Raw genomic sequence first — 110,994 nt, forward strand, 5'->3', positions numbered from 1 at the left:
CTCGCGGGCTTCGGAATAGGAGGCGAATTGCTTCGAGATGCTTTTCGCCGGATCGGCGAAGATGAAGATCCGCCGGATCAGATTGTCGGTGGTGGATCCCGTGCCCGCGCTACGCAACAGCCGGGCGAACGATGAGGTCTCGAAACTGTCCGTCATGCTGGATTTCGCGCCGGGCTTGGCCTGGACCAGCGCGACAAGGATTCTTTTCTGGAACTCCTCGCGCGACTTCTGAATCTCGGAAGACATGTCGGAACCGAAATATTTCGTCAGCGCGCCGTCGTTGCCCGCCGCCTTCCGCGCTGCCAGTTCCTGCTGCGAGATGCCTGGCACGCATCCGGTAAACAACGGAGTGGTCGAACCGGAAACAGCATCGCCGACCAACAACGTGATCCGTTCCCGCGGTGCGATTGCCCCAGTTTCAACCGCCCGATCGGGATTGCCGAGGCCCATGACGAGCGCGAACAATACCGGATTATTCTGGCGAAATGTCTCCCCCGTACTCGCCACGATCGCCTGAGCGTCGATGAGCAGCACCGTTTCGCGGATCGGCGAGCCGAGGCCCTCGATCGTGCAAAATTTGTCGAATTTACTGGTCTGGACCACAGACGGGGAAGGATCGTCCGGACCGCATCCGGCCAAGGTTGCAATCGCCAGGAGCATAGCCAGTAGGATGGGACGGCGCATATCAGCCCTCCCCGATCATAAAGCCGAGTGTCAGTGGCCGGGCGCCATATTCTTCCGGTGTCAGCACGACGTCAGGACTGAGCGGGAGCAGATCGTCATAGGCTCCGTCCGAATAGCGGAAGACCTTCGATTCCGACCGATCCTGAAGCGCCTGGACGAGGCGGTTGCGGTAGGACAGCAGGGCGCCGAGCACCTCCTGATCCTTCTTGTCGATGATATCCGCCTGGTGCCGCAGTTCGCCATGGCGCAAGCCCCGTGCCGCCGAATCCTGCTTGCCCCGCGCGGCCAATTCATTCTCGGTGCCCTGGCGAAGCGTCTCCTGCGCCTGTAGCCGCTGCTTCTTCACGAGCTCGAGTTTCTTGGTCGTACGGCGCAATTCCCGATCCTTCTCCGCGTAGAGCGGATTGGGATCGTGCGAGACATAGGCGACCGACAAGGCGACGACATAGGCCACCACGTTGCCGAACAGCATGAAGATGATGCCACCTGTCATCGATGGCGCCGAAGTGCCGAGAATCTGCGCCAGCAGAATGCTGTCGCGAATGTAGTAGTAGCGCGAGCCGGCAACCATCAGCAGCGCCAGCGCCAACAGGATGAAGCCGATCACGATTCGCCTGATCGCATCGTTCAGCCTGGCCTTATGGCCTTGCTCGGCGGCTTCCTGCGGCGAGCCGAGAAAATGCCATTGGCGCAACACGATGCCATGAAAATGTGCCGCGACTGCGACACCCAGCCCAACCGCGATCGTGGCGCCCGTCGCGAGGAAGGGACTTGTGATGTAGGGGACGCGCATGAAGCTTTCGAAATTGATGAAGGCTTCCAGCAGGACCAACCCGAGCAGGATCAAGGCGTAGAGCCAGACCCTTGTACGAATCGGCTCGCGATCAAGGCTCGCTTGCTGGGTGCTGAATGCCTGTCTGCATTGATCGTGATGCTCGATCAATTCCCGGTGCTTATGCAGAAAACGCTCTGTTTCGACGACCGCAGCGCGCGCGCCGGTCGCGCGAGCCTTGTCGCGCTCGACCTCGAGATAGATACTCTTCGCACGACTATCCGCTTCAGCCTCTCCGCGGAACTCGTTGTTCACCTCTGAGATGGCCGCTACGCGCGGACCGGCGACGCGGGCCATATACCAGGCCGACATCGCCTGGGTCAGGCGCGACGGCTGGCGCGCATCAAAAGCCTGTTTCGCGCTGGTCAACCCTATGGTCCGGGCCTTGGCTTCCTGATCGACTGAAGAAATCAGGTCTGCAAAAGCCTGAGATGTCGTAGAAACATCCAACTTCTCATATTCGTAAACCGCGTTCATTCGGCCTATCCCCCCTCGGCTTGCCAGCAACCCGGCAAAACACGTTCCCCGATTCTTAGCATAACGAATTTATATTGTCGGATGGAAGGGTTTATTTACCGATTCGTTAAGGAAAAGCCTTCACAAGTAAGTGTACTTTATTATCATCCATTATGGATCATACTAACTAATAATAATGTATATTTATAACCAAATTGGACCAAAGTCATTATTGACAATAACGCCTTGCCCACAAAAGGCATTCTCCCTGCAGATTCTAGCGCCGCCTTATTTTGGAAGGTCCTATTTAGAAATTCGGCGGAGAGGTGAGGGGAATCTCTGCGTGAGCTCGCGGGTAGGCCATCTAGCGAACGTTGGCCTAAGCGTACCGCGCCTTCAGCATCGCCCATGCCGCCCTGAGGCCAAGCGCATCGCCGCCTTTGGGACGGCCAGGCTTGGCGCTGGGGCGCCAGGCGAAGGTGTCGAAATGGGCCCAGGCTGTGGCTTCGGGGACGAAGCGGCGCAGGAACAGGGCCGCCGTCACTGCGCCGGCATAGCCACCGTCGGGTGCGTTCACCATGTCGGCGATGTCGGATTTGAGCATTTCGTCATAGCCGTCCCACAGGGGCAGGCGCCATAGCGGGTCGTCTACTGCGCGTGCCGCGGCGAGCAGTTCATCGGCGAGCGGCTCGTCATTGACGAAGGTGGCGGGGAGATCGGGGCCGAGCGCGACCCGGGCAGCGCCGGTTAGGGTTGCGAAATCGAGGATCAGTACGGGCTTGTCCTCGCCTGCGCGGGTGAGGGCGTCGCCGAGGATCAGCCGGCCTTCGGCGTCGGTGTTGGTGTTCTCGACCGTCAGGCCCTTGCGGGTGGCGAGTACGTCGCCGGGGCGGAAGGCATTGCCGGCGATCGCATTCTCGACAGCGGGGATGAGGAGATGCAGCCGCACCTTCAGCCGCGCGGCCATCACCAGGCCGGCAAGCGCAAGGGCATGCGCTGCGCCGCCCATGTCCTTCTTCATCAGCCGCATGCCTGATGAGGGCTTGATGTCGAGGCCGCCGGAATCGAAGCAGACGCCCTTGCCGACCAGTGCAATGCGGGGATTTTTGGGGTCGCCCCATTCCAGCTCGATCAGCCGCGGCTCGCGGCCTTTGGCGGCAGCCTGGCCCACCGTCTGGATCATCGGATAGCCTTTGGCGAGCGCGTCGCCTGTCGTGACGTTGAGCGTCGCGCCGTGCGCTTCGGCCAGAGCACGGGCCTCGGCTTCGAGTTCGGCCGGGCCGAGATCGGACGCGCCGATATTGACGAGGTCGCGCACCTTGGCGGTTGCGGCGGCGATCTGCAGCACTTCCGCCATGCGCGCGGGTTCGCTGGAGAGCAGGATGCGAGGACCTTCGCCTTCGGCCTTGCGATAGCGATCGAAGCGATACTGGCCCAGCACCCAGCCCAGCATCGCGGCCCCGGCTTCGCCGCCGGACAGGCGGTACGTGCCTTCAGGAAGGGTGTCGGCGAGTTTGGCGAGGTCCCAGGGGCCGAGCGGACTGTCGGGTGTGGCGAGCACGACTGACCAGTCGTCGCTCTCGCCGGGCAACGTGAGGCTGTTGCCGGCCTTGCCCTTCACCTTCTGCGCCGCCACCGCCGCGCGGGTGCGGGGTGGCTGGGCGTTGAGCCAGGTGTCGAACCCGCTCGCCGCGACGAGCTCGATCGTGCGGGCGGCCTGGCCGCGATCAGGCTGGAGAAGGTCCTGCGCCGACATCACGACACCGCCAGCGCGACTAGGAACTGCTCGTAGCGACCGTTGTCGCCGGGTTCCGCATAAGTGGTGATGACGAAATCCTTCTTGCCGAGGCGCATCTTGTAGTTGCGGTTGACGAAGCCGCCGCGCAACCGGGTCTTGCCGGTTTGCGTGAAGGAGACCGGCTTGCCGAGCGGCATCAGGCTCGCCTTGTAATCGCCAAGCGTGAGGTCAGTGAAATAATAATTGCTGTCGTCGGTCATCAGCGAGCGATCGAGAGTCCCGGTGCGAAGCTGAGCGAGCATCGCCCGGGCGCGGGCGAGCGCGGCGGTATCGGCGGTGCTGGCGGTCGTCGGGGGCAAGACTGCTTCGGCGATGTCCTCCTGGATTGCGTCGGTGGCGTTGCCCGACCAGCTGTTGGTGAGGACGACGATCGCCGCCTTGTCGTCGGGATAGACGACGTTCTCCGAGAGGAAGCCGACCGCTTCGCCGCTATGTTCGACATAGAAGCGGCCGCCGGTGGTGCCGGTGGAGACGCCGAGGCCATAGCCGTTGCTCGAACCGTCAGCGAGCTTCACCGGCGTTTCCTGAAGCTTCCAGTCCTCGGCGGTGAGGATCGTGCGGTCGATCCGGGCGACATCCCATTTTGCGAGATCGCGCGCGCTCATCGAGAGCTCGCCGGCCGAGAACAGCCAGCCGGGCGCGGCTGGGGTGACGGGGCGGACGGGACCGAGGGCGGCGCGGCCATAGCCCTGCGGGAAGCCCTTGCCGATGGCGAGATCCTGATCATAGGCRGTGATGCCGAGTGGCGTGAAGATGCGCGCTTTCAGGAAATCGAGCAGTGGCTGGCCCGAGACCTTCTCGACGATCAGGCCGGCGACGACATAGCCGGTGTTCGAATATTGCCATTTAGTGCCGGGGGTGAAGTCGAGCGGTTTCTTCGCCCAGCGATCGAGGATGCCTTGCGGGCTGACCGGGGCCGCCATCGCCTTGAAGCTGTAGTCCTGCGGCCAGTAATCCTGAAGGCCTGCGGTGTGGCTGAGCAGTTGGCGGATGGTGATCGTGTCGCCATTGGTGATGTCGGGAACATATTTCGAGACAGTGTCGTCGAGGCTCAGCTTGCCGTCGTGCTGGAGCAGCAGGATCGCCGCGGCTGCAAATTGCTTGGAGATCGAGGCGATCTGATAGGGCGCGTCGTCGCGCGGCACCTTCATGGTTTCGGACTGCTTGCCATAGGCCTTGGCGAAGACGATCCGGCCGCCGCGGACGATCGCGACCGAGGCGGAAGGGACGCCACTCGACGCAAGGTTCTTCGCGACGATCTGGTCGACCCGCGCCGCCTCCTTCGGGGTGAGTGACTGGGCGAAAGCGGGCGCGGCGGTGAACAGAGCAACGGCGGTCAAGGCAGTACGGACAAAGGGCATGATGTAATCCGGCGAGGTGCTGAAAGCGGGACCATAGAGGCCGCGACAGGAGGCGTGAAGCCGCCGCTTGGTCGCGGGGCAGATAGTGGGCGCGCTACCGCCAGCGACTTTCTAACCTACGATAACGTATCGCGGAAAAACAGAAATCTGACGGAAATGTCATGGGAACAATGACAAATCTCGCCGGTTCGAAGCCGCGGGGCAGCAAAGGGGAGGGCGGTAAAACAGGATCGCGCACATGCCCAGAACCCGCAGCTGGCCCGCCCTCATCATCGGCACCATCGTCGCGCTGATCGGACTGGTGTTGACCGTCGGCGGCGTGTGGCTCGCAGTGCTGGGCGGGTCGCTTTATTATTTCCCGACCGGCGTCGCGATGCTGGTGGCCGGTGTGCTGCTCGCGCGGGGCCGGCTGCTTGGCGGCTGGATCTATATCGCCTTGGTGGTGCTGACCCTGCTCTGGGCCTTTGCCGAAGTGGGAATCAACGCTTGGGCGCTTGTGCCGCGCATCGTTGCGCCGATCGTCTTGCTGATCGCGGTGCTGGCGGTGATGCCGACGCTTTCGGCAAGCCCCACGCGGTGGCGATCAGGGTTGGGCGCCATCGCTGCCGTGCTGATCGCGACGGCCCTGTTGTTCGTTGCGATCGGCACCCATGACGATGTCGCGCTCGCCGCGCTGCCCGCGCCGCAATCGCCCGGCTATGCCGATCCCTCGGGTCAGGCAACCGGCGCGGACTGGCCGGCTTATGGCGGCACCTATAGCGCGCGGCGCTTCTCGCCACTCGCGCAGATCACGCCCGACAATGTCGGCAAGCTGCAGCGCGCCTGGCTGTTCCACACCGGCGACATGCCTTCCAGCCCGCAGATCGCGAAGACCTATGGCGCGGAGAATACGCCGCTGAAGATCGGCGACACGCTCTATGTCTGTACGCCGAAGAATCTGGTGATCGCGTTAGATGCGGGCAGCGGCGCGCAGCGTTGGCGGTTCGACCCCCACGTGTCCGACGAGGCGATCCCCTATACCGCGGCATGTCGCGGCGTGAGCTATTATGCGGTTCCCGGCGCGGTGGCGGGCTCGGCTTGCGCGGCGCGCATCGTCGAAGGGACGCTCGACGCGCGGATCGTCGAGATCGATGCGATCACCGGCAAGCGCTGCGGCGACTTCGGCACCAATGGCGAAGTCGATATCAAGCAGGGCATGGGCAAGGTGCCGCCGGGCTATGTCTCGATCAACTCTCCGCCGACCATCGTGCGCGGGGTGATCGTCAGCGGGCATCAGGTGCTCGACGGGCAGGATCGCTGGGCGCCCTCGGGCGTGATCCTCGGCTATGACGCACTGACCGGCAAGCTGCGCTGGGCGTGGGACATGATGCGCCCGGACATCACTGGCATGCCGCCAGCGGGTCAGGCCTGGACTCGCGGCACGCCCAATATGTGGACGATAGCGAGCGGCGACGAGCAACTCGGGCTGGTCTATCTGCCGATGGGGAACTCGAGCGCGGACTATTACAGCAGCCTGAGGCGGCCGCCGGAGAATGCGTACGCAACCTCGCTGGTCGCGCTGGATGTGACGACGGGCAAGCCGCGCTGGCATTTTCAGGCGGTGCGCAAGGATGTGTGGGATTATGATTTCGGCAGCCAGGCGACGCTGATCGATTATAATGGCACGCCTGCGCTGGTGCTGCCGTCCAAGCAGGGCGACCTCTATATTCTCGATCGCAGGACCGGCACGCCGCTGACCCCGATCGGCGTGATGAGGGCGCCGGGTGGCGGCGTCGAGCCTCAGGAGCGTTCACCGACGCAGATCTATTCGAAATGGCAGACGCTGCGGAAACCCGACCTTATCGAGCGCGATATGTGGGGCATGTCGCCTATCGACCAGATGATCTGCCGCATCCAGTTTCGCCGTGCGAGCTACAAGGGCTTCTTCACCCCGCCCGAGGCTGACCGGCATTCAATCGAATATCCGGGCTATAATGGCGGCAGCGACTGGGGCGGGATTGCGGTCGATCCGCAGCGCGGCGTGATCGTCGCGAACTATAACGACATGCCCAATTATGTGCGGCTCTATGATCGCGCCGAGGCGAGGAAGCGCGGATGGGCACCGCGCGATCAGGCCCGCGGGCAGATCGGCGCGCCCGAGGGTGCGGGCGATCCGCAGGCGAACACGCCCTACGCGGTCAACGTCAATGCCGGCTGGCGGATCAAATTCACCGGGCTCCTGTGCAAGCAACCGCCTTATGGCGGCATCCGCGCGATCGATATCCGCTCGGGCAAGACCTTGTGGGACCGGCCGTTAGGTACTGCGCGGACCAACGGGCCGTTCAACATCCCTTCGATGCTGCCTTTCCATATCGGTACGCCGAACAACGGCGGCGCGGTCGTCACCGCCGGCGGGGTCGTGTTCATTGCCGCGGCGACCGACAATCTGATCCGGGCGATCGATCTCAGGACTGGCAAGACTCTCTGGTCCGATGTGCTGCCGGCGGGTGGGCAGGCGACGCCTTTGGTTTATCAGCAGGGCGGGCGCGAATATCTCGTCATCGTCGCGGGCGGCCATCATTTCATGGAGACGCCGATCGGTGACTCAGTTGTGGCCTATGCGCTGCCGCAGCATGGCCGGACGTAGGTCGCGGAACTGGCTCAGGTGGTAATGCGCTTCTCGCGGTGGATGGTCTGGATTCCTGCCTGGAGGGTTTGCGCCTTGCAGGTCGCACCCGGCGTGCCGGTCGTGGCGCAATAGGTGCTGGCCACGCCGACGCTCGTGACATTGCCGGCCTCGCCCTTCGCCACGGTGAGCGACTGCGGCTGCGCGCCGGGGTCGTCGAATTTGAAGATGCACTTGCCGCTGGAGCTTTGCTTGCAGCTGAAGATCGCAACGCCCTTGTCGGCATCGACATCGACTGAATAGGCGATCGAGTCCACGCGGCCTACTCCGCAGGCGGCGAGCGGGATGGCGAGCGCTATCGCCAGAAACACCACTCTCGCCATTGCCGCCTCCCTGCGCATGATCGCCAAGTGTATTATACGATCAACACACAGTCAATCAGACCGGAACGCCGAACAGGTCATGCTCGTCGGCATCCTCGATCTCGGCGCGGATGATGTCGCCTTGGGCGAGGTGGCCGGCATCGCGGAGATGGACTTCGCCGTCGATCTCCGGAGCATCGGCCTTGGAGCGGCCGGTCGCGCCGCCGCCTTCGGGGTCGACCGCGTCGATGATCACGTCAAGGGTGCGGCCGATTTTCGCTGCGAGCTTCTCGGCGGAAATGCGCGCGGTGAGTTCCATCAGGCGGGCGTAGCGCTCTTCCTTGATCTCTTCGGGGACCGGGTCGGGCAGGGCGTTCGCCGCGGCGCCCTCGACCGGCTCGAAGCGGAACGCGCCGACGCGGTCGAGCTGGGCCTCTTCGAGCCAGTCCATCAGATAGCGGAAATCATCTTCGGTCTCGCCGGGGAAGCCGACGACGAAGGTCGAGCGGATTGCGATGTCGGGCTCGATCGTGCGCCAGTTCCTGATGCGCTCCAGGATCTTCGCTTCGTTGGCGGGGCGCTTCATCGCTTTCAGCACCGCGCGCGAGGCGTGCTGGAACGGGATATCGAGATAGGGGAGGACGAGCCCCTCGGCCATCAGCGGGATGACCTGATCGACATGCGGATAGGGGTAGACATAGTGGAGCCGCACCCAAGCGCCGAGCTTGCCGAGCTCGCGCGACAGGTCGGTCATATGGGCGCGGACTTCATGGCCGTGCCACATGCGTGGGTGGTGCTTGATGTCGACACCATAGGCCGAAGTATCCTGGCTGATGACCAGTAGTTCCTTCGTGCCGGCCTCGATCAGCTTTTCGGCTTCGCGCAGGATCGCGTCGGGCCGACGGCTGACGAGATCGCCACGCAGACTCGGGATGATGCAGAAGGCGCAGCGATGGTTGCAGCCCTCCGAGATCTTCAGATAGCTGTAATGGCGCGGGGTGAGCTTCAGGCCCGCATCAGGAACGAGATTGAGGAAGGCGCTGGGCGGCATCGGCGCCGCCTCATGGACCGCGCCGACCACTTCCTCATATTGATGCGCGCCGGTGACGGCGAGGACATTGGGGAAGCGGGCGCGGATGACCTCCGCTTCCTTGCCCATGCAGCCGGTGACGATGACCCGGCCATTTTCAGCGATCGCCTCGCCGATTGCCTCGAGGCTTTCCTCCTTGGCGGAATCGAGGAAGCCACAGGTGTTGACGAGCACGACATCGGCGCCGGCATAATCCGGGGACATGGCATAGCCATCCGAGCGGAGCTTGGTGAGGATGCGTTCGCTGTCGACCAGGTTCTTGGGACAGCCGAGCGAAACCATGCCGATTTTCGGCGGGGTGGGGAGGATTGTTGCCATGGGAAGCGCCGCACATAGCGATTTTAGACGCTTTTGAACAGGGTGGGTGAGTCTGCTTTCCGAGCCGGCCGAATGGGCATATCGTGGCGCCAACGAAATGAGGGGAGAAGCGCCTTGGGAACCGAAATACATTGGCTGTCGATCCTGGTCGCGGCGGTTTCCGGATTCCTTGTCGGCGGGCTCTGGTACGGGCCCATCTTCGGCAAGGCCTGGCAGGCGGCGCGTGGCCTGAGCGACGACGCCATGAAGAATGCCAATATGCCGATGATCTTTGGCCTGACCTTCGTGCTGAACCTGTTCTCGGCCTTCATCCTCGATCACACGCTGAGCACCTATGGTGCCCCTGGCCTGAACCTTTCGGTGATGATCTCCAGCGGTGTCGCGCTCGGCTTCATCGTGCCGGCTATCGGGGTGAACTATCTGTTTTCGCGCCAGTCTCTGCGGTTGTTCATGATCGATGCGGGATATTGGCTGGTGATCTATTCCGTGATGGGTGTGGTGTTCGCGCTGCTGTAGAGGCAATGGCGACCTTGAATGGGCAAGGGCGCGGGAGTTTCGGATGAAAGCGTGGGAGGTGCGCGAGATCGAAGAATTCAATCCGGGTTGGGAAGACCTCTATAGCCGGATCGCGCGACCATGACCGACATCCCAACTGGGCCCCGGCCTTCGCCGGGGAAGGCAGAAGAGTTTGTGCTTGTGCCCCATCCTGATTTCCCAAACCCCGCGATTCAATCGATCACGGTGGAAGCGCAACGGGGCGATAAGTTCGGAGATCTTGATCTCACCTACTGCGTTACCGGCGCCATGGACACTGTGCTGTGGCCGCTCCCCAGCCGGGGCGGGCGCGGCGACAGGCTGTGGGAGCATAGCTGCTTCGAGGCGTTTGTCGGTCGCGCTGGCGAGGCAGGCTATAGCGAGCTCAATCTCGCCACGTCAGGACAATGGGCGGTCTACGCGTTCGATGGGTATCGCTCCGGTATGACGGCGGTCGAGCGGCCGGTGGCCGCCCTTAGCGTCGGTTTCGGCTCAGAGATGGTCACGTTGGAGGCCTCGATCTCACTGCCGATCCTAACTCTCGGCAGCGAATGGGAGCTAGGCCTATCCGCGATCATCGAGGCGAAGGACGGCAGCAAATCCTATTGGGCGCTCTCTCACGTCCCCGGGCCGCCCGATTTCCACAACCGGGATTGCTTTACCGCCCGCCTGGCGGCACCCACGCGGTCATGAAATTCGGTATCGATCGCCTGCTCGCCGACCCGGCTCTTCGCGCCCCGCTTGAGGGAAAACGCGTTGCGTTGCTCGCGCACCCCGCGTCGGTGACGGAGGACCTGACCCATTCGCTCGACGCGCTGGTGGCGAGCGGGCTCAATGTCAGCGCTGTGTTCGGGCCGCAGCACGGCGTGCGTGGAGACCTGCAGGATAATATGATGGAGTCGCCTGACTTTACTGACCCGACCTATGGCATGCCGGTGTTCAGCCTTTACGGCGAGGTGCGCCGGCCCACCGGTCAGTCGATGGGCACGTTCGACGTGATGCTCGTCGACATGCAGGATCTGGGCTGCCGCATCTACACCTTCATCACCACGCTGCTCTACGTGCTCGAGGCGGCGGCCGAGCATGGCAAGGCGGTGTGGGTGCTCGACCGACCCAATCCCGCCGGACGGCCGATCGAGGGGCTGACGCTGCTGCCCGGATGGGAAAGCTTTGTCGGCGCCGGGCCGATGCCGATGCGGCACGGGATGACGCTCGGCGAGCTCGGCCATTGGTTTGTCGCTACACGTGGTCTCGACGTGGAGTACCGGGTGATCGCGATGGAAGGCTGGCAGTCCGACGCCGCGCCCGGCTTTGGCTGGCCGGCCGATCGGGTGTGGATCAACCCGAGCCCGAACGCCCCGAACCTGAGCATGGCACGCGATTATGCCGGGACGGTGATGCTCGAAGGCACGACACTCTCCGAAGGGCGCGGCACGACGCGGCCACTCGAAATCTTCGGCGCGCCCGATATCGATGCGCGCGCGGTAATGGCGGAGATGCGCCGTCTGGCGCCGGAATGGCTGACCGGCTGTTCGTTGCGGGATATCTGGTTCCAGCCGACCTTCCACAAGCATGTGGGTCAGCTCTGCAACGGCGTGCATATTCATGCCGAGGGGCCAGCATATGATCATAAGGCATTCCGGCCCTGGCGAGTGCAGGCGCTCGCCTTCAAGGCAATCCGGCTGCTGTATCCGGAATATCCGCTGTGGCGCGATTTTCCGTATGAATATGAGTTCGGCAAGCTCGCGATCGATGTGATCAATGGCGGGCCCGGCCTGCGGGAGTGGGTTGATGACGGGGTGGCGGTGGCAGGCGATCTGGACGCGGCTACCGTGCGGGACGAGGAAGCGTGGGCGGAGGCGCAGCGGCCCTTTTTGCTCTACTGACGCGCAACCAAACATCCGGCAGACAGTTGGCGTGGGATGAGCCAGACTAAGACACGCGAAGCGCTGTTCACCAGCTGCGTTCAGGATCTGCACGCGGGCGAACTGCTGCTCGTCGAGCGCCTGCCAGGCATCCTTGATAATGCCGAAGATTCGCCGCTACGCGACATTTTGAAGGCGCAGATCAGCCAAAGCCAATCCCAGGCAGAGCGCCTTCGTGCTACTGGCGAGGATGTGGCGGGACCGCCCAATTTGTGGATGGCCGGGATTCTCGATGACGCCGAGCGCGATACACAGTCGATCGTCCCCGGGCCGCTGCTCGACGTTGCGCTGATCGGCGCTATCCGCAAGGCAAAGGCGGCCGAGATCGTTTCCTATGAGACTGCGGTTTCAACGGCGGAGGCGCTGAGGAACCCCGCTGCCGCCATTTGCACGGCCATCCTTCAGGAGGAACGAACGGCCGATGCCGCGCTGCACGCGCGCCTGATAGCCCTGTCGAGCTAAGGCCTATCGCTTTCGCGTGAGCTCGCGCATCGCATCGTCCAGCCCGGCCAGCGTCAGCGGATACATGCGGTCATTCATCAGCTCGCGGAAGATGCGGACTGATTGCGAATAGCCCCATTGCTGCTCGGGCACCGGGTTGAGCCACACCGCCGCAGGGTAGGTCGTGGTCAACCGGTGCATCCACACCGCGCCTGATTCCTCGTTATAATGTTCGACCGAGCCGCCCGGATGGGTGATCTCGTACGGGCTCATCGAGGCGTCGCCGACGAAGACAAGTTTGTAGTCGTGGCCGAATTTGTGGAGCACGTCCCACATCGGCGTGCGCTCGCTGAAACGGCGGCGGTTGTCCTTCCACACGCCCTCGTACGGGCAATTGTGGAAATAGAAGAATTCGAGATTCTTGAACTCCGTGGTCGCGGCCGAGAACAGCTCCTCGCAGAGCTTGACCCATGGGTCCATTGAGCCGCCGACATCGAGGAATAGCAGCAGCTTCACCGCATTGTGCCGCTCCGGCCGCATCACCACGTCGAGCCAGCCCTGGCGCGCGGTGCCGTCGATCGTCGCGTCGATATCGAGTTCGTCGGCGGCGCCTTCGCGGGCGAAACGGCGCAGGCGGCGGAGCGCGATCTTGATGTTGCGAGTGCCGAGCTCCTTCGTATTGTCGAGATTCTTGAAGTCGCGCTGGTCCCAGACTTTCAACGCCCGCTTGTGCTTGCCCTCGCCACCGATGCGCACGCCTTCCGGGTTATAGCCCGAATTGCCGTAAGGGCTGGTGCCGCCGGTCCCGACCCATTTGTTGCCGCCCTGGTGGCGCTCATGCTGCTCCTCGAGCCGCTTCTTGAGCGTCTCCATGATCTCTTCCCAGGAGCCGAGCGACTTGATCGCCTCCATCTCCTCGGCCGAGAGATATTTCTCGGCGACCGCGCGCAGCCAGTCCTCGGGGATATCGGCATTCTGGGTGCCGAACGTCGTGGAGATGCCCTTGAACACCTTGGCGAAGACCTGGTCGAAGCGATCGAGCAGCCCCTCGTCCTTCACGTACACGGCGCGCGAGAGGTAATAGAAATCCTCCGGCGTCCGGTCGATCACGTCCCGGTCGAGCGCCTCGAGCAGGATGAGATGCTCTTTCATGCTCGCCTGGATGCCGGCCGCACGGAGCTCGTCGAGGAAGTTCAGGAACATGCGCTGGCCTTCGCGATCATTTCAAACTGTTGGTGTCGATGTTGATGGTCGTCTTTCCGTCCGGTGTGAAGGTCGTGCTCGATCGAACCATCGCTCCGTGCGTGTCAGTGCCGCTGATGATCGCGCCAAGCTGGGCCAGGTTAGGCATGCGCTCGAAGCTGCCGAGCACATCGACAAAACCGATCCCGTAATGCTTTACGACAAAGCCTTTGCCGATATCCTTGCCGAGCAGCAGCAACGGCTCGACGGCGATGGTGCCGCCGGCATCGTCGAGCAGGACGAGCGCGGTCTGGCCGTCATCGGCGCTCGCCGGCGCCAGCACTGCGAGCGGGCCCCGGTTGTTCGTCTCGACCTTGCCGCGAATGCACAGCGTGGAGGCACCGTTGCGCGGGAAGGCAAGAGGCGGAGTCGCGACGGTAACGGTGCCCTTAGCCTCATCCTTCACCGTGATGGAGCCGCCCAGCAAAGACGCAAACAGGGCATTGGTATTGGAGGCCTTGTCGCCGAGGAACTGCGCCGGCTTCTCGTCCGCAGCCGGGCACGGAGCGGTGAGCTTGAACGGTGTGGCCGGCATCGGCTTGTCCTTGCCGTCGAACCGCATGCCCGCCAGCAGAGCATCGAATGCTCCCTCAACCTCGGCACGGCGTTCCGTGGGGCCGCTCACGCGCAGGGCGACCATCCAGCTTCCCGCGCGAACGAAGCCGGCGACCGAAGCCAGTGGCTTGCCGGGCTCGAGCTCACCCTTGTCGTAAACGCGGCGCGTCGCCGCTTGCGGAATGCTTCCCGCCGCCGCGACGCTGTCGCTGACCAGCACGAGATTGGGGCCGAACCGCTCACGGATCGCGCGGTCGGTGGCCCAGGTTGCGAGCGCTGTATCGGCATAGGTCGCGTAGAAGATATAGACGGTGGCGAAGACCATCCCATCGTCGGATTCATATTGGGCGACGTTGTCGATGCCCTGGCCCTTGAGCGACGCCTCGCCGGTCTTCGTGAGCGAGACCACACCCGCCTGCGCCGGAATGCCGATCCCGCTCGCGGCGACAGTGGCGAGATCGCCTTTGACGTGCCACGCCCCCTCGTCGGGGCTCACCTGTGCCCATGCGGGCGCGGCGACTGCGAGAAGTGCGACGGCCAGGAATGTGCGAAACATTGCCCTGCCTCGCTCCGCGCACCTCATTTCAGCGTTCCGGTAGAGATATTGACGCTGGTATCGCCGCTCGCCTTGATCGTGGTGGATGAACGCACGGCCAGCAGCTCCTTCTGCTCGCCTGCCAATATCCTGGCCAGCTGATCGTTATCCGGCATCCGGTCCATTTCGCCGAGGACAAGGGTTCGGCCGATCTCTGCCTTGCCAAGGGTATAGCCCTCGCCGAGCAGGTTCTTCTGGACCGAAACCACATCGTCGACATCGTTCAGGGGCAGGAGGATGATCTCCGGCGTGCTCGTGCCGGCCGGCTGGAGGATCTCAAGCCCGCTGTCGCCTAGGGTACCCCGCACGCAGACACGCGTGAGGCCGTTGGCCGGAAAATTGGGCTGAAGGCCGTCGCCCTTTCCCTTCGGCTTCTCGGTGCCGACCGAGGAGCTGAGCGCAGCCGCCAACGCGTTCGCGCCTGATTTGTCCGACCTGAAGGGTTTCACCGTGCCGGAAGCCGCCGGTGGGCAGGGTGGTGCGAAATCGAGCGGCGCGGCCGGGAGGACATAGGCTTTGGAATCGAATTTCGTCGCGGTCAGCATCGCGTCGAGCGCTGCCTCCACCTCAACGGGGCGGTCGACCGGGCCGGATACACGGAACACCAGGATCCATCCATTGACATGGGCAAAGGCGGCGGCGCTGGCGAGGGGGCCGGAATCCTGGATCACACCGCCCGAGTAGGTCATGCGGATCGCGGCATTTGGCTGGCCGCCGATCGGCACCACTGTCTGCGACAGGCGTTTAAGTCCGCTGCCATATGCCAGGCGAATTGCCCGGTCGGTCATATAGGCGGCGATCGCAGCATCGGGATAGCCGGGGCGATATACATAGATCGTGGCCCATATCTTGCCATCCGCGCTGCGGTATTTGGCGATGTTGTCGAGCGAGGTACCCTTGTGGGAAGACTCGGCGGTTTCAGTGAGACTGAGCCCGCCGACACTACGCGGGAAGGACACATTGGCCGGCGGTGCCGCGATGCGTTCTCCCGATCCTTTCCACACGCCTTCCAGTTTCTGAGCCGCAACCGGGCTGGCGGCGGCGCCAAGCAGCAAAAGCAGATATCGGATCAACGGCTTCCCTCCCAGTCAGGTCAAACTCTGTACGACGATCACGAGCCCGGCAAGCGCCGGTGTGATCAGCCCGGCTTCGTTGCCGAAAAGCGGCGCCCGAATACGCCCCAGAGCAGGATCGGTCCGCTCATCCGCACATCGGTTGCGCCGAGGCTTTTCAGCTGGTCGGCATAGGCACCGGCATGACGGATATCGTAGATCAGGATGTGCCCGCCCGGTTTGGTGACTCGCCAGATCTCGGCGACGGCCTGGGTATGGCCCGGTTTGTCCTCGATATTGTGGATCGCTGTCATTGAAGCGATCACGTCGAACTGACCGTCAGCATAGGGCATGGCGCGCATGTCGCCGGTGTCGATCACGAGCCGGTCAGCAACGCCCGCCGCCTCGGCATTGGCGGTCGCGCTTCCCGGGTTGTTGTCGCTCAGATCGCGCGCCTGCCAGAGATCGAGGCCGTGAACTTTCCCGTCCGAACCGAGGCGGCGGGCGGCGCCGATCGCGACCAGCCCGCGCCCGCAGCCGACATCGAGGACCTGCTCGTCACCGCGCCAATCATGTTCGTCGAGGAGGCGCCGCATGACGATCTGCTTGAACCAGAGGCTCGAGCTGATCATCCATATCGTCATGCCCGTACAGATCAGCCCGGTCGCGCGCATCGTCGGCAGGAACGGGGCGAGCCATTCGGGGCTCCCGTGGAAATGGAAATAGGTGACGATCGAGAGCAGAACGGCGCCAGCGACGGCAAGATTGCGGACCACGCCGGGCGCGTCGATGCCGTAATTTTCCCGTTTCGCCATCGTGATCCCCTCAGGCGCGGCAGCATGCCACGCGCTGCTGAGGGTGCAAGTATCAGTGTTCGTAGGCGTCGATCAGCGCGCCGACATAATCGGGGTCGCGGCCGGTGAGTTCGGCAGCTGGGTGGGCGCGGGCGATCTTGTGGTTCTCAGGCGTGCCGTAGATGAAACCATAGACCGGATAGCTGGTGCTCCCGAGGCCATCCATGTCGCGATACCAGACCCGGACCCGGCTCCAGTCATTGTCTTCGGAAACGTCGGTCAGAGTCACATCCTGCTCGGCATGGCCGCGCTCGCCGTCTATCCGCGACCAATTGGCATGAGTCACCATCGCAACGCGCGAGGTGACGACCCGGCTGATCACCGCGACATGGCCCAGCGGGAGGCGCCCGGTTCGCGCAAAGACGATGACCGCACCCGCACGCGGCACATCGCCGCGCTTGTAACGGCCGTCGGCCTGGTCCCACCAGGTCCAGGCGTCGCCAAAGATCTGAATGCCGGAGGCGGCGCGGGCGAAGGGGACGCATTCGCCGACATAATCGAGCAGCGAACTCGCACGCGCCGGGGCCATGGCAAAAGCCGAGCCCGCGAGTGCGATGGCTGAGACGAGGTAACGCATACACGGGCACCATCAACGGCACCCCCCCAAGTAACGGTATTGGGGCGTGGTTAAATTCGGGTCAATAATGTTTTTTTGCCATCTTCGGCACGCGATTTCAGCGACGTAAGAAGGCCCGCCTAGGCCTTATTGGCCTGTCGCTTCGCCATGAAGGCGAGGCGTTCGAACAGCATCACGTCCTGTTCGTTCTTCAGCAAGGCGCCGTGCAACGGCGGAATCGCCTTGGTCGGATCGCGATTCTGAAGGACCTCGAGCGGCATGTCCTCATGAAGGAGGAGCTTCAGCCAGTCGAGCAACTCACTGGTCGAGGGCTTTTTCTTCAGGCCCGGCACGTCGCGGACATCGTAGAAGATGTCCATCGCCTTGTTGACGAGGATCTTCTGGATACCGGGGAAATGGACGTCGATGATCGCCTGCATCGTCTCCCGGTCGGGGAATTTGATATAGTGGAAGAAGCAGCGGCGCAGGAACGCATCGGGCAGTTCCTTCTCGTTGTTCGAGGTGATGACGACGATCGGGCGCTCGGCGGCGCGCACTGTCTCTTTCGTCTCATAGACATGGAATTCCATGCGATCGAGCTCCTGGAGGAGATCGTTCGGGAATTCGATATCGGCCTTGTCGATCTCGTCGATCAGCAGGACGGGGACTTCGGGCGCGGTGAACGCCTCCCATAATTTGCCCCGGCGGATATAGTTGCCGATGTCATGGACACGCTCGTCGCCGAGCTGTCCGTCGCGGAGACGGGCCACCGCATCATATTCGTACAGGCCCTGCTGCGCCTTGGTGGTGGATTTGATGTTCCACTCGATCAACGGCGCGCCGACTGCCTTGGCGATCTCATAAGCAAGCACGGTCTTGCCGGTGCCTGGTTCTCCCTTGACGAGGAGCGGGCGGCGCAGCGTGACCGCCGCATTGACCGCGACCTTCAGGTCATCGGTTGCGACATAGCTTTGTGTGCCCTCGAAGCGCTTCATGCAGGTCCAATCCCGTTTCGAATATCGGGTTTGGGATAGAGGGCTTTTGTACCTCGGCGCAAGCGCCGGGTTTCCGCTTTATTGATGGTTGCGTGCGCTCGCGCGGGCCTCGAGCAGGTCCCACAGCCCACGATGCTGAGCGAGGATCTGCTGTGCACCGAATGCCATGGCGCGTTCGATCGCCGCCGTTTCCGCCAGCGCCGAGACCAGGGATGCCGTCTCGAAACCATCGGGCAGGGTCGAGGCGGGCGGTTCGACGCCGAAGCGGCGCGCGGCGATATCGAGCGTTTCGCGAATCGCTGCCCAATCGAGGATCAGCGCGATCGCCGCGCCGGTCGCGCAACCGGCACGATCGGACTGGGCGAGCATGTCAAGCGCGTGGCGCTGGGCCGAGATCGCAGCCTCGGTTTCAGCCTGGCCGGGCGTCGAGGGCAGGGGGCCTGCAGCGGCGGTCAGCCGCGCGAGATAGGTGCGCTCGTCGGTAAAGCCGACCGCGGCCGATTCGAGCCAGTCCAGCGCTGAATTCTGGCCGCAATGCTCCAGCGCATAATCGATCACCCCCKGGTGACGACCATGGAGCGCACAGAGCGCATGGACCGCGTCAGCCAGGTCGCGCACCGCGACGTGCGGCCTTGCGAGCAGGCGGGGCATCGCGTGCGTGGCAGTGCCGTCGTCCGACGCCAACATGGCAATCGTACCCCAGCTTCCACCTATCCGCCGCTCAAGTGCTGAATCGAAAGCCATGAACCTCCAGGGGGCTGGGTTGAAACACCGGTGAAACCGGCTTCGCGCCCCTTAAGGCCCAGGGTTATACCGAAGGGCGTAAAGACCTGGTGTAGAGCAAGTTAAGCCTGTCTCAACCTTGATCCAGAGCAATGCCCGGCTCGGCGCCGACTAGCGAACGGCGCGGGAAAGGCGATGGTTGCCGTAACCCTCTGATAGAGCTTGTCTATGCAGCGCGGGCTCGCTGGGCGTGGCTCAGCTCACCGGCCGAAGCGACTTGCACGCCTGATTCGATATCCGTGAAAATTTGATCCGAAATGGGCTCTATTTCAGCACGGATGTCGCCGGCTTTCGCCGGCGAATCGCGTCACTGATCGAGGAAGCTGCGCATCTTCCGCGAACGGCTCGGGTGCTTGAGCTTCCTCAGCGCCTTGGCCTCGATCTGGCGGATACGCTCGCGCGTCACCGAGAATTGCTGGCCGACCTCTTCGAGCGTGTGATCGGTGTTCATGCCGATGCCGAAGCGCATGCGCAGCACGCGTTCCTCGCGCGGGGTGAGACTCGCCAGAACCCGCGTCACGGTTTCCTTGAGGTTGGCCTGGATCGCGGCATCCACCGGGATGATCGCGTTCTTGTCCTCGATGAAATCGCCGAGATGCGAATCCTCCTCGTCGCCGATCGGCGTTTCGAGGCTGATCGGCTCCTTGGCGATCTTCATCACCTTGCGGACCTTTTCGAGCGGCATCGAAAGCCGCTCGGCCATTTCCTCGGGCGTGGGCTCGCGGCCCTGCTCGTGGAGGAACTGGCGGCTGGTCCGCACCAGTTTGTTGATCGTCTCGATCATATGGACTGGGATACGGATCGTCCGCGCCTGATCGGCGATCGAGCGGGTGATCGCCTGACGGATCCACCAGGTGGCATAGGTGCTGAACTTGTAACCGCGGCGATACTCGAACTTATCGACCGCCTTCATCAGGCCGATATTGCCCTCCTGGATGAGATCCAGAAACTGAAGGCCGCGATTGGTGTATTTCTTCGCGATCGAGATCACGAGCCGCAGGTTCGCCTCGACCATTTCCTTCTTGGCGATCCGCGCCTCGCGCTCGCCCTTCTGCACCATGTTGACGATGCGGCGGAACTCGCCGAGCGACATGCCAGTCGCCTGGCTGATCTCCGAGATTTCAACCCGGATGCGATCGACGGCATCGCCCTCATTGGTGACGAAGGCAGTCCATTTCTTGTCGAGCTTCGACACGCTCGGCAGGAACTGCTCGTCGAGCTCATGGCCGATATAGCGATCGAGGAAATCCTTGCGCGGCACCTTGTGGCGCTCGGCCAGGCGCAGCATCTGCCCGCCCAGCGCGGTGAGGCGCCGGTTGAAGGCATAAAGCTGATCGACCAGATATTCGATCTTGGCATTGTGGAACTGCACGCTCTCGACTTCCGCCGTGAGTTCCTCGCGCAACTTCTGATATTTGCGCTCGTCAGCGTTCGACAATTCGCCGCCGGCCGACATCGAATCGAGCCGCTGCTGCTGGACGCGCGAGAATTTCTTGTAGAGCGAGGTGATGCTCGCGAAGCGCTCCAGCGCCTGCGGCTTCAACTGCTCCTCCATCTGCGCGAGGCTGAGGGTGTTATCCTCCTCCTCGTCATCCGATGCGCGCGGCGTGCGCCGCTCCTGCATCGAATCCTCTTCCTCCTCGGCGGGGGCCTCTTCGGGCTCTTCCTCTTCCTTGAAGGATGGACCGGCGGTCTTTTCCGAAATCTCGCCCGAGCCCTCGTCGTCGTCGGTCAGCGATTCAGGCGCCGGATCCTTGGAGAGCATCGCGTCGAGATCGAGGATCTCGCGCAGCTGCATCGTGCCTTCGTTGAGCGCGGTCGACCAGTCGATGATCGCGTTGAAAGTGATCGGGCTTTCGCACAGCCCCAGGATCATCGTGTCGCGGCCGGCCTCGATGCGCTTGGCGATGGCGATCTCGCCCTCGCGGCTGAGCAGCTCGACCGCACCCATCTCTCGCAGATACATGCGCACCGGATCGTCGGTGCGATCGATGATTTCTTTTTTCTTGGTCTCGAGCGCAGGCGCGCTTTCCTCGGACGAATCGACCGACTCGACCTCGTCCTCGGGCTGATCGGCCTCTTCGCCGTCTTCGCCGGCTTCATCGTTCTCGACGATGTTGATGCCCATTTCGTTCAGCGCGGACATGACATCCTCGAGCTGATCGGACGACATCTGGTCCTGCGGCAATGCCTCATTGAGCTGGTCGACAGTGATGTAGCCACGCTTTTTGGCGCGGGCGATCAGCTTCTTGATGGAAGCATCGTTCAAGTCGATCAGCGGAGCGTCGGTGCTTTCACCGCTCTCGTCACTACCGCCACCGTTCATCTTCGTCATCAATTGCCCTCAGCACTAAAAGCTCTGGCGTCTTCGTTCGCTTGCACAAGATTTGCAAGTCGTGCGTCGAGCGCCTGTTGTTCCTTCACCAGCGAAACCTGCCGTTGGAAGGCTTCGTCCGTATAACCCGCCATCAGCGCGGTCGTTGCTTCCGCCAGCGCGGCATCCACTTCGGGACGCGCCACCAGAATAGCGATCGCTTCGTCGAGATCCTCACGCGCCCGCGCCGGCTCGGCGTCTTTCTGCGTAAACGAGCACGAGAGTTGATCGGCCCGTAACAGATCGGTGGCCATTATATCGAATCCTGATTTCGCCAATATGGTAAGCAGGCGCTCGCTATCAAGCGCCTGATCTTCGACGGCGAGATCAATAACCGCTTCAAACAGCCGGCCGAGCGCCCCGTCGGCGAGCTTCAGAGAGCCGAGAACCTCCATATGGCGGGCGATTTCAGCCGGGTGGCGGATCAGCCCGGCGAGCACTGCCTTGGCGAGAATTCGGTCGATTCCGGCGGCGCGGACCCCCTTGGCGGCATCAGTAACCGGGATGTCGGGCGCTTTCCAGGGCTGGCCCGGCTTGCGCTTGGCGCGCTCGAACGGGACGAAAGCCGGGCGGACGCGGGCATAAAGCGCATCGAAACGACGGTTGAATTCAGCGAGATACTGGGTGCGGACATCGGCATCGGCGATTGCCTGGGCAAGGCCGGTGTAACGCTGTTTGAGCCCAGCCTTTTGTTCGGGCGTGTCGAGCGGCTCGGCGGTGAGTTCGTGGGCCCAGAGGCGATCAACCAAAGGTTCGGGTTTTTCGAGCAGGGCAGCGAAGGCGGCAGGGCCCTTGGCGCGAACGAAATCATCGGGATCGACGCCAGCGGGCAGGGTGACGAAAGCGAGGCTGCGCCCCGGTGCAAGCATCGGCAGGGCACGATTGGCTGCGCGGATAGCCGCCTTTTGTCCGGCCGAATCGCCGTCGAAGCAGAGAATCGGTACGTCAGTCAGCCGCCACAACCGTTCGAGCTGCGCTTCGGTGAGCGCGGTGCCGAGCGGGGCGACCGCTTCGCCAAAGCCGGCCTGGGCGAGGGCGATCACGTCCATATAGCCCTCGACCACCAGCACCCGGCCGGATTTACGCGAGGCCGGGGCGGCGCGATCGAGATTGTAGAGGCTGCGGCCCTTGTCGAAGAGCGGGGTCTCCGGCGAGTTCAGATATTTGGGTTCGCCGTCTCCGATGATCCGGCCGCCAAAGGCAATGGTGCGGCCGCGCGGATCACGGATCGGGATCATCAGCCGGCCGCGGAATCGATCATAGGGCTCCTTGTCCTCAACCGAGATCAGCAGCCCCGCCTCGATCAGCATCGCATCGCCGAAGTCACGAAGGGCGGTGCGCAGCTTGCCGCGCGAATCGGGGGCGAAGCCGAGGCCGAAATCGCGGCGGGCTGTATCGGACACGCCGCGCTTTTTGAGCAGCGCCACCGCTTCGCCGCCGTCGAGCCCGCCGAACTGGGTTTCGAACCAGTCAGCGGCGGCCTTCATCACGTCGTGCAGCCCCTTGGACTGCTCCGCTTTTTCAGCGGCGCGCGGATCCATCGCGGGCAATTCCATGCCCGCTGCCTGGGCGAGCTCCTTCACCGCATCCATGAAAGGCAGGCCGCGCTGATCGGTCATCCAGCGGATCGCGTCGCCATGCGCGCCGCAGCCGAAGCAGTGGTAAAAGGCCTTGTCGTCGTTGACGTAGAAGCTTGGCGACTTCTCGTTGTGGAAGGGGCAACAGGCACGGAATTCGCGTCCCGCCTTTTGCAGCTTGGTGGTGCGGCCGATCAGCGCCGAGAGAAGGGTGCGGGCGCGGAGCTCGTCGAGGAATTGCGGGGAGAGGCTCATGAGCGTTCGCGGGAGACGCGCGCACTTCTGCTCCCCTCCCGCTTGCGGGAGGGGCTGGGGGAGGGCCTGTCAGCCAGTGCGCGTTCGATGGTCGCCACGACTCCTTCGATATTCTCCAACACTTCATTGTTCCAGAAACGATGTACGGCGAATCCCTGCGCCTCAACAAATTGCGTTCGAGCGAGATCGGCAGCGGCGCTCCAGTCGTGCTGGCCGCCATCGACTTCAATCGCCAGCTTGGCGGTTCGAGAGACGAAGTCGCAGATGAAAGGGCCGATCGGGAATTGAGTGTTAAAGCGGACTCCAGCGAGCTTCCGCGCGTTCAGCTGCGTCCAAAGCTTGCGCTCGGCATCCGTCGCATTCGAGCGCAATTCGCGCGAACGCATGGTGGGTCTGGCGTAGCCTTTGTCCGACATGCCCTCCCCCAACCCCTCCCGCAAGCGGGAGGGGAGTTTTGTTGCGCTTACCTTAGCCCAAAGCCGCCTTCACCAGCCCGCTCGCTTTGCTCATATCCAGCGTCTGCGCATGTCGCGCCTTCAGCTCGGCCATCACCCGGCCCATATCCTTCAAGCCCGTAGCGCCCAGCTCCGTCTTGATCGCCTCGATCGCGGCGCTGGTCTCGGCCTCGCTCATCTGCTGCGGCAGGAACCGCTCGATCACGGCAACCTCTGCGGCCTCGGCGTCGGCGAGCTCCTGGCGGTTGCCCTTCACGAACATCTCGATCGATTCGCGGCGCTGCTTGACCATTTTCTGCAGCACTTCGACCACCAATGTGTCGTCATCGTCGGGCGACTTCCCTGTGCGCGCCTCGATGTCGCGATTCTTGATCGCCGACTGAATCAGGCGGAGTGCCGCCGTGCCCTCCTTGTCGCCGCCCTTCATGGCGGTGATGAGTGCAGCCTTGATGTCGTCGCGAATCATGCTCGGTCCTTTTCGGTAATCCGTACCCCTAGCCGGACCACCGGGGTTTTAACAGATTGACGCTCCCGCTTCGCGTCTCTAGCGACCACCGCTTAGCAACATCGCTACCCGAAGGAGTGCCCGCCACGATGGCCGACGCCAAACCCATTTCCGCGCCTGCAGGGGCGACGGGCGTTCTGGTTCTGGCAAATGGCGAGATTGCCTGGGGGCGCGGATTCGGCGCTGAGGGCGAAGCGGTCGGCGAGGTCTGCTTCCACACCGCAATGACCGGTTATCAGGAAATCATGACTGACCCGAGCTTCGCCGGACAGATCATCACCTTCACCTTTCCGCATATCGGCAATGTCGGCGCCAATGCCGATGATGTCGAAGCCGAGGAGCCGCATGCGCTCGGCATGATCGTACGCGAGGATGTGACTGCGCCCTCCAACTTCCGCTCGGTCGAGCGGCTCGACGACTGGATGAAGCGGCATGATCGGATCGGCCTGTCGGGGATCGACACCCGCGCGCTGACCCGGCGGATCCGCAGCGGCGGCGCGCCTAACGGCGTGATCTCGCACCGGGCTGACGGGCGGTTCGATATCCCGCTGTTGCTGGAAATGGCGAAAGCCTGGCCGGGGCTGGAGGGGATGGACCTCGCCATCTCGGTGACGACCGAGACACATTATGGCTGGGAAGGCGGCGTCTGGCGGCTTGGGTTCGGGTATGACGGCGAGGCCGGCACGGGCAGTCGTCCGCACGTCGTCGCGATCGACTACGGCGCCAAGCACAATATCTACCGCAACCTGGTGAAAGCCGGCGCGAAGGTGAGCGTCCTGCCCGCGACCGCCAGCTTCGAGCAGGTGATGGCGCTGAAGCCCGACGGCATCTTCCTCTCCAACGGCCCGGGCGACCCCGCCGCGACCGGCGAATATGCCGTGCCAGTCATCCAGCAACTCCTCGAGACCCGCATTCCGCTGTTCGGCATCTGCCTCGGCCACCAGCTGCTCGGTCTCGCGGTCGGTGCCGAGACCACCAAGATGTTCCAGGGGCACCGCGGCGCCAACCACCCGGTCAAGCGACTGAGCGACGGCGCGGTCGAGATCACCTCGATGAACCATGGTTTCGCAGTGGTTTCGGAGACGCTGCCCGCGACCGCGCGGGAGACCCATGTCTCACTGTTCGACGGCTCCAATGCCGGGTTCGAACTGACCGACCGCCCGGCCTTCAGCGTGCAATATCACCCCGAGGCGAGCCCGGGTCCGCAGGACAGCTTCTATCTGTTCGAGCGGTTCGTCGGCGGTCTGCAGGCATTGTGAGATACCATCTGGCCAGCGCGATCCCGCTGCTCGGAGCCGGCCTCGCCGTCTCCGTCGCCGGCATTGCGCAGGACAGCGCGGTTCAGGTGGATGGCTGGAATCTCGCTGATGTCGGCCACAAGCCTGGCGACGACAGCAACCGGCTCGTCTCGATCGAGAAGGTCACGCCCCAGGTCGACATGATCTACCGCCCGGGTAAGCGCAATGTCAGCGGCAGCATCCAGGCCGTGTTCAGCGTCAAGGGCTGTTCACGGCTGAGCCTCAACTCGGACTTCTATCTGCCCAATCCACCCGGTGATCGCGCCGCCGTGGTGCGCAAGGAAATGCATGCCGCGTTCACGGATTTCGCCAAAACGTGCAGGCTCAAGGTCGAGCTTGAAACCGAGGTGATGACGGGTTTCGCGAAAGCCTTCGCGGCGGTGGACAAGCTGATGACCGACAAGCCCAATGTCTATCCGCCCGCGCCGCCTGAAAATGGGAACAGCCAATGACGCTGCCAGATGTCGATCCCGCACGGCTCGAGGAGGAACTGCTCGCCGATCAGGAGGTCCTGCTCAATCTGGCGAAGAATGGCGATCGGCCGGAGATTGCCCGGTCGATCGATGTCAGCTTCCGCGGTGATGAAGATGCGCTCGATCGGCTCGCTGACGATGCGGACAAGTTCGGCTTCACCGTCCTCGAACGCGAGGAAAACGAGGAAGGCGATACCTCGCTGTTCCTCGCCCGTACGCAAAAGGCCGATCCGGCGTCAATCAAGGCGCTGACCCTGCAATGCCTGCAGATCGAGCTTCTGTACGACCTCGAATTCGAAGGCTGGGGCTGCATGGCTGAGACCGGGGAGGGGAGTTGATGTCGAAGCCCTTCATGGTCACCGCCACGCTCGCTGCGGCCGGACTTCTGGCCTGTGCAGGCGCTACTGTCGCGCAGGACAGCGCGATCGACGTCGCGGGCTGGAAGCTGACGGATGTCGGCCACAAGCCGGGCGACGATAGCGACCGGGTCGTCTCGATCGAGAAGGCGATTCCCGAAGTCTCCCTATTCTACCAGCCGAGCGAGAGCAACACGGGTGGCAGCATCCACGGCGAGTTCAAGGGCTGCAACGGCCTGAACTACAGCTCAGGCTTCGGCTTCGACGATTCGCMCGCCGACCGCGCTGCGGAAGTGCGCAGGCAGGTGCATGAGCAATTCACGGATTTTACCAAAGACTGCCCGCTCAAGCCCGATGTCGAAGCACGCCTGATGGCCGGCTTCGCTGAAGCCTTCGCGGCGGTGGACAAATTGATGACCGACAAGCCGAACGTCTATCCGCCCGAGCCKGCGGCGGACGCGAACAGCCAGGACCAAAGCAGCACATAATGCCAAAACGTACTGACATCTCCTCGATCCTCGTCATCGGCGCAGGGCCTATCGTCATTGGCCAGGCGTGCGAGTTCGATTATTCCGGCACGCAGGCGATCAAGGCGCTGCGCGAGGAGGGCTATCGCATCATCCTCGTCAATTCGAACCCGGCGACGATCATGACTGATCCGGAGCTGGCGGATGCGACCTACGTCGAACCGATCACCCCCGAGATCGTTGCCAAGATCATCGAGAAGGAGCGGCCCGACGCCGTGCTCCCGACCATGGGCGGGCAGACCGCACTCAATACCGCCCTTGCCTTGTTCAATGACGGAACGCTGGCGAAGTACGGCGTGCAGATGATCGGGGCCGATGCCGAGGCGATCGACAAGGCCGAGGACCGGCTGAAGTTCCGCGACGCGATGGACAAGATCGGGCTTGAAAGCCCGCGCTCGCGGATCGCGCATTCGCTCGACGAGGCTTTCGCGGCGTTGGAGCATGTCGGTCTGCCGACGATCATCCGGCCCTCGTTCACCATGGGCGGCTCGGGCGGCGGGATCGCCTATAACCGCGAGGAATTCGTCACCATCGTTACCTCGGGGCTCGATGCCTCGCCGACCACTGAAGTGCTGATCGAGGAATCGGTACTCGGCTGGAAGGAATATGAGATGGAGGTCGTGCGCGACCGCCACGACAATTGCATCATCATCTGTTCCATTGAGAATATCGATCCGATGGGCGTCCATACTGGCGACTCCATCACTGTCGCGCCGGCGCTGACGCTGACCGACAAGGAATATCAGATCATGCGCAACGCGAGCATCGCGGTGCTGCGTGAAATTGGCGTGGAAACAGGTGGTTCCAACGTCCAGTTCGCGGTCAATCCGAAGGACGGACGGCTGGTCGTGATCGAGATGAACCCCCGGGTGTCGCGCTCCTCGGCGCTTGCCTCCAAGGCGACCGGCTTTCCGATCGCCAAGGTCGCGGCCAAGCTTGCAGTGGGGTACACACTCGACGAGATCATCAACGACATCACCGGCGCGACTCCGGCCTCATTCGAGCCGACGATCGACTATGTCGTTACCAAGATTCCGCGTTTCGCCTTCGAGAAGTTCAAGGGCGCCGAGCCGATCCTCTCCACGGCGATGAAGTCGGTCGGCGAGGTGATGGCGATCGGTCGCAACATCCATGAATCGATGCAAAAGGCATTGCGCGGGCTCGAGACGGGGCTGTCTGGCTTCAATCAGGTCGATGCGCTGGTCGGCGCGCCGCGCGCCGTGATCGAGGCAGCGCTGGCGCGGGCGACGCCTGACCGGCTGCTGGTCGCAGCCCAGGCGCTCCGCGAGGGCTTCACCATTGCGGAGATCCACGCGATCACCTTTTACGATCCCTGGTTCCTCGAGCGGATCGCAGAGATCATCGCGGCGGAGGAAGAAGTCTGCCGCGGCGGCCTGCCGCGCGATGCGGCTGGGATGCGGCGGCTGAAGTCGATGGGCTTCAGCGACAAGCGCCTCGCTTATCTCGCGCTCAAATCCGCCAATCTCCATGGCGGCATGGACCGTGGCATCGCGCGTGGGTCGGGGCTGATCCATGAAACGGTGGTCGCCATGACCGGCGGCGTGACCGAGGATGAAGTGCGCAAGCACCGCCAGAAGCTCGGCGTGCGTCCGGTGTTCAAGCGGATCGACACCTGCGCGGCCGAGTTCGAGGCCAAGACGCCCTATATGTATTCGAGCTACGAAGCGCCGAGCTTCGGCGAGCCCGAATGCGAGAGCCAGCCGAGCGACCGCAAGAAGATCGTCATCCTGGGCGGTGGACCGAACCGGATCGGGCAAGGGATCGAGTTCGACTATTGCTGCTGCCATGCCTGCTTCGCGCTGGCTGATGCCGGCTATGAGACGATCATGGTCAACTGCAACCCGGAGACGGTGTCGACGGATTATGACACCTCGGACCGGCTCTATTTTGAACCGCTGACCGCTGAGGACGTGCTCGAAGTCCTCCATGTCGAGCAGTCCAAGGGCACGCTGGTCGGCGTGATCGTCCAGTTCGGCGGGCAGACCCCGCTCAACCTCGCGCATGCGCTCGAACAGGCCGGTATTCCGATCCTCGGCACCAGCCCCGATGCGATCGATCTTGCCGAGGACCGTGAGCGCTTTGCCGCGCTGATCACCAAGCTTGGCCTGCACCAGCCGGCCAATGGCATTGCGCGCAGCCGCGACGAGGCGATCGCCGTGGCCGAGCGGATCGGGTATCCGGTGCTGATGCGGCCAAGCTATGTGCTTGGCGGCCGGGCGATGGAGATTGTCGACGGCCCGGCGCAGCTTGACGATTATATCCAGACCGCTGTCCAGGTGTCGGGCGACTCGCCGGTGCTGATCGACCAGTATCTGCGTGACGCCATCGAGGTGGATGTCGATGCGATCTCGGACGGCACCGATGTGACGGTCGCCGGCGTGCTCCAGCATATCGAGGAAGCCGGCGTTCATTCGGGCGACAGCGCCTGCTCGATCCCGCCTTACAGCCTCTCCGACGAGATCATCGCAGAGATCGAACGCCAGACCCGGGCGCTGGCCAAGGCGCTGTCGGTGGTCGGGCTGATGAACATCCAGTTCGCGGTGAAGGACGGCCTCGTCTATCTGATCGAGGTCAATCCACGCGCCAGCCGCACCGTGCCGTTCGTCGCCAAGGCGATCGGTGCGCCGGTCGCCAAGATCGCGGCGCGGGTGATGGCAGGGGAGAAGCTCGCCGACCTGCCCAAGATCGATCGCGCGATCGACTATGTCGCGGTGAAGGAGGCGGTGTTCCCCTTCAACCGTTTCCCGGGTGTCGATCCGGTCCTCTCGCCAGAGATGAAGTCGACCGGCGAAGTGATGGGAATCGATAGCGATTTCGTCCTGGCCTTCGCCAAGTCGCAGCTCGGGGCAGGGACGATCCTGCCCAAATCGGGCACCCTGTTCGTCAGCGTGAAGGACGGCGACAAGCCGGTGGTTCTTCCCGGCGTGAAGCTGCTCGCCGAGAATGGCTTCACCGTCGTCGCGACCGGCGGCACCGCGGATTATCTGACCGCCAACGGGGTGGCAGTCGAGCGCGTCAACAAGGTCGCGCAGGGCCGGCCGCACATCGTCGACCGGATCAAGGACCATGATATCGACCTGATCTTCAACACGACGGAAGGGTGGCAGAGCCTCAAGGACTCGCAGCCGATCCGCGGTTCGGCGCTTGTCCAGAAGATCCCGTACTTCACGACGGCCCCGGCCAGTGTCGCCGCGGCACAGGCGATTGTGGCACTTGCGACGCGGAGTCTTGAAGTTCGGCCATTGCAATCCTATTATTCGCACTCGCACAATTAATTCCCCACATGAGAGAAACGTGCGGGCGGGTCCTTTGAGAGGGCCGGCCAATGGGGGAATTTCGGGGACGAAGGATTAGGGATGGCTACCGTCGAAAAGATGCCGATGCTGCAGGAGGGCTATGAGAAGCTCAATGCGGACCTGAAGCGCCTGAAAGCGGAACGACCGACCATCGTCGATGCGATCGAGGAAGCGCGCGCGCATGGCGATCTTTCCGAGAATGCGGAATATCATGCCGCGAAAGAGCGCCAGGGCCAGATCGAAGCCTCGATCTCGGATATCGAGGACAAGCTCAGCCGCGCGCAGGTAATCGATCCGCGCGACCTGTCCGGCGACAAGGTCGTGTTCGGCGCGACCGTCACCTTGCTCGACGAGGACGACAAGCCCTTCCGCTATCAGATCGTCGGCCAGACCGAGGCTGACGCCAAGGGTGGGCGCATCTCGTACAATTCCCCGCTTGGCCGCGCGCTGATCGGCCGCAAGGTCGATGACGAAGTCGAAGTGACGGTGCCCTCGGGTGATCGTTACTACGTCGTCTCGAAGATCGAATTCATCTGAACGGAATCGACCTTCCTCGCGGACGCTTCACTGACGCGCTGGTATCGCTGTCGGTTTTCGTCGTGCTGCTCGCCACCGCGGTGTTCGGCCTGAGCACGGCTGCCTATCTGTTCGGATTCGCGCCCCAACCCTTTCTAGCGGGCGGCTGGCGAGCCCAACCCTGGTTGTGGCTGTCGCCGCTTGCCTCAGCGTTTCTGGCGCGTGATTTGCTGTCGGGGGCTTTCAACCTCGTCTTTCTGCTGATCGCAGGGCGCTTCGTCGAAAAGGTGCTGAGGCCGGTCGGTCTCGGGATCATCTTCGTGGCGGGCGCCTATGGCGGAGCCCTCGCGCGCACCATTCTCACCCCCGGCTCGATTATCCCGAGCGCTGGAGCAGACGCCGCCACTTTCGCGGTGATCGGCGCCTATTTCATGCTGTACGGCGTCCCGCGCGCGATCCCGGTGTCGCGGGCGTACGGGCGACCAGTCCAGATCGCAATTCTCGCGGCGATCTGGTTAGGGTTCCAGATCGTCTTCGCTCTGGCCGCCGGTAGCTTCGAACTTTCGGTGACAATCGTCGAGCCGCTCGGCGGGCTCGCAGCGGGGGTTGCACTGGCGCGGCCGCTGCTCGCCTGGGCCTATCGGAAGGCCTGACGCGGGCCTTCCGCTGATCGGGATCAGGCTTGGGGCGGTGTCAGCAGATCGGGTTCAAGCAAGCGGTGGAGATGAACCACCACATATTTCATCTCGGCATCGTCGACCGTGCGTTGCGCAGCCGCGCGCCACGCTTTTTCAGCGCTTTTGTAGTCGGGGAAGACGCCGACGATCTCGATTGAGTCGAGATCGGCGAAGTCGAGGCCGCGCGGATCGCTGACGCGACCGCCGAAGACGAGGTGGAGCTTGCTCATGAATCGCGCTTCCCTGTGAGGAGTCGCGCCAGTCCTTAGTGCGGGATGCGACCAAGGTGAACCGTTTCCGGCTTATCCCTTGCCGCTGGACGCTTTGGCGGCGGCAGCGCCTGCGGTCGACAATGCCTTGGCCACGCCATCGAGCAGCTTGCCGACCTGATCGCGTGCGGCCTCCTTGTTCAGGCCGAGCGAATCCAGCTCGGCCTTGCCGGCATCGCGCGCGGCCTGGGCGGCGCCCGATGCTGTGTCGTTGAGCCGCTTGCCGATCGGTCCGAGGAGCTTTTCCTCCTGTTCGGTGCGCGGGACCAGCGTGCCGGCGAGCACGCCGAGCGCGACACCGCCGACCAGCACTGCGAGTGGATTGGCATCGATCCCCTGGGCGGTACGCCGCGCTGCCTCGCGGGCAGTCTCCCTGGTGGTATCCAGCGCCTTTTCAGCTACGCTCCTTGGAGTGGGCCGGCTGGCGGGTTTCCGTGCGTTCTCGACCGTTACTGGAGCATTCATTCGGAGGGTCCTTTCCGTCGGGGGCCTGCCCGTTTGGGAGTCAAACTCGCAGGGGGCTCGGGGGTTTCATCCATATAGGCATCAATGACGTGCCGCAGCGGCCCACGCGCGAAGAATATGCCAACCGCCGCGGTGGCGCCGGCCAGCGTGATCGGATGGCGTTTGATGGTGTCGAGCCCGTCGCGCGCGAGCTCCTGTGCCGCCTCTTTCACCTCATGCGCTGCCTCACGCATGAGCGCCTTCGGGTTGAGCCGGGCCTGGAGATCGACAAGCGTGCTGGTAAGCCTGGCCCGAGCTGCCTCAGCCTTACGCTTCGCGGTGGCGAGATCATCGTCATCACCGGTCATTTGGCGCCTCCCCGCTCGGGCTTGTCCTTGATCTCGGTGATCTTCCGCACCTTGGCAACCGCAATGCGGACCAGCAAGGCAGCGATGCCGAGCGAGACAATGACGACGACGATCGTCGCCCCGACCTCGCCCAGCGGGTGCCTGAGGATCAGCAATAGCCCGAGCACCATTGCAATGATCGCCGATTGCGCCAGCAGGAGCGCGACGACGCCCAGAACGATCGCGATCCTGGCCTCGCCGACACGGCTCAGAAACTCGGCGCGATAGAGTCTGATCTCCGCCCGCACGAAACGTTCGGCATCGTCGATCAATCGCGCGAACAAACGCGCAATGCTGTTGCTGTCGTCGTCCGGCGGTAGCTCGGCCATGTTCCCCCCGGACTATTCGGTCAGCCCCGATTGTTGCGATCAGGCTTCGTCGCGGTCGGCTGCGTCGATGCCGGCCTTGATCAGCCGCACCAGTACAAAGCCGAGCGCTGCCGCGGTACCAATCGCGATCGCCGGGCTTTTTTTCACGAAGCCGCGCGCGTCCTCGATCAGATCGTCGAGGTTCTTGGCCTTAAGCGAATCCGAAAAGCCGGAAACCGAATCAGCCGCCCCGCGGGCATATTGGCCATATTGCTCGCCCAGTTTCTCGTCGACGGTGCCCGCCGCCTCAGTCATCAGCCGCGCCAGTTCGTCGAGCGCGCCGCCGGCGCGAGCCTTGCCGTCCTCGGCATAAGCACGCGCCTTGTCGCCGGCTTCCCTGGTGAGTTTGGCGGCGCTGTCCTTGAACAGTTGCGACGCATTGGTCTTGGTATCAGCGGATTTGGCGCTCTCGCTGGCGCTATTCGGTGTATCGATGGTGCTGGTGTCCACGGTGGGGCCTTTCTTCGGCTTTACCGGTTTGGGGGTTTTGGCGGCAGGCGAGGGGGCGGCTTTCGGCGTGGCGGCCTTGGACGCTGCAGCCCTGGGCTTTGACGTCGTTGCGGCCGTTTTTACGGGTTTGGCTGGCTTGGGTGCTTTTGATGTGTCGGTTGCCATGTCGTCGCCCTTTTCTCGCTTGTCCATCAACCGGTCAGTCTATCCGCCGGTTCCATTGACCGGGACGAATTGCCGATGCCGACGATAGCCGATACAGGCCGCGCCGACGTTCGTAGATACCACAGATCGCTAAAAGGATCATAACGTGACCGCAATCATCGATATTCATGCACGCCAGATTCTCGACAGCCGCGGCAACCCGACGGTTGAGGTGGACGTGTTGCTCGATGACGGGAGCTTCGGCCGCGCCGCGGTGCCCTCAGGCGCGTCGACCGGCGCGCATGAAGCGGTGGAGCTGCGCGATGGCGACAAGACCGTCTATCTCGGCAAGGGTGTGACCAAGGCGATCGAGGCGGTGAACACCGAGATCGCCGACACCGTGCTCGGCCTCGAGGCGGAGGACCAGGCCGATGTCGACCGCGCGATGATCGCGCTCGATGGCACCGAGAACAAGAGCCGCCTGGGCGCGAACGCCATTCTCGGCGTCAGCCTCGCTGTCGCCAAGGCCGCCGCGGATGCACGGGGACTGCCGCTCTATCGCTATGTCGGCGGCGTTTCGGCCCATGTGCTGCCGGTGCCGATGATGAACATCATCAATGGCGGCGAACATGCCGACAACCCGATCGATTTCCAGGAGTTCATGATCGTGCCGGTCGGCGCCGCCACGATCGCCGAAGCGGTGCGTTGCGGGTCGGAGATCTTCCACACGCTGAAAAAGGGTCTGCACGACAAGGGGCTGGCGACGTCGGTTGGCGACGAAGGCGGCTTCGCTCCGAACATCGCTTCGACCGCCGCCGCGCTCGACTTCATCATGAGCTCGATCGAGAAGGCCGGCTACAAGCCGGGCGACGATGTGATGCTCGCGCTCGATTGCGCTGCGACCGAATTCTTCAAGGACGGCAAATATAATATCTCGGGTGAGGGCAAGATCCTCTCCAGCCATGAAATGGCGGAATATCTCGCCGACCTGACTCGCCGCTATCCGATCTTCTCGATCGAGGATGGCATGGCCGAGGATGATTTCACCGGCTGGAAGGCGCTGACCGACCTGATCGGCGACAAGGTCCAGATCGTCGGCGACGATCTGTTCGTGACCAATCCGAAGCGGCTCAAGATGGGGATCGAGGGCGGCCTCGCCAATTCGCTGCTGGTGAAGGTCAATCAGATCGGCACGCTGACCGAGACGCTCGAGGCGGTATCGATGGCGCACCGCGCCGGCTTCACCGCCGTTATGTCACACCGCTCCGGCGAGACGGAGGATGCGACCATCGCCGACCTCGCGGTCGCGACCAATTGCGGGCAGATCAAGACCGGCAGCCTCGCCCGGTCGGACCGGTTGGCGAAGTACAATCAGCTGATCCGGATCGAGGAGGAACTCGACGAGTCGGCGGTTTACGCCGGACGGGGCATTATTCGCGCTTGATCAGGTAAAATACCCGCTTGATCCACGAGTCGCATGATGCGAGAATCGTGGAATGGCTAGGCGTTCCACCTTTCGCACTATGCTCCGCCGCGCGATGGCGCCGGCGGCGTTGCTGATCGTGGGCGCCTTTTTCGGCGGCTATGCGATCATGGGGCCGAATGGCGCGCTGGCTTATGGCGACATCAAGCGTCAATTGGTCAAGCGCCAGGCTGAATTCGCGATGCTCGACAAGCAGCGCGCCGAGCTCAAGAACCGCGTCGACCTGCTCGATCCGCGCCATGCCGACCCGGACATGGTCGATGAGCTGGTGCGCAAGAAGCTCAATGTGGTGAACCCGGACGAGGTGGTCGTCCAGGAGGGGAAATAGAAGCGGCTCGCCCGAAGCGATCAGGCTTGGGAAACGCGTTCATTTGGCGGCGTCGGCCGGGTCGACGAAATAGATGCGCCGAACTCCTTTGTCGTTGAGCCTGAAAGCAATCTTCGCGAGGCATTTATAATCGGCATTGGCGGGGGCAATCACGCGCACCGGCTTGCCTTCCGCCCATTCCTTGGCGTGCGCATTGAACTCGGGATCGGACAGAATGCGATCGGCGATCCGCACCTGGCATTTTTGCCGTACCGCCTGGACTATGATGTCGTCGGGGATTTCGTCAGTCTGAGGCGGGCTCGCCTGGGCAATCGCGACGACGAGCGCCAACAGAATCGCAGCGGGCAACCTGTCTTCCTTTACAATGGCTTTCGATCTTCAATCGCAACTGGCGCAGGCCGTGACAAGCTGCCAGCATCCGCCGCCTGAGCGAATCGACAGGAGTGGTGATGCGGAAAATCTTGCTGGTGGGGATCGCGTCGCTGGCGCTGGCAGGGTGTGGGCAACCCGCGACCGCGCCGGCCGACAAGTCGGCGGATGGGGGCGCCCTCGCCCTGCCAACCGATAGCTGGAAGAATTTCCGCGACGGCTTCATCGAGGACTGGTTCAAGCTCGATCCGGCCAATGCGGTCTATCAGGGCCGACATGATTTCGATGGCCAGTTGCCCGACTGGAGCGCTGCCGGGCTGAAACGCCAGGCGGATTTCCTGAACGATGCGATCGCCAAGGCGAAAGCCTTCGACGGGGGCAAGCTCAGCCAGCAGGAAGCGTTCGAGCGCGACTATCTGCTGACGGTCGCCACGGGTAAATTATTCTGGCTCACCGACGCTGACCAGCCGCACACCAACCCGGCTTATTATGTCGGCGGCGGGCTCGATCCGAACACCTATATCGCCCGCAACTATGCCGATGCGCCGACGCGGATGAAGGCAGTCATCAAATTCTTCAGGAGCGTCCCGGCGGCAGCGGCCAACATCAAGGCCAATCTGAAGACGCCGATGCCGCTCAGCTTCATCAATTATGGCGTCGCAGGCTTCAAGGGGTTTGCAGATTATTACACGGGCGACGCGAAAAAGGCGTTTGCCGGGGTGAAGGACCCAGCACTCCAGAAGGAATTCGACGAGGTCGCCGGCCCCGCTGCCAAGGCGATGGCTGATCTCGCGACCTGGCTCGATGGCCAGCGGGGTACGGCAACCCAGGGTTTCGCGCTCGGCGCCGACAAATTCTCGCGGATGGTGAAGCTTACCGAGGGTGTGGACGTGCCGCTCGACACGCTCGAAGCGGCCGGCAAGGCTGATCTGGCACGCAATCAGGCAGCCCTGAAAGAGGCCTGCGCGAAATATGATCCGGGCGCGACCATCATTGCCTGCACCGTGAAGGTGGGTGCCCACAAGGCTGACGGTGGTCCGGTCGCGGCAGCGCGGAAGATGATCCCCGATCTACGCGCCTTCGTCATCGCGCATGACATCGTCTCGATCCCCGGCACCGAACAGGCTCTGGTCGAGGAAAGCCCGCCCTATAATCGGCAGAATGGTGCCTATATCGATCCGCCAGGGCCGTTCGATAAGGGCGTGCCGTCGATCTATTATATCTCGCCGCCCGACCCAAGCTGGCCCAAGGCCGAGCAGGACGCGTTCGTGCCGGGCTATGGCAATCTGCTCTTCACCTCGGTGCATGAGGTGATGCCGGGGCATTTCGTCCAGTTCCTTCACGCCAACCGGTCGCCCTCGCTCTTTGGGCGGCTGTTCGTCGGCTATGCTTTTGCCGAAGGATGGGCGCATTATAGCGAGGAGATGATGTGGGACGCGGGGCTTGGAAACGGCGATGCGGAGACGCATGTCGGCCAGCTCTCGGAAGCGTTGCTGCGCAATTGTCGTTTCCTCTCGGCGATCGGCCTGCACGCGCATGGCATGACGCAGGACCAGTCCCGCGAGATGTTCGTGAAGGAATGCTATCAGGATGAGGGCACCGCGAAACAGCAGGCCGCGCGCGGCACCTATGATCCGGCCTATCTCAACTACACCATGGGCAAGTTGATGATCCGCAAGCTGCGCGACGACTGGACCGCTGCGCATGGCGGACGCAAGGCGTGGAAGGCGTTCCACGACCAGTTCCTGAGCTACGGCGGCCCGCCGATCCCGCTCGTCCGCAAGGCAATGATGGGCGGCGACGGCAAGGCGGTATTTTGACCGGGGTGGGCCTGCCTGCCGCACGGCGGGTGGGCCTGGTCGCGTTCTACGGTGTCAACGGGGTCGACCTGTCGGGGCCGCTCGAGGTGTTCTCCACGGCGACGGTGCTTGACCCGGCCCAGCCCGGATATGTGATCGAGGTGGTCGCGGCGACGCTTGACCCGCTCAGGACCGAGGCGGGCTTGCGCATCCTGCCCGATCGTCTGTTCGCCGATGCGCCCGATTATGACACGATCATCGTGCCCGGGGGCGCGACGCTTCGGGAAACGGACGCCGCCATTGTGGTGGTGGACTGGCTGAAGACGCGGCTCGCATCGACCCGTCGGCTCGCTTCGGTCTGCACCGGCTTTTACGGGTTGGCGGCGACCGGAGTGCTCGACGGCCGAGAGGCGACGACGCACTGGCGGTTCCTGGCCGACGCCCAGCGCCGCTTCCCGGCTGTCCGGATGCAGGCGGACTGCATCTATATCGAGGATGGGTCCTGCTTCACCTCGGGCGGAGTCTGCGCGGGAATCGATCTCGCGCTGGCGCTGGTCCGCGACGATCTTGGCCCCGGCACGGCGCTGGCGGTCGGGCGCGAAATGGTCGTGCACAGCATGCGCGCCGGACCGCAGCCGCAATATTCCGAAGCATCGCGCGTCCAGGCGCGCGCCCCCCGACGGCTCGCTGATCTGGTCGCCTGGATCGCGGCCAATCTCGATGCCGATCTGTCGCTTCCCGTACTGGCGGCGCGTGCTGCGATCGGCGAGCGCCAGCTGTCGCGCATGTTCCGCGAGGGGCTTGGCGAGAGCCCCGGCGCGCTGGTTGCAAGGCTGCGGCTGGAGGCGGCGCATGATCTGCTCAGCACGGGGCCGGTTCCGGTCGGTGAGGTCGCTCGTCTGGCAGGCTATCGCAGCGCCGATGCCTTCGGACGCGCTTATGCCCGCGTCCATGGTGAACCGCCGCGAGCGACGCGGGCACGGCATGGTCGGCCGGGAATGTCCGAAACGGCAGGATAGTCGGCAACGCCGGCGCCTCGATGATCGGCTAGGCTCGTTGCTTCCAGATCGGGAGGGTGACGATGCGGGGCTTCGGAAAATGGTTGGCGGTCGGCAGCGCTGCAGCGTTGATTGCCTCGGTCGCCATGGCAGGCGGCAAGCCGGACGCGACCGGTGCCGCGCATTTCACCGACAAGGGCGAATTGCTCTTCCCGGCCGATTATCGGCGCTGGACCTTTCTCACCTCCGGGCATGGCATGAGCTATAATGCTCAGGCCAATGCCGCTGCCGACCAGCCATTCGACAATGTCTTCGTCGATCCGGAAAGCCATGCTGTCTTTCTGAAGACCGGCCATTGGCCGGAGGGCACGACGCTGGTGCTTGAAATCCGGCGCAGCACCTCAAAGGGGTCGATCAATCAGCACGGCGCCTTCCAATCCGGCGATCCAGTCGGGATCGAGGTGCACGTCCATGATAGCAAGCGTTTCAAGGGCGGCTGGGGCTTTTTCAGCTTCGACGGCGCCAAGCCCGCAACGATGATCGGCTATGAGGCGAGCTGCTATGCCTGCCACCTGGCCCACGCTGCGGTCGACACGACTTTCGTGCAATTCTACCCGACCTTGCTCCCGGTCGCGAAGGAGCATGCGAGCTTCAGCGCTGCCTATGTCGCTGACGAGAAGGCGGCTGCGAAACCTCAGCCGTAATGGAAGGGCAGTTCCGCCTGACGGAATTTAGCTTGACCACAACCGGCCCGGAGCTACCGCTCGCCTCATCTAACTGAGGGAGAAGCTGGTTGGTCGATTTCATGGTGACCACCGGCGTTGACCGCGTTCAATCCGGCGTTGAAGATCCCGGTGTGCTGGATTGAGCATGGCGACCAATCAGCCTTTGGCCGATTTTCGGCTCGAGCTCCCCACCCCGAAGACGCTGACGCTGGCAGAGGAGCTGAACCTGCTCGTGACCCAGCACGAGCGTTTTGGCGCCACCGGACCGCAGCGTCGCCATTTGTCGAGATTACTGCTCGAGGCCGATCGTTTCCCCGAAGCGCTCCAAATTCTCGGCACGCTTGAAGACGTGGACAATGTCCGCGATCAAATGGCCTTTGGGCGCGCTTATCTCGCGCTGGAGACGCCGGAGGGTGATAGTAAAGCCCTCGTGCATTTTGAGGCGGTCGCACGGATGGGCGAGACCTCCTGGGAACGGAGTGCCGGTCTCGCGGGGGCGGGCAAGGCGCTGGTGCGGTTCGGGCGGATCGATGAGGGACGCAAACGGCTTGAAATAGCGCTTGCTGAAGACAGAGGCAGCCGGGACGCGTTCAAGCGCTTGAATGTAATCGATCTGAAGGCTGGCCGTGCCGATCAAGCATTGGCAATGGCAGACGAGCTTGCCGGGGAGGGCGTGCTGCATTCCCGGGTCCTGTGCGGACGCGCGCTCAGCATCGCCGCGCTGGATCGCCCGGAGGAAGCGCGTGAGGCGCTTGGGCTCGACCGGTTCCTTCACGACGAAATCCTTCCGCCGCCAGCCGACTGGGACAGTATCGCGCAGTTCAATCGCGATCTCGTCTCCGAAATCGCGGCACATCCGGGCAGGCGCGGCGACCGTTATGGTTCAGCCTCGGTCTCCAGCACCCGGGTTGACGAGCCGCTCATCACCCGGGCGAAGGTCTTCCCGCATTTGCTCGAGATACTTCGGCAGCAGATCGAGAATGTCGTGCAGAGGCTGCCTGAAACCGATCATCCGCTTGTCCGGGCGCGCCCGGAATCCGCCTTTCTGCGCTGCTGGGCGGTGATGACTGAAGGTGCGGGCTATGAGGATTGGCATGTGCACCAGAATGGCTGGATGAGCGGCGTTTATTATCCTGAAGTTCCCGCAGGCATTGCAGGCGGCACTGATGATGCCGGTTGTCTCGCATTCGGACTTCAGCCCGGCGTGATCGGCGACGAGGCGGCTGATCGGGTAGGTCGGCATGCCGTTCGTCCCGAGGCCGGTCGCTTCCTCATGTTCCCGTCGCACGTCCCGCACCGAACTTTTCCCTATGGCGGAAAGGAACGCCGCATGTGTATCGCGTTCGACGTCGTCTCGCAGGATCGCCGGGCGCAGCCACAAGGTAGCAACGAGACGTCCCATGACAGCTGAAACATCTGGCACCGCGCAGCTCTGGCGCCGCATCGACCAGTTCGTCGGCACCGAGATCGAGGATTCCTTCGTCATTCTCGATGTCGAGCGCGCGGCCTATTTCTCGTTCAATCCGTCCGCGAAGGAAATCTGGAATCTACTCGAGGGGGCGATCTCGATCGACGGGATCGCCGACCATTTGACGGCCAGATATGATGTTTCCCGAGATGTTTGCACGCATTCGATCGAACGGATGCTGAGCCGTTTCTCGGACAAGGGGCTCGTGCATCCGGTTGGTTGAGGACCGGGGCTCCGCTCGCCCTGAAAGAGCGGGTGCAGGCGATGTGCAGAGCCTGGCATTCGGTCTCAAATGGCAGAGCGAGATCGCGCTGCCGGAGTTTGCGACCGGCCGCTTCGTCGACAGCCCTGATGTGACCGTCTCGATCGGGACGGTGGCGCCACACCGGACGATTGTCGACCAAGGTCTCAACCGGGCGATCTGCGCCGATGGCGTCCGATTCCAGCGGCCCTGCGAGCCGGTGATCGACGTGGTGGGTACAGATTGCGTGCACATCACCTCTGTCGCGGCCGGGGATAGCCTCCCGCCGCCCCGATTCTTCGGCAGCGCGGTGGCGGGGCTGCTTGCGCTTCGCGGCTCAGTGCCCTTGCATGGAAGTGCGGTCGAAGTGGACGGTCGCGCGATCCTGATCTGCGGCGATGGCGGCGATGGCAAATCTACCCTTGCTGCGGCCCTTGTCGTTCGGGGCGCCCGGCTAATCTCCGACGACCTCAGCGCCTTGGGTCTCGCGCAGGACGGAACGCCGGTCCTTGCGCCTGGGCGCCGTTCGATCAGGCTTCATCCGCGCGCTATCCAGATGATCGAGCCGATCGCCACGGAGATTCGACCATCGGGTGACAAAAAGCTTCTCGTGGCGCTGCCGCGGGTTGCTGACGACATGAGGATTCCGCTCGCGACCATCATTGTGCTGAGCGGCGCGAACCTGCGTTCGGGCCGCGCCCGCAAGATGCTGTCGCTTGCCAGACATCTGTTCCGGCCCACCCTGATGTCAGCCCTTCCCGACCATGAAAAGCGTCTTGCAATGCTGTTCAGGACGACCACCTGTGTCGGCATCACGCATATTGATGCGCCCGGTACCGCGCCGGTCGAGGACTATCTCGATCGTGCTGACAGATTGCTGGACGACCATGCCGGCGGGTGAGCCACGCCTCGTCGTGCCGGGCGATTTGGTATGGGCGCACGGCAGGCCGTTGCTGAGCTTCGTCGAGATTCCGCGTGGAGCGATGTCGGCGACCTTCTGGCGGGAAACGTTGAAGCAACGCCTGCGCACCTTCGGACTGGTGCCGCTCGATGCCTATGAGCCGCGGCACGACGATCTGCGGCTGGCCGGTGCGATCCATCACACCGGCCGGTGCGGGTCGACGCTGATGGTTCGGCAATTCGCGGCCGTGAAGGGAGTGATTGCGCTGAGCGAGCCGACTGCCTTTCTGCAGTTGCTCGATGCGCCTCATGGCTCGGCACAGGAGCGGGCGCGCTGGTTGCGCCTGCTCCTGGCTGCACATCGCGATGCACTCTGCCCCGGCGGCGAAAGGCTCGTCATCAAATGGCCGCTTCACTTGATCTTCTGGGCGAAGGAGATCGCCGCGGCGCTCCCCGACGTGCCCGGCATCTTCCTCTACCGTGACCCGATCGAAATCATCGCCTCGCTCGAGGAAAGCCCGCTCGGTAATCCCGAACTGGTGACCGCGAACCCTTTCGCGCCAGCGCTTGATCCCAAGCTGATTGGGCCAGAAGCGAGGGCACGTCCGGAGTTCGTGTATCAGATGCTGGCCGCACGCTGTGGCGCGGTTGCGGCGGTACCGGGTCTCAAGAGCCTTGACTATGCACGCTTGCCGTCAGCGACCTGGCAGGCGGTCGCGCCCTGGTTCGATATCACCGTGTCGACCGACGATGTGACGCGGATGGAGCGCGCCTCCGCACATCATTCCAAGGCTATGGATCGCATTTTCGAGCCCGATGGTCCTGCGCGACGAGCCAGGATGGAAGAGGATGTTCGGGCAAAATGCGTGCATATCGTGGCACCGGTGCTGGCGGAGACATTGCGGACATTGCCGGTGCTCTGAAGTCAGTTGCGAGGCTGGTTCCAGTGAACCACGAAATTGGCGGCCAGCACGCTGATCTGGAATTTCTGAAGCTCACGGGGCGACAGAATGGCGCCCTGCGCGATCCGCTGCGCTTCGCGGGCAACCCAGTCGAGATCGACCCACTCACCGGCACCGGCTTCGCGCAATTCCTCAATCCGCGGCTGCAGTGAGGATGCCTCGTCGCGCAGGCGGTCGGGATAGTCAGGCGAAAATGCCAGCCCCTTGGATTGCAGGCGGATATGGTCGGGCAATCGGCCCTTGAGCATTTCGCGGGCGAGCGCGCGCTGCATCCCGCCGTGCGACAGGAAGCGGACCGGCATGCCGGCGGTCATTGCGATCAGCCGGAAATGGCGGAACGGATAGAATGCCCGCAATCCGCCGCCCGCGACGGTGGTCGGGCTCCGCGCAGCCTTGTGATAGCCCTTGGAGAATCCCAGCAACGCGTCCGGGGATTTGAGTGTTTCGGCATAGGCGGGCGGGCGTCGGCCCGCCATATCCGCCGGCAATTGTCCGAGCAACGCTGCGGAGAAGCGGGCATGATAGGCATCCCCCGGCCAGCCCTCGCTGACGGATCGCTCGCGAAGGGTATTGCGGACCATCCCGACTGCGCGGCGCAACTGCTTTGCCGGGCCGATCAACAGCTGGCGGCGCGTGATGGAGTGTTCGCCGAAACAGCCGTCGAGCACGGCGCTCGCGCCACAATCGCGCGCGGCATCGTAAAGCGCATCATAGAGGTAATGCCGCGGCGAGCGCATGCTGCCGACCATCCAGTCAAGCGCGTTCGCAGACGCCTCGAGCGCCCTTGCGTCGGTGCATGGCATGACGACGACCTGCGGCAGGCCAAGCGCCTGCGCGACGTCGCGTGCGAGGTCGCGCTCGTCAGGGTGCGGGCTGCCGGGCGGGACGACGCCGGTCAGGCAGGTGACCGTCTGCCCGGGCCGGCGCTCCTCCGATGCCAGCCACGCGAGTAACGCTGAATCGAGGCCGCCGCTGAGCAGGATCGCAATGTCGCCGTGACGGGCCAAAATGCGCCGGACGACCAGGCGCAATTCCTGCTCCAGTTCGCTGACCGCCTCCTCGAACGATCCTTCCCAGCGCGGCGCGACATCAGCTGGTCGCTGAAGGGTCTCCGGCGCGCGCCCAGCCTCGAAGCGTCGAAAGGTCCCGGCTTCGACGAAGCAGATATTGCGCAGGACGGTTCGCCCCGCGAGACGCTCTTGCACCGGTGCGCGGCCAAGGTTGAACGCCAGCCCAATCGGGTCGATTTCGGATCCGACCCAGGGGAGCGCCCCCAGCCAGCGGAGCTCCGAAGAAACCGCCACGCGCACGCCGTCAGTGGCGAAATGGATCACGTCCCGCAGGGCGCGCGACACGCCGATCTGCAGAACGCGGCGCTGTGCATTCCAGTGCAGCAGCGACCATTCGCCTTCCAGCCGGTGCGCTGCGTCATCCCCCCATCGCCGCAATGCGAGCAATGCGATCGTCGCCGGGCCGGCGCCGACGCGGCCAAGCTCGGCGGCCAGTGATGCCGGATCGTCCAGTTCGCCCAGAAACAGGAGGTGCTCGTCGCCACTGCTGACCTGATCGGTAACCCCGCCAATGCCTTCGGCATCCACGACGCGAGCGACCAGACCAGGCGCTACGAGCGGGTCTGTCGGGTTGCGCGGCGCAAGGCCAAGAGCGGCGCGATCTTCGGCCGCGATCGGCGCCCCGTCGAGTGAGGCAATGGCGTAAAGGCCGCTTCTCATTCGACGGGTGCTGTGGGGCCGAGAAACCAGCCGGAAAATACCCGCCTCGGGCCCCCACTGGTCACAGGAAGGACGCGGTGCTGGAAATCTCGCGAAACCCGAAACAGGAGTGCTGAGCCGAACGCCTCATGGACATGCGAAAACAGCATCTCGCGCGATGCCCTTTCCCGAAGCTCGAAGCCGCCGCCTTCGAACGGCCGCTCGCTCAGATTGATCGTGATCGCGAGCTTGCGCCCGGTTCCGTCCTCGTCCTCGTGCCAGTCAAGCGCTTCGCCCTGATGCGCCGTCAGTTCGGTGATCGCTCCGCCAACGGTTTCAAGCGGACCGCACCCGGTCGTCTCGGAAAGCCAGCGCAGCAGAACCGGGCGGTGCAGCGCTGCGCACAGGGCCTTGCTAGCAAGCCGGGGGGGGGCCTCAATCTGCCGGCTGCCGATATTCGGGACGATATCCGTGACGAAACCGGTTTTCGCGCACAGGTTGTCCAGCATCAGTGCAAAGCGGGGTTCCAGCAGCCCGTTAAGGGGCGCGGCGCCGATCCGAGCGAAGCGGTCACGGAAAAGCTGGTTTGAGGGTCCGTCATCGCTGATGACCGTTTCCACCGCACCGATCGAGATGAGCGGACGAATTTCGGGCGACATTAGAATGGCCATTCATGAGGATCGGCGGAGGATTTCTGCTCGTTAAAAATCCTCCAGTGGAGAGCTTGCCCGTGATGCCGATTTTGGTAGAGCGGAGCAAGAATGGAGTATGACCGTCATGAATGAACCCATCGCATCGGCCGACACCTCGCTTCTCGCATGGATCGAACCCGAAATGCACGAGCTTGACGTCAAGGATTCCGCGAACAATCCGAGCGTTCGGTTCGATGGCGGGGTTGCCGATTGCAACCATTCATAGGGGATCGCCAGGCGTCTAGTCCGCTGCGATGATCCTTCCCGCGCTCTGAGAACCCCTATGTCGGTTGACCGTGACAGCGATTCTGGCCAAGCCACGCAGGAAATGGGGACGCTATGACGAACGAACCGACCATAATGGGTAATACCGGGCTTCTGGCGTGGATCGAACCAGAAATGCACGAGCTTGATGTCAAGGATTCGGCGAACAATCCACATGTTGGGCACGACGCCGGCGGCTTCGCCGATTGTTCTCTTTCATAGTCAATCGAGTCCCGCCTCGTTCGGCGCAATCATGCGCTCGTTTTTCCGGCGCGGCGTTTGGATCAGTTGACTTTTCGCCCGGCAACCAGACCCGCTGATCAATGGCATCTCCGGACTCTATCGCGAATGCGGGCGGTGTTAGAATCGCGCTGAGCAAGGTCGCCTATGCGACCGGGACCTTCCGTCTGGTCGAGAGCGATCATGCCGGCTTCACGCATCTGGTCGCGACGCGCGGCGGACTGTTCGCGGTGGGGCTGCGCGGCGCCAGGCTCCTCGCCCATGGCATGTTCTACGGCATGACCATGGCCGGTGATATCATCTACCTGTTCGAGGCGGGCGATCTGCCGCGTGCGAATGGACGGCACGGCCGGATCGTTCGGCTCTTCGATCGCGACGATCGCATCGTCGATACCAATATTCTGGTGACTGGCCTGCCCGACGGATGCCATCAGATGGAAATGATCGACGGGCGATTGTGCCTGCTCGACACCTATGGCCAGCGTGTCCTGCGAATTGACCCGGCGACGGGAGCAATCGACGTCGTCACGCCATTGTCAGAAGCGGCGACGGGCGACTGGGCAGGCGGCTACGCGCATATCAATTCGCTGGTGGAGCATGACGGAACGATCATGCTGATTCTGCACAATGGCGGCCACAAGACCGGCAATCCGAGCGAACTCGCCACTTTCGATCTCGGCTGGCGATTGATCAAGCGCCGGCCGCTGCCCGGGTTCGGCTGCCACAATATCGTGTTCACCGATGGCGGCGAGATGCTGTTCTGCGGCTCGATGGACGGGGAACTCATCGGCGAGCGCGACCGTCGTGCGGCATTCGGTGCAGTGGTGACCCGCGGCCTCGCTGTCGATCGCGAGATGATCGCCGTCGGCTTGACTGACTTTACCGAGCCTGCCGCGCGATTATCGGCGAGAGGGCGGGTCAGTTTCCTGCGTCGCGATTATTCGGTGCTGGCCGAGGTCAATCTTCCGGCTGGTCCAACCGAAATCCGGGCCTTCCACCAGAACGGGTGAACCAGCCCAGCTTCAGCCGAGCGAGACTTCGGCGGTCTTGCCCTTGTAATCCTCCTTGGGATCGCGGCCGAGCAGCACTTTCACCCCGGCCAACAGGCTCGACTCATTGAGCCAGATCTGCGCGCGCTCGGGTTCGAAGCGAAGCAGCGTGAGCTTGGGATCATCCTTCCCGCCTTCGAACCACGCCGCTACGAAGCGGTTCCAGAGCCGGTCGATCGTCGCGCGATCATTATCGATGGTCAGCTTGCCGTGCATGGTTGCGAACAGGTCGTGGCCCTTCGAGACGAAATGCGCGACTCCGTTGCTGCTTTCGCGCAATTCGCGTGCGAGATCGGTCTCGTTCGAGGTGAAGAACCAGATCGGCCCGTTGGCCTGATCATTCTCGAACTGAGCCGTCATCGGCTGCGCGTGGCTGTCGGCGACGCCGTCGAGCCCGAGCATCAGGGTCATGTCCGAGCGCAGCGCTTTCCAGAATTTTGCTTCGATTTCGTGGGGTTCTGCCATGGCTCTCATCCTCGCATCAGTGTGTTGAGCCGAACGGGCGGGATACGCCGGCGGTTCCGATCCTCTTTTTTGACAGGCAAAACCCCAGTTTCATTTATCATACTTGCTGCGATGCAGCATTTTGGTGTATGAGAAGGCCCATGAAACTTCCCGCCGACAGCGATAAGGGCGCACCCAGCGGCCCCGTTCCAACCATCTTCGAGGCAATCGTGCGCAAGCAATGCGTCATTGCGACCTATAATCGCGTGACCATGACGCTTGCACCGCACGTGATCTATACGAAGCATGGCGACCTGTTCATCGATGCGGTGGCGATCGACCGGGACGGCAAGCCGCCCAAGGAAGTGAAGCTCGGCACCTTCAAGCTTGCCGGCCTCAACGATCTCAAGCTGACCGCGCGCAGCTTTCCGGCGAACCCGTTGTTCCATGCGAATGACGCGAAATATGCCGAAGCTTTGATGGCGGTCGAAGCGGCCTGACCACGAGGAGCCGCCGCTGCTTCAGGCCGGCTCCCAACCTTCTGGTGCAAGCTCAAACCCGGCGAACTCGAACGCCGGCGTCACGACGCAGCTGACCAGCACCCAGCCATGCCGAGCCTCAGCCGACTGCCATGCGCCGGTTGGCACAATCGCCTGCGGCACCTGATCCGCCAGTACGTCGCCACCGAGCAGATACTCTCCGCGCTCGCCATCATCGACAAGCAGCGCCAGTGGGCTCCCCGCGTGCCAGAGCCACAGCTCCGCCGCATCGACCCGGTGCCAGTGCGAGCGCTGCCCCGCTTCGAGCAGGAACAGAATCGCGGTTGCCAGCCCGCGACCGGTTTCGGGCGCGGGCTGGCGGAAGGTCTCGCGGTACCAGCCGCCCTCCGGATGGGGCACGAGCTCCAGCTTCGCGATGAGGGCGGCTGCATCGCTCATGACGTGATGAAGGCCAGCAGGTCGGCATTCAGCACATCGGCATTCACCGTGAGCATGCCATGCGAATAGCCGGGGTAGATTTTGAGCGTCGGCTTCTGGACCAGCTTGGCCGAAAGTACGGCCGCGTCGGTATACGGCACGATCTGATCGTCATCGCCGTGCAGAATCAGGCAGGGCACGTCGATCTTCTTCAGATCCTCAGTGAAGTCAGTCTCCGAAAAGACCTTGATGCATTCATAATGGGCCTGGGCCGAACCCATCATGCCTTGTAGCCACCAGTGATCCATCGCGCCTTGCGAGATTGTCGCGCCTTCGCGGTTGAAGCCGTAAAAGGGGACGGGCACCTCCTTGTAGAACTGCGCGCGGTTCGCCGCGAGCTGGCGGCGGAGATCGTCGAACGCTGCGATTGGCGTGCCACCAGGATTGGCTTCGGTCTGGACCATGATCGGCGGCACCGCACTGACCAGCACTGCCTTGGCAACGCGCGCGGTGCCGTGGCGGCCGAGATAGCGTGCGACTTCGCCGCCGCCAGTCGAATGGCCGATCATCACCGCATCCTTCAGGTCGAGATGCTCGAACAACTCCGCGAGATCGTCCGAATAGGTGTCCATGTCATGGCCGGTCCAGGTCTGGCTCGACCGGCCATGGCCGCGCCGGTCATGGGCAATCACGCGGAAGCCGTGCTGGAGGAAGAACAGCATCTGAGCGTCCCAATCGTCAGCGCTCAGCGGCCAGCCATGGCTGAACACGATCGGCTGGCCGGTCCCCCAATCCTTGTAGAAGATTTCAGTGCCATCCTTGGTGGTGATAAAGCTCATGATGAGGCCTCCCTTGGGGGGTGAAGGGTCGATTGCCGAGTGGATGCGAGCCCCGGATTCGGGACGGGCACGACATTACCAAGGTGGAACGATGCCTGCCACGTTCAAGGGGCAGGCCGAGCCTTTCAGGCGGCGGGCTCGTATGCGGCAAGCCGGAACCGCACCTCCGCGACGACGCCGAGTGCGGCTACCGCAACCAGCGCCCCGGCGATCATGTCGGTGAGATAGTGTGTGCCCTCCACCGGGATCGACAGCAGCATCGCGACGTTGATCACCAGCAACGGCCAGCGCAGCCTGCGGAAGGGCCATGCGGTCGCCACATAGAGGATCGCGCTCGCGGTGTGGAAGCTCGGTGCCGACACCAGCCCGCGCAGCGCGCCGAGGTCGACATGGCTGATGTCGTGCCGCCGCAGCTCGGGGATCAGCGACATCTGATAGAGCGCGCTTTCGGGCATATAGGGGATCGGCCCGCGCCACAGAAAAGCGAGCGGCCCCTCTGCCGGCAGGAAGGGGAAAAGCGACAACGACAATACCGCCGCCAGCCAGAAGGCGGCGATGAAGCCGCGCGCCGATGCGCGGTGTCCGGTCCAGGCGAAATAGCCGAGCAGGATGGCGGGCGAGACGAAGATGCTCTGATAAGCCGCGGTACCGAGCAACTGTAGCGAGCGGTGCGCCGCGACAACGTCGTACCAGGCGATCCAGTTGAAACGGAGCAGGGCGTCGATCTGCTGGAGCGCCGGATCGACAAAGCCGTGGCTGCCGGCTGAGAGCGGATAGGTGGCGGTCGCGCCGATCAGCGCGATCAGCGTGAACAGGCCGAAATATTCGCTGATGTCGCGCGCGATGCGCTGCACGCGGCTTGCCGGTCGGCGGTACACATAGGCGATGATGACCAGCAAGGCGGCGATGCCGGCGAACACCATGGGCGCAACGGCCAGCGGATCGATCCTGAGATGCTCCCACGCCATCATCCCGATCAGCACGACCAGACTGGAGACGGCAGCGCTCACCAGCCACTTGCCCGGCACGAGCCCGGGCTCGTTCGCGTGGAGATGCTCGGGGGAGTGGGAAATCAGAAACGATGATCGGGTCGGAAGATACACGTATGCGCCTGGCTGGAGGCGGAGCCAGCGCTCCGCCCGAGGGTCTTGATCACGATGATGTGATGTGGGCTCTCTAGCGTGAACTTTATGTGACAGCCAGATGAAGATATCGCCAGAACGCCCGGCCGAGTCCTGATCCTGATCAGCCCGGCTCAGTTCAGCTCGGGGACCGCATGGCCGCGCACACTGAGCGGCGCAAAGAGGCGCCTGTATTCGACAGGTGTCATGCCGGTGTCGCGCTTGAACAGGGTGCGGAAGAAGGAAACGTCATCATAGCCGATCTCCGAGCTGATCGTTTGGATCGGCCTCGCATCGCGCTCGAGCATCGCCTTGGCCGCCTCGATGCGGACTGCCTGGAGATAGGCCGCCGGCAGGCGCCCCGTCGCTGACTTGAAGTGCCGCACAAAGGTGCGTTCGCCGAGCCCGGCGCGATCGGCGAGCATGCGGGTGGGGATCTCGTGCCGGAAATTGGCCTGGAGGAATGCCTCGATCGCGCGGATGCGCTCATCGTCATGCGGCTGCGATACCGGGAGCATCGCATAGCCCGACTGATAGACCCGTGGCATCGGCAGCAGCAGCGCCCGCGCGCATTGCACCGCGACTTCATGACCGCACAGCTTCTCGACCAGATAGAGGCTCACATCGATCGAGGCGCCGACCCCGCCGCTGCACAGCACGCGCGAATCTTCGGTCACGAACAACTCCGGCCGCCAGCGCACCCGCGGGTAGCGCGCGATGAAGGAGTCGCATACCGCCCAATGGGTTGTCGCGATCCGGCCGTCGAGCAGGCCGGCCTCGGCGAGATAGGCGGCACCCATGCACACGCCGACGACATAGGCGCCGGCATCGTAATGACGGCGCAGATGCGGGAGGAGCGCACTATTCTCGATCAGCTTCATGTCGAGCTCGAGCCCCGATGTCGGGACGATCAGGATGTCAGTGTGCTCGACCGCATCGATTGGCCCGCCCGGCACGACCGACAACCCGCTCGGGCTGCGGACCGGTGCGCCGCTGAGCGACACGGTCCGCACCCGGAAAGCAGGCTCGGCGGGGGAGCCGTGAATGTCGTGCCACAGCGCCCCGGCCGAGTGGAAGATCTCGGCGGGCATGATCGCGGTGGACGACAGGCCGTCGTCGAGCAGCACAACCGTCACGTCGAGCATCGGTCCGTCCCCATTCTCTCTGCCTTGCGGCCTTTTCGAGCGCTGCCAGGGGTCTGCGTCAACCCGCGGTGGTCGGGTCGATCATGCGCACGACCTCAGTGATGCGCGTCGCGGGGAAACCGCTGAGCCGGGCATGGTCCTCGATCGCCGCTTCGTCCTCGGCGAGATAGATGCAGAAGGTCTTGTCCGCAGCGACGAAGGATTCGAGCCATTGCACGCGTGGAGCAAGCTGGGCGAGCGCGCTGTTCGAGGTTGCGGCCGCGCCCTTCAGTTCGGCGCCGCCAAGCTTGTCGACGCCGGGAATGGCGCGTTCGATGACATATTTCTTCATCAGCAGTCTCCTTGCGCTGTTGCAGGCAGCTACATGCCGCCTGTCGCGAGGAGAGGGGAGGTGCGATCCCGACAATGAACAGGGGCGATCGCGACGCCGAGGGATATCAGCGCGCCGGGCGCACAGTGAGTGGGCGACCAGTCTCGGTGTCGAAATAATGGGTGCCGATCAAGGTGCGACGGTGGTGGATCTTCTCACCGATCTTGGGGCGCTGGCCGGTGATGGAGGTGGTCCATTCGCTGCCGTCGGCAAGGCGGATTCGGTAGAGCCCGTTCCGCAGCAGCGAGGCGCCGGCGATCCGGCTGTCGAAGGTGCGGTTCGGGTCAGTGCTGGCAGATGCGGAAGCTGCGCCGGCGCTTCGGGTGCGTTCGGGCTGGCCGCGTTCCGGCGAGGCCGGACTGGAGGCGACGGGCGGCTGGATCGGGTTGGCCTCGCGCGTGTCGTAGCACGCGAGACGGCGGGCCGGATCGGCAATCGCGCGGCAATCCTCCGTCTGTTGTGCAGCCCCCGCGCTACCACCGATGAGAAGGGCCGCCGAGATCGCTGCCAGCCGATATGCCCAGACCATCACCAATTCCTCTTCCCTATATCCTATATCTTATCGGCATTAGCGTGGCTGAGCCCCGCGCGCCAGAGCCCTCAATTGATCGTTCAAGGACGCGCCGCGTCGAGCTGAGGCGAAGGGCTGATCGCGGATCCTGTTACAGAAGCGCGCGTCGGAGTTGAATCGCGGCAACCCCAGACGAGCGCCGTGCGTACTCACCCAACAGCAAATGGAGCGCCGACATGACATTGACCGCCCACTGCCATTGTGGCCGCAACGCCTTCGAGATCGACGGCGAACTGCCGGAGAAGCTGACTCGTTGCACCTGCTCCTTCTGCTCGAAGCGCGGACATCTTTATGCCTATTACAAACCGGCGCAGCTCAAGGTGACTGAGGGCAATAGCGACGCCGTCTATCGATGGAAGACGAAGGCGATCGCCAACCATTTCTGCAGCGCCTGCGGGTGCGACCTTTACGCCGACAGCCCCGATTTCCAGCGCGACGGGAGCTGGGATGGGAAGAGCCGGCGGATCGCGGTCAATGCGCGGCTGTTCGATGATTTCGAGGCGGCGGACTGGCCGGTGACGGTGTTGGATGGGAAGCATCTGTGGTGAGGGTTAGGGCCCCGGATCTGGACGCCCGCCGCTGATGAGCCGGGTGCCCACCGCTCGATCCCCTCCCGCTAGCGGGAGGGGAGGAAGAAGTCCTCGATCAGGCGGCGACGGCTTTGCTGCGGGTTGCGATGAGGTTCTTCAGGACGGCGATGCGCTGTCTTTCCTCGGTCCAGTCCTTCGAAGGGCGGGCCTGGACCTGATCGAGCAGGGCGCGCAATTCCTTCTCCCATTGCTCGCCATTGATGCCGGACATGTCATTCTCCATGCGTTGCGTTCCTGGAGCGGAACGATCGCCGTGCACAGCAGGTTCCCGCCCGTAGAAACCCGTCTTAACCCAGGTCAGCCTAATTTACCGGACGATTGCCGCAACTTGCCAGGCCAACGCTCGTTTTCCTGACACGCCGGGCGAGGCCTGTTGCGGCCTTCGTTCGGCGACCATCTCATCTTTACTGTGGAGACCGGCAATGGGCTTGTTTTCGAAGGATATCGCGACTCTGGACGACCTCTTCGTCCACACGCTGCAGGACGTTTATTACACCGAGAAGCAGATCACCGAGGCGCTGCCGACGATGATCGAAAAAGCGACAGCGCCCGATCTCAAGGCCGGGTTCGAAAAGCATCTGCGGGAAACCGAAGGGCAGATCGCGCGGCTCGAGCGCGTGTTCCAGATGCATGGCGAGGAGCCGAAACAGGTCGATTGCCCCGCGATCGACGGCATCATCAAGGAAGCCAATGAGATTGCGGGTGACATCAGCGACAAGGCAGTGCTCGACGCCGCACTGATCGCGGCGGCCCAGGCTGTCGAACATTATGAGATCACGCGGTACGGCACGTTGATCGCATGGGCGAAGCAGCTTGGGCGCAGCGACTGCGCGTCAGTGCTCGCCGAAACGCTCGCCGAGGAAAAGGCGACTGACGAGAAGCTGACGCAAATGGCTGAGACCAAGGCCAATGCGAAAGCGGAGCGAGCGACCGAGCCCGCATGAGCGGATCGCACGAACCGTTGCCCGGGCCGCTTCGGCGGTCCGGGACCGGCAGGCATGACCTTTCATGACCTCGTCGGCCGAAAACAGCGAACGCGTGCCGCAGGCGCCAAATCATGACCGGCAGCCGGGGCGTGTCGCGCTCCTGATGATCGACCTCATCAACGATTTCAGCTTTCCTGGCGGCAAGGAACTGCACGACCGGGTCGTGGACGCGCTGGAGCCGATCCGTGGCCTGCGCGACGCGGTCAAATCTGCGGGGGGTGTGACCATCTACGTCAACGACAATTTCGGCGAATGGCATTCCGACCAGTCGCGGCTCGTCGAGCGGGCGATCGAAAAGGGCAGCGTGGTCGCGCGGGAGCTGCGACCGCGCGCCGATGATTATTTCATCATCAAGCCGCAATTCTCCGGCTTCTACGCCACCAACCTGCAGGTGTTGCTGCCCAAGCTCGGCGCCGATCGGCTGATCCTGGCCGGCACCGCGACCGATATCTGCGTGCTCTTCACCGCGGCCGATGCGCATATGCGCGACTATGCCTTGTGGGTGCCGTCCGACGCGAATGTCGCCGAAGGTAACGATCGCCATCGCTGGGCGCTCGAGATCATGGCGCAGAGCATGGGCGCCGAGATCGAGCCGACGAGCCAGCTGACAGTATCGGGCTGGCTCGATCGGCTGGATGCTTCGTCCCCGGGGCGGGATTGAGGGATCGCCGGCACCGGCTCCTTGTAAATATCCAGCGCTGAGAAAGAATCGCCGGCGGAGCGGCGATGTCTGCGCTTTAGGCGAATGTGGTCGTTAGTTGAATCATGCGCGACGCCCGGCCATTCTGATGGAAGTGTGACATAATTCCGCGCGCATCCGGCGCCAAAATCGAGCTATAACAGCAGGTAGAGGCCAAAATATGCCTTGAATGGCGGGGAATTTTGTCATGCCTGTCGGGGGTAGGTGTAGCCGACAAGGGCGGTACTCAAGCCTTGGGGAGTCTGGCGCGACGCCGCGACTGAGGATCTCCATGGCACCCGGGTGTTGCACGGGTGGTTGTTGGGAATGTCAGCAGGATCGCTGACAGTTCCAACATCGGCCAATCGATAATGATGTTTGTTATCAATTGCTTAGTAGATATGCACCGATTGGCATCAACGCGCTGCTTCTAAGAATGCGACCTTGAGCGCTGCCGGCGATATTCCTCGTCGCGACGTTTGCGCTCTTGTTGCTCCTCCGGGCAGAGTGTGAGCTTCGCCGGGGCCGGTTCGCTCAGCGTAAACACGCCGTCGTTGAGGATTTCGACTGCGCCCGAGGCAGAGCGGCGCTGCATCACTTGCATGCAATAATCGTCGGAGTGGAGCCAGACGGCCTCGAACTGCGCCGAGGGCACCGCGATCTCGGTTCTTTCCCCGATGTCGAACGGATCGATCGAGAAGGAGTCGCGTGCGCCTTTTCTTCCCAAGCTGAAAGCCGTGATCGGGTAGGAAACAGGGGCGAATGGAGCGGAGGAAAACCCGAACTCCACACGATCCGCAATCCGCCAGGCGAATTCGTTGGCCGCGAAGCCGGCGAAAAGCGGCGTAAACAGGACCATTAGCACCTTCTTCGCTGTGCCCATCGACACCTCGGGGCCGGTGATGACGAACAATGAAAGAGGAATTCCGAGGATAAACCCGACGGCGCGCGTGATATTCAGCAGGTTGGAGTTGATCGGGGTGATCAACGACGTACTCGAGAATATAGCTTCCAGGCTGATCGGTACGCAGACGGCCAAAATGGCAAGTCGTCCCAGCCCGAACGACATGAGCCGCTCCCGCAGCCCGTTATCCTCGGCGACATATTGTTTCGCCGGTTGAACACGCGCCCGCGTCGACGGTGCTTCGACACCCGGAACGGAACGCCGGCCAAAGCCGCCTCCCGTCATATTGCGCCCGTTTTCCATTCGCCCGTCCTCTCACCAGCTGCCGTGATGACGGGCGAGCGATAAGATCGCGTTACCGGGCCTCAATCCGTTCTTTCAGGCCTGGATACGCGGGCGGGCCGATAACCAAACCGAAACTACCAAAGCGCCATATCGCTTCCGCAAGGGGCGGACACATTCATGCACATCACGAGCGATCAATTGCCCTTGCTGGTGAAGCTGCTCATGTTCGCGGTCGCCGTCCTGCCGCTGCTGATCGACAATCTGCGGACCATGCACGCGACCAACCTGAACAACTTCATCCTGGCGGCGGCCGGCCTGATCATGGTTGGAATCGAGCATAGTCTGGGATGGAGCCACCAGTCGCTTTCGGCGATTGGCGGATGGGTCGTTCTGGGAGTGATCGGCCTCGTGGTGCTCGCCTTTGTCAGTCAATTGCCGGGCGGCGCCGCCAAAACCCTGATGGCATTGCTGCTATGGTTTCCGGCGCCGGATTTCATCATCGTCTTATGGGTCGGATCCCTCCTCACCGCACTGATCGGTTTTACGACCAGACGGGATACGGCGATCGTGCCGCCCTTCGTTATCGCCTGTATCGGCGTCTGGTGCTTCAGCCATCCGGCTCTTGGACTTGGCGCCGGCGGAGCCCTGCTCCTGTGCGGCTGGTTGGCTTCGCGGCGGGGGCGATCCGATACGCCGGAGCGCATGGAGCGCGTCCGGAACCGTATCGCGAACGATATCTAGGGGCACGCCGGGCACCGCCTGCAATATTACAGCGTCTCTTGGATGCTGGCGGGGAAGGCCGCACGTCCCGCCTGGCAATGATTGCGGGCCAACCCCAGGCTCAGGGGACTCCGGTCGGGTCCCAGCGCATCTCTACGATGCCTGGAGAATCCGAGTTGTAATCGACAAAATGCCAGGCGGGCGTCGAGGAATAGAGCTTCACGCTGTAATCGGATCCGGTCTGGTCGGTGAAGGTCAGTTCGAACGAGCCCGATCCGACGCCCTCGGGTCCCTGGCCGTACACCCAGACGCCATAGGCAAATCTTTGATACGCCAGCGGCGGCTGATTGGTGACATAGGCGCTGGTGACCGAGGCGCCGGACGGCCCCACCACGCAGCTCGACAGATCGGTGCTGCCGTTGATCGCAAGCCAGCCAGCCTCGGGCAGCAACGGCGTCGCGCTGAGCGCCGAGCCGACAAAACTTCCACAGGTGGTGGAGGCGAAATCCGCGCCAGTGGTGGTGGGTTGATCGGTCGGGGTAATGTAGCTCATCGGCTCTGCATCGCTCATAAAGCATCTCCATGAGGCTCGCCGGGCGCCGGTAAGGCGACGGGTCCGGTGAGCCGAGCGCAAAAAAGCCATGGCAGGCCCGGGCGCGTAAGACCGGATCGTGGTTAAACAGCCGGACCTTGTTCTATCTCCCGCGCGGCGGCTGAGAGATCAGGGGGCAGGTTCAACCATGGCCACTCTGATCCCTGAGCCTGAAATGGAACAGGCGGCTCGGCCCGTCTTCGGGCACGAGGAACAGATCGCGGCCCTTCAGCGCCATGCCTTCGCCGGTATAGGGTCGGGCGCGGTCGGTTACACCGGTGCGCTCCGTTCGCGCGAGCTTCATCGAGGGCAAGTCGATCCAGTCGATCGTTCCGCTGAGCGGCGTCACGACCCCGCTCGCGACGAGCTGCTCGCCGACGAGCTTGATGTCCTGATAGGCCGTGGCGGAAGGGTTGGGCACGACGCGGACCTGTTTGCCGCTGGCCAGATCGAAGATGCGGAGCAACCGGCTGTCCCAATTGCCCGCGATGATGCTGTTGCCGGAGACTGCCACACAGCCGAGATGATCGGCGACATGGATCCTGCGGCGGATCTGCAGGGTGTCGGTGTCGATCTCTTCCAGCGTGGCTGAGCTGTTGGGCCTCATCTCCGCGACCGCAACCCAGATGGAGTTGCCGTGCAGTGAGAACCCGCCCGGATGATAGCGGGGGCCGTCGGTCAGCTCCAGGCGCCGCAGCACCTTGCCGGTGCGGCGGTCGAATTCATGGAGATAGCCTTTGCGGCTCGCGAGATCGACCGAGGTGATCCAGATGTGGCGGCTGTCGAGATCGACGCCCTGGACGTGGAACAGCTCACCGTCGAGGGGGAGGATATCCATGAACTGTGCGTTCTCGATCGGCTCGCTGCTTTCCTGCTGCGCGGTGGCGGCGGTGAGGCCCAGCAGCAGCAGGGAGAGGGCGGTCAGGGTGGACCGTATCCTTTTGCGGGTCATATCAAGACGCCTCCGGGGCTATGGTCACATCAGCAGATGCGCGCCCGGTAGCGTCGTTATGCGACGGTGATGTGAATGGGGTCGGCGGCCGGGTTAGCTGACCATTGCCTGCCGGATCATGCTCAACTGGCCTTCGACAGCGGTGATGAGAGCTTGGAAAGCCGGTAGATAGCCGGGTACGCGATCGGCGATTATCTCGGTCGGGATGTGCGCGCGGGGCCCGGCTTCGCCATCGACCCAGATCGATGCGAAGCTGGGGAAGAAATACGCCTTGCCGCCCCGGAACAGGAAGCAGAGGCCCATGGCGCCCTGCGGCCCCTGGCATGGCGTCATTCCCGACAGCTCTTCGATGAAGACGGGCGCCCCCCCGGGCGAGACACAGCCGAGATAATTGGCTGCCGAGCATAGAGGTGCCGGAACCCCGTTGCCGGCCGACGCCGGCCGCGACGGGGGCGTGTTGAGCGAGCGAGGTGCGCTCGCGACTTCGCCGGGCTTCAATCCTTTGCGTCCGAACATTCGCAAAACCTCTCCAGAATATTCGGCGCAGTGTAGGCGCGAAGGGCTTAAAATCGCCTTATCCGGTTGAGGCTTTCATGCCGGCGCGTGACAGACGAATTCGACGAGGCGATCGTCTGGATCGCGGAGATAGCCGGCATAATAATCGGGGTGGATGTGCGGGGCGATGGCAGGGGCGCGGTCGAGCGTATGGCCTGCCTGCTCACCGAGCGCGTAGATCCGGTCGACCGTGGGGCGATCGGGTGCGCGGAAGGCGAAGTGCACGTTGGCCGACGGCTCGCCTTCGACCAGGAAGAGATCGAGCGACAAGCCATCGCCAAAGCCCTTGGCCGGGCCGTCCACCCTGAGGGTGTAGCCGAGCGGGGCGAGCAGATCCGCGTAGAAGCGCGTGCTTTCGAAGAGGTCGCGGGTCTTCAGTTCGAGATGGTCGATCATGCTGGTTCCTCAGGCTGATGGCGGGATTGGGGTGTCGAGGTTGGCGCCGCAGAGCGGGATCATGACTTTCTGCCCACGCCATCGATCGGGCTGGGCGATCAGCGCGGCGAGGCCGGCGGCGCCGGCTGGCTCGACGATGAGGCCGAGATGCTCGGCGACCAACGCCATGGCGGCGCGGATGGCGTGATCGTCGACCAGCACCACATCGTCGATGACGCGGCGGACGCATTTGACGGCATAGGGGATGGGCACGCGCACCGCGATGCCGTCCGCGATGGTGTCGGCGCGCTTTCCCGGCGTCGGGGTGCCGGTCAGGACCGCCTCGGCCATGGCCGGTGCGCCGGCGGCGGCGACTGCGATGATCCGCACCCCGGGCGCGGCGTAGCGGAACCAGGCGCCGACGCCGGCGACAAGGGCGCCGTTGCCGAGCGGCAGCAGGATGTGATCGAACGCGTCGGCATCGCGCGACAGCTCGACACCGATCGACCCGGCGCCCTCTGCGATCGAGCGGACCGCGCCGTCTTCCACATAGAGGTGGCCGGCTTCGCGCGCATGGTCCTCGGCCGCCTGCTTGGCCGCGTCATAATCATGGCCGGCCAGCCTGACATCGGCACCGAGGCCTCGCATGGCGATGACCTTGCAGGCCGCGGCACTGGTCGCTGCGAAGACGGTGAGCGGGATGGCGCGACGGCGCGCGGCCCAGGCGAGGCCCTGGCCGAAATTGCCGGCCGATCCGCACACGAGATGGTCCGCGCTCGCCAGCCCGGCGACGAAGGCGCAGGCGCCGCGGCCCTTGAAGGAGCGGATCGGCGTGGCGGTCTCGTCCTTGAACTGGACGGTTGCGCCAATCGCCTGGTCGAGCGAGGTAGCACGGCGCAGCGGCGTGTCGAGAAAGGCGGGGTCGATCACGTCTCGGGTGGCGGCGATGCCGGTGGCGGTGGGGTAGGGCATGGCCAAAGGATAGGCGCAGAGCTCGCCGGAATTCGGCGAAGAGAGGCCGATGATTGCGGGAATCCGGCGCAATATCGCTATAGATGACGGATCATGGCGAAGACTGATCTCGATCGATTCGATCGCAAGCTGCTGCAGATCGTGCAGGGGCAAAACGGCCTGAGCGCCGATGTGCTGGCGGAACGCGTCGGCCTCTCGGCATCGGCGGTGCTGCGGCGGTTGAAGCGGCTGCGGCAGGACGGGGTGATCCTGGCCGAGGTCGCGGTGGTCGATCCGGCGCGGGTGGGGAAGCCGGCCTTCTTCATCGTCGCGCTCGAGATCGAGCGTGAGCGGCCGGAACTGATCGGGCGATTGCGGCAATGGATGGCGGCTGAAGAAGGCATCCAGGAGATTTTTTACGTGACCGGGACAGCGGATTTCATCCTGGTCGTCACCGCGCCCGACATCGAGGCCTATGACGCGCTGATGAGCCGGCTGCTGGCGGAGAACCCCAATGTGCGGCGGTTCACGACCAATGTGGCGCTTGGCGTGGGCAAGCGGAGCCTGGCGATCCCGATCGCGGTGGAGGATTGAGCGGCGACGAGAAATACGCTGGACGCGGGCGTTCGGCATGGTGCCGCTTTAGGCGCTCCGAGCCGGCGTTTGAATCAGGCGCGCGTTGGGGCGGCATGATCGGCGGACGTCATCTGCCTTGGTGGCCGAATGGTTCGCGCCCCTTCGGGCGCCGTCGAAGCGGCTGATCTGGTTCGGGGATTCGGCGCATATGGTGTATGAGGAGGAGCCGGGGAAGCTGCTGGTGAACCTGGTGACGGTGGTGCGGCCGCTGGCGGGGAGATAGGGGCTGGTCGGCGGGACTACCAAAGCTTCGTGGTCGCCCGGTATTTTGGGCGTAAGCGAACTGGCACCGCAAAAAAGGGGCTCACATGCCGACGCAGCGACAGACGGGTTCGACTTCGCGCCGGGGCGACGGCGCGACACTGCGGAGGCTGCTGTTGTCAGGCCCGATCTCGATCGCTTGTGCCTTGCTGGCGCCCGGTCCCGGCGATGCGCGTGCCAGGCCACAACGCGTTCGCGTGGTTTCGGCTGGGACTTCGGTGCTGTGGTCAATGGATAAGGCCCCAAAGCGGGTCTATCACTTCGGTGACCTGACGGTAACGATCAAAGGCGTGCCTGACGCTGATTCCAAGGGGTTCATCGAAGCCAGGGTCGTCGTTGAGGCGCCCGGCGCCAAACCAGTCGAGGTGCGGGGCGGTCCCGTCTCGCGCGGCCATCCACATCAACTCAGTTTCGGCAATTTCGGGCCGGGGAGGCCGGGTGTGCTGTTCGAGATCTACACTGGCGGGGCACATTGCTGCAACGAGATGACGGCTGTGACGGCCGAGAATGGGCGTCTCGATGTGGTGCCGCTCGGCAATTGGGACGGCGAGTATCTCAAGGGCTTTCCGACCGATCTCGATCGTGACGGTGTTGCCGATCTCCTCCGCACCGACGGGAAGTTTCTCTACGCCTTTTCGAGCTATGCGGGCAGCTATCCGCCGCCGAGGGTACTCAATGTGACGGGCGCGGGCGTGGTCGATGTTTCGAAGCGCCCCGCATTCCGATCTTTGTTCGCGAAGGATGCCGCCAGGGCAAGGGTTGCCTGCATCAGCAGCAAGTGGGCACGGAACGGGCCCTGTGCCGGCTATGTTGCGTCGTCCGCTCGCATTGGCAGATTTGCGCCGGCCTGGGCAGAGATGCTCAGACATTATGATCGCGACGACCATTGGCGGCTTCCGCCTGGTTGTCGTGTGACGATGATCGGGGGCGGGCAGTGCCCGGCGGTGTGGGTCGTGACCTATAAAAATTACCCCGAGGCGCTGCGGGCGTTCCTCGTCCGCAACGGCTATCTGGGGGGATGATGGTGCCCGCGGCCAAGTCGAGTTGAATCGATCGAACCTGCCGGCCCCCCCTCAACGATTGGCTCGCGCGGGATTTTGGCGCACCATGTGGCTTGTCATAGCCGATTGGGGGGAATCGATGCCGTCCGCACTTCGCAAGAGCCTGTTGCTGTCCCTTTTCGCGCTCGGCATCTCCGGATTGGCCGGGGTCGCGATGGCCCGGCCTGACTCTTCGGAGCAGGCCAAGAGCGAGCTCGATATCTGGCGGAAGATTGGCGATGCCTATGACCATGACGATTGCGCAACCGTCCTGAAGCTGGTCGCACCGCGCCTGAAGGCGCCCAAGGGCGTATCGGCCGAGATCCGGGCGATGGGCTATGATCTCGCAGTCACTTGCGCGTCGAAGACGGGGAAGGACGATCTGGCATATCGCTATGCCCTGGACAGCACGGCGAGCGAGGATGCAACAGACTGGGTCTGGCGCTTCCGCTTTGCGATCGAGCTGGAGAGGGACCAGTTCGAACCGGCCCTGACGACCGTCGAAGCGATGACCCAGGGGCGCGGCGCCGCGCTCAATGGGGTGCGGATTCAATGGATGTACCAGCTCTCGTCCAAGCTGAAGGCGCAGCATCGGGACGATCTGCGCCGGCGGCTGCTGAAGGTGCTGACTGCGAGTTACCGGCCCGACAATCCTTTCAATTCCATCGACAGCTTCCGTCAGGATTATGCCGGGATACTCTATGATGCCGGCGACAAGGCCGGTGCGGCAGCGCTGATCCACGATATCGACGATGCGAGGATCGCCAATGAGCTGAGCTTCGATCCGCGGTTCAGGCCGATGCTGGCCGCCGATTTCGATGTGCGGGCCGGCGTGGAGCGCAGCCTTGCCAGGGCACGCGACCTGATGCGGCAACATCCCGACCAGCTCGAGGCGATCGTTCAGGTCGCCGAACAGTTGCGGCGGTTGGGAAGGCCGCAAGAGGCGCTTGACGCACTTGAGGCCGCCCGCCCATCCATCGCGCAGAAGGGCGCCTTCAAGGACCAGGACGAAGAGCTCAACTGGTGGTGGAACGGGGTCGCCTCCACCCAGGCGATGCTCGGCCATTATGACGAGGCGATCGCGGCGTTGCGCTCGGGCGCGGAGGCCAAGGAACTGGGCCAGCTCAATGTCAGCCAGATGATCAACCTTGCCGAAGCGCAGATCCATTTCGGCAAGCCGCAAGAGGCGCTTGCGACGCTGGCGGTGTTCGATGGCCCGCCGCGCGCGGTGAGCCCTTATGGCGAGATGGAGATGCGCTATGCCCGGGGCTGCGCGAATGCGCTGGCGGGCCGCAAGGATGCGCTTGCCGCCGATCTCGCCTTTGCCAAGGCGCATGAGGCCGACCATGGCGAGGCGCTGAGCGATCTGCTGTTGTGCTCGGGCGATCTCGATGGCGCGGCCGCCGCCTTTATCCGCCGCCTGGATGATCCGGAGCGGCGGACCGGGGCGCTGCTGCAGCTCAGCGACTATGACGCGCCGCCGGTCGCGCGGCCGGACCCGGTCTATGCGCAGATGCCGGCGCTGAAGGCCCGGGCGGATGTACAGGCGGCCATTGCGCGCGCCGGGGGCACGCGGCGCATCCATCTGCAGCGCGACGAGCTTTAGGGGCGGCCCGAGGCGCCCGCGCCTTCAGCCGCGCAGGCCTTGAGCGCCTTCATCGCCGGGCCGGCTCCAGTCAGGGGCAGTGCGACGATAAGCTTCTCGTCCTTGACCAGCGCGAGGGTCTCGCTGGTCGCCATGCCGTCGATCAAGGCCTCGCCCTTGAGCCGCATCAGGCAGCCATTATGCCCCGCTCCGACGGCGCCGCGACAATCGAGATCGTCCCAGACCAGGTCGATCTTCTGGTTCGAGACCAGCGCCAGGGTGAGCGGCACGCTGATATCGGGCTTGACCCACAGCATCTTCTCGCTCGCGATCGTCACGTCGACCACGCCGTGCGCGGGGACATCGGCGATCAGCAGCAGCGCATCGGGATATTGGCGGACGATCACGCAGCCATAGGGCGCTCTCGCCAGCGCCCAGCCGGGCGGAAAGCTGTCGAGCGGGGTGACCTGCGCCAGCAGGGGCGCGAACAGCATCGGCAGCAGCGGCATTGTTTCTCTCCCCCGGCTTGCTGGCGATCGTTGAGGGGCGGCCTCATTCAGTCAAGCGCTTTTGGGGATCGGGGGAGGGCGATGCCGAGAGCCGGTGCTCAGCGCTGGCTGCAGGCGAGATCGACGATGCGCGCGGCGAGATCGGTCAGTTGGCCGCCGCGCGCCGCGGTCTGCTCGGCAATGCACTGCTCGCGCGAGGTGCCCGGGTTGATGTCCATGGCGCGTATCTCGCGCTGAAGTTCGGCAACCTCACGCCGCTCGATCCCATCGAGATCCTCGAGCCGCCTGGTGCCGCGCATCAGCGCCTGATAATTCGCCACTGCGCGGGCACGGATGAAGCCGGGAAAGGGGTGTGCCGGTGGCCAATCCTGCGCGGCCACGCGCAGAAGGAGGGCGGGATGCCCATCGGCATGCGGATCCACGTCGATGGACGTCTGGCCCGCTCCGCGCGCGGCAAGCGGCGAGCCCGCCATCACGAGCGCCGCCGCTGCTCCGCCTGCAATAGTCAGAAAGTGCCTGGGCCGGATGTGCATCGCCTGGTTCCTTGCTTTCCTGTCGTTTGAGGCCGGCCTTGGAGCGTCGGGTCCAATGACTGTTTTTCCGCCTTTCAGGTTGCCGTTTGCTGAACGCGACACCTCAGCCTCCACGGCAAGGACGTAAACCGGGAGGAGCTGACACAGTGTCGTAGCTACCTGATTGGGCGTTAAGGGCGCCGGCGCCGTAACTCGACCCACAGTAGCTTCGTCAATTTGTGCCATAAACGGGCCAGGGCGACGCGTAAAATAGCCGATATACGCAAAACTACGATGTTACGTACAATATATCTTTGGTATTGTAACTCGGCAGAGTCGCCGGTGAGATTTGTACATGCTCGCCAAGGTGACCGGCATAAGCGTAATAATTATTACGTTTCGGCGTTAATTCGGCACGGCCTGCCTGAATTGTCCGCGTTACTGTTATTCCAGAGAGAGTATTATGGCAGAAATTTCGCGCCGCGAGTCCCTCGCCATGGGGGCGGGGCTGGCATTGAGCGCTTTTGCGGGATCGGGGCGCGCAAGCGCGGCCCCGCTCGCCCCCGGGCCGTCCCTGACCCTGATCGCGCAAACCAAGCGCATCCGGTTTGGATCCAGCGTTCGCTGGGCTCTGGCCAGCGCCGACCAGGCAAGCTTCACCAACCCCGCTTATGCGGCGCTGGTCCTGGCCGAGTGCGGGCTGATCGTGCCCGAAAATGAGCTGAAGGCGCAGGTCATCCGGCCCGACCCGATCAACTACGACTTCAGCCGGTTCGACCCGATGCTCGCCTGGGCGATATCGAAGGGGCTGGCGGTGCGCGGTCACACTTTGTTGTGGCACCAGCCGCAATATATGCCGTCCTGGATGGAGACCTATAATTACGGCACCAGCCCCGCCACTGCCGCGGCGAAGATCCTGACCGACCATATCAACACCGTCTGCACCCGCTATATCGCGAGCATCAAGGAATGGGATGTCGTCAACGAGGCGGTGAATCCCGCCGACGGAAGCCTGTATTCGACCGCGCTCTCCCGGGCGATGGGCGGCGCGACCGCGGCGCTGGACCTCGCCTTCCGCACCGCGCACACGGCGGCGCCGCAAGCCAAGCTGGTCTATAACGATTATATGAGCTGGGAACCGCGCCAGGAAAAACATCGCGCCGGCGTGCTCGCGTTGCTCCACGGATTCCGCACGCGGGGCGTCCCGGTCCATGCGCTCGGGATCCAGTCGCATATCGTCGCCCAGACCACCAATGTGGCGCGCGATGCCGCCGCGCAGAGCATTGCATGGCGGGCCTTTCTCGATGAAGTGGTTGGGATGGGCTATGGGCTCGTGGTCACCGAGCTTGATGTGCGCGACAATAATCTCCCGGCTGACATCTATGTGCGGGACCGGGCCGCCGCGGATTATGCCAAGGCCTATCTCGAGCTGATGCTGAGCTATCCGTCGCTGGTGGACATTCTGGTCTGGGGAATGTGCGACCGCTACACCTGGCTGAAGACCGCCCTGCCGCGCGCCGACGGCCTCGCCAGCCGGCCATGCCCGTACAACAGCGACTATTATGCCAAGGCGATGCGCACGGGGATTGCGAACGCGATCACGGGGGCTGCGTTGCGCTGAGTGCTGCGGCGCGCGACGAGCGCACCGTGGCGATAATGTTCTCGACCGAGAGCGCAGCGAGAATTCCAGTCATGCGAAAGAACGGCGCGCACCGCTTTGGACGGTTCGCGGATGTCGCTATGGCGGGTTTCAGGCACGGGTTGAATCGAGGGGGCGCGTTCGCAGCGAAAATGTTGGACGTGTGACATAATTCGGCGCGGATTTCGGGGTCTGGAAGGGCTGGTACGAGGGGAATAGGCGGAAAACCGCGCGTGCCTGTTGGATAATTATGTCATGCCCAATGGGGGGTCATCGCAGTCACAGCATGAGGCGGGGCAGCGATCGTCCTCTCCGCAGCTGTTGGGAATGTCATGAGGGGTCACTGACATTTCCTATCTGTACAGAACATTGTACATGTGCGGTCGGGCGGCGCCATAATTCCACGATCAGGGATGCACCTCCGCCGGCACGCGCTTGCCGTCGATGAAGGCGAGGATCTGCTCCGCCAGCAGCTGCGGCCGCTCTTCCGGGATGAAATGCCCCGTGTTGCGGAACATCATGGTCGTGACGTTGCTCGCCGCGTGGCGTGCACTGTCGAAGGTCACTTCGCCGGCACCCGTTTCGGCGCCGATCGCCAGCACCGGAATGGTCAGCGGCTGCCGCGTGAACGCGCTATTGTCGCGGACGTCCTGGTCGATTGCGCGATAGAGACCATAGGTGGCCTGCATCCGGTCCTTGCGCGCATAGGCTCGCAAATAGGCTTGGACCGTCGCCGGATCGAAGGCTTCCGGCACGACGTGATAGCTGGGGGTCTCGTAGAACCAGCGGAGGAATTCGCGCTCGCGGCCGGTCACGATCCGCTCCGCATAGCCGGGGATGCGGAAAAAATCGAAGAACCATGCGAGGTTGGTGCGCGCCATCCAGGGGCCGAACGGCGCCCCCTCGATCATGACGAGCTTGTCGACCGCGTCGCGGAATTGCGCCGCATAGGCATAGGCGACCGGGCCGCCCCAATCATGCCCGACCAGCGTTGCATGCGCGAAGCCGAGCTTGCCCATCAGCTCGTGCATGTCCTGCGCCAGCGTCTTCTTGTCATAGCCGGATGGCTCGAGGCTTGAATCGCCCATGCCGCGAAGGTCCGGCACGATAACGGTAAAGCGCCGCGCGAGGAGCGGCGCCACTTCGCGCCATTCAAGTGAGGTCTCCGGCCAGCCGTGGAGCAGAAGCAGCGGCGGACCGGAGCCGCCGATCCAATAGTGGATCCGGACCTGCGACAATTGCGCGTCGTGCGCCTGGAATCCCGCCGGAACCAGTGTCGACACACGGGCGTCTGTCGGCTCGGGTGGTTTGGCCGTAGCGGGCGGGACAAGGGACAGCATCGCCGCGAGCAACGCAACACAACGCAAGATGTTCATCTTGAACTCCCGTCACTTAGACAAGAATCGGCCGCGAACTGCGCTGCCCGCTATTGGCGGTGCACGAGCCCGTTCGGGCGGCGCACCAACGTCGGACGCCGGAAATTGTTGCACCGCGCCATGGCTTACCGCGTTGCGGCGGCCAAGGCGGAAGGAACGATGCAGGTAGTCGCTTCAGGCCGCGGGCGCATTCGGGGTCAGGTCGTATCCCCACCATGGAACACCAGCTCGCCCTGGCGGCGCACCGAGATTCGTTCGATCAGCCCGTCGCGCAGGGCGTAATCGACGAACACACGCCCCTCGATCCGGTCACCCTGCCGCATCGGGCGGAGTATGAAGGCCGGCGCGTCGGCGATGGCGGTGAAGCACATCGTCGCGTCGAGCGTGATCGCTGTGTCGCTGGCCTCGACCGAATGGATCGTGAGGCGTTCGCGCACCGTCTCGAACATCGGTCCATAGAAACCGACAATCGCATCCGGCCCGTGGAGCGGCGGGATCTGCGGATTGAGGGTGAGCACGACATCATCGGCATAGAAGCGCCGGAACCGCGCGCAATCCGCGTTGCTGAAGGCCGCGACATAGGCGTGGAACGCGGCGATCTGGCTCGGATGCGCGCCGAGCAGGGGGAGGCGGGTGACGCCTTTCCCCGGCGGCCACATCATGGATTTGAGTTCCGCCACCTTGCCGCCCTGGAGCCGGTAGGTGACGAAGAACTTGACCGTCACGCTGTCTCCGGGGTGGAGATGCCCGAAGGGGAAATCGGCGCGCTCGCTGGTCGCGTGGAAATCCATGTCCACCTCGGCGAAGAGGTGATCGGCGCCTTGCAATACCAGCTGCGGGCGCATCACCTCGCGAACGCCGTCATGCGCCCATTCGAGGAAGGCGAGCAGCTGATCGCTGCCGTGATAGTCGCGCGTGCCGCCCGTGAAGCGCACGTCCTTGCAGAAAAATCGCTTGACCAGCGCCTGGTCGTCACCCGTGTTGAACAGCGCCTCATAGGCCGCATAGTCCATCGCCTGCACCCTCCTCATTGCCGTTCGCGCGGCGCTCGTCTCGGGTCATTCCCAAGGAAAATATGATTTATAACCAAAGTGGTATGGATTCCATCGTTTCGGCTGGATAACAAACCGGCGGACCCATGGCCGAGTGGCTGGCCGGTCTTTCGATCCACTAGCGAGCGAGGCGCATGATGACCTTCCATACCGGCCTTCAGATCGTCAACCACACGCCCTTCAGGATCGTCGCCGGTTCGATCAGCTACGTCCACAAGGAGGTCGAGCAAACCGGATTCAACGGTGATATCTCCTGGGAGATAGATCAGGTCGACGATGTCGTGACCTGTTGGGGGCCGCTGGACATCGCGCCGAATGCGTGGTTCGACCGCTATGTCGAACTCTATGCGCATAGCGGGACGATCCTGCTGCCGGTCACGCTGACGCTGGAGAACGGGCAGGCTTTCAGCTTCACCATCAACCAGAAATACGCCTATTACGATGTCGACACGCCGCTATCGGTGGCGGTAACCGACACGAGCCCGCCGCCCTATGAAGGCGCGATCGGCGTGACCTTCACGACGCGGCGCGACGCCGAGATCCAGAAGACCTATAATTATGGGATGGTGATGGTGTCGATCATCGACCAGCAGGCGACCGCGCGCTGGATGACCGACAACCCGGGGCTGGACCCGTACAAGATCAACCAGATCACCCTTCCGGGCACGCATGACACCGGAACCTGGAGCGAAGACGGCAACGCACAATGCCAGTCGATGGATCTGCGCCATCAGCTCAACGCCGGCATCCGCTTTCTCGACGTCCGGGTCGAGCTTCTCTCGGATATCGGCGGCCAGGATATGCGGATCTATCACGGTCTCGCGCCGACCGATTATTATCTGGAAAGGGACATCATTCCCACGTGCGAGGCTTTCCTGGAGCAGAACCCCGACGAGACGATCGTCATGATGGTCAGCCGCAACACCCATTTCCTCGATTCGATCCTGGACCTGACCTGGGATGCGATCGTGAAGCTTCTGGGTGGCACGCCGGTCGACGACCAGGTTTTCACGACCCTCATGGCCGGGATCCTGGCGCGGCACAGCAAGATATCGACCGGCTCGACCATTCCGACGGTCAAGGACGCACGCAGCAAGATCATCCTCGTCACGCGCTATCATCAGGGGCCGGGCATCGCGCTGCCGGTCAAGCAATGGCCCGACGACGCCAGCGGGACGATCCAGTTGCCCGGCGTCGCGGTAGAGATCCAGGACATGTACAAATTTGGCGGCCCCTTGGACAAAGCCGGCAAGGTCGACAACAAATGGAAAATGGTCGAGCCCTGTCTCGACGCAGCGCGCGCGGTCGGCAACAATGATCCGTCGAAATGGTTCATCAACTTCACCAGCGGCTCGGGCGATCCGGGAATCTTCAACCCCGATGATATGGCCAAGGGCGTCGGCGGGAACGACGGGATCAACGCGCGCCTTGTCGATTATCTGGGCAAGCACCCCAAGGGCTATTATGGCACGGTGATGATGGACTTCCCCGAGTTTCCGCCGCCCGGTGACCTGATCGAGAGGCTGATCAGGACCAACCCTTAGGGGCGTAGGGGCGAGGGCCGGGTTTTTGGAACCGTGTGACGGACGTCGCGCGCCAGCTATGAGGACGGCAGAGCTTAATTACCTGGTAGGGTGAGGAGCCTATGCCTGCGCTGATTGATGGCGGGGGCGTTCATGACAATAATATTTTTGCCGAGTTGGAGAGTGTGCGGCGCAATGGTCGTAGGTTTCATCCTGCTTTGGATCACGTTCACAATCTTCAATGGGCTGACAACGCATTTTCAGATGGCTGAGGTAAAATCCGTCGACTGGTTGTGTGACTATAAACGGGCGAGGCACCAGACGATCGTGTTGAAGCGCGATTGCAGCGGGGAAGATGCGTTCCTCGAAATCAAGCGTAACCCGGCGAAACGGCACGGCGGAGATATCGATGGCACTGCAGAGGTGACCGTGCGCTATCAGACGCCCGACGCGAAGTGGCACGAAGGCAAAGTAGAATATACTTCCTCATGGGCGGAATTCTACACGGTCGAGCCAGGTCAAAAGATCCCGGTCCGGGTCAGCCGCTGGAATGATGACGACATAAGCATTTAGAGCTCGGTTGTCGGCGGGCGGAGCATTTTCGCGATATTTCAGCGAAACTTGTACAGGCCGTGTCGGGAGCGCGGTCACCCCCCCCGGGGTGACCGATCGGCTCATCCAATCTGCTCAGAAAATGGGCCATTTAAATGGATGAAAATTCTATAGTATCCGTTCCGTCAGCGGCGAAGGATTTGCTTATAGAGCTTAATGGCAAGATCGTTGCCAAACTTGTCAGATACAGCTGGTGGCCCCCATCCCAGGTTGGGAGCGAATGTGGCATTAAGGACAGGATGGCCTTTTCTCTGACTGCAGGTCCATTTGCAATCTATTTTACAGATGGTACGATTTTGGGTGTGGGGAGTGATTCTTCCTTAAACAGCGTGATCGTTTGGGATGAAGCTTCAGCTGAAAGAAAAAATATAGGTACACTCGCCGATGACAGCGAGTTGTTCGCTATTTCTCATATTGGAGAGTTTGCGACTTCTTTCTGGGGGCAATTTTCGGGGCTTCCCGTAACCGGCACCTCGATCCTCAAACGTGAGGATATGAACGCGAAGCAGCGCTCGCGTCCCAGTGAGGTTGGTTTGCGATTTAGCTTTCCTCGCGGCAAGAGCTTCATCGCTTCTCACGGGCTACATGACGGTACCGATGATTTCTCCGTGATTGGGGAATCACAAATGCAAAAATTTCCTCTGCAGGAGATTCCGATAAGCTGATGGAGTTTTTGGACAGTTGCGCTGGTCACCGCAACGGGCTCAGAGAATGTGAAACGCGCGACCGCCTCTTGCCGCGATGATCCGAACGTCGCCAAAAAAATACTCGAAGCAGCCATCGACTCCGTCCTGGGAGCAACGGCTTTTTTTCCGGAGACTTCCGCTCAGCACAACCTCCGGATAATGCTCGCGGCGCAGCTGGCGAGAGACTATCCTGGCCGCCCGCTGGTCATCTGGCCGATCCGCCGAGCCGCGAAGCCATATGGCTTGTCTCGGACAATTCCCGTCATCGTCGAAGATCTGGCTGCCATGATTGTTCGAGACCCAGAATGCCCGGACCAGGATCTCGCGGCCCAGATACGATTGCCGGTTGTTCATCATCTCGCAAAAAGGAACAGCCTGATCGAAAAGCGGAAGGTTCGCGGCTTGTCGGTGCGTTGTGGAGGCGCAGCTTGCGCAAAGCATGCCTGCCGCCGCTATCAAACCGACCTTCACTCCATGAGTATGTGCCATCCCGGAAATGTCCATAATATAGGTCGGTGTGGTCGACGCGGGCGAAAAACAGTCGTCTGAGATTCCCGGGATTTACCCTATCTCTCGCGTTCCCGGCGCCATTTGCGAAATGCCTGAATGCCGGCGCCTATGGTCAACGCTGCCGCAAGGACCAGCCACAGCATGCCCCATCCGTGAAGCACGTCATTCCTGCTCGATACGCGCAGCACCAGGACGAAGGCGACGGCCACCACAGAGCCCAGTTGTCCATAGGTCATTCGGGCGAACATGACCTGCCGCATTTCCTCCCGATTCCTCTCCTTCCCGACCGGCGTTCGGCGTTCAAGCTCGCGTGATGGTGCATTCCAGGCCCAACGATAGACCAGAAGGAAGGGCGCCAGAATGAGCCCTATTCCCGCCCACAGGGCGACCTGACCGGAGACGCCATCCATGTCGGGCACGAACAACGCCAACAGCAGGATCAACAGGATCGTAGTCGGCAAGATCGACCAGGCCGCGTAGCGCAACCGACGGTTGAACGTGCGGATGAAACCGTCGCGCTCGGCGTCGGTCACCCGGATCGGTGCACGTTTCAAACTCTTGCGATACAAAAACCCCGCGCCATCGGGTTCGAACTGATCCGCGAAAATCTGACGTACGCGCTCGAAATTATCGTTCCCGAACATTCCGGGACGGTAACACGCGCATCGCTACGATCAAGACGCCTGGGGCGGTAGTTAAGTGCACTGGCACCGTAACTCCCTGGGGCGGTAGTTAAGTGCACTGGCACCGTAACTCACCGTAACTGTCGTTAAAGCTGCATCATCCCGCTCTCGCGGGTGTCGCGCCGCTTCTGGACGGTGCCCACCAGCCGATTGCGACTGGAATTAAAAAAGCAATCACGCTGCTCAAATAGACCCTGGTTGAGTCAGGACCCTGCCAAAACGGGCCGACATTGATGATCACGATCATCGGGATGAGCCAGCCCGCCGAGATAGAGGCATCTCGCAGCCTGTGAAAGGTAACGACCACCAGCACGATGCAGGCGGGAAAGCCTATTGCGAAACTGACCAGACTGGACACCCCGGCGAACGCCAGGGCCAACGGAAAAACGAAGGACAAAAGCAACAGGATGGCACTTGCAGCGCGATAAGATTCGCGGCCGGCGAACTGTTGGGCGGACAATCTCACGTCCAGACTCTATCATAAACCGCATTCCGCTGCCAGTCGGACCTGGGTTTGCACCTTCGACTTTTGGGGGCATTTGCGCCAGTTACCGTAACCGCAGTCCAGCGCACTGTGCCGACCGAATTCCAGTCATGTCAAAGAACGGCGCGCACCGATTTGGACGGATCGCGGGTGTCGCTATGGGCGATTTCAGGCACGGGTTGAATCGCGGGGGCGCGTTCGCGGCGGATATGTTGGACGTGTGACATAATTCGGCGCGGCCTTCGGGTGCCGAAAGGGGCAACAACGAGGGGAATGTGCGGAAAACCGCGCCCGCCCGTTGGATAATTATGTCATGCCTATCGGGGGGCTATCGCAGCCACAGCATGGGGCGAGGCAGGTGGGGACGGCGGTCATTTGTCTCCGCCGCTGTTGGGAATGTCATGAGGGGTCACTGACATTTCCTATCTGTACAGAACATTGTACATGTGCGGTCGGCGCGGATGACGTCCAGCCCGGTTGTCCAGGAACGGGCAGCAGCTCGAAGTCAGGCCTTGCGCCGTTTGGTATTGGGCAATCGGATAATGTTGCTGCGAGGGAAAAAGCGCTTGAGTTCGCTTGCCGGCACGGGGCGTCCAATCAGATATCCCTGAGCTTCGTTGCAACCTTCAGCAATCAGCGCTCTCATTTGCGCTTCCGTCTCGACACCCTCGGCTATGGTGGTGATACCGAGACTCGCGCCCAGTGCGATCACCGCGCGCACGATCGCCGCCGCATCGCCATTGAGAGACAATTCGTTGACGAAGGATTGGTCGATCTTGATTTTGTCGAAGGGAAACAGGCGCAAATAGCTGAGAGAGGAATAGCCGGTACCAAAATCGTCCATGGCAATCTGGACGCCCAGTGATTTTATGTGATGCAATGTCGCCAGGGCAAATTCCGTATCGGCCAGCAAAACGGATTCGGTGATTTCGAATTCCAGGCGTGCGGGGTTCAAGCCGGACTCGGCCAGGGCGGATATCACGGTGTGCGCCAATGCCCGGCTTTTGAATTGCGCGCCTGAAACATTGACCGCAACCTTGAGGTTGCCTGGCCAGGTGGCCGCGTCGCGACAGGCTTGTCTCATGACCCATTCGCCGATCGGGACGATCAAGCCGGTTTCCTCGGCCAGAGGAAGGAAGTCATTGGGAGCAACCAGGCCGCGTTCGGGATGATGCCAACGCAGCAGCGCTTCAAACCCCAAAAGGGTCTCGGTCGGGACATCTATCTCCGGCTGATAATAGACTTCGAACTGCTCCAGGCGGATGGCCTGCCGCAATTCCATTTCCAGGCGCCGTCGCTCCTGCTTCTTGACGTCCATGTCACTTTCGAAGAAGCGGAAGACACCGCGACCGTCAGCCTTTGCACGATAAAGCGCCAGGTCAGCATGACTGATCAACGCGTCTGCCGTAGTCCCGTCGACGGGTGATAGTGCCAGGCCAATGCTCGCGCCTATTTCGACACGGTGTCCGCCGAGGTCAAAGGGCAGCGCTACAGCGTCGATGATTCGACCGGCTACCACGCTGGCTTCTGATCGGGACGACGTATCAGCCATCAGGACGACAAATTCATCGCCGCCGAACCGGGCCAGAGTGTCGGCAGAACGCACACAGGCTTGAATGCGGTCGGTAACCGCCCTGAGCAGTTGATCGCCGACTGGATGGCCGAGCGTGTCATTGACGTCCTTGAAATGATCCAGATCGATGCAGGCGACGGCAATCGGTCGCTTGGATCGCGAGAATGTCATTTCATGTTCGAGCTTTTCGCGAAGGAGGGTACGGTTGCAAAGGCCGGTCAGGGGATCATGACGCGCCATGAACGTGATCTGCTCCGCGGCGCGCACGGACGGCGTAATGTCTTCATGCGTCGCAACATAGCCTCCCTCCGGCAGGGGATTATGATTGATCCGGATCGTTCTGCCATCCGCAAGCCTGATCTCGGTGGCGGCGACGGCGCCCCGAACGGCTGCTTCGACCTTGACATCGAAATAGGTCGACATGTCCTGGGGGGCGTTGCCGACCGATTTGCGATATTCCAGGATCGCGGAGAGAGGGGTGCCGGAAAGCGTCAGGGACGGCGGCAGGTCGTAGAGTCGGGCATAGGCCGCATTGCACAGGATCAGGTTCGTTTTTGCGTCGAACATGCATACACCATGGGGCATGTTTCCCAGCGCTGCGTTCATGCGCTGATGCTGCAAGGCGATGACGGCCCTTGCATCTACGCGCGCATCAGAATCGTCGACCAGAATCAGCCAGCCTTTGTTTGGCAGCGGTCGATAGTTTGCGGTCATCACCCGCCCATCTTCAAGCGCCAGCCTGTCTTCAAATTCCTGACCGGCGAGAAGATTTTTATGCCAGGTTATGTATGGATCGTCTGATGCACTGGAATCAGTGCCAACAAGCGGCGAAGAATCTCGAAGCTTTTGGAGAAATCTTGAGGGAGGCTCGTCGCTTCCGACGTTCAACATCTCCACGAGACTTGAATTCGCGAGTGACAGGTTGAGGTCAGCATCCAGGACGGCGATACCATAGGGTATAGTATCTACGATCGTCTTGATCTCAACAGCCATGGCGCGCTCCACCCACTGTGACATTTAAATCCAGTTTACTCTGGGGAACGCTCTCAGCTTATGGGTGTCCCCGTCAGCGCTTATGGCCGAGATTTGAGGTTGGGTATTACGGGGTACTACGGTGCCCCGTGCGCGCCGAACTTTCCGCCTTTAGCGGTTGAGCGCACCGTCAGCTCCAACCGAGCTTGCGGCCGACGCGTTCCGACAGGGCGGGAATGTCGATCCGCGCCAGATCGAGAGGGGAATATATGAAGCGGCTGGAGTTTTCTTACCGAGGCGTTCGCGACGGACTTGCGGCACTATCGCTGTTCTTCCTGGCCAGCTCGGCGCATGCTCGCGATGATCCGCGGTCCGACCTGGAGCTTTACCGCTCGTCTTCCCTCGCCGGACAGCATGACCATCCGATCGGGTTCGAAGGACACCAGCTCGCCGTTGCCGAGCGGAAGGTCAGCCACCGTCGCGCAATCGTCCGTGCGTGGCTGGCCGGGCGCGAGGGCGCGGCGGCGCTCGATACCGTCGATGAAGACATCGCCGAGGAAGTGAACGGCGTCTACTGAATCAGATCGCTGAGCGTGGCGGAAGAATGGCGCAACATTCGGCGGGCCAAACAGGATCTGAGCGTGCTGGAGCGACGGAAACGTCTCGCGGAGGAGGCCAGCAATGGGCACTGACGGTCAGGTAGATCCCGATGACAGCGCACCTTATCTCAGGCTTAGAGGCGCGGTTACCGGGGGCGATAGACAATTAAGTGCACTGCCACCGAGATGCCTGCGCGTGCGCTACGCACTTTCGTCGCCAGGGAGTTTTTGAAACCAAGCTTCAGCGTTGGCGCTGATCAACTGCAAAGCGGCCGTCAGGTTCAATATCACTGTCACAAACAGGACAATGCCCATAACCCAACCATAGGCGCCTGCTGCTGCACTGATACACGTCCAGATTGTCGTGATGATGGCGAATGTGACGATGATCCACCGGGATACGTTGGAGTGACGGTACATGACGCCGAACCACAGAAGCAGCGCGATCGTTATACCAACCTGCGCTCCCGCACTATCTGCGCTGCGCCAGTTTATGATTGTCAAAACGAGCTTGATGGCAAATGCGCCGAGGTAGCAGCGCTCAAACCAGATGATCGCGTTCGGACGTTCCACAGTTGAGGCCCCGCTTTCGATTATCCACCCGCTCGTATCCGTTAAGCGGGTTGGCTTGCAATGCATCGAACATTTGAGTGCGTGCTCAGGCCGAGGATCCGCTGATTAAGAGTCAGCTGTCTAAATTGGCGTAACGGCGACAGGTGCAATATCCTCCTAAGATACTGTCAACGCAGGGCAAATAAGGGGTAATTGCACGTGGCACCGTAATTCGAGGACTCGCCGGCAACGCGTAGCCTTCGGGGCTATTCGAGTTCTTCCATCCACTCATGCGCGGGGATTCCTTCGTCAACTACCGACGTATAATATGATTTGGAAGATCTCAGGCTAGCCCCGGCTTTGAGCCTAAGCATAATATAGGAAATTGCATAGACAAGACTTTTCTTTCCTAGGGCAGAAATTTCCAATTTATCGGAATCAGTAAATGATAAAAAATTGTCGACATTCCCGTGTTCGTCATCGGTAAGTTCACGGCCGAGGATATTTTCTATTTTTTAATGGTTTCTTTTTCTATATCCAATGAAGATCTCCCAAAGAAGTTTAAATGACTAAGCGCGATATTTCACGTTCGCCAAAATGCCGTCTTTCGCGCTGAGTCAGGATACCCTTTCAGCTTGTTTGCGCTTCATGGTCACCGCCTGCCATCTCGACTAAATATCCGGCGCGGGCAGTAATCACTCTGACGCCTTTTCACTCCGCAACTACCGACCCATTGCAGACGTTAGCGGGAATCGACAAACCTCTACCGCCCCACCCTCATCAAATGCTCGGCCATAGCCCGGTAGGCCGGAAGCGAGGTCGGATCCAGGTTCACATTGCCGGCCAGCGGATGCGAAGCGAAGCGGGCGATCACCATTTCGGCCGTGGGATCGATATAGATCGCTTGCCCATAGGTGCCGCGGGCCATGTAGGCGCCGTGCGCGTCATGGGCGTGCCACCACTGGTTGCCATAGCTCCAGCCGGGCAGGGTGGCGTAGCCGCTGAACCTGGCGGGGTCGCCGCCCTTGCGAATCCGCTCGATCACTGCGGCCGGGACGACCTGCCGCCCGTTGATGCGCCCGTTTCCGCGCATCATCTCGCCGAAGCGGGCGAGATCGCGCAGGCAGCAGTTGAGGCCGGAGGCGGCATGCGGAACGCCGCTCGGGTCAACGTGGAAACAGGCCTCGGCCTCGGCCCCGATCCGGCTCCAGATCCGCTCGCTCACCACCTGATCCAGCGGCTTGGATTCGACGCGGCTGATGAGCCATCCCAATATGTCGGCATTGGGCGACCGGTAGACGAAGGCGCGGCCATGCTCGCCATTCTTCGCGATGCGCTGATCGAACGCATAGGCCGAATTCGGCCCGTCATATCCGGGGGGAAGCGGCGCGGTTCCGCGCGCCAGTCGATAGGCTGCGAAGTCCCCGCTGGTGCCGACATAGTCCTCGGTGAAGTTCAGCGCCGTGGTCATATCCATCACCTGGCCGACCGTCGCGTCGGCGAACCCGCTGCCGGCCAGCTCGGGGATGGTGCGCACCACCGCCGCATCGCGATCGAGCTTGCCTTCGCCGACCAGCATCGCGCCGATCGTCCCGAAGAGCGACTTGCTGACCGAGAAGGCGATGTGCTCGCCGTCAGGCCGCAAGGCGCCCAGATAGCGTTCGTAGACGATCCGGCCCCTGTGCAGGACGACGATGCCATCGGTGTAGTTGGCCGATAGCGACTCTCGCCACGTCATCGGGGCCGCCGCCCCGATGGGCGTGAAGGTGACCGCATCCAGATCGGCGCGCTCGGCGCGGGGCAGCACGGTCACGGGCCCCCCGCGCGCAATCTTCACCGTCGGGCGGAACTGGCGCCAGTGCGAGAAGGTCCAGCGCTGCTGCGGGAAGCGCAGAAAGCTTCCATCCTCGAACCGGATCTGCCGCTCGGGCGGCGGCGGCGTCCCCTGCATCCACCCCAGCGCGACCGGGTCCGAGGCGGCAGCATCAGGATAGAGGGGCGCCTGGCCGGCGGGGCTCGGCGTTTGAGCATGGGTCGGTACGGAAACAAGCTCACCGGGAACAGCGAGCGACGCCGCGCCGATCGTGAATTCGCGTCGCGAGATCCGCATGGTTTCCCCCTCAAATATCCGGGCAACTTATTACGTTGCCGAAAGGAAGGACAGGGGCTGCATGTCACGGAAGCCCAACGCATGGATCACGTACGCCGGCATCCAACAGCTGGAATCGCGTGCTTCGAGCCACAGCTTGATCGTAATTCGTTATGTGATATCATGACCAAAATCAAGGAGGGGCCAATGCGAAGACTTGCGCTAGCGCTAGCACTGTCGATCTGGATTGGCGCTTGCGCCGCGCCTGCTGTGGAACAGTGATGAGAGCCAAGACCAATGTGTCCCGCCGCGTCGCGCTACGGCTGCTGACGGCCCTTCTCCCACTTCTCGCGACAGGCATCGCGGGCCGCGTAGAGGCGCAGCCGCCGAAGACGGTCGGAGCGGATCGCTGGCTGGCCCAAGGCACGGCACATCGCCACACAATTGATAGCGCAGTGCCGGGTCGCGCAGTAGTGGCAGTGCGGCCGCCGGCAGAGGTCGGCGAACCCTCGTCGAGCGGCGCTGGCCCGACCGTGCCCGGGGCGATCGCCTCCGATGTTCGCATTTCATCCGAACCGGGTGTTGTCCTGGCGGGAACGCTGTACCTGCCGGCAGGGCACGGCAAGGGTCCGTATCCCCTGGCCGTGCTAATTGGGAGGATTGGACGCAACGCCCGTGGTGACTTTTCCGAGATCATCAAGCGACTGACCGCCGACGGCATAGCTGCCCTGGAATATGACAAGCGCGGGACCGGGCAGTCGACGGGCACCTACGAGGAGGATGTCGAGCCGCTGAGCGTGGACGCGGCCGCCGCCGTCGCGGCGATGCGCCATCGCCCGGACATCGTCGGCAGCCGCATTGCGCTGGTCGGCCATAGCCAGGGCGGTGTGGTCGCGCCCGCGGTGGCGGCTGCCGATCCCCACATCGCGGCCGTGGTGACGCTGGGGGGCGCTGTTGGCGACGGGCTGCCTTACGTGCGGGAGGGGTGTTACAGGCAGATGATGAAGATGATCCCCGGCGGCCGCGATTCCCTCGTCGTTCCGGCGGTGGATGCGGTCATGGCTTTGCTCCAGGCTCACGTGGACAGCAGGGATGCGGAAACGATCGCCCGCCTTCATGCGAACGCTGTCGACCGGTTCGAGGCAGCGGGGTTCCCGCGCCCGCAGGCGGAACAGGCGCTCACGATGATCGACGTTCCACAGACATGGAAGGCAAACACGTTTCGCTCGGCCTCCGATCTCAAGGCCCTGCACATGCCGGTTCTAGCGATCTTCGGGACCAAGGATCCGTATGCGGCCGACGCACCTGCGGCACGGGCAGCTTTGGCGAACAACCGCCGCGCTCGCGTTGTGATGCTGGACGGGCTCGGCCACTCGTTCCAGGAAGGCGCGGTCACAGGCGCGCCGGATGAGGTGGCGAACCTGGGCCCGTACCTCGGATCGCCTCGCCTTGCGACACTCGTTGGCGACTGGCTTCGAGATACGCTGTCGTCGAAAGGTGGCAAGGGGATGGGACACGTGCGGTAACGCTCAGCCTGGGAGTAACGGAGACAGGTGCAATATGTCCAAACTACCAGCAACGCGGGATAATAAGGGTTATTGCACCTGTACAGTAGTTCCAAACAAGTAATTCAGAAGACCCGCTTTTCCTCGCACCAGCAAATTTGATACGCACAAACTAAGTAAGAAAAGTCATTTTTCGCCTTCTACTTGACTTTTTTGAGAAGTTCCCCATCTTCTTCCCAACCGTTAGGGCGGCGGCGAAAAGGGGATATTCCATGGTTGCTAGGGTTCGAATCAAAGCTGGTCCGGTTGAGTTCGAGTACGAGGGCGAGACCGAACTGGCCGTTACTGACATAAAGGACCTGTTTTCTCACATCGAGACTCTGTTTAAAGTTCCTATTCTTGCGGAAGGCGGCGAACCACACGCCCCAGCGGAGCCTCCAACACCGGCGCCGGCCAATAATGGGGGCAGCGGATATGGACCGAAGTTGCACGTTAATAGCGTGGCGCAGAAGTTGAAGGCAAAGACTGGTTCGGAACTTGCTGTAAGCGCGGCCGCCACGCTCCAGATTTGTGAGGGCAAAGAAACATTCACGAGGACTGAGTTGCTCGATACGATGAAGAAGGCGACAATGCATTACAGCGCCAACATGTCGGGCAACCTGAGTAAAATCCTCGGAACTTTAGTGGGCGCGAAGTTCAATCAGATCGGTGATGGGGTTTACTCGCTCAATTCGGAAGAGCATCAGAAGCTGGCAGCCCAGCTTGCTTGATACTTCAGGACTGAAGGACTGGCTTCATCGCAAGCTTGAGGCGCGCGATAAGCTACTGCTCATACTTGCCACCTTCGATCAGCCTGTGCAGCTTGCCGACTTACGCTCACGTGCGGAGGAGGCTGGTTTCAAACTTCCGAAGAAGTGGAACCTGTCTCAGCTCCTGAGCCGAAGCGGGGGTTTAGCGATCCGCATACCGGCAGGTTGGGAACTTGCGGAATCCGGTAAGAACCATCTTCGCAATCTCGGCGTGGAGTCGATCAGCCCTGCAGCGATGCAGGTTGCAGCCGATTTGCGGAAGCACCTGGACAATGTCCAAAACGTGACCACGCGCGCATTCGTGGAGGAAGCCATTAAGTGTCATGAGGCGAAGCTCTATCGCTCGGCGATTGTCATGTCGTGGGTGGCTGCGGTGGACGTCCTGTATCGCGAGGTCGTCGCCAATCACCTCGCCGCCTTCAATGCCGAGGCATATAAGGTCAGCACTAAATGGAAGGCGGCCGTAAATGAGGATGGCCTGGCAAAGATGCAGGAGTCCGACTTTCTTGACCGGCTCGTTCCAATTGGCGTGATCGGCAAGAATGTGAAGGAGGAGCTGGCGAAGGCGTTGAAGCTTCGGAATGGGTGTGGCCATCCGAACAGCCTCAAGACCGGCCCCAACATGGTCGCCAGTCACATCGAGACCCTCATTCTAAACGTCTTCGAGCAGTTTCCAGCCTGACTTGGCCGAATACAAATCGCGTAATTTCGCGCGCGTTTTAAAAGTGAGGGATGGGGCCGGAGACGGCCAACAATTGACCGCTACCCCGACCCCTATCCGATCAGGCATTCCGTTTGTCTAAATCCGCCTCAGAGATTGCGAATCGCGACAAGTTGAACTCTTCGACCTCGACACCGCGTTCTCGTGCGGCCTCCAAAGTCGAACGCCAGCGGTCGAGTGAATGCGGTCCAATTGCTTGGTCACATTCAACCTGAATGTCGACGACCGAACCCACTTTCGCCGGGTCACTACCGAAACCCCCTGTCTCAGGGTGATGAAGCCGCCACCAGATATGGCGCACTACCAGATCTTCCGTGTGGCCATGCACCTTGTCCGGTCGGTGGATCGACAAATAGGATCCGATTGACGGCAGGACAGGCGCCTCAAATTCGAGGCTGTAGTCCGGCTTAGTACGCCCGATCTCTCTTACGACAACGATGAACTTCATGATGCTCTCCCTGTGCGAGGAGCATATCGTCACCACTACCCGATTACCAGCGAAGCCCGTAGGCAACTCTTACACTGCTCTTACACAGCACTAGCGCGGTGCTGTAATAGCCCCCGTAGTTGGCAGTAAGTATCTGTTATTGCAGTGAAAATAGTGGACGCGCCTGGGCTCGAACCAAGGAGCCCTTGATTAAGAGTCAGCTGTTCCATCACCCCAAGCTAACAAAACTATCCATAACCCGCTTCCGCCCAGCACTCTCGAAATCAATCTCAAGCTTGTTCCCCTCGATCTCGGCAATCTCGCCGTAACCGAACTTCTGGTGGAACACGCGCATCCCCACCGACAGATCGTCGCGGCCCTTGTTCCCGATACTCACCGCGCTCGCCCGCGCCTCCACCACTCGTGACGGCTCGCGCGTAAACGTGCGGCTGGTGAAGCCCCCACCCGGGTTAACCCCCGCAGCGCGCTGCCAGCCCGGGCCTCTGCCGGTGCCGCGCGCCACGTCCGCGAAGGGATCGGCGCGTTCGGACCAGTTGGCGCGCCACAGGCTTTCGCCGCCGGACATGCTGTTCTCGCTCTCGATATGCGCATGGGGCAGCTCGTTCACGAAGCGGCTGGGGAGCGAGCTGGTCCATTGGCCGTAGATGCGGCGGTTGGCGGCGTGGAGGATGACCGCGCGGCGTCTCGCGCGGGTGATCGCGACATAAGCGAGGCGGCGTTCCTCCTCGAGGCTGGCATTGCCGCCCTCGTCGAGCGCGCGCTGCGAGGGGAACAGGCCTTCCTCCCAGCCGACCAGGAAGACGGTGTCGTACTCGAGGCCCTTGGCGGCGTGGATCGTCATGATCGTCACCTTGGCCTCGTCGGCCTGGGCCTCGTTGTCCATCACCAGGCTGACATGCTCGAGGAAGGCGCCGAGATTCTCATATTCCTCCATCGCGCGGACGAGCTCGGTGAGGTTCTCGAGCCGGCCGGCTGCCTCGGCTGATTTCTCGGCCTGCCACATGCCGGTATAGCCGCTCTCGTCGAGGATCTGGCGGGCGAGCTCGGGATGGGGCAGCTCGGACGCCATGCTGCGCCAGCGCGCCATGTCGCCGACGAGATTGCCGAGCGCGCGGCGGGCGGCGCCGGTGAGCTCGTCGGTATCGAGGATGCGCGCGGCGGCGACGGTGAGGGGGACGTTCTCGGCGCGGGCGAGCTGGTGGACCTTCTGCACCGCCTTGTCGCCAAGGCCGCGCTTGGGGACGTTGACGATGCGCTCAAAGGCGAGATCGTCGGCGGGCTGGGCGACGACGCGCAGATAGGCGAGGGCATCGCGGATCTCGGCGCGCTCGTAGAAGCGGAAGCCGCCGACGATCCGGTATGGCATGCCGATGCTGATGAAGCGGTCCTCGAACTCGCGGGTCTGGTGCTGGGCGCGGACGAGGATGGCGATGTCGTCGATGCTCTTGCCCGACCGCTGACAGGCCTCGATTTCTTCGCCGACCCGGCGCGCCTCCTCGGGGCCGTCCCATACGCCGAGGACCTTGACCTTCTCGCCCTCCTGCTCGTCGGTCCAGAGCGTCTTGCCGAGGCGGCCGCTATTGTTGGCGATGACTCCGCTGGCGGCGGCGAGGATGTGCGGGGTGGAGCGGTAATTCTGTTCGAGGCGGATGACCCTGGCGCCGGGGAAGTCCTTTTCGAACTTCAGGATGTTTTCCACCTGGGCGCCGCGCCAGCTATAGATCGACTGGTCGTCATCGCCGACGCAGCAGAGGTTCTTGCGCTCCTGGGCGAGCAGGCGGAGCCAGAGATACTGGACGCTGTTGGTGTCCTGATATTCGTCGACCATGATATATTTGAAGCGGCTCTGGTAATTGGCGAGCACCTCGCGATCGCGCTTCAATATGGTCAGCATGTGGAGCAGCAGGTCGCCGAAATCGCAGGCGTTGAGGGCGATGAGGCGGGCCTGATAGGCGCGGTACATCTCCTGGCCGCGGCCGTTTGCGTAGAGCTCGCTTTCGCCGGCATCGATATCGGCTGGGGTGAGGCCCTTGTTCTTCCAGCCGTCGATCAGGCCGGCGAGCTGGCGGGCGGGCCAGCGCTTCTCGTCGAGATCGGCTGCCTGGATGAGCTGTTTCAGCAGGCGGAGCTGATCGTCGGTGTCGAGGATGGTGAAGTTGGATTGCAGCCCGACCAGCTCGGCGTGGCGGCGCAGCATCTTCGCGCCGATCGCGTGGAAGGTGCCGAGCCAGGGCATGCCCTCGACGACATCGCCGACGAGCTTGCCGACGCGGTGGCGCATTTCGCGCGCGGCCTTGTTGGTGAAGGTGACCGACAGGATTTCGGAGGGCCAGGCTTTTTTGGTGAAGAGAAGGTGGGCGAGGCGGGCGGTAAGGGCGGCCGTCTTGCCGGTGCCGGCTCCGGCGAGGACGAGGACCGGGCCCTCGGTGGTGAGCACGGCTTCGCGCTGCGGGGCGTTGAGGCCTGACAGGTAAGGCGGATCGGCAGGGGTTGGCGCGGGGAGACTCATCGGTGAACAGGTAGGGAACGGGGCGGCGGGGGGCAAGCGCCTACTAAGTTCCTCCCCGAGCTTGCTCGGGACCCAAGTTCCTCCCCGGAACGGGGAGGGGGACCATTCGCCTCTTCCGGCGAATGGTGGAGGGGCTTGGAGCGCGACGCCCGCGCCCGAGTCGCTTCAGCGCAATTCGACTTGTCGCCGCGTGAGGCAGCGCAGCCGCGCTCCAAGCCCCTCCACCACCCCGCTGAAGTAGCGGGGCGGTCCCCCTCCCCGTGCCGGGGAGGAACCTAGGGGAGCCGTTCCGCGGGAGGACCTAAGGGGCTTGCGTGGCGGCGAGGGTTGTGGAACAAAACGGGAAACAAGGAGGGATTGCCGATGCCGACGGGACGATGCCATTGCGGGGCGGTCAGCTATGCCGCGGAAGGGACGCCGGTGTATCACGCGCTGTGCCATTGCGAGGATTGCCGCCACTCGGCGGGCGCGCCGATGGTCGGGTGGATGGCGATGCGGGCTGAGCAGGTGACGATCACCGGCGAGACGGTGACCTATGCCTCATCGGACCATGGCCGGCGGCAATTTTGCGGCACCTGCGGCACGGGGCTGTTCTATACCAATGCCGAGATGTTGCCGGGGATCATCGACATCCAGTCCTCGACGCTCGACGATGCGGCCGGGCATCCGCCCGCGATCCATGTGCAGGTGGCGGACAAGCTCGGCTGGATGGACGGCATTGCCGATCTGCCGACATTCGAGCGCTATCCGGGGCAGTGAGGGACTCCTCCCGTACCGGGAAGGAATCAAGGGGGCGTTGTCAGTTTGCCGCCTTTCGTCTATATCAATAGGTGATACCTCTCGATACCGGAAGCACCAATGGCTACCTCGCTGAAGATCGACGACGAGCTGAAGGGCCGGGTCCAGCAACTCGCGGCCCAGCGGGATCGTTCGCCGCACTGGATCATGCGTGAGGCGATCAGGCAATATGTCGAGCATGAGGAAGCGCGGGAAAGCTTCAGGCAGGAAGCGATGGCGTCGTGGACTGCGTTTAGGGAAACCGGGCGGCATCTGACCGGCGAAGAGGTTACCGCCTGGCTGAGTGATTGGGGCACTGAAGCGGAGACTGGGCTTCCCGAGTGCCACGACTGATCGTTACCGAAGGCGGCGCGCTGGGGATGGCGCGGTGCCGCCGGTTCCTGATCGGCAAGAGCCCCGATGCGGCGAAACGCGCCGGGCAAGCGATTGCGACCAGCTTTGCTGCGCTGCAGGCCAACCCCGTCATCGGCCGGCCGTTCGAGCTCGACTCCAGGCTTCGCGAACTGGTGATCAGGTTCGGGGACTCGGGCTATGTAGCGCTGTATCGCCACGAGCCCGAGGACGACGCCGTTTATGTGCTCGCCTTCCGGCACCAGCGCGAAGGGGCATATCAGGGAGGGGCGTGACGGCGCTACCCGTCCACGCCGCTCAGTCCCGGATAGTCGAGCGGACGCGGCCCTGGCGCGTCCCACAGGAAGCGGCGATCGGCCTCTGCGATGGGCACGTCGTTCACTGAGGCCTCGCGCCTGCGCATCAGGCCGTTTTCGGCGAACTCCCATTGTTCGTTGCCGTAGCAGCGGTACCATTGGCCCGCCCTGCGGCATTCGAACTGGAAGCGGACGGCGATGCGGTTGCCTTCGAACGCCCAGAGATCCTTGACCAGGCGATACTCCTCCTCATCGGCCCATTTGGCGGTGAGCAGATCGACGATCGCAGCGCGGCCCTTCAGGAACACGTCGCGGTGCCGCCAGTCGCTGTCCTCGGTGTAAGCGAGCGCGACGCGGGCTGGGTCGCGGCTGTTCCAGGCATCCTCGGCGGCGCGGACCTTCACCAGCGCGGTTTCGCGGGTGAAGGGCGGGAAGGGTGGGCGGGGCGTTTCGGTGGTCGTCATGCTGGGTCCTTCCTGGCGGCGAGCTTTTCGCGGAGCGCGTGGTTCTGGGCTTCGAGTTCTTCGAGGCGAGTCTGGAGCGGCGCGACGGCGGCGGCAATCTCGGCTTCAGTGAAGCGCGGCGTGATGTGCTGGGGGCAGTTCCAGTCGAACGCCTCGAGATGGAGCAGGAAGGCGCGCTCGGGCACCGCGCGATAGCCGGGGAGCGCCAGCTTTTCGGCGAGTTCGGGATCGTCGGCCAGGTCGCGGGCTTCGATATGGGCGTAGAGCTTCATCCGGCGGCGGTTCGGATAGTCCATGAAGATCAGCGCGACTCGATTGTTGGCGTTGGTGTTGCCGAGGCTGATATATTGGCGGTTGCCGCGGAAATCGGCGAAGGCGAGCGTCGTCTCGTCGATCAGCTTGACGAAGCCGGCCGGTCCGCCGCGATGCTGGACATAGGGCCAGCCGGTCTCCGAGACGCTCGCCATATAGAAGCTGTCGCGTGCGGCGATGAAGGCGGCTTCCGATGGGCCGAAGCGATCGAAGACGCGGTGCGCGCCGGCCCTGTCGTAAAGCCCGGCGCTGCCGTTCGCGACCTGGGCGGCGTGGACGCTCGGGGTGGTGGCGATATCGAGGAAACCATAGGCCATGATGGAACTCCCAAAATGGGTGCGCCGGCGGGCAGGGGGGACCCGCCGGCGGTGCCGTCACGCTGCCTTGGCCGCGAGGACGACGGGGAAGTCGATGTCGGTTTCAGCGACATTGTTGATATAGTTGGTCAGCACGTTGAGCGCGACGGTAGCGGTGATATCGATCACCTGTGCCTCAGTGAAGCCGGCGAGGCGCACCGCGGCGATATCGCCGTCGCTGACCTTGCCGCGGGCATCGAGCACCTTCCGCGCGAAGACGACCGCCGCATCGGCCTTCGCATCGCCCGAATGGCCGGCGCGGTTGAGCGCGATCTCGGTCTCGTCGATCTTTGCGAGGTTGAGGCCGAGATAGCTGTGCGCCGACAAACAATAATCGCAGCCATTGGCCTGGGCGATGGCGAGCGCGATCCGCTCGCGGGTCTTTGCGTCGAGGGTGCGGCCGAGCGCGCCGTTGAGGCCGAGATAGCCTTCGAGCGCGGCCGGGCTGTTGCCGACGAGGCGGAAGAGATTGGGGACGACACCGAGTTGCTTCTCGACGGCATCGAGCAGCGGCTGGGATTTTGCGGGGGCATCTTCGCGGGCGGGGATGGTGAGGCGTGACATAGGCTGTTCTCCGGTTGGCGATAGCGGCTTGCCATCTGCTGCACTGAAGATGGCAGCGAGCGCGTTTTGTGATAATCCGCTTCATTGACACTTCACTCATGCAGAAATCGGGATAATTATGGATCGGCTCGATATGCTTAGGACCTTTGTCGCGGTCGCCGACCAGGCGAGCTTTGCCGAGGCGGCGCGACGGATGCGGATATCGCCGACGGCGGCGAGCCGGGCGGTGGCGGCGCTGGAGGCATCGCTCGGCACGAGTTTGCTGCGGCGCACGACGCGGTCAGTGCGGCTGACTGAGGACGGCGCTGCCTATCTGGAGCGGTGCCGCGCCGCTTTGGCCGAACTCGACGATGCCGCGCTGGCGCTCCGCGGCGCTGGTGCCTCGCCGGGCGGCACGATGGTGATCACCGCGCCGGTCGTGTTCGGGCGGTTGCACATATTGCCGGTGGTGATGGGGCTGCTCCACGATCATCCGGCGCTTTCGATTCGGCTGACGCTCAGCGACCGCGTGGTGCGGCTGGTCGATGAGGGGATCGATATCGCGGTGCGGATCGGGGACCTGTCGGACAGCGCGCTTCATGCGCTGAAGGTTGCCGAGGTGCGCCGCATCCTCGTTGCCAGCCCGGCCTATCTGGCGGCGCGGGGTGTGCCTGCCAATGTGCCGGCGCTGCACGACCATGACCTGATTTCCTTCGCCGGCCTGGACGCCGAGAGCGAGTGGCGGTTCGGCCCGGCGGGCAAGCCCGCGATCCGGATCAGCCCCAGGCTGGTGGTGAACAGCGCCGATGCGGCGATCGCGGCGGCGGCGGCCGGGCTGGGGATCGCGCGCGTGCTGTCCTATCAGGCGATCGACTCGATCGCGGCGGGCGAGCTGGTGCAGGTGCTAGGCGTGGCCGCGCCGCCGGCGCTGCCGGTTCACCTCGTCTATCAGGCCGGTCGTGGCGCGGCGGTCAATGTGCGGGCGTTCATCGAGGGCGCGCGGACGCATTTTGCCGGGCTAGGGCCGCTCACCGCCGATCCTTGACCGCGATCAAGGCGATTGTCATCAACCTGTCACACAAGCGCGCGAAGCGAGTCGGGTCATGGCAACAACCTATTCTGCGCGCCCCGAGTCGGCCGCGCGCGCATCGAACGGGCCGCGGCTCGACACGTCATTGCCGGCTGCCGGGCGCTGGGCGTTCCTGGCGGTGCTGGTGGGCGCGTTCGCCTATGCCGGCTTCAGCATCTTCGTGGACACGAGCCAGGTCGGCGAGACCATGGCGACCGGCGTGTTCCTGTTCCTCGGGCTCGCGCTGCTGATCGCGCTCGGCTTCGAGTTCGTGAACGGCTTCCACGACACCGCCAATGCGGTGGCGACAGTGATCTATACGCATTCGCTGCCCGCGCCGGTCGCGGTGGTGTGGTCGGGCTTCTTCAACTTTCTCGGCGTGATGATGTCGAGCGGGGCGGTGGCCTATTCGATCGTCACTCTGCTGCCGGTGGACCTGATCCTGCATGTCGGCAGCAATTCGGGCTTCGCGATGATCTTCGCGCTGCTGCTGGCGGCGGTGATCTGGAACCTCGCGACCTGGTTCGTCGGGCTGCCCAATTCCTCCAGCCATGCGCTGATCGGCTCGATCCTCGGCGTCGGCCTTGCCAACCAGCTGCTCTCGGCGAGCACCAACGGAACCTCGGGCGTCGACTGGGCGCAGGCTGAGAAAGTGCTGTCGGCGCTGCTGTTCAGCCCGCTGGTCGGCTTTGTCGGCTCGCTGCTCCTGCTGCTGATGATGAAGCTCGTGCTGCGTAACCCGAAACTCTACCGCGAGCCGGTGGGCAACGCGCCGCCGCCTCGCGGCATCCGCGCGACGCTGATCGCGACCTGCACCGCGGTTTCCTTCTTCCATGGCAGCAATGACGGGCAGAAGGGCATGGGGCTGATCATGCTGATCCTGATCGGCTGCGCGCCGACTGCCTATGCGCTCAACCGGACGGTGCCCGCGAGCGCCACGCCCGCCTTTGTCCAGACCGCGACGGCTGCCGGGAACGCCTTTGCCGCGCATGGCGGCGATGCGGTGGTGGCGGATCTGCCTGAGGCACGCGCTGTGCTGACTCGTGCGCTCGAAGCGCGGCAGGCGGCCAACCCGACCGTCTACACCGCGATCGGTTTGCTCTCGCGCGATGTGAGCCAGCGAATCGGCAATTACGGCTCGCTCGGCAATGTGCCGGCCAAGGCGACGCCGAACCTGCGCAACGACATGTATCTGGTGCTCGGCACGGCCCAACTGGTGGTGAAGGACAAGGTCGCGGCCGCGACCTTCTCGCCCGGCGAGCTGAAGGCGATCGGCGCGTACCAGAAGGGCCTGGAGCAGGGCACGCGCTATATCCCGCTCTGGGTGAAGATCATCGTCGCAATCGCGCTCGGGCTCGGCACGATGATCGGCTGGAAGCGAATCGTGGTCACCGTCGGCGAGCGAATCGGCAAGAGCCACCTTACCTATGGCATGGGCGCCTCGGCCGAGCTGGTCGCCGCGGTTACCATCATGCTGGCCGATCAGTTCGCGCTGCCGGTTTCGACCACGCATATCCTGTCGAGCGGGGTTGCCGGTGCTTCGGTGGCGAACGGATCGGGCCTGCGGGCGCGGACGATCACCAATATGGCGCTGGCCTGGGTGATGACGCTGCCGGCGGCGATGCTGCTCTCGGGCGGGCTCTACTGGCTGTTGCTGACCCTGCTGGACGGGTTTGGCGCGCGATAACCCTTTTATAGTCCCATTTAGGCCCCTCCACGCGACCAATCGACGCCAAATCGGGTTGACATGAGCCGGCGTTGCAGGGATAGGGACCGCAAAATAAAGGACATAGCTTCGGCTTGATCCGGGGTCGCACCAAACTCTGCAATATAAAGGGCAGGTCCATGGTGTGCACGCAAAATCTCGCTGGTCTCTCGTCTTCAAGCGCTGGGCAGGCCTCCACGAAATCGATGCTACGGAGGAACCTGCGCTCGCAGGCGAGCCGCCTTGCGCTGCGCTCCACCATCGGCCTTGCGGCAGTTGCCGCTGGCGTGACCCTGCTGGCACCAGGCCAGGCCTGGGCTGATTGCCTTGTCGCTGGCGCCACCGTCCAGTGCGACAACACAGTCACCACCGACACGACAAACCCGGCGAACCCGCCCGTTGACCGCCATTATCAAATCCCGGTCGCCACCCCGATCATCGTCACGGTCGATCCGGGGGCGACGGTCAGCGGCAATGGTCTTGCCTTTACGAATCCTGGCACCGGCGGCGTCACCGTCACCAACAATGGCACGATCAGCGTCGATGCCGGCAACACGCCGACGTCGGGCGGCACAGCAGCCCTGGCGATCTCCGCAGCCGGGGGCCCGATCAGCTACACGGGCGGGAGCATCATCAACAACGGCAACGGTAACGCGTTCGATGCCAGGCAGACCGGCGGGGCCGGTTCGATCAACATCAACGTCTCCGGCGCTCTCACCGCGGCGACAGGCGAAGGCGTTACCGCCCGCGATGTCGGGACCAGCACAGGGATCAGCATCACGACGGGCGCGATCACCGCGCTGACGGCGGGCAAGGACGGCATCGACGCGCAGAGCCAGTCGCTGACCGGTGACATCACCGAAGTCGCGAATGGCAACATCCAGGCCGGCAATGCCGGCATGGTGGCCGCGGTTCTCAATGCTGCTGCGACCGGCGCTATCAATGTGACGGCCAACGGTGCGATCGACGCGCGGTTCGGCGTCGACGCCGAGAATTTCGGGTCGGGCAACACCTTTGTCACCACGGTCGGCCCGGTCAATGTGACCAACGGCAACGGCATCTTCGCGCTGACGACCGGCGGGCATGTCATCGTGAATGCGGGCGATGTCACCTCGGTCAGCAACACAGCGATTATTGCCCAGCAGACCAAGGTCGCCGGTGCTGGCCTGGTCGGTGTGACCGCGGGCAATGTCTCGGGCACGACCGGTATCGACGTACATAACTTCGGCACTGGAGACACCGGCATCGTCGCCAACGGCACGGTGACTGGCACTGTCGCCGAGGGCATCAAGGTCGTCGGCAACGCCGGCGTCTTCGTGTCGGTGAACGGTGTGGTGACCGGCGCGACCCGCGGCCTTTCGCTGATCGGCGGAACCGGCGGCGGCGGCGAAATATTTGTGACCGGCATCGGTGGATTCGTCGGCGGCAGCGGCGATGCGGCGAACATCAAGAATAACGGCACGGGCGGCGTCACGGTCAACGTCTCGGGCGCGAGCAGCTCGGCTGGCGGCGAAGGCTTTGTCGTTCGCGACACCGCGAATGGCGGCAATATCAGCGTCACCACTGGCGCGATCACCGCGCTGACGGCGGGCAAGGACGGCATCGACGTCCAGACCCAGTCGGCCGCCGCCAGCATCACCGAAGTCGCGAACGGCAACATCCAGGCCGGCAATGCCGGCATGGTGGCGGCGATTCTCAATGCCGCGAACACCGGCAACATCGATGTGACCGCCAATGGTTCGATCGACGCGCGGTTCGGCATCGACGCGGAGAATTTCGGGTCGGGTTCGACCAATGTTGCCACGGTTGGCCCGGTCAATGTGACGACCGGCAACGGCATCTTCGCGCTGTCGACCGGCGGCAATGTCATCGTGAACGCGGGCGATGTCACTGCGGCCAGCAACACCGCGATCATCGCCCAGCAGACCAAGGCCGCCGGTCTTGGCGTGGTCAATGTGACCGCGGGTAATGTCTCGGGCACAACGGGCATCGATGCGCATAATTTCGGCGCCGGCTCTATCAGCATCCTCGCCAACGGCACGGTGACCGGCACCTCCGCCGAAGGCATCAAGGCGATCGGCAATGGCGCCGTGTTCGTGACGGTCGGCGACACCGTAACCGGCGCGACGCGCGGCCTGTCGCTGGTCGGCGGGACCGGCGGCAGCGGCAACATCCTGGTGAACGGCACCGGCGGGTTCGTCGGTGGCACCGGCGATGCGGTCAACATCAAGAACGACGGCAGTGGCTTTATCATAGTCGATATCTCGGGCGCGAGCAGTTCGGCTGGCGGCGAGGGCATCTTCGTTCGCGATACGTCGATCGGCGGCAGTATCAACGTCACTACCGGCGCGGTGACCGCGCTGACGGCGGGCAAGGACGGCATCGACGTCCAGGCCCAGTCGCTGACCGGCAACATCACTGAAGTCGCGAACGGCAATATCCAGGCGGGCAATGCCGGCATGGTGGCGGCGATTCTCAATGCCGCGGCGACCGGCAATATCAGTGTGACCGCCAATGGTTCGATCGACGCCCGGTTCGGCATCGACGCCGAGAACTTCGGATCGGGCAACACCTTTGTCAACACGGTTGGTCCGGTCAATGTGACGACCGGCAACGGCATCTTTGCGCTGTCGACCGGCGGCCATGTCACGGTGAACGCGGGCGATGTCACGTCCACCGGCAACACCGCGATCATCGCGCAGCAGACCAAGGTCGCCGGCACGGGTGATGTTGTCGTCGGCACCACGGGCAATGTCTCGGGCACGACCGGCATCGACGCACACAATTTCGGCTCGGGCCTGGTCGGCGTCGTCGCCGGTGGCACGGTGACCGGCACTTTCGCTGAGGGCATCAAGGCGAACGGCAACGCCGGCGTGACCGTGACGGCCTTCGACACAGTGACCGGAGCGACGCGCGGCCTTTCGCTGATCGGCGGGACCGGCGGTGCGGGCGACATCCTGGTGAATGGCCCCGGCGGGTTCGTTGGCGGCACCGGCGATGCGGCCAACATCAAGAACAACGGTTCGGGCACGGTCACGGTCGCCCTCGGGGGCGCGAGCAGCTCGGCGGGCGGCGAAGGTTTCGTCATTCGCGACACCGCGGCCGGAGGGGACATCAGCGTCACCACGGGTGCGGTCACAGCGCTGACGCTGGGCAAGGACGGCATCGACGTCCAGACCCAGTCGCTGACCGCCAATGTGACCGAGGTCGCGAACGGCAACATCCAGGCCGGCAATGCCGGCATGGTGGCCGCGATTCTCAATGCCGCAAGCACCGGCAATATCGATGTGACCGCCAATGGGTCGATCGACGCGCGGTTCGGCATCGACGCCGAGAATTTCGGGTCGGGCTCGACTAGTGTCAACACGGTTGGTGCGGTCAATGTGACGACCGGCAACGGGATCTTCGCGCTGTCGACCGGCGGCAACGTCTCGGTGATCGCGGGCGATGTCACCTCGACCGGCAACACCGCGATCATTGCTCAGCAGACCAAGGTCGCGGGTACGGGCTTGGTCGGTGTGAGCGCGGGCAATGTCTCCGGCACGACCGGTATTGACGTGCATAATTTCGGCACGGGCGACATCGGCATCGCCGCCACCGGTACGGTCACCGGCACCGCGGCCGAGGGCATCAAGGCAATCGGCAACGCCGGCGTGGCTGTGTCGGTGAGTAACACCGTAACCGGCGCGACGCGCGGCCTGTCGCTGGTCGGCGGGACCGGCGGCACCGGTAACATCGGGGTGATCGGCACGGGCGGGTTCGTCGGCGGCACCGGCGATGCGGCGAACATCCTCAACAATGGTTCGGGCACTGTCTTCGTCGATATCTCGGGCGCGAGCAGCTCGGCTGGCGGCAATGGCATCTTCGTTCGTGATACCGCGGCGGGCGGCGACATCAGCCTCACCACGGGCGCTGTGACCGCGCTGACGCTGGGCAAGAACGGCATCGACGTCATTACCGGGTCGACCACCGCCAATGTGACCGAGGTCGCCAACGGCAATATCCAGGCCGGCAATGCCGGCATGGTGGCGGCGATCGTCAATGCCGCGGGTACCGGCAATATCGATGTGACCGCCATGGGGTCGATCGACGCGCGGTTCGGCATCGATGCCGAGAATTTCGGCTCGGGCTCGACCAGTGTCAACACGGTCGGTCCGGTCAATGTGACCAGCGGCAACGGCATCTTCGCGCTGTCGACCGGCGGCAATGTCATCGTGAACGCGGGTGATGTCACCTCGACCGGCAACACCGCGATCATCGCGCAGCAGACCAAGGTCGCCGGCGCAGGCGTGGTTGACGTGACCGCCGGCAATGTCTCGGGCACGACGGGCATCGACGCGCATAACTTCGGCACGGGCGAGATCGCCATCGTCGCTAATGGTACGGTCACCGGCACGGCGGCCGAGGGCATCAAGGCGATCGGCAATAGCAACGTGTTCGTGACGACCACCGGCACGGTGACCGGCGGGACGCTCGGCTTGAGCCTGGTCGGCGGGACCGGCGGCACCGGCGACATCTCGGTGATCGGCACGGGCGGGTTCGTCGGCGGCACCGGCGATGCGGCGAACATCCTCAACAATGGTTCGGGCACTGTCTTCGTCGATATCTCGGGCGCGAGCAGCTCGACCGGCGGCAACGGCATCTTCGTTCGCGATACCGCGGCGGGCGGCGACATCAGTGTCACCACGGGCGCTGTGACTGCGCTGACGCTGGGCAAGAACGGCATCGACGTCATTACCGGCTCGACCACCGGCAATATAACCGAGGTCGCCAACGGCAACATCCAGGCCGGCAATGCCGGCATGGTCGCGGCGATCGTCAATGCCGCGGGTACCGGTGAAATCAACGTGACCGCCAATGGCTCGATCGATGCGCGGTTCGGCATCGATGCCGAGAATTTCGGCTCGGGCAACACCCTGGTCACCACGGTCGGTCCGGTCAATGTGACCAGCGGCAACGGCATCTTCGCGCTGACCACCGGCGGCCATGTCGTGGTGACCGCAGGCGATGTGACTTCGAGCGGCAACACCGCGATCATCGCCCAGCAGACCAAGGTCGCGGGTACGGGCCTGGTCGGCGTGAACGCGGGCAATGTCTGGGGCACGACGGGCATCGATGCGCATAACTTCGGCACGGGTGACATCGGCGTCAACGCCAACACAGTCACTGGTACCGTCAACGAAGGCATCAAGGCGGTCGGCAACGCCAGCGTGTCCGTGACGGCCACCGGCACGGTGACCGGCGGGACGCGCGGCCTGAGCCTGATCGGCGGGACTGGCGGCACCGGCAACATCTTTGTGTCCGGCACCGGCGGGTTCGTCGGCGGCAGCGATGATGCGGCCAATATCCTCAACAACGGGTCTGGCACGGTCACAGTCGATATCTCGGGCGCGAGCAGCTCGACCGGCGGCAATGGTATCTTTGTTCGCGATACCGTAGCGGGCGGCGACATCAGCGTCACCACGGGTGCGGTGACCGCGCTGACGCTGGGCAAGAACGGCGTCGACGTCATTACCGGGTCGGCCACCGGCAACATAACCGAGGTCGCGAACGGCAACATCCAGGCCGGCAATGCCGGCATGGTGGCGGCGATCGTCAATGCCGCGGGGACCGGCAATGTCGAAGTGACCGCCAACGGCTCCATCACCGCCCGGTTCGGCGTCGATGCCGAGAATTTCGGCACGGGTCATACCTATGTCACCACGAATGGCGCGGTTAATGCGACCAGCGGCAATGGCATCTTCGCGCTGACCCATGGCGGCGACATTGTGCTGAGCGCAACCGATGTCACCTCGACCGGCAACACCGCGATCATCGCCCAGCAGACCAACGTTGCCGGCGGCGGCGGGATCTTCGTGAACGCGCACAATGTGTCGGGCACGACGGGCATCGATGCGCATAACTTCGGCACGTTCGACATCAGCACCGTCACCACTGGCACGGTCACCGGTACAACGGCTGAAGGCATCAAGGCGGTCGGCAACGCTGGCGTATATGTGGCGGTAGGCAGCACAGTGACCGGCGCGACGCGCGGCCTGAGCGTGGTCGGCGGCACCGGCGGTACCGGCGACATATGGGTGCACGGCCCCGGCGGGTTCGTCGGCGGCACTGACGACGCGGCGAACATCCTCAACAATGGCGCGGGCGCGACCACGGTCAATATCTCGGGCGCGAGCAGCTCGACCGGCGGCAACGGCATCTTCGTTCGCGATACAGCGATTGGCGGCAACATCAGCGTCACCACCGGCGCGGTCACCGCGCTGACGGCGGGCAAGAGCGCCGTCAATGTCATCTCCTCCTCGCTCGCCGGCAATGTCACGGTCGTCGCCAATGGCAACATCCAGGCGGGCAATGCCGGGATCGTAGCGGCGCTCGTCGGCGCGGCTGCCACCGGCAATGTGAAGGTGACCGCCAACAATACGCTCACCGCCCGGTTCGGCATCGACGCCGAGAATTTCGGGTCTGGCTCGACGAACGTCACCACCGTCGGCCCGGTCAATGCGACCACCGGCAACGGTATCTTCGCGTTGACCACCGGCGGCGCGGTCGTGGTGAACGCGGGCGCTGTCACCTCGACGGGCAATACCGCGATCATTGCACAGCAGACCAAGGCCGCTGGTGCCGGCGCGATCAATGTGACCGCGGGCAATGTCTCCGGCACCACGGGCATCGTCGCCCTCAACAGCGGCAGCGGTGCGATCAGCATCACCGGCAACGGCACGGTCACCGGTACGGCGGCTGAGGGCATCCTGGCGACCGGCAATCGTGCGGTCGCCGTGACGGCCGCCAACACCGTTACCGGCGCGACTCGCGGCCTGAGCGTGATCGGCGGAACCGGAGGCACCGGCAACATCACCGTGACCGGCACCAGTTTCGTCGGCGGCACCGGCGATGCAGTGAACATCCTCAACAATGGCACCGGCAAGACCACCGTCACCGTCTCTGGCGCGACCAGCTCGACCGGGGGCAACGGCATCGTTCTTGCCGATACCGCCCTTGGCGGTGGCATGAGGGTCTCAACGGGCTCGGTGACCGCGCTGACGGCAGGCATGAACGGCGTCTATGCCGTTTCCAACTCGTTGACCGGCAACGTGCTGGAAGTTGCCAATGGCAATGTCCGGGCGGGCAATGCCGGACTGGTGGCAGCGATCCTTCCGGCCGCTGCGACCGGCAATGTCGATGTGACCGCCAATGGGTCGATCGACGCGCGGTTCGGCGTGGATGCGGAAAACCAGGGCCTGGGCACCACCACGGTGACCACGGTCGGACCGGTGACGGCAACCACCGGCGTGGGTGTTTATGCAATCACGCACGGCGGCGCGGTCTCGGTAACGTCGGGCAGCGTCTCGTCAACCGGCACTACGGCCATCTTCGCATCGCAAACCGCGGCAGCCGGCGCCGGCGCGGTCGGTGTGACCACGAGCGGTTCGGTCAGCGGCACGACCGGCATTAGCGCGCAGAATTCCGGCTCGGGCTCGACGACCGTAACCACAACGGGTCCGGTCACCGGGACCACCGGCAACGGCGTCTTCGCGACGGCGAATGGCGGCAACGTCAAGGTGACCACGGGCAGCGTGTCCTCGACCGGCACCTCGGCGATCGTTGCGCAGAACGTCGCTGTCGGGGCCAATACCGGCACTATCGATGTGACGCTGAACGCTGGTGGCACCGTGACCGCCAACACGGCCGGTGCCTATGGGATCTATACCCACAGTGGCCAGTCCTCGGGCACGACAACCATCAATGTGAACGGCACCATCCATGCTGGCGCGGTGGGCGTTGCCAGCGTCTCGACCTCCGGCAATATCGTTACCAACATCAGCGCGACCGGTGCGATCGATCCGGTGATCGGCATCGATCAGCTGACCATCTCGGGCGCCCTCAGCGTGAATAACGCCGGCCTCGTCCAGGGCGACAATATCGGCGTAAGGCTGAAGTCGGTCGGCAATGGCGTGGCGGGTGCCCTCACGGTCGCCCAGACCAGCACTGGCAGGATCAGCAGCGTCGTCGGCGTTGACCTTATCAGCATCAACGCAGGGCTCGTCGTCAGCAATGCGGGGCAGATCACCGCGACCGGGACCGCCATAAGGATGACCTCGACCGGCACAGGTGCCGGCACGATCCTCAACTCCGGCACGATCACCGGCGGCACCAACGCAGTGCTCGCGACGCTCAACAACACCAGCTTCACGCTGAACAATGTGGGGACGGTGAACGGCGCGCTCAACGTGAGTGGCTCGAATGTCGCAGCCTCGACGGTGACCAACGCGGCGGGCGCCACGATGAACTTCGGGTCAGGCGCATCGAGCGTCTCCGGAAACTTCGTGAACGCCAGCTCGGCCAATATCGGGGCTGGCGGCTCGGTCCTCTTCGCCGGCAACACCAATAATTCGGGCCGGATTACCTTTGCCGGGGCCGGGACCTTCACCACCAATGGTGCGATGACCAATACCGGGATCATCAACGCTCAGAACAATATCACGAGCAATGTGGTCACGGTCGGCGGCGCCTACACCGGCGGGGGTCAGTTCTTCGCTGATTACAGCACTTCGACGGTCACCGCCGATCACCTCAATATCGGCGGTGCTGCCTCGGGCAACACCAATGTGACGATGAACCTGGTCGGCCCGCGCGCCTTCGTCTCCGGCGGCTTCCTGCCGGTGGTGACGGTGACGCCAGGTGCGGCCGCCACTGCCTTCACCTCGAACACGGTGTTCCCGACAACCGGGCTCATCCTCGAGAGCTTCGGGCAGAATCCGAGCAGCAACAAGCAGTTCGGCCTGATCCAGCAGATCAACCCCGAAGCGGCTATCCTGGGCGGCCTCTCCTATGTCGCCGAGGCAGCGTCCGCGACGCTCGACGATCCGATCAGCCCCTATCTCAGCGAGCGGGCCAATCCGTCAGCGGGCGACAAGCGGTTCAGCCTGTGGATGCGGGGCGCCGGGGGCCATACTCGCGAGACGATCGCCTCGACCTTCACCGGGGGCGGTGTCGTCGTGAACGGCTCCAACGAAGTGCGCACTCAGCATATGGCGATGACCGTGGGTGCCGATCTGGGCCTGCTCAACCTCGGCGGCCACGGGTGGAACGTCCATGTCGGCGTGCTGGGTGGCTGGTATAACGGCCGGGCCGACGTTTCGAACGCTCAGCAGCTCCGGGTCGAGACGCCCTTCCTGGGTGCCTATGTCGCGGCCGGCAACGGTGCCTTCCAGTTCGACGGCACCCTCCGCAAGGAATGGCGTCATTACAAGGTCGTCCTGCCGGTGCTGTTCGGCCCTGGCGCCCCGCAGAAGCTGAACGGCGACGCAACGGCCGGGTCGGTCCACGCCTCGTACCGGTTCGGCAAGGGCGGCTTCGGCGCGACGCCGTTTATCGGCTTCAACTATGCCGACAGCAGCATCGACAGCCTGCCGATCGACGCGATCAGCGCCTATATCCCAGGCGGTGACAAGACCGAGACGGGCGAAGGCGGCCTGCGCATCTCCTATCGTGCCGGAACCGATGCGAAGGTGGTGGTCGAACCCTTTGCCAGCGTCTCGTATCTGAAGAACTGGTCACGCGGTGACAGCGCGGCGTTCACCTTCGGTACGCCGGTGACAAACTTCGCGCTCGCGACGACGACCTGGGACAATGCAGTTCGCTACTCGGTCGGCGTCACGGCCAAAGCGAAGGATGGTCGCGTTACTGGCTTCCTGGTCGGCAACGTCAATGACGGCTCGGGGCTGCACAGCTTCAGCCTGAACGCCGGGGTGCGCTTCAACTTCTGACGAGGCGCGATACGCCAAGGAAAAAGCGGTGGGTGATCGGGTGCGATCATCCGCCGCTTTTTTCGTTTCGGGATGGAGGCGCGGCTCGGGCAGTCTGGGGGGAGGCCACGATGGGGGGACGAGCTCGGGACCGGCCATCAGTTCTCGTCCAGCCCGTCTCTCCCCGGACGGTGCCGCGATTCAACCGCATCGCTGGATCGGCCATAGATTAGGCATGGACCGAACTGGCGTTTCCTATCGTCTCGTCTCCGATGCTGTGCACGGCGCTGCGCACGGTGCTTGGGCGGCGCATTTTCCCTGTTATTCCCTGTTAATTCCCTGTTCCGCGGCGGGTAGAGCGATGGTGAATTCAATAAGCATCTGTAAAGTCGTCAGAATTATGGAAGTCCCAATGAGGGTGGCGCCAAGAAAAAAAGAAAATTCCCTGTTGATTGCCGCGGAACAGGGAATTCAGCGCCGCGACGACGCGCGATCGAGCTGGCGGGCAGCGATCGCTCGCATTGTGAAGATGATCGAGCGCACGACTCGCACGCAACGCTCGTGGTTCTGGCACCCCTCCCGAAATTGGGAGTGCTGGTTGAATGGGCGCGTGCACGATCCGCTTTGCAAGCCGCTAACGATCGTTATGGTACCGGCATGAGCGCCGCCGCCACCGCACCGCATTCGATGTCCTCCCATCGCCGCGTATTGCTCGCGAGCCTGGTCGGCACGGGGATCGAATTCTACGATTTCTATATCTATGCGACCGCTGCCTCCCTGGTGTTCGGCAGCCTGTTCTTCCCTAGCGTATCGCCCGCCGCGCAACAGATGTTCGCCTTTGCGACTCTGGGTGTCGCGTTCGTAGCCCGGCCGGTCGGCTCGCTGGTGTTCGGCCATTTCGGCGATCGGATCGGGCGCAAATCGACGCTGGTCGCATCGCTGCTGACGATGGGCGTCTCGACCACTTTGGTCGCCTTCCTGCCGACTCATGCGAGCGTCGGTTGGATCGCGCCCTTTGCACTTTGCGTGTTGCGTTTCGGTCAAGGCTTCGGGCTTGGCGGCGAATGGGGTGGGGCGGCGCTGCTTGCTGTTGAAAATGCGCCGCCGGGCTGGCGCGCGCGGTACGGCATGTTCCCGCAACTCGGCGCGCCGGCGGGGTTCATCGCCGCCAACGGGCTGTTCCTGCTGCTCGGCATGTGGCTGACGCCCGATCAGTTCCGCGACTGGGGCTGGCGCATACCCTTCGTGCTGAGCGCCTTGCTCGTGGGTGTTGGGCTGTGGATCCGGCTGAAGCTTTGCGAGACGCCTGAGTTCGCGGCATCTTTGTGCGAAGCGCCGCCGCCGCGCGTGCCGCTGGTCGAGCTGCTGCGGCTGCATCCCGGGGCGCTGCTGGTCGGGACATTGGGTGCGGTCGCGTGCTTCGCTCTCTATTACATCACGACTGCCTTCGCGCTCGGTTACGGCACCAAGACGCTCCATTATGGCATGCAGCAATTCCTCGGCGTGCAGCTCGGTGCGATCCTGTTCATGACAGCCGGGATCATCGGTTCGGCCTGGCTGGCGGACCGGCGCTGGGATGAACGCCGCGTGCTGATGGGCGGATGCGTTGCGACGATCGGCGCCGGGTTCCTGATGGCGCCGCTGATGGGCAGCGGCTCGTTGTTCCTGGTGTTCGTCTTCCTGTCGCTGTCGCTGTTCCTGATGGGCTTCGTCTACGGCCCGCTTGGCGCGTGGCTGCCCAGCCTCTTCCCGCCCAGAGTGCGCTATACGGGCGTGTCGATGGCGTTCAACGTGGCAGGCGTACTCGGCGGTGGCCTGACCCCGATGATCGCACAGGCGCTCGCGACGTGGCGCGGGCTCGCGCCGGTCGGGATATATGCGAGCGCGGCTGCGCTGCTGAGCCTGGTGGCTTTGCTGATGGCGGGACGGCATTCCCCTCCCGCTGGCGGGAGCGGAGTTTAAGCGCGCCGCAACAACGTGATCTTGCCCTTGCCGTGGACGCGCTCGACCTCGGCGGTGAAGCCGTCCACCTCGACCGTTTCATTCTTGGCGGTCTCGATGCTGATCCAGGTCGCTGTATCCGCCCATCCCAGCCGGCCGAGCTTGTCGAGCGCCACCGCGCCCGCGCCGGTGCCGTAGGGCGGGTCCATCAGGATCAGGTCATAGGCTTTGGTCGCGGGCGGCAGCGCAAGCACTGACTGGGCACGGACATCGGCCTTCGCGCCGAGCTTGGCGATATTGGCCTTGAGCGCATCGACCGCGGCGCGATCCTGCTCGACAAAGACGCAGCTTGCCGCGCCGCGCGACAGCGCCTCGAGGCCAAGCGCGCCCGAGCCCGCGAACAGATCGGCGACCGCGAGTTCCTCGAAGCTGCCGAGGCGGCTCGCCAGCATCGAGAACAGCGCCTCGCGCATCCGGTCAGCGGTGGGGCGGGTAGCGTCGCCCTTGGGCGCGATGATGGGTCGGCCACGCCATTGGCCGGCGATGATGCGCATGATCTATTTCCGGGTACGAGGCTTGGGTTTGGGCTTGGCCCAGCCCGCGCGTGAGGGCGGTTTTCCGCTGCCGTCGGCAGGCGGGCGCGGATCGGCACCGTTTTCGGTGCGTGGCGGGCGCGGCTTCTTGGCGCGGACGTTGCGGCCGAGTTCCGGATTGAAGACCCGCTCGGGGCGCTTGGCCGCTCCGTCATCCGGGCGCGCGTCGCGCTTCGGCTTTGCGTCGTAAAAGCGTTTGGGTTTCGCTCCCACGGGCGCCGGATTGGCTGCGCGCTCCTCGGCCGGCCGGCTGTCGCGCGGTGACCAGCCGGTGCGCTTCGCATCGCCACCGGGCGCGCGGCGGGCCGGGCGGGCATCAGTGAAGGCGGCGCGATCGGCGCGCGCGGCATCTTCGCGGGTGATGCGCGCGGGGCGCCGCGCGGCGGCGGCAGGCCGCGCGTCGCCGACCGGGGTCGGGCGGGTCGGCCTGGTCGGAGGCGGCTTCATGGTGATGCCGCGCGGTTGCTTCAGCCGGTCGCCGGGAACCGGAGACGGCGCCGGAGCGCGCCGCTTCAGCTCGGGCGGAAGCTGCTCGGGGGACAGATTCTTCGTCGGGTTCTTGCGGAAGGCGATGAGATCCTGTTCGCGAACCTCCCCGATTTCGCCGGGCTGCAGGTCGCCGAGCAGGAACGGGCCGTAGCGCGTGCGGATCAGGCGCGAAACGCGCAGGCCGAGATATTCGAGGACGCGGCGGACCTCCCGGTTCTTGCCTTCAGTCAGGATCATCTCGATCCAGACATTGGCGCCTGTGCGGCGCTCGAGATTGGCGTTGATCGAGCCGTAGCGTACGCCCTCGATCTCGACGCCATGGATCAGATCCTCGAGCTGGGCCTGGGTCACCGGGCCATAAGCGCGGGCGCGATAGGCGCGCTCGACCCCGGTCGCGGGGAGTTCGAGCTGGCGCTTGAGCTCGCCGTCCGTGGTGAGCAGCAACAGGCCTTCGGTATTGAGATCGAGCCGCCCGACGGGGACGAGGCGCGGCAGGTCGCTCGGCAGCTTGTCGTAGATGGTCGGCCGCCCGCCCGGATCGCGCTCGGTGACGAGCAGGCCACTCGGCTTGTGGTATAGAAACAGCCGCGCCGGTGCCGCGGCCTCGACGGGATTGCCGTCGACCGTAATGCCCTTGAGCGAGGTGAGCACCGTCGCCGGAGTATCGATGACGGTGCCGTTGAGCGCGACGCGCCCCTCGGCGATCATGCGCTCGATCTCGCGGCGCGAGGCCACGCCGGCGCGGGCGAGCAGCTTGGCGATACGCTGCTGCTCTTTGGATGGGCGAAAAATGGACACGCGGTGCTGATACCGTTTTTCTGCATCAGCACATGAAAAAAATGTTGCGACGGATCACGCACGTACGCGTTAAGGGACGGAAGCGTAACAAGGCGGGTGGATCGATGCTCCATACGCCCAGTAAAAAAGGCACGGACAGGCACTATGTTGTTCGGCAAGAAGAAAAGGCGGATTTCGCGGGTGTTGATCGTCGAGGACGAGCCGCTCGTCGCGTTCGATACCGAACATTTCCTGCGGGAATGCGAGTTCGAGATCGTCGCGACGGTGGACCGGGTCACCGATGCGATGACGGTAATTCACGGCGACAACGACATCGACCTCGTCCTGGTGGACGTTAGTCTGGCCGACGGTTCCGGAATTGATGTCGCGCATGCCGCGAATCAGGCGTCGATCCCGGTGCTGTTCGTGACGGGCTCCTGTCCTGACGGCGCGCGGGACGTGGCGGCCGGGTGCCTGTCCAAGCCCTATGCGCAACGCGATCTGCTCGCGGCAATCCAGGCGATCGAGGCGGTGCTCGAGGGGAAGAAGCCGAAGCGGTTGCCGGGTGGGTTCAGTCTGTTCGAGAAGGCAGCGTAGTTCTTGTCCCTCTCCCGGCGGGAGAGGGAGGGAGGAGCGAAGCGACGGAAGGGTGAGGGTGAGGGGTTTGCCCTAGGTCACCCTCATCCGGCGCTTCGCGCCACCTTCTCCCGCAGGGAGAAGGATTTTACAGCCTCGCCTCGACAGCATCATGGAAATTGCGGATCCCCGTCTCCAATGTCCCAAGCGTCACCCGCTCGATAGCTCCGGAGGCCAGCCCGATCTGCCCCAACGCAGCCGCTCGGAAATCCTCGCCCGCGAAGACGCCGCCGTCGAGCAGGTTCCAGCTCTTCTCCCAATGCGCCAGCGCCTTGTCCGTGGCGGGTGCCTCGGGGATCAGCATGAAATCCTCCACCAGCACCCGGCTCTCGGATTGCGGCATCAGCACCATGAGGTTCATATAGTCCGGGCTGACGATCAGCACCGTGCCGGGGAAGAGCTGATACGTATAGGTGATCGCCGAGCGCAAAGTCGGCCAGTCCTCGGCTTCGCACGCCGCCAGCGCAGCTTCGCGACCCACCGCTGAGCGCTGGTGCGGGCCGATGTGGTCGCCGGTCGAGACGCCGTCCTTGAAGAACGGGCCGATCGTCGCGGCATGGAGGCGCTGGACGTGATAGCTTTCCAGGAACGCGTCCATGATCAGCTTCCAGTTCGCCGCGACATCATGGGTGCGCCGGCGGAAGAGATGCTGGCCCGTCATGTCGAAGGCGTCGAAATCATGGCCTAGCGCCTCGGCCTGGCTGAAATCGGCGCCGTCATCGAAGGCGAACCAGATCAGCCCGCCGGCTTCGCGCGTGGGCAGGCGCTTGAGGTTATATTCATGCCGGTCGAGATGCGGGAAACTGTCGGGGCGCGGCAGCCCCGCGAGGGCGCCATCGAGCGTGTAGCTCCAGGCATGATAGGGGCAGATCAGCCGCGATGCGCAGACCGCCTCGCTGCCCTCGACGAGGCGGGTACCGCGATGCTGGCAGACATTGAGGAAAACCTGGGCGTGACCGTCCTTGTCCCGCGCGATCAGCAGCGGCTTGCCGAAGCCGTCATGCGGCACGGCCATATTGGTTTTGGGCAGCAGCGCGGATGGCGCGATCACCAGCGGCACATGAGCGAATATCCGCGCCTGCTCAGCGGCATGGCGTTCCGGCGATGTGTAGGCGGCGGCATCAACATGCGTGATGCCGGCATTGGGCCGCGTGCCCCCTGCTGCGAGCTGCGCCGCGAGCGCGAGCTGGCCCGGCGTCGGCACGCTAATCTTCGCAGGTGCGTTCATCTCGCTTCCTCTCCCGATTTTTGGCGCTAGTGTCTGCCCGATGAGGCCGGGGAGCAAGAGCGGGATGAGCGCTGCGACTACAGACGAGCGGAAGGGCTTTGTGGCGACGATGGCGCCCTATCTCAGGCCACGACCGATCGCGGCCCTGTTATTGGGCATATCGAGTGGGTTTCCGCTCGCTTTGCTGTTGGGAACCATGACGTTCTGGCTGGCCAAGGTCGGCATCGACAAGAAAACCATCGGCTTCGCCGTAGGGCTGACGACTCCTTATACGCTGAAATTCCTCTGGGCGCCGTTGATCGATCGGCTCAAGCTGCCGATTTTGACCGGCCTGTTCGGGCAGCGCAGGGCATGGCTGTTCTTCATTCAGGCACTGCTCTTCGTCTCCGTGTGGATGCTCGGTGCCAGTCAGCCGCAACTGCATTTAGGCGTCTTCGCTTTTTGGGCGATCGCCACGTCATTTCTCGGTGCGACCCAAGATATTGTGATCGACGCCTATCGGATCGAAATTCTTTCCGATGAGGAATTACCGCACGGCACCGCCAACAACCAGTTCGGCTATCGGCTCGGTGCGTTCATCGCCGGCGTTGGTACGATTGCGCTGGCATCGCCGGAAGGCTGGGGCCTCGGTTGGGCTAAGGGGTATGGCTTGACCGCCTTCTGCATCGTTCCGGGCATCATCGCTGCATTCTGGGCCGGCCCCGGCCTTCATGACCGCGCGCTCGAAAAGCAGACTGCGCAGTCGTTCGGCGACTGGCTTGAGGCAACGATCATCGGGCCGTTCCGCGAATTCTTCCGCCGTCGCGGTGCTGTGCTGATCCTGTTGTTTGTCCTGATCTACAAGCTCGGCGATGCGATGGGGCAGATCATGCTCAATCCCATGATCGTGGAACTCGGCTTTTCGGATACCGAGTTCATCGCCATCAACAAGGTGGTTGGATTCTGGGGCCTGATCGTCGGGATTGCGCTGGCCGCGCCTTTCATGGCGTGGCTAGGTATGGGGCGCGCGCTCTTTGCCTCCGGCGTGCTGATGATGGTCAGCAACCTGGCGTTCGTCATCCTGGCGATTCAGGGGCATTCAAATACGTGGCTCACGATCGCGGTGGCTACGGAACAGGTTACCAGCGGGATCGGCCTTACAGTTTTCGTTACCTATCTCTCCGGACTGTCGAACGTCGCCTATACTGCTACTCAGTTCGCGCTGCTGTCGTCCTTTGCGGCGGTGGGGCGGACCTGGCTGTCGGCCCCGGCCGGCTACGCCGCTGAGCGGCTTGGCTGGCCTGGCTTTTGGATCATGACGATGGTTGTCGCCTTGCCCGGTTTGATTCTGCTTTGGTTGCTCTGGAGAAAGGGTTTCGTTGTGGAGAGTGTCCGGCAACCTGGGGCTGAAAAGGCAGCCGCGCCCGCAGCATGATCATCTATCTCGCAATCCTGGCGGTCCAGGTGATGCTGATCATCGACGTGATCCGCAACGGCCGCAACCAGACATGGATCTACGTGCTGATGTTCCTCCCGGGACCAGGCACGGTCGCCTATCTGTTGATGGAGGTATATCCGCGCTTCTACGGCAACCGGCATGTCCGCACCGTGCGGGCCAAAGCGGTCCACGCGCTCAATCCCGAGCGCGAGGTGCGGGCGGCGCGCGATGCGCTCGATCTGGCGGATACCGCTGCCAATCGGATCAGACTTGCCAATGCCCTGACGGCGCTTGGCCGGCATGCCGAGGCACTGCCCTTGTTGCGCGAGGCGGTTGAGCGCGGACCGCTCGACATGCGGACCGGCGAGAAGCTCGCGCGAGCCGAATATGAAACGGGGGACGCGGCCGGCGCGCTGGCGACGCTCGACGCCAACCCGCCGCCAAGCGCGCAGAGCGACCGCGATCGCCAACTCCTGTTGCGCGCGAAAATCCTTGAGGCGCTCAACCGCAAGGAAGAGGCGCTCGCGTTGTACGCCGATCTTGTCACGCGACTGCCGGGCGAGGAAGGCCGTTGCCGCTATGCAGCGTTGTTGCTCGATCAGGGCTGGGACAAAAAGGCGCTGGCGGTGCTGGAAGAGGTAGAGTCGCGGATGAAGCGCCTCGATCGGCAACAGCGCGCGGCCGAGGCCGATATGTATCGCTGGGCGATGGACAAGCTCCGGGAGCTGCGGGCTAACCAGAGATAGGCCGCCCCGCATCGGCGAAGGCGGCGGCGAGCAGAGTCGCGGTGGCGAGCACGCCGTCGACGCGGCGGACGCCGAGGAGATCGGCGAGCAGGAGACGTGCGGTTTCCGGCGTGGTTTCGGCTCGGGCGAGGATTGTGAGCAGCGCTGACTCGGCCGTGGTCATTCGCGCGCAACAGCATGGGGCGATCGCGACGGTGCCGGTGGCGCTGCTTGCGATATCCACCATCAGCGCGCGCATCAGCACCAGCGGTCGGCGGAATCCCTCGCCAAAGCCATTGACCATGGCGTGCGCCGCATGCGCATCGGCGAAGCCGTGCGCCCCAATCCGGCGGATCGCGAACAAGGCAAGGCGGCTGTTAGGGCAGGCTGGGATGCTGTGGGGCAGCATCAGGCTGGGGTTGGGATTGGCGGGGGCGATTGTCATGATCGGCGACTCCATTGGCTCGGTGGCCAAGGTCGCCAGATCGTTATTGCAAGTCAATAGCAATAAGGACTCATGTCGGTGGTTCGCCATTGGCGGCGAGCACCTCGCCGGCAAGATAGAGCGAGCCCAGGATGAGGACGACGGGCGGCGCAGCAGGAAGGGCGTAATCGCGGATCACCGCGAGCGCTTCCGCTGGGTCGCCAGCCGTCGCTGCGCTTATCCCGAGATCGCTCGCGATTGCCGAGAGGGCGTCGGGCGCATGGTGTTCGTGGTTTGGGACCGGGACTGCCTGCAGGGTCGTCACGAGGCCCGCAAACGGGGCGAGAAGCCCTGCCGGATCCTTGTTGGCCAGCATGCCGAGGATGAGGTGGACCGGGCGGCCGTTGGCCTCAGCGCGCAGGGCGGCACTGACCGCCGCACCCGCCGCCGGATTATGCCCGCCGTCGAGCCACAATTCGCTCCCCTCAGGCAGCAGACTGGTGAGCGGGCCTTGGCCGAGGCGTTGCATTCGCGCGGGCCAGGTCGTGGTCTCAGCAGCGGTGCGATAGGCCTCGGGCGGGATCGGCAAAAGGTTCTGGTGGCGCAGCATCGCTATGGCCAGTGCGAGATTCTCCGGCTGGTGCGGGCCGGCCATGCGCGGCAGCGGCGTCTCGATCCGGTCGGCGGCATCCTTGTAGGTCAGCCGGTTGAGGTCGGTCGAGAACAGCCAGTGCCCGCCCGCCGAGGAGACCGGCGCGCCCGCCGCGCGCGCGACTGCTGCGACACGCTGCATGACCTTCTCGGGATAGCGCATCGTCACCAGCGGAACGCCCGGCTTGGCGATTCCGGCTTTCTCTCCGGCGATCTCCTCAGGCGTGTCGCCGAGGAAGAATTGATGGTCGATGCCGAGCTGGGCGATGCCGGTGACAAGCGGGCGTGCGATGACATTGGTCGCATCGAGCCTGCCGCCCAGGCCGACCTCTATGATGCAGGCATCGGCCGGCGTGCGGCTGAAGGCGAGGAAGGCGCAGGCCGTGGTTACCTCGAAGAAGCTGGCACCGATGCCGTCAGCCTGATCGAGCACCTCTTCGAGGAGGGCGGCAAGAGCGTCATCCGAGATGAGCTCACCCGCGATGCGGATCCGCTCGTTGAAGCGGACGAGGTGAGGGCTGGTATAGACATGGGCGGTCAGGCCTGCCGCCTCGATCGCGGAGCGCAGGAAAGCGCAGGTCGAACCCTTGCCGTTCGTGCCGGCGACATGGAGCACGGGCGGGAGGCTCTCGTTCGGGTTGCCGATCCGGTCGAGCAGCGCGGTGATGCGCTCAAGGCCAAGGATATCGGCGCCGGGGGAGAGGGACCATAGCCGGTCGAGCTGGCGCTGGACGGCGGGCGAGGTTGAGGTTGCGGAGTCGGCCATACTAATTCAGCCCCTCCCCTTCAGGGGAGGGGCTGATCAAGCAGCCGCCTTCTTCGCGCACAGATAGCCGATCAAATTCGCGAGCGTGGCGCGCAGGTCCTTCCGGTGCTTCACCATGTCGAGCATGCCGTGCTCAAGCAGATATTCGGCGCGCTGGAAGCCTTCGGGCAGTTTCTCGCGGATGGTCTGCTCGATCACGCGCTGGCCAGCGAACCCGATCAGGGCGCCCGGCTCGGCGATCTGGATATCGCCGAGCATCGCGTAGCTTGCCGTCACGCCGCCGGTGGTCGGATCGGTCAGGACGACGATATAGGGCAGGCCTTCGTCGTGGAGCATCTGGATCGCGACGGTGGCGCGGGGCATCTGCATCAGGCTGAGGATGCCCTCCTGCATGCGCGCGCCGCCGGCTGCGGTGAAGATGATGTACGGGCAGCGGTCCTCAATCGCGCTCTCTACGCCGCGGACAAAGGCCTCGCCGACCGCGAGCCCCATCGAACCAGCCATGAAGGCGAAATCCTGGACACCGACGACCACCTTGTGGCCCTCGATCGTGCCGCGCGCAGTGATCAGCGCATCGCCCTCGGAAGTCGCGGTACGGGCGGCCTTGATGCGGTCGGAATAGCGTTTGATATCGCGGAACTTGAGCGGATCGTCCTGCACCCTGGGCAGCGGGATGATCGTGTAGCTGCCGGCATCGAACACATATTGGAAGCGCAGGAGCGGCCCGATGCGCTCGTGAAAGTCGCAGTTCGGACAGACGTGGAGATTGTCCTCCAGCTCCTTGAGGAACACCATCTGCCCGCATCCCTTGCACTTGTGCCAGAGATTGTCGCCGCCATCCTTTTTGGGGACGACGAACGAGAGCGCGTTACGGACGCTGGTGAGCCAGCTCATAGGGTTTCCTTTCGTGCGGCGGCGATTGCCGTCGAGAGGGAGCGGATATAGGTCTTTACCGGCTCGTGCGCATCTTCGCCATGCTTGCCGACGAGCTCGACGATTGCCGAGCCGACCACTACGCCATCAGCCACACGGCCGATCTGTGCGGCCTGTTCGGGCGTACGGACACCGAAGCCAACCGCGACGGGCAGGTCGGTTGCCGCCTTGAGCCGGGCGACAGCGCTCTCGATCGAATCCTGCTCAGCCTGCTGG

At 63.4% G+C, this 110,994-nt stretch carries 112 protein-coding genes (2 of these 112 running past the window's edge); 51 read left to right on the top strand and 61 right to left on the bottom strand.

The genetic code is table 11. From position 1 onward, the window contains the following. The 4 genes from AC1DVS_RS06400 to AC1DVS_RS06415 form a co-directional block, all read right to left on the bottom strand. Positions 1–684, bottom strand: the 5' portion of a protein-coding gene (locus tag AC1DVS_RS06400; RefSeq protein WP_478021376.1) for a hypothetical protein. 591 nt of this gene lie to the left of the window's left edge; 684 of the gene's 1,275 nt are visible here — the first part of the coding sequence; it begins with the start codon at positions 682–684; its stop codon lies off the left edge, out of view. A 1-nt stretch (position 685) separates the two neighbouring features. Then, positions 686–1,993 (bottom strand): hypothetical protein, encoded by a 1,308-nt coding sequence (locus AC1DVS_RS06405; RefSeq protein ID WP_478021378.1) that lies wholly within the window; start codon positions 1,991–1,993, stop codon positions 686–688. A gap of 358 nt (positions 1,994–2,351) precedes the next feature. Then, a complete protein-coding gene (locus AC1DVS_RS06410) occupies positions 2,352–3,728 on the bottom strand; it encodes a leucyl aminopeptidase family protein (protein WP_478021380.1) in 1,377 nt (458 codons plus the stop codon). Beyond that, positions 3,728–5,131 carry a serine hydrolase domain-containing protein gene (locus AC1DVS_RS06415; RefSeq protein ID WP_478021382.1) on the bottom strand — a complete coding sequence of 468 codons (1,404 nt, stop codon included), beginning with the start codon at positions 5,129–5,131 and terminating at the stop codon, positions 3,728–3,730. Before AC1DVS_RS06415 ends, AC1DVS_RS06410 begins: the two co-directional genes overlap by 1 nt. Positions 5,132–5,369: 238 nt before the next feature. Here AC1DVS_RS06415 and AC1DVS_RS06420 point away from each other — a divergent pair, with 238 nt between their 5' ends. Next, positions 5,370–7,757, top strand: coding sequence for a membrane-bound PQQ-dependent dehydrogenase, glucose/quinate/shikimate family (locus tag AC1DVS_RS06420; protein ID WP_478021384.1), 2,388 nt, complete (start codon positions 5,370–5,372; stop codon positions 7,755–7,757). Between the two features lie 14 nt (positions 7,758–7,771). Here the strand turns inward: AC1DVS_RS06420 and AC1DVS_RS06425 are convergent, their stop codons facing one another. Together AC1DVS_RS06425 and rimO are read right to left on the bottom strand one after the other, a co-directional pair. Next, the gene (locus AC1DVS_RS06425) at positions 7,772–8,137 is read right to left on the bottom strand and encodes a hypothetical protein (protein WP_478021386.1); all 366 of its coding nucleotides are present in this window, start codon (positions 8,135–8,137) and stop codon (positions 7,772–7,774) included. A gap of 37 nt (positions 8,138–8,174) precedes the next feature. Beyond that, positions 8,175–9,506, bottom strand: coding sequence for a 30S ribosomal protein S12 methylthiotransferase RimO (gene rimO, locus AC1DVS_RS06430; protein ID WP_478021388.1), 1,332 nt, complete (start codon positions 9,504–9,506; stop codon positions 8,175–8,177). A gap of 114 nt (positions 9,507–9,620) precedes the next feature. On the opposite strand from rimO, the gene AC1DVS_RS06435 reads away from it, so the two are divergent. From AC1DVS_RS06435 to AC1DVS_RS06450, 4 genes are all read left to right on the top strand, one after another. Next, the gene (locus AC1DVS_RS06435; RefSeq protein WP_478021390.1) at positions 9,621–10,022 is read left to right on the top strand and encodes a DUF1761 domain-containing protein; all 402 of its coding nucleotides are present in this window, start codon (positions 9,621–9,623) and stop codon (positions 10,020–10,022) included. 288 nt (positions 10,023–10,310) lie between these two features. Continuing rightward, complete coding sequence (locus AC1DVS_RS06440) at positions 10,311–10,733, top strand: DOMON-like domain-containing protein (protein WP_478021392.1); 423 nt, start codon at positions 10,311–10,313, stop codon at positions 10,731–10,733. Next, positions 10,730–11,926, top strand: a complete 1,197-nt coding sequence (locus AC1DVS_RS06445) for an exo-beta-N-acetylmuramidase NamZ family protein (RefSeq protein ID WP_478021394.1) — start codon at positions 10,730–10,732, stop codon at positions 11,924–11,926. The genes AC1DVS_RS06440 and AC1DVS_RS06445 overlap by 4 nt, the downstream gene beginning before the upstream one ends. A 36-nt stretch (positions 11,927–11,962) precedes the next feature. Continuing rightward, positions 11,963–12,427 carry a YciE/YciF ferroxidase family protein gene (locus tag AC1DVS_RS06450; RefSeq protein ID WP_478021396.1) on the top strand — a complete coding sequence of 155 codons (465 nt, stop codon included), beginning with the start codon at positions 11,963–11,965 and terminating at the stop codon, positions 12,425–12,427. Positions 12,428–12,430: 3 nt separating this feature from the next. Here AC1DVS_RS06450 and AC1DVS_RS06455 read toward each other — a convergent pair whose 3' ends face one another. The 11 genes from AC1DVS_RS06455 to AC1DVS_RS06505 form a co-directional block, all read right to left on the bottom strand. Beyond that, complete coding sequence (locus tag AC1DVS_RS06455) at positions 12,431–13,609, bottom strand: vWA domain-containing protein (protein WP_478021398.1); 1,179 nt, start codon at positions 13,607–13,609, stop codon at positions 12,431–12,433. 16 nt (positions 13,610–13,625) lie between these two features. Next, the gene (locus tag AC1DVS_RS06460; RefSeq protein ID WP_478021400.1) at positions 13,626–14,759 is read right to left on the bottom strand and encodes a hypothetical protein; all 1,134 of its coding nucleotides are present in this window, start codon (positions 14,757–14,759) and stop codon (positions 13,626–13,628) included. 23 nt (positions 14,760–14,782) lie between these two features. Further along, the gene (locus AC1DVS_RS06465; RefSeq protein WP_478021402.1) at positions 14,783–15,871 is read right to left on the bottom strand and encodes a hypothetical protein; all 1,089 of its coding nucleotides are present in this window, start codon (positions 15,869–15,871) and stop codon (positions 14,783–14,785) included. Positions 15,872–15,936: 65 nt separating this feature from the next. Further along, on the bottom strand, positions 15,937–16,665 hold the full coding sequence (locus tag AC1DVS_RS06470) for a class I SAM-dependent methyltransferase (protein ID WP_478021404.1): 729 nt from the start codon (positions 16,663–16,665) through the stop codon (positions 15,937–15,939). Between the two features lie 52 nt (positions 16,666–16,717). Beyond that, on the bottom strand, positions 16,718–17,281 hold the full coding sequence (locus AC1DVS_RS06475; RefSeq protein ID WP_478021406.1) for a CHAP domain-containing protein: 564 nt from the start codon (positions 17,279–17,281) through the stop codon (positions 16,718–16,720). 119 nt (positions 17,282–17,400) lie between these two features. Further along, complete coding sequence (locus AC1DVS_RS06480; protein ID WP_478021408.1) at positions 17,401–18,255, bottom strand: AAA family ATPase; 855 nt, start codon at positions 18,253–18,255, stop codon at positions 17,401–17,403. A gap of 78 nt (positions 18,256–18,333) precedes the next feature. Further along, on the bottom strand, positions 18,334–18,999 hold the full coding sequence (locus AC1DVS_RS06485; RefSeq protein ID WP_478021410.1) for a DUF6975 family protein: 666 nt from the start codon (positions 18,997–18,999) through the stop codon (positions 18,334–18,336). A 346-nt stretch (positions 19,000–19,345) separates the two neighbouring features. Then, the gene (gene rpoD, locus AC1DVS_RS06490) at positions 19,346–21,373 is read right to left on the bottom strand and encodes an RNA polymerase sigma factor RpoD (RefSeq protein ID WP_478021412.1); all 2,028 of its coding nucleotides are present in this window, start codon (positions 21,371–21,373) and stop codon (positions 19,346–19,348) included. Then, on the bottom strand, positions 21,373–23,244 hold the full coding sequence (gene dnaG / locus AC1DVS_RS06495; protein WP_478021414.1) for a DNA primase: 1,872 nt from the start codon (positions 23,242–23,244) through the stop codon (positions 21,373–21,375). Before dnaG ends, rpoD begins: the two co-directional genes overlap by 1 nt. Further along, positions 23,241–23,660, bottom strand: a complete 420-nt coding sequence (locus AC1DVS_RS06500; protein WP_478021416.1) for an endonuclease domain-containing protein — start codon at positions 23,658–23,660, stop codon at positions 23,241–23,243. The genes dnaG and AC1DVS_RS06500 overlap by 4 nt, the downstream gene beginning before the upstream one ends. Before the next feature lie 52 nt (positions 23,661–23,712). Beyond that, positions 23,713–24,165 (bottom strand): GatB/YqeY domain-containing protein, encoded by a 453-nt coding sequence (locus AC1DVS_RS06505; protein WP_478021418.1) that lies wholly within the window; start codon positions 24,163–24,165, stop codon positions 23,713–23,715. A 128-nt stretch (positions 24,166–24,293) separates the two neighbouring features. Here AC1DVS_RS06505 and carA point away from each other — a divergent pair, with 128 nt between their 5' ends. The 7 genes from carA to AC1DVS_RS06540 all read left to right on the top strand — a co-directional run bounded on the left by carA (position 24,294) and on the right by AC1DVS_RS06540 (position 31,344). Beyond that, positions 24,294–25,463, top strand: coding sequence for a glutamine-hydrolyzing carbamoyl-phosphate synthase small subunit (gene carA / locus AC1DVS_RS06510; RefSeq protein ID WP_478021420.1), 1,170 nt, complete (start codon positions 24,294–24,296; stop codon positions 25,461–25,463). Further along, positions 25,460–25,954, top strand: coding sequence for a hypothetical protein (locus tag AC1DVS_RS06515; protein ID WP_478021422.1), 495 nt, complete (start codon positions 25,460–25,462; stop codon positions 25,952–25,954). The genes carA and AC1DVS_RS06515 overlap by 4 nt, the downstream gene beginning before the upstream one ends. Next, positions 25,951–26,313: a ribonuclease E inhibitor RraB gene (locus tag AC1DVS_RS06520; RefSeq protein ID WP_478021424.1), complete on the top strand. Its 363-nt coding sequence runs from the start codon at positions 25,951–25,953 to the stop codon at positions 26,311–26,313. The genes AC1DVS_RS06515 and AC1DVS_RS06520 overlap by 4 nt, the downstream gene beginning before the upstream one ends. Next, complete coding sequence (locus AC1DVS_RS06525; RefSeq protein ID WP_478021426.1) at positions 26,313–26,819, top strand: hypothetical protein; 507 nt, start codon at positions 26,313–26,315, stop codon at positions 26,817–26,819. The genes AC1DVS_RS06520 and AC1DVS_RS06525 overlap by 1 nt, the downstream gene beginning before the upstream one ends. Next, entirely contained in the window at positions 26,819–30,154 is a 3,336-nt protein-coding gene (carB, locus tag AC1DVS_RS06530) for a carbamoyl-phosphate synthase large subunit (RefSeq protein ID WP_478021428.1), read from the top strand. The genes AC1DVS_RS06525 and carB overlap by 1 nt, the downstream gene beginning before the upstream one ends. 81 nt (positions 30,155–30,235) lie before the next feature. Next, entirely contained in the window at positions 30,236–30,712 is a 477-nt protein-coding gene (gene greA / locus AC1DVS_RS06535; protein ID WP_478021430.1) for a transcription elongation factor GreA, read from the top strand. A gap of 62 nt (positions 30,713–30,774) precedes the next feature. Next, entirely contained in the window at positions 30,775–31,344 is a 570-nt protein-coding gene (locus AC1DVS_RS06540; RefSeq protein WP_478021431.1) for a rhomboid family intramembrane serine protease, read from the top strand. A 23-nt stretch (positions 31,345–31,367) separates the two neighbouring features. Here AC1DVS_RS06540 and AC1DVS_RS06545 read toward each other — a convergent pair whose 3' ends face one another. The 5 genes from AC1DVS_RS06545 to AC1DVS_RS06565 all read right to left on the bottom strand — a co-directional run bounded on the left by AC1DVS_RS06545 (position 31,368) and on the right by AC1DVS_RS06565 (position 33,498). After that, positions 31,368–31,598: a DUF4170 domain-containing protein gene (locus AC1DVS_RS06545; RefSeq protein ID WP_478021433.1), complete on the bottom strand. Its 231-nt coding sequence runs from the start codon at positions 31,596–31,598 to the stop codon at positions 31,368–31,370. A gap of 72 nt (positions 31,599–31,670) precedes the next feature. After that, the gene (locus AC1DVS_RS06550) at positions 31,671–32,102 is read right to left on the bottom strand and encodes a hypothetical protein (protein WP_478021435.1); all 432 of its coding nucleotides are present in this window, start codon (positions 32,100–32,102) and stop codon (positions 31,671–31,673) included. Then, positions 32,099–32,449 carry a DUF3618 domain-containing protein gene (locus AC1DVS_RS06555; RefSeq protein WP_478021437.1) on the bottom strand — a complete coding sequence of 117 codons (351 nt, stop codon included), beginning with the start codon at positions 32,447–32,449 and terminating at the stop codon, positions 32,099–32,101. Before AC1DVS_RS06555 ends, AC1DVS_RS06550 begins: the two co-directional genes overlap by 4 nt. Further along, positions 32,446–32,817 carry a phage holin family protein gene (locus AC1DVS_RS06560; RefSeq protein WP_478021439.1) on the bottom strand — a complete coding sequence of 124 codons (372 nt, stop codon included), beginning with the start codon at positions 32,815–32,817 and terminating at the stop codon, positions 32,446–32,448. Before AC1DVS_RS06560 ends, AC1DVS_RS06555 begins: the two co-directional genes overlap by 4 nt. A gap of 39 nt (positions 32,818–32,856) precedes the next feature. Then, on the bottom strand, positions 32,857–33,498 hold the full coding sequence (locus AC1DVS_RS06565; protein ID WP_478021441.1) for a hypothetical protein: 642 nt from the start codon (positions 33,496–33,498) through the stop codon (positions 32,857–32,859). A gap of 118 nt (positions 33,499–33,616) precedes the next feature. Between AC1DVS_RS06565 and eno the strand changes: the two genes are divergently transcribed. Further along, on the top strand, positions 33,617–34,894 hold the full coding sequence (gene eno / locus AC1DVS_RS06570) for a phosphopyruvate hydratase (RefSeq protein WP_478021443.1): 1,278 nt from the start codon (positions 33,617–33,619) through the stop codon (positions 34,892–34,894). Positions 34,895–34,946: 52 nt separating this feature from the next. Continuing rightward, positions 34,947–35,261, top strand: coding sequence for an FtsB family cell division protein (locus AC1DVS_RS06575; RefSeq protein WP_478021444.1), 315 nt, complete (start codon positions 34,947–34,949; stop codon positions 35,259–35,261). Between the two features lie 39 nt (positions 35,262–35,300). Here AC1DVS_RS06575 and AC1DVS_RS06580 read toward each other — a convergent pair whose 3' ends face one another. Next, a complete protein-coding gene (locus AC1DVS_RS06580; RefSeq protein WP_478021446.1) occupies positions 35,301–35,609 on the bottom strand; it encodes a hypothetical protein in 309 nt (102 codons plus the stop codon). 101 nt (positions 35,610–35,710) lie between these two features. Here AC1DVS_RS06580 and AC1DVS_RS06585 point away from each other — a divergent pair, with 101 nt between their 5' ends. The 7 genes from AC1DVS_RS06585 to AC1DVS_RS06615 all read left to right on the top strand — a co-directional run bounded on the left by AC1DVS_RS06585 (position 35,711) and on the right by AC1DVS_RS06615 (position 42,684). Beyond that, on the top strand, positions 35,711–37,450 hold the full coding sequence (locus AC1DVS_RS06585; protein ID WP_478021448.1) for a DUF885 domain-containing protein: 1,740 nt from the start codon (positions 35,711–35,713) through the stop codon (positions 37,448–37,450). A gap of 5 nt (positions 37,451–37,455) precedes the next feature. After that, positions 37,456–38,448 (top strand): GlxA family transcriptional regulator, encoded by a 993-nt coding sequence (locus tag AC1DVS_RS06590; RefSeq protein ID WP_478022095.1) that lies wholly within the window; start codon positions 37,456–37,458, stop codon positions 38,446–38,448. Between the two features lie 62 nt (positions 38,449–38,510). Beyond that, positions 38,511–39,131, top strand: coding sequence for a cytochrome P460 family protein (locus tag AC1DVS_RS06595; RefSeq protein WP_478021450.1), 621 nt, complete (start codon positions 38,511–38,513; stop codon positions 39,129–39,131). Positions 39,132–39,297: 166 nt separating this feature from the next. Beyond that, positions 39,298–40,563 (top strand): 2OG-Fe(II) oxygenase family protein, encoded by a 1,266-nt coding sequence (locus AC1DVS_RS06600; protein ID WP_478021452.1) that lies wholly within the window; start codon positions 39,298–39,300, stop codon positions 40,561–40,563. Beyond that, positions 40,553–40,843, top strand: a complete 291-nt coding sequence (locus AC1DVS_RS06605) for a PqqD family protein (RefSeq protein ID WP_478021454.1) — start codon at positions 40,553–40,555, stop codon at positions 40,841–40,843. The genes AC1DVS_RS06600 and AC1DVS_RS06605 overlap by 11 nt, the downstream gene beginning before the upstream one ends. A 43-nt stretch (positions 40,844–40,886) precedes the next feature. Further along, the gene (locus tag AC1DVS_RS06610; protein ID WP_478021455.1) at positions 40,887–41,762 is read left to right on the top strand and encodes an HPr kinase/phosphorylase; all 876 of its coding nucleotides are present in this window, start codon (positions 40,887–40,889) and stop codon (positions 41,760–41,762) included. Further along, positions 41,725–42,684: a hypothetical protein gene (locus AC1DVS_RS06615; RefSeq protein WP_478021457.1), complete on the top strand. Its 960-nt coding sequence runs from the start codon at positions 41,725–41,727 to the stop codon at positions 42,682–42,684. Before AC1DVS_RS06610 ends, AC1DVS_RS06615 begins: the two co-directional genes overlap by 38 nt. Positions 42,685–42,686: 2 nt before the next feature. Here the strand turns inward: AC1DVS_RS06615 and AC1DVS_RS06620 are convergent, their stop codons facing one another. Both AC1DVS_RS06620 and AC1DVS_RS06625 read right to left on the bottom strand, forming a co-directional pair. Then, positions 42,687–44,453, bottom strand: a complete 1,767-nt coding sequence (locus tag AC1DVS_RS06620) for an asparagine synthase-related protein (RefSeq protein WP_478021459.1) — start codon at positions 44,451–44,453, stop codon at positions 42,687–42,689. Next, positions 44,450–45,103, bottom strand: coding sequence for a 2OG-Fe(II) oxygenase (locus AC1DVS_RS06625; RefSeq protein WP_478021460.1), 654 nt, complete (start codon positions 45,101–45,103; stop codon positions 44,450–44,452). The genes AC1DVS_RS06620 and AC1DVS_RS06625 overlap by 4 nt, the downstream gene beginning before the upstream one ends. Before the next feature lie 106 nt (positions 45,104–45,209). Between AC1DVS_RS06625 and AC1DVS_RS06630 the strand changes: the two genes are divergently transcribed. The 3 genes from AC1DVS_RS06630 (at position 45,210) to AC1DVS_RS06640 (ending at position 46,638) form a co-directional block, all read left to right on the top strand. After that, a complete protein-coding gene (locus AC1DVS_RS06630; protein ID WP_478021462.1) occupies positions 45,210–45,350 on the top strand; it encodes a hypothetical protein in 141 nt (46 codons plus the stop codon). Positions 45,351–45,463: 113 nt separating this feature from the next. Further along, the gene (locus AC1DVS_RS06635; protein WP_478021463.1) at positions 45,464–45,610 is read left to right on the top strand and encodes a hypothetical protein; all 147 of its coding nucleotides are present in this window, start codon (positions 45,464–45,466) and stop codon (positions 45,608–45,610) included. A 101-nt stretch (positions 45,611–45,711) separates the two neighbouring features. After that, positions 45,712–46,638 carry a hypothetical protein gene (locus tag AC1DVS_RS06640; protein WP_478021465.1) on the top strand — a complete coding sequence of 309 codons (927 nt, stop codon included), beginning with the start codon at positions 45,712–45,714 and terminating at the stop codon, positions 46,636–46,638. A gap of 12 nt (positions 46,639–46,650) precedes the next feature. Here AC1DVS_RS06640 and AC1DVS_RS06645 read toward each other — a convergent pair whose 3' ends face one another. After that, positions 46,651–47,142 carry a pyridoxamine 5'-phosphate oxidase family protein gene (locus AC1DVS_RS06645; protein ID WP_478021467.1) on the bottom strand — a complete coding sequence of 164 codons (492 nt, stop codon included), beginning with the start codon at positions 47,140–47,142 and terminating at the stop codon, positions 46,651–46,653. 140 nt (positions 47,143–47,282) lie between these two features. Between AC1DVS_RS06645 and AC1DVS_RS06650 the strand changes: the two genes are divergently transcribed. Continuing rightward, positions 47,283–47,621 (top strand): hypothetical protein, encoded by a 339-nt coding sequence (locus AC1DVS_RS06650; protein WP_478021468.1) that lies wholly within the window; start codon positions 47,283–47,285, stop codon positions 47,619–47,621. A 21-nt stretch (positions 47,622–47,642) separates the two neighbouring features. Here AC1DVS_RS06650 and AC1DVS_RS06655 read toward each other — a convergent pair whose 3' ends face one another. The 6 genes from AC1DVS_RS06655 to AC1DVS_RS06680 form a co-directional block, all read right to left on the bottom strand. After that, positions 47,643–48,059 carry a cupin domain-containing protein gene (locus tag AC1DVS_RS06655; protein WP_478021469.1) on the bottom strand — a complete coding sequence of 139 codons (417 nt, stop codon included), beginning with the start codon at positions 48,057–48,059 and terminating at the stop codon, positions 47,643–47,645. Next, positions 48,056–48,877 (bottom strand): alpha/beta fold hydrolase, encoded by an 822-nt coding sequence (locus AC1DVS_RS06660; RefSeq protein WP_478021471.1) that lies wholly within the window; start codon positions 48,875–48,877, stop codon positions 48,056–48,058. Before AC1DVS_RS06660 ends, AC1DVS_RS06655 begins: the two co-directional genes overlap by 4 nt. A 125-nt stretch (positions 48,878–49,002) precedes the next feature. Then, positions 49,003–49,980, bottom strand: coding sequence for a phosphatase PAP2 family protein (locus AC1DVS_RS06665; RefSeq protein WP_478021473.1), 978 nt, complete (start codon positions 49,978–49,980; stop codon positions 49,003–49,005). Positions 49,981–50,132: 152 nt separating this feature from the next. After that, positions 50,133–51,143: a GlxA family transcriptional regulator gene (locus AC1DVS_RS06670; protein WP_478021475.1), complete on the bottom strand. Its 1,011-nt coding sequence runs from the start codon at positions 51,141–51,143 to the stop codon at positions 50,133–50,135. Positions 51,144–51,201: 58 nt separating this feature from the next. Next, the gene (locus AC1DVS_RS06675) at positions 51,202–51,474 is read right to left on the bottom strand and encodes a DUF4242 domain-containing protein (protein WP_478021476.1); all 273 of its coding nucleotides are present in this window, start codon (positions 51,472–51,474) and stop codon (positions 51,202–51,204) included. Between the two features lie 106 nt (positions 51,475–51,580). Next, positions 51,581–52,042, bottom strand: a complete 462-nt coding sequence (locus AC1DVS_RS06680) for a hypothetical protein (protein ID WP_478021477.1) — start codon at positions 52,040–52,042, stop codon at positions 51,581–51,583. Positions 52,043–52,260: 218 nt separating this feature from the next. Between AC1DVS_RS06680 and AC1DVS_RS06685 the strand changes: the two genes are divergently transcribed. Beyond that, positions 52,261–52,632: a GFA family protein gene (locus tag AC1DVS_RS06685; RefSeq protein WP_478021478.1), complete on the top strand. Its 372-nt coding sequence runs from the start codon at positions 52,261–52,263 to the stop codon at positions 52,630–52,632. Positions 52,633–52,729: 97 nt separating this feature from the next. On the opposite strand, the gene AC1DVS_RS06690 is transcribed toward AC1DVS_RS06685, so the two are convergent. Then, complete coding sequence (locus AC1DVS_RS06690) at positions 52,730–52,897, bottom strand: hypothetical protein (protein ID WP_478021480.1); 168 nt, start codon at positions 52,895–52,897, stop codon at positions 52,730–52,732. Between the two features lie 199 nt (positions 52,898–53,096). Here AC1DVS_RS06690 and AC1DVS_RS06695 point away from each other — a divergent pair, with 199 nt between their 5' ends. After that, positions 53,097–53,618: a YciE/YciF ferroxidase family protein gene (locus AC1DVS_RS06695; protein ID WP_478021482.1), complete on the top strand. Its 522-nt coding sequence runs from the start codon at positions 53,097–53,099 to the stop codon at positions 53,616–53,618. 64 nt (positions 53,619–53,682) lie between these two features. Then, the gene (locus AC1DVS_RS06700) at positions 53,683–54,321 is read left to right on the top strand and encodes a cysteine hydrolase family protein (RefSeq protein ID WP_478021484.1); all 639 of its coding nucleotides are present in this window, start codon (positions 53,683–53,685) and stop codon (positions 54,319–54,321) included. A gap of 448 nt (positions 54,322–54,769) precedes the next feature. Here the strand turns inward: AC1DVS_RS06700 and AC1DVS_RS06705 are convergent, their stop codons facing one another. Beyond that, positions 54,770–55,546: a hypothetical protein gene (locus tag AC1DVS_RS06705; protein WP_478021486.1), complete on the bottom strand. Its 777-nt coding sequence runs from the start codon at positions 55,544–55,546 to the stop codon at positions 54,770–54,772. Positions 55,547–55,705: 159 nt separating this feature from the next. Here AC1DVS_RS06705 and AC1DVS_RS06710 point away from each other — a divergent pair, with 159 nt between their 5' ends. Next, positions 55,706–56,269: a hypothetical protein gene (locus AC1DVS_RS06710; protein WP_478021487.1), complete on the top strand. Its 564-nt coding sequence runs from the start codon at positions 55,706–55,708 to the stop codon at positions 56,267–56,269. Between the two features lie 100 nt (positions 56,270–56,369). Here AC1DVS_RS06710 and AC1DVS_RS06715 read toward each other — a convergent pair whose 3' ends face one another. The 5 genes from AC1DVS_RS06715 to AC1DVS_RS06735 all read right to left on the bottom strand — a co-directional run bounded on the left by AC1DVS_RS06715 (position 56,370) and on the right by AC1DVS_RS06735 (position 59,694). Beyond that, positions 56,370–56,819, bottom strand: coding sequence for a hypothetical protein (locus tag AC1DVS_RS06715; protein WP_478021489.1), 450 nt, complete (start codon positions 56,817–56,819; stop codon positions 56,370–56,372). A gap of 163 nt (positions 56,820–56,982) precedes the next feature. Further along, complete coding sequence (locus AC1DVS_RS06720; protein WP_478021491.1) at positions 56,983–57,792, bottom strand: DUF6454 family protein; 810 nt, start codon at positions 57,790–57,792, stop codon at positions 56,983–56,985. A 93-nt stretch (positions 57,793–57,885) separates the two neighbouring features. Further along, positions 57,886–58,308: a hypothetical protein gene (locus AC1DVS_RS06725; RefSeq protein ID WP_478021493.1), complete on the bottom strand. Its 423-nt coding sequence runs from the start codon at positions 58,306–58,308 to the stop codon at positions 57,886–57,888. A gap of 75 nt (positions 58,309–58,383) precedes the next feature. Next, a complete protein-coding gene (locus AC1DVS_RS06730; protein ID WP_478021495.1) occupies positions 58,384–58,743 on the bottom strand; it encodes a VOC family protein in 360 nt (119 codons plus the stop codon). A gap of 9 nt (positions 58,744–58,752) precedes the next feature. Continuing rightward, complete coding sequence (locus AC1DVS_RS06735) at positions 58,753–59,694, bottom strand: threonine ammonia-lyase (RefSeq protein ID WP_478021497.1); 942 nt, start codon at positions 59,692–59,694, stop codon at positions 58,753–58,755. Positions 59,695–59,787: 93 nt separating this feature from the next. Here AC1DVS_RS06735 and AC1DVS_RS06740 point away from each other — a divergent pair, with 93 nt between their 5' ends. The 4 genes from AC1DVS_RS06740 (at position 59,788) to AC1DVS_RS06755 (ending at position 63,216) form a co-directional block, all read left to right on the top strand. Then, positions 59,788–60,267 carry an Lrp/AsnC family transcriptional regulator gene (locus AC1DVS_RS06740; RefSeq protein ID WP_478021498.1) on the top strand — a complete coding sequence of 160 codons (480 nt, stop codon included), beginning with the start codon at positions 59,788–59,790 and terminating at the stop codon, positions 60,265–60,267. 121 nt (positions 60,268–60,388) lie between these two features. Next, complete coding sequence (locus AC1DVS_RS06745) at positions 60,389–60,532, top strand: hypothetical protein (RefSeq protein WP_478021499.1); 144 nt, start codon at positions 60,389–60,391, stop codon at positions 60,530–60,532. Positions 60,533–60,800: 268 nt separating this feature from the next. Further along, entirely contained in the window at positions 60,801–61,592 is a 792-nt protein-coding gene (locus tag AC1DVS_RS06750) for a hypothetical protein (RefSeq protein ID WP_478021501.1), read from the top strand. 118 nt (positions 61,593–61,710) lie between these two features. Further along, positions 61,711–63,216 carry a hypothetical protein gene (locus tag AC1DVS_RS06755; RefSeq protein ID WP_478021503.1) on the top strand — a complete coding sequence of 502 codons (1,506 nt, stop codon included), beginning with the start codon at positions 61,711–61,713 and terminating at the stop codon, positions 63,214–63,216. Here AC1DVS_RS06755 and AC1DVS_RS06760 read toward each other — a convergent pair. Together AC1DVS_RS06760 and AC1DVS_RS06765 are read right to left on the bottom strand one after the other, a co-directional pair. Next, the gene (locus AC1DVS_RS06760) at positions 63,213–63,704 is read right to left on the bottom strand and encodes a hypothetical protein (RefSeq protein ID WP_478021505.1); all 492 of its coding nucleotides are present in this window, start codon (positions 63,702–63,704) and stop codon (positions 63,213–63,215) included. The genes AC1DVS_RS06755 and AC1DVS_RS06760 overlap by 4 nt on opposite strands. A gap of 98 nt (positions 63,705–63,802) precedes the next feature. After that, positions 63,803–64,237 (bottom strand): hypothetical protein, encoded by a 435-nt coding sequence (locus AC1DVS_RS06765; protein ID WP_478021507.1) that lies wholly within the window; start codon positions 64,235–64,237, stop codon positions 63,803–63,805. A gap of 475 nt (positions 64,238–64,712) precedes the next feature. Between AC1DVS_RS06765 and AC1DVS_RS06770 the strand changes: the two genes are divergently transcribed. Beyond that, the gene (locus AC1DVS_RS06770; protein WP_478022097.1) at positions 64,713–65,837 is read left to right on the top strand and encodes an endo-1,4-beta-xylanase; all 1,125 of its coding nucleotides are present in this window, start codon (positions 64,713–64,715) and stop codon (positions 65,835–65,837) included. A 425-nt stretch (positions 65,838–66,262) separates the two neighbouring features. On the opposite strand, the gene AC1DVS_RS06775 is transcribed toward AC1DVS_RS06770, so the two are convergent. Continuing rightward, entirely contained in the window at positions 66,263–67,231 is a 969-nt protein-coding gene (locus tag AC1DVS_RS06775; protein ID WP_478021508.1) for an alpha/beta fold hydrolase, read from the bottom strand. A 197-nt stretch (positions 67,232–67,428) separates the two neighbouring features. Then, on the bottom strand, positions 67,429–68,262 hold the full coding sequence (locus tag AC1DVS_RS06780; protein ID WP_478021509.1) for a nuclear transport factor 2 family protein: 834 nt from the start codon (positions 68,260–68,262) through the stop codon (positions 67,429–67,431). Positions 68,263–68,417: 155 nt separating this feature from the next. On the opposite strand from AC1DVS_RS06780, the gene AC1DVS_RS06785 reads away from it, so the two are divergent. The 3 genes from AC1DVS_RS06785 to AC1DVS_RS06795 all read left to right on the top strand — a co-directional run bounded on the left by AC1DVS_RS06785 (position 68,418) and on the right by AC1DVS_RS06795 (position 71,083). After that, on the top strand, positions 68,418–69,827 hold the full coding sequence (locus tag AC1DVS_RS06785; RefSeq protein WP_478021510.1) for a phosphatidylinositol-specific phospholipase C domain-containing protein: 1,410 nt from the start codon (positions 68,418–68,420) through the stop codon (positions 69,825–69,827). A gap of 174 nt (positions 69,828–70,001) precedes the next feature. After that, positions 70,002–70,379 carry a hypothetical protein gene (locus AC1DVS_RS06790; RefSeq protein WP_478021511.1) on the top strand — a complete coding sequence of 126 codons (378 nt, stop codon included), beginning with the start codon at positions 70,002–70,004 and terminating at the stop codon, positions 70,377–70,379. A 134-nt stretch (positions 70,380–70,513) separates the two neighbouring features. Beyond that, entirely contained in the window at positions 70,514–71,083 is a 570-nt protein-coding gene (locus AC1DVS_RS06795) for a hypothetical protein (protein ID WP_478021512.1), read from the top strand. A 39-nt stretch (positions 71,084–71,122) separates the two neighbouring features. On the opposite strand, the gene AC1DVS_RS06800 is transcribed toward AC1DVS_RS06795, so the two are convergent. The 4 genes from AC1DVS_RS06800 to AC1DVS_RS06815 form a co-directional block, all read right to left on the bottom strand. Further along, positions 71,123–71,575 carry a hypothetical protein gene (locus tag AC1DVS_RS06800; RefSeq protein WP_478021514.1) on the bottom strand — a complete coding sequence of 151 codons (453 nt, stop codon included), beginning with the start codon at positions 71,573–71,575 and terminating at the stop codon, positions 71,123–71,125. Positions 71,576–71,670: 95 nt separating this feature from the next. Further along, a complete protein-coding gene (locus AC1DVS_RS06805) occupies positions 71,671–72,258 on the bottom strand; it encodes a hypothetical protein (protein ID WP_478021515.1) in 588 nt (195 codons plus the stop codon). A gap of 136 nt (positions 72,259–72,394) precedes the next feature. Continuing rightward, a complete protein-coding gene (locus tag AC1DVS_RS06810) occupies positions 72,395–72,763 on the bottom strand; it encodes a hypothetical protein (RefSeq protein WP_478021517.1) in 369 nt (122 codons plus the stop codon). 523 nt (positions 72,764–73,286) lie between these two features. Further along, positions 73,287–75,347: a putative bifunctional diguanylate cyclase/phosphodiesterase gene (locus tag AC1DVS_RS06815; RefSeq protein WP_478021519.1), complete on the bottom strand. Its 2,061-nt coding sequence runs from the start codon at positions 75,345–75,347 to the stop codon at positions 73,287–73,289. 248 nt (positions 75,348–75,595) lie between these two features. Between AC1DVS_RS06815 and AC1DVS_RS06820 the strand changes: the two genes are divergently transcribed. Next, positions 75,596–75,904, top strand: a complete 309-nt coding sequence (locus AC1DVS_RS06820) for a hypothetical protein (protein ID WP_478021520.1) — start codon at positions 75,596–75,598, stop codon at positions 75,902–75,904. 222 nt (positions 75,905–76,126) lie between these two features. Here AC1DVS_RS06820 and AC1DVS_RS06825 read toward each other — a convergent pair whose 3' ends face one another. Both AC1DVS_RS06825 and AC1DVS_RS06830 read right to left on the bottom strand, forming a co-directional pair. Beyond that, on the bottom strand, positions 76,127–76,498 hold the full coding sequence (locus AC1DVS_RS06825; RefSeq protein ID WP_478021522.1) for a hypothetical protein: 372 nt from the start codon (positions 76,496–76,498) through the stop codon (positions 76,127–76,129). A 742-nt stretch (positions 76,499–77,240) separates the two neighbouring features. Further along, entirely contained in the window at positions 77,241–78,587 is a 1,347-nt protein-coding gene (locus tag AC1DVS_RS06830) for a serine hydrolase domain-containing protein (protein ID WP_478021523.1), read from the bottom strand. Between the two features lie 260 nt (positions 78,588–78,847). Between AC1DVS_RS06830 and AC1DVS_RS06835 the strand changes: the two genes are divergently transcribed. The 3 genes from AC1DVS_RS06835 to AC1DVS_RS06845 all read left to right on the top strand — a co-directional run bounded on the left by AC1DVS_RS06835 (position 78,848) and on the right by AC1DVS_RS06845 (position 81,562). Beyond that, positions 78,848–80,092, top strand: coding sequence for an alpha/beta hydrolase (locus tag AC1DVS_RS06835; RefSeq protein ID WP_478021525.1), 1,245 nt, complete (start codon positions 78,848–78,850; stop codon positions 80,090–80,092). A gap of 251 nt (positions 80,093–80,343) precedes the next feature. After that, on the top strand, positions 80,344–80,841 hold the full coding sequence (locus AC1DVS_RS06840) for a hypothetical protein (RefSeq protein ID WP_478021527.1): 498 nt from the start codon (positions 80,344–80,346) through the stop codon (positions 80,839–80,841). After that, positions 80,834–81,562: a hypothetical protein gene (locus tag AC1DVS_RS06845; protein WP_478021528.1), complete on the top strand. Its 729-nt coding sequence runs from the start codon at positions 80,834–80,836 to the stop codon at positions 81,560–81,562. The genes AC1DVS_RS06840 and AC1DVS_RS06845 overlap by 8 nt, the downstream gene beginning before the upstream one ends. Positions 81,563–81,662: 100 nt before the next feature. Here the strand turns inward: AC1DVS_RS06845 and AC1DVS_RS06850 are convergent, their stop codons facing one another. Both AC1DVS_RS06850 and AC1DVS_RS06855 read right to left on the bottom strand, forming a co-directional pair. Next, positions 81,663–82,049, bottom strand: a complete 387-nt coding sequence (locus tag AC1DVS_RS06850; protein ID WP_478021530.1) for a hypothetical protein — start codon at positions 82,047–82,049, stop codon at positions 81,663–81,665. Positions 82,050–82,257: 208 nt separating this feature from the next. After that, entirely contained in the window at positions 82,258–84,558 is a 2,301-nt protein-coding gene (locus AC1DVS_RS06855; RefSeq protein WP_478021531.1) for an ATP-dependent helicase, read from the bottom strand. Between the two features lie 363 nt (positions 84,559–84,921). Between AC1DVS_RS06855 and AC1DVS_RS06860 the strand changes: the two genes are divergently transcribed. The 3 genes from AC1DVS_RS06860 (at position 84,922) to AC1DVS_RS06870 (ending at position 85,982) form a co-directional block, all read left to right on the top strand. After that, positions 84,922–85,317, top strand: coding sequence for a GFA family protein (locus tag AC1DVS_RS06860; protein WP_478021533.1), 396 nt, complete (start codon positions 84,922–84,924; stop codon positions 85,315–85,317). Between the two features lie 99 nt (positions 85,318–85,416). Then, entirely contained in the window at positions 85,417–85,689 is a 273-nt protein-coding gene (locus AC1DVS_RS06865) for a CopG family ribbon-helix-helix protein (protein ID WP_478021534.1), read from the top strand. Then, positions 85,677–85,982, top strand: a complete 306-nt coding sequence (locus AC1DVS_RS06870; protein ID WP_478021535.1) for a type II toxin-antitoxin system RelE/ParE family toxin — start codon at positions 85,677–85,679, stop codon at positions 85,980–85,982. Before AC1DVS_RS06865 ends, AC1DVS_RS06870 begins: the two co-directional genes overlap by 13 nt. Positions 85,983–85,987: 5 nt before the next feature. Here the strand turns inward: AC1DVS_RS06870 and AC1DVS_RS06875 are convergent, their stop codons facing one another. Genes AC1DVS_RS06875 through AC1DVS_RS06885 form a run of 3 tightly spaced genes read right to left on the bottom strand, consistent with a single transcriptional unit; the run spans position 85,988 to position 87,699 of the window. Next, complete coding sequence (locus tag AC1DVS_RS06875; RefSeq protein WP_478021537.1) at positions 85,988–86,467, bottom strand: DUF1348 family protein; 480 nt, start codon at positions 86,465–86,467, stop codon at positions 85,988–85,990. Further along, complete coding sequence (locus tag AC1DVS_RS06880) at positions 86,464–87,096, bottom strand: pyridoxamine 5'-phosphate oxidase family protein (RefSeq protein ID WP_478021539.1); 633 nt, start codon at positions 87,094–87,096, stop codon at positions 86,464–86,466. Before AC1DVS_RS06880 ends, AC1DVS_RS06875 begins: the two co-directional genes overlap by 4 nt. Positions 87,097–87,153: 57 nt before the next feature. Next, positions 87,154–87,699: a carboxymuconolactone decarboxylase family protein gene (locus AC1DVS_RS06885; protein WP_478021540.1), complete on the bottom strand. Its 546-nt coding sequence runs from the start codon at positions 87,697–87,699 to the stop codon at positions 87,154–87,156. 133 nt (positions 87,700–87,832) lie between these two features. Between AC1DVS_RS06885 and AC1DVS_RS06890 the strand changes: the two genes are divergently transcribed. From AC1DVS_RS06890 to AC1DVS_RS06905, 4 genes are all read left to right on the top strand, one after another. After that, positions 87,833–88,723, top strand: coding sequence for a LysR family transcriptional regulator (locus AC1DVS_RS06890; protein WP_478021542.1), 891 nt, complete (start codon positions 87,833–87,835; stop codon positions 88,721–88,723). 58 nt (positions 88,724–88,781) lie between these two features. Then, a complete protein-coding gene (locus AC1DVS_RS06895; RefSeq protein ID WP_478021544.1) occupies positions 88,782–90,434 on the top strand; it encodes an inorganic phosphate transporter in 1,653 nt (550 codons plus the stop codon). Positions 90,435–90,658: 224 nt separating this feature from the next. Then, positions 90,659–100,219: a hypothetical protein gene (locus tag AC1DVS_RS06900; protein WP_478021546.1), complete on the top strand. Its 9,561-nt coding sequence runs from the start codon at positions 90,659–90,661 to the stop codon at positions 100,217–100,219. A gap of 636 nt (positions 100,220–100,855) precedes the next feature. Continuing rightward, positions 100,856–102,160, top strand: a complete 1,305-nt coding sequence (locus tag AC1DVS_RS06905; RefSeq protein ID WP_478021547.1) for an MFS transporter — start codon at positions 100,856–100,858, stop codon at positions 102,158–102,160. On the opposite strand, the gene rsmD is transcribed toward AC1DVS_RS06905, so the two are convergent. Beyond that, a complete protein-coding gene (gene rsmD / locus AC1DVS_RS06910; RefSeq protein ID WP_478021548.1) occupies positions 102,157–102,693 on the bottom strand; it encodes a 16S rRNA (guanine(966)-N(2))-methyltransferase RsmD in 537 nt (178 codons plus the stop codon). The two genes, AC1DVS_RS06905 and rsmD, sit on opposite strands and share 4 nt — an antisense overlap. A gap of 3 nt (positions 102,694–102,696) precedes the next feature. Next, complete coding sequence (locus AC1DVS_RS06915; protein WP_478021550.1) at positions 102,697–104,019, bottom strand: pseudouridine synthase; 1,323 nt, start codon at positions 104,017–104,019, stop codon at positions 102,697–102,699. Positions 104,020–104,163: 144 nt separating this feature from the next. Between AC1DVS_RS06915 and AC1DVS_RS06920 the strand changes: the two genes are divergently transcribed. Beyond that, entirely contained in the window at positions 104,164–104,595 is a 432-nt protein-coding gene (locus tag AC1DVS_RS06920; protein WP_478021552.1) for a response regulator, read from the top strand. A gap of 127 nt (positions 104,596–104,722) precedes the next feature. Here the strand turns inward: AC1DVS_RS06920 and AC1DVS_RS06925 are convergent, their stop codons facing one another. After that, positions 104,723–105,862 (bottom strand): aromatic ring-hydroxylating oxygenase subunit alpha, encoded by a 1,140-nt coding sequence (locus AC1DVS_RS06925; RefSeq protein ID WP_478021554.1) that lies wholly within the window; start codon positions 105,860–105,862, stop codon positions 104,723–104,725. 109 nt (positions 105,863–105,971) lie between these two features. Between AC1DVS_RS06925 and AC1DVS_RS06930 the strand changes: the two genes are divergently transcribed. Together AC1DVS_RS06930 and AC1DVS_RS06935 are read left to right on the top strand one after the other, a co-directional pair. Further along, positions 105,972–107,276, top strand: a complete 1,305-nt coding sequence (locus tag AC1DVS_RS06930) for an AmpG family muropeptide MFS transporter (RefSeq protein ID WP_478022099.1) — start codon at positions 105,972–105,974, stop codon at positions 107,274–107,276. Next, on the top strand, positions 107,273–108,025 hold the full coding sequence (locus AC1DVS_RS06935; RefSeq protein ID WP_478021555.1) for a tetratricopeptide repeat protein: 753 nt from the start codon (positions 107,273–107,275) through the stop codon (positions 108,023–108,025). The genes AC1DVS_RS06930 and AC1DVS_RS06935 overlap by 4 nt, the downstream gene beginning before the upstream one ends. Here AC1DVS_RS06935 and AC1DVS_RS06940 read toward each other — a convergent pair. The 4 genes from AC1DVS_RS06940 to trpA form a co-directional block, all read right to left on the bottom strand. Next, positions 108,012–108,449: a DUF6628 family protein gene (locus tag AC1DVS_RS06940; RefSeq protein ID WP_478021556.1), complete on the bottom strand. Its 438-nt coding sequence runs from the start codon at positions 108,447–108,449 to the stop codon at positions 108,012–108,014. The two genes, AC1DVS_RS06935 and AC1DVS_RS06940, sit on opposite strands and share 14 nt — an antisense overlap. Positions 108,450–108,519: 70 nt before the next feature. Next, positions 108,520–109,845: a bifunctional folylpolyglutamate synthase/dihydrofolate synthase gene (locus AC1DVS_RS06945; RefSeq protein WP_478021558.1), complete on the bottom strand. Its 1,326-nt coding sequence runs from the start codon at positions 109,843–109,845 to the stop codon at positions 108,520–108,522. A gap of 36 nt (positions 109,846–109,881) precedes the next feature. Next, on the bottom strand, positions 109,882–110,739 hold the full coding sequence (accD, locus tag AC1DVS_RS06950; protein WP_478021560.1) for an acetyl-CoA carboxylase, carboxyltransferase subunit beta: 858 nt from the start codon (positions 110,737–110,739) through the stop codon (positions 109,882–109,884). After that, positions 110,736–110,994: the 3' end of a tryptophan synthase subunit alpha gene (trpA, locus tag AC1DVS_RS06955; protein WP_478021561.1), read on the bottom strand. The gene runs 554 nt beyond the window's last position; only the last 259 of its 813 coding nucleotides appear in the window; its start codon lies off the right edge, out of view — the gene reads right to left on this strand; the stop codon is at positions 110,736–110,738. The genes accD and trpA overlap by 4 nt, the downstream gene beginning before the upstream one ends.

The organism is Sphingomonas sp. P3_C5, from assembly GCF_056402635.1.

Coding starts and splice junctions, on each gene's coding strand:
- AC1DVS_RS06600 (WP_478021452.1), top strand. CDS start 39,298: ATGGCGACCAATCAGCCTTTGGCCGATTTTCGGCTCGAGCTCCCCACC.
- AC1DVS_RS06920 (WP_478021552.1), top strand. CDS start 104,164: ATGTTGTTCGGCAAGAAGAAAAGGCGGATTTCGCGGGTGTTGATCGTC.
- AC1DVS_RS06735 (WP_478021497.1), bottom strand. CDS start 59,694: ATGCCCTACCCCACCGCCACCGGCATCGCCGCCACCCGAGACGTGATC.
- AC1DVS_RS06775 (WP_478021508.1), bottom strand. CDS start 67,231: ATGAACATCTTGCGTTGTGTTGCGTTGCTCGCGGCGATGCTGTCCCTT.
- AC1DVS_RS06885 (WP_478021540.1), bottom strand. CDS start 87,699: ATGTCACGCCTCACCATCCCCGCCCGCGAAGATGCCCCCGCAAAATCC.
- AC1DVS_RS06805 (WP_478021515.1), bottom strand. CDS start 72,258: ATGTTCGGGAACGATAATTTCGAGCGCGTACGTCAGATTTTCGCGGAT.
- accD (WP_478021560.1), bottom strand. CDS start 110,739: ATGAGCTGGCTCACCAGCGTCCGTAACGCGCTCTCGTTCGTCGTCCCC.
- AC1DVS_RS06835 (WP_478021525.1), top strand. CDS start 78,848: ATGAGAGCCAAGACCAATGTGTCCCGCCGCGTCGCGCTACGGCTGCTG.
- AC1DVS_RS06755 (WP_478021503.1), top strand. CDS start 61,711: ATGCCGTCCGCACTTCGCAAGAGCCTGTTGCTGTCCCTTTTCGCGCTC.
- AC1DVS_RS06620 (WP_478021459.1), bottom strand. CDS start 44,453: ATGAGAAGCGGCCTTTACGCCATTGCCTCACTCGACGGGGCGCCGATC.
- AC1DVS_RS06720 (WP_478021491.1), bottom strand. CDS start 57,792: ATGACCCGCAAAAGGATACGGTCCACCCTGACCGCCCTCTCCCTGCTG.
- AC1DVS_RS06730 (WP_478021495.1), bottom strand. CDS start 58,743: ATGATCGACCATCTCGAACTGAAGACCCGCGACCTCTTCGAAAGCACG.
- AC1DVS_RS06780 (WP_478021509.1), bottom strand. CDS start 68,262: ATGAGGAGGGTGCAGGCGATGGACTATGCGGCCTATGAGGCGCTGTTC.
- AC1DVS_RS06685 (WP_478021478.1), top strand. CDS start 52,261: ATGACATTGACCGCCCACTGCCATTGTGGCCGCAACGCCTTCGAGATC.
- AC1DVS_RS06550 (WP_478021435.1), bottom strand. CDS start 32,102: ATGAATGCTCCAGTAACGGTCGAGAACGCACGGAAACCCGCCAGCCGG.
- AC1DVS_RS06670 (WP_478021475.1), bottom strand. CDS start 51,143: ATGCTCGACGTGACGGTTGTGCTGCTCGACGACGGCCTGTCGTCCACC.
- AC1DVS_RS06840 (WP_478021527.1), top strand. CDS start 80,344: ATGGTTGCTAGGGTTCGAATCAAAGCTGGTCCGGTTGAGTTCGAGTAC.
- AC1DVS_RS06905 (WP_478021547.1), top strand. CDS start 100,856: ATGAGCGCCGCCGCCACCGCACCGCATTCGATGTCCTCCCATCGCCGC.
- AC1DVS_RS06690 (WP_478021480.1), bottom strand. CDS start 52,897: ATGGAGAATGACATGTCCGGCATCAATGGCGAGCAATGGGAGAAGGAA.
- AC1DVS_RS06945 (WP_478021558.1), bottom strand. CDS start 109,845: ATGGCCGACTCCGCAACCTCAACCTCGCCCGCCGTCCAGCGCCAGCTC.
- AC1DVS_RS06900 (WP_478021546.1), top strand. CDS start 90,659: ATGCTACGGAGGAACCTGCGCTCGCAGGCGAGCCGCCTTGCGCTGCGC.
- AC1DVS_RS06440 (WP_478021392.1), top strand. CDS start 10,311: ATGGACACTGTGCTGTGGCCGCTCCCCAGCCGGGGCGGGCGCGGCGAC.
- AC1DVS_RS06710 (WP_478021487.1), top strand. CDS start 55,706: ATGCACATCACGAGCGATCAATTGCCCTTGCTGGTGAAGCTGCTCATG.
- AC1DVS_RS06650 (WP_478021468.1), top strand. CDS start 47,283: ATGAAACTTCCCGCCGACAGCGATAAGGGCGCACCCAGCGGCCCCGTT.
- AC1DVS_RS06635 (WP_478021463.1), top strand. CDS start 45,464: ATGACGAACGAACCGACCATAATGGGTAATACCGGGCTTCTGGCGTGG.
- AC1DVS_RS06475 (WP_478021406.1), bottom strand. CDS start 17,281: ATGCGTTACCTCGTCTCAGCCATCGCACTCGCGGGCTCGGCTTTTGCC.
- AC1DVS_RS06850 (WP_478021530.1), bottom strand. CDS start 82,049: ATGAAGTTCATCGTTGTCGTAAGAGAGATCGGGCGTACTAAGCCGGAC.
- AC1DVS_RS06680 (WP_478021477.1), bottom strand. CDS start 52,042: ATGGTCTGGGCATATCGGCTGGCAGCGATCTCGGCGGCCCTTCTCATC.
- AC1DVS_RS06455 (WP_478021398.1), bottom strand. CDS start 13,609: ATGTTCCTGAACTTCCTCGACGAGCTCCGTGCGGCCGGCATCCAGGCG.
- AC1DVS_RS06790 (WP_478021511.1), top strand. CDS start 70,002: ATGGTCGTAGGTTTCATCCTGCTTTGGATCACGTTCACAATCTTCAAT.
- AC1DVS_RS06695 (WP_478021482.1), top strand. CDS start 53,097: ATGGGCTTGTTTTCGAAGGATATCGCGACTCTGGACGACCTCTTCGTC.
- rsmD (WP_478021548.1), bottom strand. CDS start 102,693: ATGCGCATCATCGCCGGCCAATGGCGTGGCCGACCCATCATCGCGCCC.
- AC1DVS_RS06480 (WP_478021408.1), bottom strand. CDS start 18,255: ATGAAGCGCTTCGAGGGCACACAAAGCTATGTCGCAACCGATGACCTG.
- AC1DVS_RS06925 (WP_478021554.1), bottom strand. CDS start 105,862: ATGAACGCACCTGCGAAGATTAGCGTGCCGACGCCGGGCCAGCTCGCG.
- AC1DVS_RS06420 (WP_478021384.1), top strand. CDS start 5,370: ATGCCCAGAACCCGCAGCTGGCCCGCCCTCATCATCGGCACCATCGTC.
- AC1DVS_RS06855 (WP_478021531.1), bottom strand. CDS start 84,558: ATGAGTCTCCCCGCGCCAACCCCTGCCGATCCGCCTTACCTGTCAGGC.
- AC1DVS_RS06880 (WP_478021539.1), bottom strand. CDS start 87,096: ATGGCCTATGGTTTCCTCGATATCGCCACCACCCCGAGCGTCCACGCC.
- AC1DVS_RS06410 (WP_478021380.1), bottom strand. CDS start 3,728: ATGTCGGCGCAGGACCTTCTCCAGCCTGATCGCGGCCAGGCCGCCCGC.
- AC1DVS_RS06645 (WP_478021467.1), bottom strand. CDS start 47,142: ATGGCAGAACCCCACGAAATCGAAGCAAAATTCTGGAAAGCGCTGCGC.
- AC1DVS_RS06505 (WP_478021418.1), bottom strand. CDS start 24,165: ATGATTCGCGACGACATCAAGGCTGCACTCATCACCGCCATGAAGGGC.
- AC1DVS_RS06785 (WP_478021510.1), top strand. CDS start 68,418: ATGATGACCTTCCATACCGGCCTTCAGATCGTCAACCACACGCCCTTC.
- rimO (WP_478021388.1), bottom strand. CDS start 9,506: ATGGCAACAATCCTCCCCACCCCGCCGAAAATCGGCATGGTTTCGCTC.
- AC1DVS_RS06595 (WP_478021450.1), top strand. CDS start 38,511: ATGCGGGGCTTCGGAAAATGGTTGGCGGTCGGCAGCGCTGCAGCGTTG.
- dnaG (WP_478021414.1), bottom strand. CDS start 23,244: ATGAGCCTCTCCCCGCAATTCCTCGACGAGCTCCGCGCCCGCACCCTT.
- rpoD (WP_478021412.1), bottom strand. CDS start 21,373: ATGACGAAGATGAACGGTGGCGGTAGTGACGAGAGCGGTGAAAGCACC.
- AC1DVS_RS06795 (WP_478021512.1), top strand. CDS start 70,514: ATGGATGAAAATTCTATAGTATCCGTTCCGTCAGCGGCGAAGGATTTG.
- AC1DVS_RS06520 (WP_478021424.1), top strand. CDS start 25,951: ATGACGCTGCCAGATGTCGATCCCGCACGGCTCGAGGAGGAACTGCTC.
- AC1DVS_RS06565 (WP_478021441.1), bottom strand. CDS start 33,498: ATGGACAAGCGAGAAAAGGGCGACGACATGGCAACCGACACATCAAAA.
- greA (WP_478021430.1), top strand. CDS start 30,236: ATGGCTACCGTCGAAAAGATGCCGATGCTGCAGGAGGGCTATGAGAAG.
- AC1DVS_RS06640 (WP_478021465.1), top strand. CDS start 45,712: ATGGCATCTCCGGACTCTATCGCGAATGCGGGCGGTGTTAGAATCGCG.
- AC1DVS_RS06630 (WP_478021462.1), top strand. CDS start 45,210: ATGAATGAACCCATCGCATCGGCCGACACCTCGCTTCTCGCATGGATC.
- AC1DVS_RS06760 (WP_478021505.1), bottom strand. CDS start 63,704: ATGCCGCTGCTGCCGATGCTGTTCGCGCCCCTGCTGGCGCAGGTCACC.
- AC1DVS_RS06585 (WP_478021448.1), top strand. CDS start 35,711: ATGCGGAAAATCTTGCTGGTGGGGATCGCGTCGCTGGCGCTGGCAGGG.
- AC1DVS_RS06750 (WP_478021501.1), top strand. CDS start 60,801: ATGGATAAGGCCCCAAAGCGGGTCTATCACTTCGGTGACCTGACGGTA.
- AC1DVS_RS06865 (WP_478021534.1), top strand. CDS start 85,417: ATGGCTACCTCGCTGAAGATCGACGACGAGCTGAAGGGCCGGGTCCAG.
- AC1DVS_RS06545 (WP_478021433.1), bottom strand. CDS start 31,598: ATGAGCAAGCTCCACCTCGTCTTCGGCGGTCGCGTCAGCGATCCGCGC.
- AC1DVS_RS06940 (WP_478021556.1), bottom strand. CDS start 108,449: ATGACAATCGCCCCCGCCAATCCCAACCCCAGCCTGATGCTGCCCCAC.
- AC1DVS_RS06575 (WP_478021444.1), top strand. CDS start 34,947: ATGGCTAGGCGTTCCACCTTTCGCACTATGCTCCGCCGCGCGATGGCG.
- AC1DVS_RS06460 (WP_478021400.1), bottom strand. CDS start 14,759: ATGTTTCGCACATTCCTGGCCGTCGCACTTCTCGCAGTCGCCGCGCCC.
- AC1DVS_RS06705 (WP_478021486.1), bottom strand. CDS start 55,546: ATGGAAAACGGGCGCAATATGACGGGAGGCGGCTTTGGCCGGCGTTCC.
- AC1DVS_RS06405 (WP_478021378.1), bottom strand. CDS start 1,993: ATGAACGCGGTTTACGAATATGAGAAGTTGGATGTTTCTACGACATCT.
- AC1DVS_RS06675 (WP_478021476.1), bottom strand. CDS start 51,474: ATGAAGAAATATGTCATCGAACGCGCCATTCCCGGCGTCGACAAGCTT.
- AC1DVS_RS06820 (WP_478021520.1), top strand. CDS start 75,596: ATGAAGCGGCTGGAGTTTTCTTACCGAGGCGTTCGCGACGGACTTGCG.
- AC1DVS_RS06425 (WP_478021386.1), bottom strand. CDS start 8,137: ATGCGCAGGGAGGCGGCAATGGCGAGAGTGGTGTTTCTGGCGATAGCG.
- AC1DVS_RS06930 (WP_478022099.1), top strand. CDS start 105,972: ATGGCGCCCTATCTCAGGCCACGACCGATCGCGGCCCTGTTATTGGGC.
- AC1DVS_RS06860 (WP_478021533.1), top strand. CDS start 84,922: ATGCCGACGGGACGATGCCATTGCGGGGCGGTCAGCTATGCCGCGGAA.
- AC1DVS_RS06935 (WP_478021555.1), top strand. CDS start 107,273: ATGATCATCTATCTCGCAATCCTGGCGGTCCAGGTGATGCTGATCATC.
- AC1DVS_RS06555 (WP_478021437.1), bottom strand. CDS start 32,449: ATGACCGGTGATGACGATGATCTCGCCACCGCGAAGCGTAAGGCTGAG.
- AC1DVS_RS06890 (WP_478021542.1), top strand. CDS start 87,833: ATGCTTAGGACCTTTGTCGCGGTCGCCGACCAGGCGAGCTTTGCCGAG.
- AC1DVS_RS06765 (WP_478021507.1), bottom strand. CDS start 64,237: ATGCACATCCGGCCCAGGCACTTTCTGACTATTGCAGGCGGAGCAGCG.
- AC1DVS_RS06470 (WP_478021404.1), bottom strand. CDS start 16,665: ATGGCGAAACGGGAAAATTACGGCATCGACGCGCCCGGCGTGGTCCGC.
- AC1DVS_RS06895 (WP_478021544.1), top strand. CDS start 88,782: ATGGCAACAACCTATTCTGCGCGCCCCGAGTCGGCCGCGCGCGCATCG.
- AC1DVS_RS06715 (WP_478021489.1), bottom strand. CDS start 56,819: ATGAGCGATGCAGAGCCGATGAGCTACATTACCCCGACCGATCAACCC.
- AC1DVS_RS06500 (WP_478021416.1), bottom strand. CDS start 23,660: ATGTCGGACAAAGGCTACGCCAGACCCACCATGCGTTCGCGCGAATTG.
- AC1DVS_RS06830 (WP_478021523.1), bottom strand. CDS start 78,587: ATGCGGATCTCGCGACGCGAATTCACGATCGGCGCGGCGTCGCTCGCT.
- AC1DVS_RS06655 (WP_478021469.1), bottom strand. CDS start 48,059: ATGAGCGATGCAGCCGCCCTCATCGCGAAGCTGGAGCTCGTGCCCCAT.
- AC1DVS_RS06875 (WP_478021537.1), bottom strand. CDS start 86,467: ATGACGACCACCGAAACGCCCCGCCCACCCTTCCCGCCCTTCACCCGC.
- AC1DVS_RS06560 (WP_478021439.1), bottom strand. CDS start 32,817: ATGGCCGAGCTACCGCCGGACGACGACAGCAACAGCATTGCGCGTTTG.
- AC1DVS_RS06740 (WP_478021498.1), top strand. CDS start 59,788: ATGGCGAAGACTGATCTCGATCGATTCGATCGCAAGCTGCTGCAGATC.
- AC1DVS_RS06725 (WP_478021493.1), bottom strand. CDS start 58,308: ATGTTCGGACGCAAAGGATTGAAGCCCGGCGAAGTCGCGAGCGCACCT.
- AC1DVS_RS06660 (WP_478021471.1), bottom strand. CDS start 48,877: ATGAGCTTTATCACCACCAAGGATGGCACTGAAATCTTCTACAAGGAT.
- AC1DVS_RS06625 (WP_478021460.1), bottom strand. CDS start 45,103: ATGGCCATTCTAATGTCGCCCGAAATTCGTCCGCTCATCTCGATCGGT.
- carA (WP_478021420.1), top strand. CDS start 24,294: ATGGCCGACGCCAAACCCATTTCCGCGCCTGCAGGGGCGACGGGCGTT.
- AC1DVS_RS06770 (WP_478022097.1), top strand. CDS start 64,713: ATGGGGGCGGGGCTGGCATTGAGCGCTTTTGCGGGATCGGGGCGCGCA.
- AC1DVS_RS06445 (WP_478021394.1), top strand. CDS start 10,730: ATGAAATTCGGTATCGATCGCCTGCTCGCCGACCCGGCTCTTCGCGCC.
- AC1DVS_RS06605 (WP_478021454.1), top strand. CDS start 40,553: ATGACAGCTGAAACATCTGGCACCGCGCAGCTCTGGCGCCGCATCGAC.
- AC1DVS_RS06450 (WP_478021396.1), top strand. CDS start 11,963: ATGAGCCAGACTAAGACACGCGAAGCGCTGTTCACCAGCTGCGTTCAG.
- AC1DVS_RS06815 (WP_478021519.1), bottom strand. CDS start 75,347: ATGGCTGTTGAGATCAAGACGATCGTAGATACTATACCCTATGGTATC.
- AC1DVS_RS06700 (WP_478021484.1), top strand. CDS start 53,683: ATGACCTCGTCGGCCGAAAACAGCGAACGCGTGCCGCAGGCGCCAAAT.
- carB (WP_478021428.1), top strand. CDS start 26,819: ATGCCAAAACGTACTGACATCTCCTCGATCCTCGTCATCGGCGCAGGG.